This is a genomic window from Paenibacillus wuxiensis (assembly GCF_040195695.1).
Taxonomy (GTDB): Bacteria; Bacillota; Bacilli; order Paenibacillales; family Paenibacillaceae; genus Paenibacillus_B; species Paenibacillus_B suaedae.
In genome coordinates, this window is sequence record NZ_JBEFZI010000009.1 from 77,082 (window position 1) to 192,424 (window position 115,343).

The 115,343-nt window shown below is 48.1% G+C and carries 102 protein-coding genes, 2 tRNA genes and 1 other annotated feature (2 of these 105 cut by a window edge); of the genes, 64 read left to right on the plus strand and 40 right to left on the minus strand.

Annotation, left to right across the window (positions count from 1 at the left end; genetic code table 11):
- Positions 1–923: the 3' portion of an extracellular solute-binding protein gene (locus tag ABN764_RS21015; RefSeq protein WP_446673010.1), read on the plus strand. 502 nt of this gene lie to the left of the window's left edge; the window shows 923 of its 1,425 coding nt (coding positions 503–1,425); the start codon falls outside the window, past its left edge; it ends in the stop codon at positions 921–923.
- A 94-nt stretch (positions 924–1,017) separates the two neighbouring features.
- Positions 1,018–1,350: a hypothetical protein gene (locus ABN764_RS21020; protein ID WP_021254466.1), complete on the plus strand. Its 333-nt coding sequence runs from the start codon at positions 1,018–1,020 to the stop codon at positions 1,348–1,350.
- A 101-nt stretch (positions 1,351–1,451) separates the two neighbouring features.
- Here ABN764_RS21020 and ABN764_RS21025 read toward each other — a convergent pair whose 3' ends face one another.
- Entirely contained in the window at positions 1,452–1,889 is a 438-nt protein-coding gene (locus ABN764_RS21025) for a GNAT family N-acetyltransferase (RefSeq protein WP_021254467.1), read from the minus strand.
- A 306-nt stretch (positions 1,890–2,195) separates the two neighbouring features.
- Between ABN764_RS21025 and ABN764_RS21030 the strand changes: the two genes are divergently transcribed.
- The 14 genes from ABN764_RS21030 (at position 2,196) to selD (ending at position 23,821) form a co-directional block, all read left to right on the plus strand.
- Positions 2,196–3,605, plus strand: coding sequence for an ABC transporter substrate-binding protein (locus ABN764_RS21030; RefSeq protein ID WP_446673011.1), 1,410 nt, complete (start codon positions 2,196–2,198; stop codon positions 3,603–3,605).
- An 88-nt stretch (positions 3,606–3,693) separates the two neighbouring features.
- Positions 3,694–6,612 (plus strand): extracellular solute-binding protein, encoded by a 2,919-nt coding sequence (locus ABN764_RS21035; RefSeq protein ID WP_446673012.1) that lies wholly within the window; start codon positions 3,694–3,696, stop codon positions 6,610–6,612.
- A 66-nt stretch (positions 6,613–6,678) separates the two neighbouring features.
- Positions 6,679–7,578, plus strand: a complete 900-nt coding sequence (locus tag ABN764_RS21040; RefSeq protein ID WP_227774342.1) for a carbohydrate ABC transporter permease — start codon at positions 6,679–6,681, stop codon at positions 7,576–7,578.
- Between the two features lies 1 nt (position 7,579).
- Positions 7,580–8,470, plus strand: coding sequence for a carbohydrate ABC transporter permease (locus ABN764_RS21045; protein ID WP_021254471.1), 891 nt, complete (start codon positions 7,580–7,582; stop codon positions 8,468–8,470).
- 16 nt (positions 8,471–8,486) lie between these two features.
- Positions 8,487–10,598 (plus strand): YIP1 family protein, encoded by a 2,112-nt coding sequence (locus tag ABN764_RS21050; protein WP_446673013.1) that lies wholly within the window; start codon positions 8,487–8,489, stop codon positions 10,596–10,598.
- A gap of 4 nt (positions 10,599–10,602) precedes the next feature.
- A complete protein-coding gene (locus tag ABN764_RS21055) occupies positions 10,603–13,251 on the plus strand; it encodes a DUF5696 domain-containing protein (protein ID WP_446673014.1) in 2,649 nt (882 codons plus the stop codon).
- The gene (locus tag ABN764_RS21060) at positions 13,248–14,162 is read left to right on the plus strand and encodes a carbohydrate ABC transporter permease (protein ID WP_446673015.1); all 915 of its coding nucleotides are present in this window, start codon (positions 13,248–13,250) and stop codon (positions 14,160–14,162) included. Before ABN764_RS21055 ends, ABN764_RS21060 begins: the two co-directional genes overlap by 4 nt.
- Positions 14,163–14,178: 16 nt before the next feature.
- Positions 14,179–15,159 carry a carbohydrate ABC transporter permease gene (locus tag ABN764_RS21065; protein ID WP_174810622.1) on the plus strand — a complete coding sequence of 327 codons (981 nt, stop codon included), beginning with the start codon at positions 14,179–14,181 and terminating at the stop codon, positions 15,157–15,159.
- Between the two features lie 110 nt (positions 15,160–15,269).
- Positions 15,270–16,766: an ADP-ribosylglycohydrolase family protein gene (locus ABN764_RS21070; protein ID WP_446673016.1), complete on the plus strand. Its 1,497-nt coding sequence runs from the start codon at positions 15,270–15,272 to the stop codon at positions 16,764–16,766.
- A gap of 676 nt (positions 16,767–17,442) precedes the next feature.
- Positions 17,443–19,188, plus strand: coding sequence for a biosynthetic-type acetolactate synthase large subunit (ilvB, locus tag ABN764_RS21075; protein WP_072727237.1), 1,746 nt, complete (start codon positions 17,443–17,445; stop codon positions 19,186–19,188).
- Complete coding sequence (gene ilvN, locus ABN764_RS21080; RefSeq protein ID WP_028531812.1) at positions 19,188–19,685, plus strand: acetolactate synthase small subunit; 498 nt, start codon at positions 19,188–19,190, stop codon at positions 19,683–19,685. The genes ilvB and ilvN overlap by 1 nt, the downstream gene beginning before the upstream one ends.
- Positions 19,686–19,870: 185 nt before the next feature.
- Positions 19,871–20,863: a ketol-acid reductoisomerase gene (gene ilvC, locus ABN764_RS21085; RefSeq protein WP_021254479.1), complete on the plus strand. Its 993-nt coding sequence runs from the start codon at positions 19,871–19,873 to the stop codon at positions 20,861–20,863.
- Positions 20,864–21,001: 138 nt separating this feature from the next.
- Complete coding sequence (locus ABN764_RS21090; RefSeq protein WP_021254480.1) at positions 21,002–22,552, plus strand: 2-isopropylmalate synthase; 1,551 nt, start codon at positions 21,002–21,004, stop codon at positions 22,550–22,552.
- Positions 22,553–22,750: 198 nt separating this feature from the next.
- Positions 22,751–23,821, plus strand: coding sequence for a selenide, water dikinase SelD (selD, locus tag ABN764_RS21095; protein WP_446673017.1), 1,071 nt, complete (start codon positions 22,751–22,753; stop codon positions 23,819–23,821).
- Between the two features lie 136 nt (positions 23,822–23,957).
- Here the strand turns inward: selD and ytxJ are convergent, their stop codons facing one another.
- Positions 23,958–24,332, minus strand: coding sequence for a bacillithiol system redox-active protein YtxJ (gene ytxJ, locus ABN764_RS21100; protein ID WP_174809555.1), 375 nt, complete (start codon positions 24,330–24,332; stop codon positions 23,958–23,960).
- 157 nt (positions 24,333–24,489) lie between these two features.
- Here ytxJ and ABN764_RS21105 point away from each other — a divergent pair, with 157 nt between their 5' ends.
- Positions 24,490–24,837: a DUF1360 domain-containing protein gene (locus ABN764_RS21105; RefSeq protein ID WP_072727232.1), complete on the plus strand. Its 348-nt coding sequence runs from the start codon at positions 24,490–24,492 to the stop codon at positions 24,835–24,837.
- A gap of 161 nt (positions 24,838–24,998) precedes the next feature.
- On the opposite strand, the gene ABN764_RS21110 is transcribed toward ABN764_RS21105, so the two are convergent.
- Positions 24,999–25,982, minus strand: coding sequence for a CgeB family protein (locus ABN764_RS21110; RefSeq protein ID WP_174809556.1), 984 nt, complete (start codon positions 25,980–25,982; stop codon positions 24,999–25,001).
- A gap of 81 nt (positions 25,983–26,063) precedes the next feature.
- Positions 26,064–26,726, minus strand: a complete 663-nt coding sequence (locus ABN764_RS21115) for a BMQ_0737 family morphogenetic spore coat protein (RefSeq protein WP_072727230.1) — start codon at positions 26,724–26,726, stop codon at positions 26,064–26,066.
- A gap of 107 nt (positions 26,727–26,833) precedes the next feature.
- Between ABN764_RS21115 and ABN764_RS21120 the strand changes: the two genes are divergently transcribed.
- Genes ABN764_RS21120 through ABN764_RS21130 form a run of 3 tightly spaced genes read left to right on the plus strand, consistent with a single transcriptional unit; the run spans position 26,834 to position 30,115 of the window.
- Positions 26,834–28,129 carry a hypothetical protein gene (locus ABN764_RS21120; protein ID WP_446673018.1) on the plus strand — a complete coding sequence of 432 codons (1,296 nt, stop codon included), beginning with the start codon at positions 26,834–26,836 and terminating at the stop codon, positions 28,127–28,129.
- Positions 28,130–28,164: 35 nt separating this feature from the next.
- Positions 28,165–29,709 (plus strand): hypothetical protein, encoded by a 1,545-nt coding sequence (locus tag ABN764_RS21125; protein ID WP_446673019.1) that lies wholly within the window; start codon positions 28,165–28,167, stop codon positions 29,707–29,709.
- Positions 29,681–30,115 carry a M67 family metallopeptidase gene (locus ABN764_RS21130; protein ID WP_446673020.1) on the plus strand — a complete coding sequence of 145 codons (435 nt, stop codon included), beginning with the start codon at positions 29,681–29,683 and terminating at the stop codon, positions 30,113–30,115. The genes ABN764_RS21125 and ABN764_RS21130 overlap by 29 nt, the downstream gene beginning before the upstream one ends.
- 99 nt (positions 30,116–30,214) lie before the next feature.
- Here ABN764_RS21130 and ABN764_RS21135 read toward each other — a convergent pair whose 3' ends face one another.
- The 3 genes from ABN764_RS21135 to ABN764_RS21145 all read right to left on the minus strand — a co-directional run bounded on the left by ABN764_RS21135 (position 30,215) and on the right by ABN764_RS21145 (position 32,851).
- Positions 30,215–30,853: a hypothetical protein gene (locus ABN764_RS21135; RefSeq protein WP_446673021.1), complete on the minus strand. Its 639-nt coding sequence runs from the start codon at positions 30,851–30,853 to the stop codon at positions 30,215–30,217.
- Positions 30,854–31,020: 167 nt separating this feature from the next.
- A complete protein-coding gene (locus tag ABN764_RS21140; RefSeq protein ID WP_446673022.1) occupies positions 31,021–31,515 on the minus strand; it encodes a hypothetical protein in 495 nt (164 codons plus the stop codon).
- Between the two features lie 13 nt (positions 31,516–31,528).
- Entirely contained in the window at positions 31,529–32,851 is a 1,323-nt protein-coding gene (locus tag ABN764_RS21145; RefSeq protein WP_446673023.1) for a coiled-coil domain-containing protein, read from the minus strand.
- Positions 32,852–33,025: 174 nt separating this feature from the next.
- Between ABN764_RS21145 and ABN764_RS21150 the strand changes: the two genes are divergently transcribed.
- The gene (locus ABN764_RS21150) at positions 33,026–33,724 is read left to right on the plus strand and encodes a class I SAM-dependent methyltransferase (protein WP_446673024.1); all 699 of its coding nucleotides are present in this window, start codon (positions 33,026–33,028) and stop codon (positions 33,722–33,724) included.
- A gap of 69 nt (positions 33,725–33,793) precedes the next feature.
- Here ABN764_RS21150 and ABN764_RS21155 read toward each other — a convergent pair whose 3' ends face one another.
- The 3 genes from ABN764_RS21155 to ABN764_RS21165 are packed head-to-tail and all read right to left on the minus strand — an operon-like array spanning position 33,794 to position 35,652.
- Positions 33,794–34,492, minus strand: coding sequence for a class I SAM-dependent methyltransferase (locus ABN764_RS21155; RefSeq protein WP_446673025.1), 699 nt, complete (start codon positions 34,490–34,492; stop codon positions 33,794–33,796).
- An 18-nt stretch (positions 34,493–34,510) separates the two neighbouring features.
- The gene (locus tag ABN764_RS21160) at positions 34,511–35,059 is read right to left on the minus strand and encodes a CatB-related O-acetyltransferase (protein ID WP_021254495.1); all 549 of its coding nucleotides are present in this window, start codon (positions 35,057–35,059) and stop codon (positions 34,511–34,513) included.
- Positions 35,060–35,082: 23 nt separating this feature from the next.
- Positions 35,083–35,652, minus strand: coding sequence for a class I SAM-dependent methyltransferase (locus tag ABN764_RS21165; RefSeq protein ID WP_021254496.1), 570 nt, complete (start codon positions 35,650–35,652; stop codon positions 35,083–35,085).
- Between the two features lie 197 nt (positions 35,653–35,849).
- Between ABN764_RS21165 and ABN764_RS21170 the strand changes: the two genes are divergently transcribed.
- The 3 genes from ABN764_RS21170 to ABN764_RS21180 are packed head-to-tail and all read left to right on the plus strand — an operon-like array spanning position 35,850 to position 39,567.
- Entirely contained in the window at positions 35,850–38,225 is a 2,376-nt protein-coding gene (locus ABN764_RS21170; protein WP_446673026.1) for a DUF4214 domain-containing protein, read from the plus strand.
- 47 nt (positions 38,226–38,272) lie between these two features.
- A complete protein-coding gene (locus tag ABN764_RS21175; RefSeq protein ID WP_446673027.1) occupies positions 38,273–38,923 on the plus strand; it encodes a glycosyltransferase family 2 protein in 651 nt (216 codons plus the stop codon).
- Positions 38,924–38,943: 20 nt separating this feature from the next.
- Positions 38,944–39,567, plus strand: coding sequence for a DUF1796 family putative cysteine peptidase (locus ABN764_RS21180; RefSeq protein ID WP_446673028.1), 624 nt, complete (start codon positions 38,944–38,946; stop codon positions 39,565–39,567).
- Between the two features lie 76 nt (positions 39,568–39,643).
- On the opposite strand, the gene ABN764_RS21185 is transcribed toward ABN764_RS21180, so the two are convergent.
- Genes ABN764_RS21185 through ABN764_RS21200 form a run of 4 tightly spaced genes read right to left on the minus strand, consistent with a single transcriptional unit; the run spans position 39,644 to position 43,696 of the window.
- Positions 39,644–40,684: a glycosyltransferase family 4 protein gene (locus ABN764_RS21185; RefSeq protein WP_028531818.1), complete on the minus strand. Its 1,041-nt coding sequence runs from the start codon at positions 40,682–40,684 to the stop codon at positions 39,644–39,646.
- Positions 40,681–41,439 carry a glycosyltransferase family 2 protein gene (locus tag ABN764_RS21190; protein ID WP_446673029.1) on the minus strand — a complete coding sequence of 253 codons (759 nt, stop codon included), beginning with the start codon at positions 41,437–41,439 and terminating at the stop codon, positions 40,681–40,683. The genes ABN764_RS21185 and ABN764_RS21190 overlap by 4 nt, the downstream gene beginning before the upstream one ends.
- Positions 41,440–41,458: 19 nt before the next feature.
- Positions 41,459–42,559, minus strand: a complete 1,101-nt coding sequence (locus ABN764_RS21195; RefSeq protein ID WP_174809173.1) for a glycosyltransferase family 4 protein — start codon at positions 42,557–42,559, stop codon at positions 41,459–41,461.
- A gap of 18 nt (positions 42,560–42,577) precedes the next feature.
- The gene (locus tag ABN764_RS21200) at positions 42,578–43,696 is read right to left on the minus strand and encodes a mannose-1-phosphate guanylyltransferase (protein WP_446673030.1); all 1,119 of its coding nucleotides are present in this window, start codon (positions 43,694–43,696) and stop codon (positions 42,578–42,580) included.
- 166 nt (positions 43,697–43,862) lie between these two features.
- Between ABN764_RS21200 and mnmH the strand changes: the two genes are divergently transcribed.
- Positions 43,863–44,894 (plus strand): tRNA 2-selenouridine(34) synthase MnmH, encoded by a 1,032-nt coding sequence (gene mnmH, locus ABN764_RS21205; protein WP_174810730.1) that lies wholly within the window; start codon positions 43,863–43,865, stop codon positions 44,892–44,894.
- Positions 44,895–44,922: 28 nt separating this feature from the next.
- Here the strand turns inward: mnmH and ABN764_RS21210 are convergent, their stop codons facing one another.
- Positions 44,923–46,032, minus strand: coding sequence for a glycosyltransferase family 4 protein (locus ABN764_RS21210; protein WP_446673031.1), 1,110 nt, complete (start codon positions 46,030–46,032; stop codon positions 44,923–44,925).
- Positions 46,033–46,185: 153 nt separating this feature from the next.
- On the opposite strand from ABN764_RS21210, the gene ABN764_RS21215 reads away from it, so the two are divergent.
- Positions 46,186–47,361, plus strand: coding sequence for a glycosyltransferase (locus ABN764_RS21215; protein ID WP_446673032.1), 1,176 nt, complete (start codon positions 46,186–46,188; stop codon positions 47,359–47,361).
- On the opposite strand, the gene ABN764_RS21220 is transcribed toward ABN764_RS21215, so the two are convergent.
- The 4 genes from ABN764_RS21220 to ABN764_RS21235 form a co-directional block, all read right to left on the minus strand.
- Positions 47,358–49,049 carry a DUF4214 domain-containing protein gene (locus ABN764_RS21220; RefSeq protein ID WP_446673033.1) on the minus strand — a complete coding sequence of 564 codons (1,692 nt, stop codon included), beginning with the start codon at positions 49,047–49,049 and terminating at the stop codon, positions 47,358–47,360. The two genes, ABN764_RS21215 and ABN764_RS21220, sit on opposite strands and share 4 nt — an antisense overlap.
- A 31-nt stretch (positions 49,050–49,080) precedes the next feature.
- Positions 49,081–50,187 (minus strand): DegT/DnrJ/EryC1/StrS family aminotransferase, encoded by a 1,107-nt coding sequence (locus tag ABN764_RS21225; RefSeq protein ID WP_446673034.1) that lies wholly within the window; start codon positions 50,185–50,187, stop codon positions 49,081–49,083.
- Between the two features lie 40 nt (positions 50,188–50,227).
- Positions 50,228–50,869: an acetyltransferase gene (locus ABN764_RS21230; RefSeq protein ID WP_446673035.1), complete on the minus strand. Its 642-nt coding sequence runs from the start codon at positions 50,867–50,869 to the stop codon at positions 50,228–50,230.
- A 408-nt stretch (positions 50,870–51,277) separates the two neighbouring features.
- Positions 51,278–52,369: a glycosyltransferase family 61 protein gene (locus ABN764_RS21235; RefSeq protein WP_446673036.1), complete on the minus strand. Its 1,092-nt coding sequence runs from the start codon at positions 52,367–52,369 to the stop codon at positions 51,278–51,280.
- Between the two features lie 274 nt (positions 52,370–52,643).
- Between ABN764_RS21235 and ABN764_RS21240 the strand changes: the two genes are divergently transcribed.
- The 3 genes from ABN764_RS21240 (at position 52,644) to ABN764_RS21250 (ending at position 55,188) form a co-directional block, all read left to right on the plus strand.
- Positions 52,644–53,207: a CmcI family methyltransferase gene (locus ABN764_RS21240; protein ID WP_083544851.1), complete on the plus strand. Its 564-nt coding sequence runs from the start codon at positions 52,644–52,646 to the stop codon at positions 53,205–53,207.
- A gap of 128 nt (positions 53,208–53,335) precedes the next feature.
- A complete protein-coding gene (leuB, locus tag ABN764_RS21245) occupies positions 53,336–54,415 on the plus strand; it encodes a 3-isopropylmalate dehydrogenase (RefSeq protein ID WP_021262060.1) in 1,080 nt (359 codons plus the stop codon).
- A 227-nt stretch (positions 54,416–54,642) separates the two neighbouring features.
- The gene (locus tag ABN764_RS21250; RefSeq protein WP_021254513.1) at positions 54,643–55,188 is read left to right on the plus strand and encodes a peroxiredoxin; all 546 of its coding nucleotides are present in this window, start codon (positions 54,643–54,645) and stop codon (positions 55,186–55,188) included.
- Between the two features lie 74 nt (positions 55,189–55,262).
- Here the strand turns inward: ABN764_RS21250 and ABN764_RS21255 are convergent, their stop codons facing one another.
- From ABN764_RS21255 to ABN764_RS21275, 5 genes are all read right to left on the minus strand, one after another.
- The gene (locus ABN764_RS21255; RefSeq protein ID WP_446673037.1) at positions 55,263–57,257 is read right to left on the minus strand and encodes a glycoside hydrolase family 15 protein; all 1,995 of its coding nucleotides are present in this window, start codon (positions 57,255–57,257) and stop codon (positions 55,263–55,265) included.
- A gap of 4 nt (positions 57,258–57,261) precedes the next feature.
- Complete coding sequence (locus ABN764_RS21260; protein WP_446673038.1) at positions 57,262–59,691, minus strand: sugar phosphate nucleotidyltransferase; 2,430 nt, start codon at positions 59,689–59,691, stop codon at positions 57,262–57,264.
- Positions 59,688–62,651 (minus strand): 1,4-alpha-glucan branching protein domain-containing protein, encoded by a 2,964-nt coding sequence (locus ABN764_RS21265; protein ID WP_446673039.1) that lies wholly within the window; start codon positions 62,649–62,651, stop codon positions 59,688–59,690. The genes ABN764_RS21260 and ABN764_RS21265 overlap by 4 nt, the downstream gene beginning before the upstream one ends.
- Positions 62,648–63,193: a DUF4912 domain-containing protein gene (locus ABN764_RS21270; RefSeq protein WP_161627395.1), complete on the minus strand. Its 546-nt coding sequence runs from the start codon at positions 63,191–63,193 to the stop codon at positions 62,648–62,650. Before ABN764_RS21270 ends, ABN764_RS21265 begins: the two co-directional genes overlap by 4 nt.
- A 136-nt stretch (positions 63,194–63,329) precedes the next feature.
- The gene (locus ABN764_RS21275) at positions 63,330–63,563 is read right to left on the minus strand and encodes a KTSC domain-containing protein (protein WP_021254518.1); all 234 of its coding nucleotides are present in this window, start codon (positions 63,561–63,563) and stop codon (positions 63,330–63,332) included.
- A 180-nt stretch (positions 63,564–63,743) separates the two neighbouring features.
- Between ABN764_RS21275 and ABN764_RS21280 the strand changes: the two genes are divergently transcribed.
- The 3 genes from ABN764_RS21280 (at position 63,744) to ABN764_RS21290 (ending at position 67,478) form a co-directional block, all read left to right on the plus strand.
- On the plus strand, positions 63,744–64,151 hold the full coding sequence (locus ABN764_RS21280; RefSeq protein WP_021254519.1) for a hypothetical protein: 408 nt from the start codon (positions 63,744–63,746) through the stop codon (positions 64,149–64,151).
- Between the two features lie 266 nt (positions 64,152–64,417).
- Positions 64,418–65,839: a two-component system sensor histidine kinase NtrB gene (locus ABN764_RS21285; RefSeq protein WP_446673040.1), complete on the plus strand. Its 1,422-nt coding sequence runs from the start codon at positions 64,418–64,420 to the stop codon at positions 65,837–65,839.
- Between the two features lie 133 nt (positions 65,840–65,972).
- Positions 65,973–67,478 carry a leucyl aminopeptidase gene (locus ABN764_RS21290; protein WP_446673041.1) on the plus strand — a complete coding sequence of 502 codons (1,506 nt, stop codon included), beginning with the start codon at positions 65,973–65,975 and terminating at the stop codon, positions 67,476–67,478.
- Between the two features lie 90 nt (positions 67,479–67,568).
- Here ABN764_RS21290 and ABN764_RS21295 read toward each other — a convergent pair whose 3' ends face one another.
- The gene (locus ABN764_RS21295; protein ID WP_021254522.1) at positions 67,569–68,573 is read right to left on the minus strand and encodes a DMT family transporter; all 1,005 of its coding nucleotides are present in this window, start codon (positions 68,571–68,573) and stop codon (positions 67,569–67,571) included.
- A gap of 203 nt (positions 68,574–68,776) precedes the next feature.
- Here ABN764_RS21295 and ABN764_RS21300 point away from each other — a divergent pair, with 203 nt between their 5' ends.
- A complete protein-coding gene (locus ABN764_RS21300) occupies positions 68,777–69,682 on the plus strand; it encodes a LysR family transcriptional regulator (protein ID WP_446673042.1) in 906 nt (301 codons plus the stop codon).
- Positions 69,683–70,175: 493 nt separating this feature from the next.
- On the opposite strand, the gene ABN764_RS21305 is transcribed toward ABN764_RS21300, so the two are convergent.
- The 3 genes from ABN764_RS21305 to ABN764_RS21315 all read right to left on the minus strand — a co-directional run bounded on the left by ABN764_RS21305 (position 70,176) and on the right by ABN764_RS21315 (position 74,578).
- A complete protein-coding gene (locus ABN764_RS21305) occupies positions 70,176–70,919 on the minus strand; it encodes a YwaF family protein (protein WP_446673043.1) in 744 nt (247 codons plus the stop codon).
- Between the two features lie 123 nt (positions 70,920–71,042).
- Positions 71,043–72,836 (minus strand): ABC transporter ATP-binding protein, encoded by a 1,794-nt coding sequence (locus ABN764_RS21310; protein WP_268623786.1) that lies wholly within the window; start codon positions 72,834–72,836, stop codon positions 71,043–71,045.
- Positions 72,833–74,578, minus strand: a complete 1,746-nt coding sequence (locus tag ABN764_RS21315) for an ABC transporter ATP-binding protein (RefSeq protein ID WP_446673044.1) — start codon at positions 74,576–74,578, stop codon at positions 72,833–72,835. The genes ABN764_RS21310 and ABN764_RS21315 overlap by 4 nt, the downstream gene beginning before the upstream one ends.
- A gap of 390 nt (positions 74,579–74,968) precedes the next feature.
- Between ABN764_RS21315 and ABN764_RS21320 the strand changes: the two genes are divergently transcribed.
- Positions 74,969–79,642: an S-layer homology domain-containing protein gene (locus tag ABN764_RS21320; RefSeq protein ID WP_446673045.1), complete on the plus strand. Its 4,674-nt coding sequence runs from the start codon at positions 74,969–74,971 to the stop codon at positions 79,640–79,642.
- Positions 79,643–79,879: 237 nt separating this feature from the next.
- Positions 79,880–81,694 carry an oligoendopeptidase F gene (pepF, locus tag ABN764_RS21325; RefSeq protein ID WP_446673046.1) on the plus strand — a complete coding sequence of 605 codons (1,815 nt, stop codon included), beginning with the start codon at positions 79,880–79,882 and terminating at the stop codon, positions 81,692–81,694.
- Positions 81,695–81,868: 174 nt separating this feature from the next.
- Here the strand turns inward: pepF and ABN764_RS21330 are convergent, their stop codons facing one another.
- The 3 genes from ABN764_RS21330 to ABN764_RS21340 are packed head-to-tail and all read right to left on the minus strand — an operon-like array spanning position 81,869 to position 84,353.
- Positions 81,869–82,042 (minus strand): FeoB-associated Cys-rich membrane protein, encoded by a 174-nt coding sequence (locus ABN764_RS21330; protein WP_021254529.1) that lies wholly within the window; start codon positions 82,040–82,042, stop codon positions 81,869–81,871.
- A gap of 17 nt (positions 82,043–82,059) precedes the next feature.
- Positions 82,060–84,096 (minus strand): ferrous iron transport protein B, encoded by a 2,037-nt coding sequence (gene feoB, locus ABN764_RS21335; protein WP_446673047.1) that lies wholly within the window; start codon positions 84,094–84,096, stop codon positions 82,060–82,062.
- Positions 84,093–84,353, minus strand: a complete 261-nt coding sequence (locus ABN764_RS21340; RefSeq protein ID WP_446673048.1) for a FeoA family protein — start codon at positions 84,351–84,353, stop codon at positions 84,093–84,095. Before ABN764_RS21340 ends, feoB begins: the two co-directional genes overlap by 4 nt.
- Positions 84,354–84,632: 279 nt before the next feature.
- Here ABN764_RS21340 and ABN764_RS21345 point away from each other — a divergent pair, with 279 nt between their 5' ends.
- Complete coding sequence (locus ABN764_RS21345; RefSeq protein WP_021254532.1) at positions 84,633–85,598, plus strand: aldolase catalytic domain-containing protein; 966 nt, start codon at positions 84,633–84,635, stop codon at positions 85,596–85,598.
- Between the two features lie 95 nt (positions 85,599–85,693).
- Here ABN764_RS21345 and ABN764_RS21350 read toward each other — a convergent pair whose 3' ends face one another.
- Together ABN764_RS21350 and ABN764_RS21355 are read right to left on the minus strand one after the other, a co-directional pair.
- Complete coding sequence (locus ABN764_RS21350) at positions 85,694–85,957, minus strand: hypothetical protein (RefSeq protein WP_021262043.1); 264 nt, start codon at positions 85,955–85,957, stop codon at positions 85,694–85,696.
- Positions 85,957–86,283: a YbjQ family protein gene (locus ABN764_RS21355; RefSeq protein WP_021254534.1), complete on the minus strand. Its 327-nt coding sequence runs from the start codon at positions 86,281–86,283 to the stop codon at positions 85,957–85,959. Before ABN764_RS21355 ends, ABN764_RS21350 begins: the two co-directional genes overlap by 1 nt.
- A 274-nt stretch (positions 86,284–86,557) precedes the next feature.
- Here ABN764_RS21355 and ABN764_RS21360 point away from each other — a divergent pair, with 274 nt between their 5' ends.
- The 7 genes from ABN764_RS21360 to ABN764_RS21390 all read left to right on the plus strand — a co-directional run bounded on the left by ABN764_RS21360 (position 86,558) and on the right by ABN764_RS21390 (position 90,691).
- Positions 86,558–87,565, plus strand: a complete 1,008-nt coding sequence (locus ABN764_RS21360) for a LacI family DNA-binding transcriptional regulator (RefSeq protein WP_446673049.1) — start codon at positions 86,558–86,560, stop codon at positions 87,563–87,565.
- 122 nt (positions 87,566–87,687) lie between these two features.
- Complete coding sequence (locus ABN764_RS21365) at positions 87,688–88,506, plus strand: sensor histidine kinase (protein ID WP_174808509.1); 819 nt, start codon at positions 87,688–87,690, stop codon at positions 88,504–88,506.
- A 47-nt stretch (positions 88,507–88,553) separates the two neighbouring features.
- A complete protein-coding gene (locus ABN764_RS21370) occupies positions 88,554–89,210 on the plus strand; it encodes a response regulator (RefSeq protein WP_268623990.1) in 657 nt (218 codons plus the stop codon).
- Between the two features lie 124 nt (positions 89,211–89,334).
- Positions 89,335–89,411 (plus strand) — tRNA-Pro (locus ABN764_RS21375).
- 48 nt (positions 89,412–89,459) lie between these two features.
- Positions 89,460–89,533: transfer RNA gene (locus tag ABN764_RS21380), tRNA-Gly, on the plus strand.
- 126 nt (positions 89,534–89,659) lie between these two features.
- Positions 89,660–89,878: a hypothetical protein gene (locus ABN764_RS21385; protein WP_446673050.1), complete on the plus strand. Its 219-nt coding sequence runs from the start codon at positions 89,660–89,662 to the stop codon at positions 89,876–89,878.
- A 705-nt stretch (positions 89,879–90,583) separates the two neighbouring features.
- On the plus strand, positions 90,584–90,691 hold the full coding sequence (locus ABN764_RS21390; RefSeq protein ID WP_036666840.1) for a putative holin-like toxin: 108 nt from the start codon (positions 90,584–90,586) through the stop codon (positions 90,689–90,691).
- A 156-nt stretch (positions 90,692–90,847) separates the two neighbouring features.
- Here the strand turns inward: ABN764_RS21390 and ABN764_RS21395 are convergent, their stop codons facing one another.
- Positions 90,848–91,069, minus strand: coding sequence for a helix-turn-helix domain-containing protein (locus ABN764_RS21395; RefSeq protein WP_446673051.1), 222 nt, complete (start codon positions 91,067–91,069; stop codon positions 90,848–90,850).
- Positions 91,070–91,867: 798 nt separating this feature from the next.
- On the opposite strand from ABN764_RS21395, the gene ABN764_RS21400 reads away from it, so the two are divergent.
- Complete coding sequence (locus tag ABN764_RS21400) at positions 91,868–92,200, plus strand: hypothetical protein (protein WP_315743175.1); 333 nt, start codon at positions 91,868–91,870, stop codon at positions 92,198–92,200.
- Positions 92,201–92,400: 200 nt separating this feature from the next.
- Here the strand turns inward: ABN764_RS21400 and ABN764_RS21405 are convergent, their stop codons facing one another.
- The 5 genes from ABN764_RS21405 to ABN764_RS21425 all read right to left on the minus strand — a co-directional run bounded on the left by ABN764_RS21405 (position 92,401) and on the right by ABN764_RS21425 (position 95,076).
- On the minus strand, positions 92,401–92,478 hold the full coding sequence (locus ABN764_RS21405; RefSeq protein ID WP_227774339.1) for a putative holin-like toxin: 78 nt from the start codon (positions 92,476–92,478) through the stop codon (positions 92,401–92,403).
- A gap of 240 nt (positions 92,479–92,718) precedes the next feature.
- The gene (locus ABN764_RS21410; RefSeq protein WP_446673052.1) at positions 92,719–92,958 is read right to left on the minus strand and encodes a DUF4318 domain-containing protein; all 240 of its coding nucleotides are present in this window, start codon (positions 92,956–92,958) and stop codon (positions 92,719–92,721) included.
- Between the two features lie 159 nt (positions 92,959–93,117).
- Positions 93,118–94,068, minus strand: coding sequence for a GDP-mannose 4,6-dehydratase (locus ABN764_RS21415; protein WP_446673053.1), 951 nt, complete (start codon positions 94,066–94,068; stop codon positions 93,118–93,120).
- Positions 94,069–94,170: 102 nt separating this feature from the next.
- Positions 94,171–94,605 carry an ImmA/IrrE family metallo-endopeptidase gene (locus ABN764_RS21420; RefSeq protein ID WP_446673054.1) on the minus strand — a complete coding sequence of 145 codons (435 nt, stop codon included), beginning with the start codon at positions 94,603–94,605 and terminating at the stop codon, positions 94,171–94,173.
- A gap of 39 nt (positions 94,606–94,644) precedes the next feature.
- A complete protein-coding gene (locus ABN764_RS21425; RefSeq protein WP_446673055.1) occupies positions 94,645–95,076 on the minus strand; it encodes a helix-turn-helix domain-containing protein in 432 nt (143 codons plus the stop codon).
- A gap of 271 nt (positions 95,077–95,347) precedes the next feature.
- On the opposite strand from ABN764_RS21425, the gene ABN764_RS21430 reads away from it, so the two are divergent.
- From ABN764_RS21430 to ABN764_RS21510, 17 genes are all read left to right on the plus strand, one after another.
- Positions 95,348–95,770 (plus strand): ArpU family phage packaging/lysis transcriptional regulator, encoded by a 423-nt coding sequence (locus ABN764_RS21430; RefSeq protein ID WP_446673056.1) that lies wholly within the window; start codon positions 95,348–95,350, stop codon positions 95,768–95,770.
- A 176-nt stretch (positions 95,771–95,946) separates the two neighbouring features.
- Positions 95,947–96,369 carry a phage tail terminator family protein gene (locus ABN764_RS21435; RefSeq protein ID WP_227774229.1) on the plus strand — a complete coding sequence of 141 codons (423 nt, stop codon included), beginning with the start codon at positions 95,947–95,949 and terminating at the stop codon, positions 96,367–96,369.
- Complete coding sequence (locus tag ABN764_RS21440) at positions 96,362–96,574, plus strand: hypothetical protein (protein WP_446673057.1); 213 nt, start codon at positions 96,362–96,364, stop codon at positions 96,572–96,574. The genes ABN764_RS21435 and ABN764_RS21440 overlap by 8 nt, the downstream gene beginning before the upstream one ends.
- Positions 96,574–97,890, plus strand: coding sequence for a phage tail sheath family protein (locus ABN764_RS21445; protein WP_446673058.1), 1,317 nt, complete (start codon positions 96,574–96,576; stop codon positions 97,888–97,890). The genes ABN764_RS21440 and ABN764_RS21445 overlap by 1 nt, the downstream gene beginning before the upstream one ends.
- Position 97,891: 1 nt before the next feature.
- On the plus strand, positions 97,892–98,353 hold the full coding sequence (locus ABN764_RS21450; protein ID WP_446673059.1) for a phage tail tube protein: 462 nt from the start codon (positions 97,892–97,894) through the stop codon (positions 98,351–98,353).
- 46 nt (positions 98,354–98,399) lie between these two features.
- Positions 98,400–98,822, plus strand: coding sequence for a phage tail assembly chaperone (locus ABN764_RS21455; RefSeq protein ID WP_021262028.1), 423 nt, complete (start codon positions 98,400–98,402; stop codon positions 98,820–98,822).
- A 314-nt stretch (positions 98,823–99,136) separates the two neighbouring features.
- Positions 99,137–101,197 (plus strand): phage tail family protein, encoded by a 2,061-nt coding sequence (locus tag ABN764_RS21460; protein ID WP_446673060.1) that lies wholly within the window; start codon positions 99,137–99,139, stop codon positions 101,195–101,197.
- A complete protein-coding gene (locus ABN764_RS21465; RefSeq protein WP_138187374.1) occupies positions 101,194–101,877 on the plus strand; it encodes a LysM peptidoglycan-binding domain-containing protein in 684 nt (227 codons plus the stop codon). The genes ABN764_RS21460 and ABN764_RS21465 overlap by 4 nt, the downstream gene beginning before the upstream one ends.
- A 31-nt stretch (positions 101,878–101,908) precedes the next feature.
- Positions 101,909–102,886 (plus strand): XkdQ/YqbQ family protein, encoded by a 978-nt coding sequence (locus tag ABN764_RS21470; protein WP_446673061.1) that lies wholly within the window; start codon positions 101,909–101,911, stop codon positions 102,884–102,886.
- Positions 102,887–102,888: 2 nt separating this feature from the next.
- The gene (locus tag ABN764_RS21475) at positions 102,889–103,191 is read left to right on the plus strand and encodes a DUF2577 domain-containing protein (protein WP_175460694.1); all 303 of its coding nucleotides are present in this window, start codon (positions 102,889–102,891) and stop codon (positions 103,189–103,191) included.
- Positions 103,188–103,610: a DUF2634 domain-containing protein gene (locus tag ABN764_RS21480; RefSeq protein WP_174808355.1), complete on the plus strand. Its 423-nt coding sequence runs from the start codon at positions 103,188–103,190 to the stop codon at positions 103,608–103,610. Before ABN764_RS21475 ends, ABN764_RS21480 begins: the two co-directional genes overlap by 4 nt.
- A complete protein-coding gene (locus tag ABN764_RS21485) occupies positions 103,603–104,703 on the plus strand; it encodes a baseplate J/gp47 family protein (protein ID WP_174808354.1) in 1,101 nt (366 codons plus the stop codon). Before ABN764_RS21480 ends, ABN764_RS21485 begins: the two co-directional genes overlap by 8 nt.
- Positions 104,696–105,283: a putative phage tail protein gene (locus ABN764_RS21490; RefSeq protein ID WP_446673062.1), complete on the plus strand. Its 588-nt coding sequence runs from the start codon at positions 104,696–104,698 to the stop codon at positions 105,281–105,283. The genes ABN764_RS21485 and ABN764_RS21490 overlap by 8 nt, the downstream gene beginning before the upstream one ends.
- On the plus strand, positions 105,280–105,564 hold the full coding sequence (locus ABN764_RS21495) for a ketopantoate hydroxymethyltransferase (RefSeq protein ID WP_446673063.1): 285 nt from the start codon (positions 105,280–105,282) through the stop codon (positions 105,562–105,564). The genes ABN764_RS21490 and ABN764_RS21495 overlap by 4 nt, the downstream gene beginning before the upstream one ends.
- Entirely contained in the window at positions 105,564–108,095 is a 2,532-nt protein-coding gene (locus tag ABN764_RS21500) for a hypothetical protein (protein WP_446673064.1), read from the plus strand. The genes ABN764_RS21495 and ABN764_RS21500 overlap by 1 nt, the downstream gene beginning before the upstream one ends.
- 12 nt (positions 108,096–108,107) lie before the next feature.
- Complete coding sequence (locus ABN764_RS21505; protein ID WP_446673065.1) at positions 108,108–108,713, plus strand: hypothetical protein; 606 nt, start codon at positions 108,108–108,110, stop codon at positions 108,711–108,713.
- Between the two features lies 1 nt (position 108,714).
- Complete coding sequence (locus ABN764_RS21510; RefSeq protein ID WP_174808349.1) at positions 108,715–108,867, plus strand: XkdX family protein; 153 nt, start codon at positions 108,715–108,717, stop codon at positions 108,865–108,867.
- 220 nt (positions 108,868–109,087) lie between these two features.
- On the opposite strand, the gene ABN764_RS21515 is transcribed toward ABN764_RS21510, so the two are convergent.
- Entirely contained in the window at positions 109,088–110,416 is a 1,329-nt protein-coding gene (locus tag ABN764_RS21515) for an NCS2 family permease (RefSeq protein ID WP_446673066.1), read from the minus strand.
- Between the two features lie 245 nt (positions 110,417–110,661).
- Positions 110,662–110,941: a binding site (T-box leader), on the plus strand.
- Between the two features lie 50 nt (positions 110,942–110,991).
- Here ABN764_RS21515 and pheS point away from each other — a divergent pair.
- From pheS to ABN764_RS21530, 3 genes are all read left to right on the plus strand, one after another.
- On the plus strand, positions 110,992–112,026 hold the full coding sequence (gene pheS / locus ABN764_RS21520) for a phenylalanine--tRNA ligase subunit alpha (protein ID WP_021254561.1): 1,035 nt from the start codon (positions 110,992–110,994) through the stop codon (positions 112,024–112,026).
- 45 nt (positions 112,027–112,071) lie between these two features.
- Positions 112,072–114,516, plus strand: coding sequence for a phenylalanine--tRNA ligase subunit beta (gene pheT / locus ABN764_RS21525; protein WP_446673067.1), 2,445 nt, complete (start codon positions 112,072–112,074; stop codon positions 114,514–114,516).
- Positions 114,517–114,931: 415 nt separating this feature from the next.
- Positions 114,932–115,343 carry the 5' end (the start) of a hypothetical protein gene (locus tag ABN764_RS21530; protein ID WP_446673068.1) on the plus strand. It continues 3,146 nt past the right edge of the window, so only the first 412 of its 3,558 coding nucleotides appear in the window; the start codon lies at positions 114,932–114,934; its stop codon lies beyond the right edge, outside the window.

Consider the following 115,343-nt stretch of genomic DNA (forward strand, 5'->3'; position numbering starts at 1 on the left):
ATGATCCGAAGTGGCCGTCCTCGCTGCGCAGCTCTGGCGCTTATAAGGATAAAGTATATGGAGTTGTCGAGAACATTGATTCCGGTGCCGGGATGTATTATAACCGAACGATGCTGAAGAAGCTTGGTCTGACCGATCCTCATGAACTCGTGAAGAAGGATGAATGGAACTGGGATCATTTTAAGGAAATGGCCAAAAAGGCGACACAGGATTTAAATGGCGACGGAAAAATCGATCAATGGGGAATCGTATCATATGCACCAATTTTCGCCCGTCAGGCCATCTATTCGAATAACGGCAGCATTGTGGAGACGAAGGACGACAAGCTTACTTTTACAATGGGTGAGCCAAATGCGATGGAAGCGCTGCGTTTCGTTTATGATTTATTTGCAACAGACAAGGTTATTATGCCCAACAAAAACGGCAGCATGGCAGACTATGAGGATACCCAGGCGATGTTCAATACAGGCAAGGCGCTATTCGTGACCGGAGAAATTTGGGAGGCATGGGGCCGCAAAGAAATGGCCGATGAATTTGGCTATGTATATTTCCCGAAAGGTCCGAAAGGAACTGATTACACAAGTCCAAACCCGGGCATGGCGATGTGGTTCATGCCGGCGAATGTGAAGAAGGCGAAGGAAAAAGCGCAAATTTATGAAGATTGGATTTTGTGGGATAAATTGAAGGACAACCAAAGAGAAAGTAACGAGTCGGTGTTCCAGACACCTGAGGATGTGGATGTTGCTATGGATATCCCTACGAAAAATATTACACTCTATCATGATGGCATTGGTGATGTAGGGAAAATGTACAATGAAGCCATCGTGTCATTTACGAAAGGGAAAGATACGCCTGAATCGGCAGTGGAGAAAATGAAAAAGCCCGCGCAAAATATTATTGATTCCGTGGTAAATACGAAGTGAAGTGACACAGATTCATAGATTCAAGGCCAATATCCAATCCATATGTTCGTAACGGACATACCATGTAGGGTACACCGGTGAAGGAGGGAGTATTATGCGTGGTGTGACGAAAGAACAGGCTAGAAGCTTAATCGGCCAGAAAATCTATGTGAAGCATAAAGACGGGAGCGTCGTAAGCGGCAAGCTGCTTGAGGTGAAGGGCAACCGGCTTGTGCTGGAACAAGGCAAAGGGAAAAAAGTAAAGACGAAAGCGATTATCCCGCTTGTTTTATTTGACTTGCTGGCAATCGGCACGGCGCCTTTTGCATTTGGCGGCTATGGTGGCTATGGAGGCGGATATCCGTATAGTGGCGGCTACGGATATTCCGGGTACGGAGGACCAGGGTCATATGGCGGATTTTATGGAGGATATGGATACTATAGATAACATGCGGACATAAGGAAGATCTGCAAATAGAAGAGCGTAGTTACCTGCTAAGCAGAGAAGAGTCGACAGTGAGCCCGGGCAAATGCCCGGGCTACTCGCTCTTACAATTTCTTTCCCATCTCATGGCACACCACGGCGGGAACAAAGCGAATGAACCGATACCCTCTGCGTTCATAGAATCGTTCTGCCTGGACATTACCGTAATCGACCATCATGCGTGCTTGGGCACAGCGCTTGTATTTCCCGTATTGCTCAGCCTTTCTCATTAGTTGCCTTCCGATGCCTCGATGCTGCGAATCTTGAGCAACGGCCAGCATATCGATAATGAGTGTACCTTCTCTTACATATACATGAACAAATCCTATCGCTCGATTATGACGATCAACGGCGACATACGTTGGCCCTACCTTCAACCGTTCAGGAATTTCCTTCAATAATTGCTCATGGCTCGCAATCAGATGGGAGTGTGGGAGCAGCTCCCGCTTCACAAGCTGTATAATTGCTTCATCGTCCAGTGCAGGCCGTCGAAGTCGGATCATAGGCATTCCCTCTGTTCCGTTTGTTTTTCTTAGTTTATGACTTTCATGATCGAGCGGTGATCATCGATTATTTTTTCATGAGATTTCGGAAAAAAAGCCGACTACTGTGAACTATAGTCAAAATGCTTCCAGAGATAAAAGCATATAATGTGAATAACCTTAAGGGGGATACATCCAAAATTTATAGACATTATGGATGATCATTCTAAATAGAGAGAAGCTGTTGGGGATGAATCGAGGCTAGCGGTTATTGTCTATCGCTATCTAGCAGATGAATAGGGTTCATAATAAGCAGGGGGGATACCAATGAAACCTAAAATGAAAGCGTTCGCAATTATGCTTGTTGCACTAACGATGCTACTCGTCACCGCATGCTCGGGCTCTGGGGGGAATACAGCTCAATCGCCGCAGGAACAGTCCAAAACAGAGGTTCCGAAGGAAGAACCAAAAAAAGAGGAACCAAAGGAAGAACCCAAGTCAGAGAAAAAGGAGCTGCCCGCGTTTGATATGGGTGGAGAGCCAGTGCGATTCCTGACATGGGGCAAAGGGCTAGAGGAAGGCAAATCAAATGCTGAAGATATTCGCTATAAGCGGATGAAAGAAATAGAGAAGAAATACAATACGAAAATTGAATGGATTACCGTGCCGTGGGGCGAAGGAGCAGAGAAGATTGCACAAGGCGCACTATCGGGAGAAGCGCCGGCGGACTTTGTTATCCTCGATTTATATTTGGCATTTCCTAACTTGCCGAACAAAGGCTATTTGCTGCCGGTAGACGATTTATTCGACTATAACGATCCGAAATGGCCGAAGCGAATTAAGGAGTTCTCCTCGTTTGCAGGAAAATCCTACGGGATCTTAGAAGATTCGGGAGCAGGAGCAGGCATATTCTTCAATCGCTCCATGCTGAAGCGCGAAGGTCTGGAAGATCCGCAAGAGCTTGCGAAGAAGGGCGAGTGGACATGGGATAAATATTTGGAAATGGCCAAGAAAGCAACGAAGGATACGAATGGAGACGGTGCAACCGATCAATGGGGAATTGTATCCTACGCGCCGGTGCAAGCCCGTCAAGCGGTGTACTCGAATGCAGGAAGCATTATTGATTACAAGGACGGCAAGCTGCAATTTACACTCGGTGAGCCGAACGCAATGGAAGCGCTCCGATTCCTAGGCGATTTATACACGACACACAAGGTGGCAATGCCGAACCGCAATGGCAACTTCGAAGATTACAACGAATCGCAGAAAGTGTTCAACAGCGGGAAAGCGCTATTCGTGCCGGGAGAGATCTGGGAAGGTTCTACACGCCAAGATATGACGGATGAATATGGATTCGTATATTATCCGAAAGGGCCGAAGGCAACCGATTATGCAAACCCGATTACAAACTTCACGATGTGGTTCATGCCGGCTAACGTGAAGAAGGCCGAAGAGAAGGCGCAAATCTTTGAAGACATGGTGCCATGGGATCAATTAGAAGAATTCCGGATGGAGGGCTTCGAGAGTTCGCTGCAAAGCCCAGAGGATGTGGAGATTGCTCAGGCGCTGGCAGAGAAGGTTCAACCACTCTATTACGACAATATCGGCGACCTTGGCAAGAAATACACCGAAGCGGTTCTAGCTTTTGTCAAAGGAAAGGATACACCGGAATCCGCTATTGAGAAGATAAAGAAATCGTCCCAAGAGCAGATTGATACCATAATGAACAAAAAATAGTTGTGCGGTTATTCATCCCCCGCTGCCTCACAGCGGGGGTTTTATGTTGGTAGCGTTAGAAGATTGGAGAGAGAAAGGAGAGACCGTCGTGGTCAAACACATGGACTCAACATGGAAGCGGCGAATCAGCATGATGCTGGGAGTCGCAGTTGCCGCAGGGGCCATTTGGACAGGAGCAGCCCTGTTCTCGAATGACTCGCGGAGCTCAACAATTGAACCAGCGTTAGCAAGCGGTGCAGTAAAGCGGCTAAGTGCTTCTTCGGACTCCAATCCGAAAGGGCTGCTTCGTTATGAGTCGTACCAGAAGAAAGTGGGGAATCCATCTGCAATCGCATCGCAGCCGATTCAACTCTTAGCGAGCGAATTGGATCATTCGCTAAGCGAGGGAAGTCCTATCGAGTCGTCGTACGAGGGCTCAACAGGACAAGTGATTCGTAGTGGGGAGATGGGGACGTTCGGCTGGACGTTTCATGTGGAGGAAGAAGGATGGTACGATGTGAAGCTTCGTTATTTTCCTGAGAGTGGAACAGGTTCCCCAATCGAGAGAGAGCTGCGGGTGGACGGAAATATTCCATTTGCAGAAGCGGAACGGATGCTGTATCCGCGGATTTGGGGCAATGAGAGAGAGGATATCGAACGTGACAGCAACGATAACGATATAAGACCGCGTCAAGTCGAACAGCCTGGTTGGACGGAACGAAGCTTGAATGACGCAGAGGGATACTATGCCGATACACTTGCCATTTATTTGGCGAAGGGGGCGCATTCGCTTCAATTTATCGGAATAAGAGAACCGATGATGGTAGAGCGCGTGACATTGGAACCGCGTGTAGCCAAGTCATATGCAGACATAGAGAAGGAGTATGCAGAGAAAGGCTATCAACAGGCAGACGATGCACTGATTAAAGTACAAGGAGAGTCAGCTTCCCATAAGTCTAGCCCATCGCTATATCCGATTAACGATCGCTCCGGCCCGGATGTAGAGCCCTACGATGCATCCCGCATTCGCATGAATGCCATTGGAGGCGACCATTGGAAGGCACCCGGGCAATGGATCGCATGGAACGTAGAGGTGCCTACGGATGGACTATATGAGATTGGATTCAAATACAAGCAGGATTTAGCTCGCGGCCTTAAGGTGACACGCAAGCTGATGGTTGATGGCGAGCTTCCATTTGCCGAAGCGGCTAAGATTACGTTTCCACCGAGCACTTCATGGGATGTGAAGGCAGCTGCTGATGAGCGCACAGGGAAGCCCTATTTGTTCTATCTGACGAAGGGTAAGCATGAGCTGCGGCTGGAAGTAACGATGGGCGATCTCGCAGATATGGTTCGCATCGTGAAGGATAGCATTCAAGAGCTGAACGGATTGTATCGCAAAATTATTATGATTACGGGCACTGCTCCAGATCAATTCCGCGATTACCCGCTTGAGGATTTGATCCCGACGATGGCGGATACGTTCCATGCGCAGAGCAAGCAATTATCGCTTGTTGCAGATGAGATGGATCGTCTAGCAGGGGGAGCTAGTGTAAATGCAACTGTGCTTCGAACGACAAGCTATCGCTTGCAGGATCTCGGCGAGCATCCAGATACGATTACATCCCGGCTGACCAGCTTCAAGGATGGCATCATGTCGCTAGGAACGTGGATGCTTAGTGTGAACACGCAGCCGCTAACGCTTGATTATCTGTTTGTAAGCTCGCCGAAGACGGCATTGCCTGAAGCGGGAGCGGGATTGTGGGCATCCGTGAAGCATGAATTATCGTCATTCTGGTATTCCTTCACCGATGATTACAATCTGGGAGGCGGCGGGAAGAAGACGGACATTACGGTATGGGTAGCTGGCGGACGCGATCAGGCACAGTTGATCCGGATCTTAATTGACAGTTATTTCACGCCGGAGACCGGCATTCAAGTTGACCTGCAGCTTGTCGGGGAAAATGTGCTGCTTCCTGCAACGCTTGCTGGAAAAGGACCGGATGTGGCGATTGCAACTGGCAACGTGGTTGACTTCGCGATGCGCAATGCGCTAGAGGATTTGAGCCAATATCCGAATTTCCAAGAGGTATATGGACGATTCCATGACAGTGCATTTGCGAGCTTCAAGTTCAAGGACGGTGTATTTGCCATTCCGGAAACGCAGTTGTTCCCGATGCTGTTCTATCGCAAGGATGTACTTAGCGAGCTGGGCATGAAGGTGCCGGATACGTGGGAAGAAATGATGTCGCTCGTGCCGGAGCTGCAGAAGCGAAATATGCAAATCGGACTAATGCCGAATCCGACCTTCGATACACTCCTCTATCAATTGGGCGGCAGCTATTACGAAGGTGATGGCATTGCAACTGCGATTGGCAAGCCGGAAGGAATGGAGGCATTCCGTCACTGGACAGAGCTGTATACCCATTACAAGCTGCCGCGCGAATTCGAGTTTGTGAATCGCTTCCGAACGGGCGAGATACCGCTTGGCATTGCAGACTACACGACATTCAATACCTTAGCTGTATTTGCTCCCGAGATTCGTGGGGAATGGGGGTTCGCTCCAATTCCGGGTGTGAAGGGAACAGACGACGTTGTACATCGGGAAAGTCTGTCGTCAGCAACGGGCTCTGTCATGTTCAAGAAGGCCAAGAATAAAGAAGCGGCTTGGAAGTTCATGAGCTGGTGGACGAATGCGGATACGCAATCCTCCTTCGGAAGAGAGATGGAGTCTATACTCGGTGAATCTGGCCGATATACGGCGGCTAATGTTGAGGCGTTGAAGCGGCTGCCATGGTCTGCGAAGGAAGTGGCGACACTGAATGAGCAGTGGAAATGGATTGTTGGGAAGCCTGCGGTTCCGGGTTCTTACTCCTTCGATCGCCACTTGCAGAATGCATTCTTCGAGGTATTCAATAACGGAACGGATGTACGTGAGACGCTAGAAGAATATGTACGCATTATTAATCAGGAATTGACCATTAAGCGCAAAGAATTCAATTTGCCAATCCGAGAGGGGGAGCAATAGCCGATGGAAGTGAATCGACCTGTTCCAGCATCTGCGAAGTCGGTGCAGCCTGCCTCTAAGCTGCGAATGCGCCTGAATCATAAATTGGCAGAGGTGCGGCGCAATCGAACATTATATGCAATGATCGCGCCGTATTTCCTCATTTTCTTTACTTTTACGGTCTTGCCGGTAGTGTTGTCGCTCATTATTAGCTTTACCAATTTCAACATGCTGGAACTTCCGAAATGGGTAGGCTGGCAAAACTATGCTCGGTTGTTCGTACAGGATGATGTGTTCCTCATTGCCCTGAAAAATACGCTGATGTTCGCAGTAATCACTGGCCCAGTCAGTTATATTGCCTGCTTTGTACTGGCTTGGATTATCAATGAATTGTCGCCGAAGGTGCGTACATTCGCGACCCTCGTGTTCTATGCTCCAGCGCTATCCGGCAATGCGTTCATCGTCTGGACACTGTTGTTCAGCGGCGATGCTTACGGGTATATCAACGCTTTCCTCATGAAGTGGCGCATCATTCTGGAGCCGATTCTCTGGCTGAAGGATACGAAGTATATTATGCCGATCATTATTATCGTACAGCTATGGTTAAGCTTAGGCACCAGCTTCCTAGCCTTCATTGCAGGCTTGCAGGGTATGGATAAGAGCTTATATGAAGCGGGAGCTATCGATGGGGTGAAGAATCGATGGCAGGAGCTATGGTACATTACACTGCCTTCCATGAGACCTCAGCTGCTGTTCGGTGCAGTCATCCAGATTACTTCATCATTCGCTGTGGCAGAAGTGGCGACGACGCTCGCCGGATTCCCAAGCGTGCAGTATGCAGGGCATACGATTGTAACTCACTTAATGGACTTCGGATCGCTGCGCTATGAGATGGGCTATGCCTCCTCCATTGCCACGGTACTGTTCGGGATTATGCTTGGCTCGAACTTGATTGTGCAGAAGCTGCTGCGGAAGGTGGGGGATTAAGATGGGACGTATATTTCGATGGAGACTGCGTATCGGACGCAAGGTGAATCGTTCTCGTACCGGTGATGTGTTTCTGTTCTTATTCTTGAGCTGCATCGGTGTTTTTATGGCGATGCCGCTTGTGTTCGTCATCAATAATGCGTTCAAGCCAATCAATGAAATTTTGCAATTTCCACCTAACTTCTTTGTTCGCAACCCTACGTTCAATAACTTCGCGGATTTATTTCATCTCATGTCGGGCACATGGGTGCCCTTTTCCAGATACATTTTCAATACGCTGTTCATCGCATTTGTCGGTACTGCGCTTCATGTCATTATTGCCTCACTGGCGGCATACCCGCTTGCGAAGAAGAAGTTCCCCGGAAAGGGGATTCTGTTCACGGTTGTCGTCTTGTCCTTGATGTTCTCTGCGACCGTAACGCAAATTACGAACTACATGACGATGTCATGGCTTGGTTTGGTTGATACGTATTGGGCCATTATTTTGCCGGCGGTTGGCTCCTCGCTCGGCTTGTACTTAATGAAGCAGTTCATGGAGCAGGTGCCGGATGCGCTGCTGGAAGCAGCTCAGCTGGACGGATGCTCGGAGTGGAGAATCTTCTGGAGCATTGTCATGCCAATCGTGAAGCCGGCATGGCTGACTTTGATTATTTTCTCATTCCAAGGATTGTGGAATGTAGGGGGAGCCGGCGGGGCCGGTTCACTGTTCCTGTACAGTGAGACGCTCAAGACATTGGATTATGCATTCAGCCAAATCTTAGCGGGAGGCATTATCCGTACAGGGCCATCAATGGCAGCAACGCTCATTCTCATCTCTGTTCCAATCTCGATCTTCATCATTACACAGAGCAATGTGCTGCAGACGATGTCGACGTCCGGCATGAAAGAGTAAGCCAAGGAGGGAGCGTATGTTATTATATCAACCCAACCAAACATTGCCGTTCCGCCTTGCTCAGGCGGGATATCGAATCGTGCTTGCCTTCGTCATCTGCGCCATGCTGGGAATTTCTCTGTTCGATGCCATAGCATCTGCGGCTCCCTATGAAGGCTATAACTATGGATATGACGGCAAGCCGATCAAGGCGCCGCTTCCATATGAACCGTCGCGGAGCTGGACGGGTGAAGCGCTTGGCGTTGGCGCATTGAATTCGCCGGAGGATATGACTATTGGCCCTGATGGGACGATGTATGTTCTCGATACAGGGAATAACCGATTGATCGCGTTGAGCGATAAGCTGAAGCCCAAGTGGGTTGTAAGCAAGTTTACAAACCAGGGGACAACGGATACGTTCGAACGCCCGCAAGGCCTCTTCGTGACGGAAGACAATCGCATCTATGTGGCGGATACCGGCAAGGCGAGAATCGTGGAGCTGACACCAGAGGGGAATTTCGTACGTGCGCTGGGAACGCCGAAGTCGGACATGATACGGGCGGATCTGCAATATGTTCCGATTAAGCTGGTCGTTGACCGAACGAAACGATTTTATGTCGTGAGCAAGGGCGTATTTGACGGCATTATGGAATTGTCGCCTGAAGGGGAATTCAATGGGTTTATTGGCGTGAACCCAGTTCTGTATAACCCGATCGAGCTGTTCTGGAAGCAGTTTGCGACGAAGGAGCAGCGCAAGCAGATGGCACTGTTCATCCCAGTCGAGTTCAATAATATATCACTGGATGATGAAGGCTTCATGTACGTAACCACTGCCGATGAGATGTCTACCGAGCCCGTTCGCCGCCTGAACCCTTCTGGGGTGGATGTATTGAAGCGCAAGGGCTACGAAAAGCCGATGGGGGATCTGTACTTCAGCAACAGCGCCACAATGGGCGGATTCTCCACTTTAATTGCGGTTACTGCTGATAAGTTTGGCATGTATAGTGTGCTCGATAATAAGCGCGGCCGCATTTTTACGTATGACAAGGAAGGCAAGCTGCTGTACATCTTCGGGCAGAATGGCGATAAGTTTGGCCAATTCAAGGCTCCAATTGACTTGGAGATGTCAGGGGATAAGGTGCTTATTCTTGATAAAGGATCGAATCAGATTATTGTGTTCGAGCCAACTCGTTATGGACGCGTACTGCGCAAGGCGGTTGAATTGACGGAGGTTGGCAATGAGGAAGAAGCCGAGGCCGCGTGGGAAGAAGCATTGAAGCTGAACAATAACTTGGATATGGCGCATGTTGGCCTTGGCAAGGCAAAGCTGCGGGCTGGCGAATCTGAGGAGGCCATCCATGAATTCCGCCAGGGGATGCGCCCAGACTATTACTCGCGTGCATTCAAGAGTTATCGCAAGCAGTTGATCTGGGATCAATTCGGACTCATCGCAACCTTGTGCATTGTGCTCGTTGTTGGCCTGATCATTGGGAAGCGGATGTTGAAGGGCAGACTTGCTTCTGAACCAGGTAAGATTCGATTTGCTTGGAAGCTAATGTTCAGGCCATTCAAGTCCTTCTGGGAATTGAAATATGAACAGGCAGGTCATTGGGGCTTTTCCCTGCTCTTGCTTCTCATCTTCATCATTTTATCGGTTATTAAGCGGCAATTTACCGGGTTTATTATTTTTCAGAGCTTGGAGACACAGTTCAGTATATGGATGGAAGTCCAGGTTGCCGTCATTCCATTCTTCCTCTGGTGTATTGCGAATTGGTCATTGACTACGTTAATGGATGGAGAGGGCAAGTTCAAGGAGATTGTAACAGCAACGGGCTACGCGCTTATGCCGTTAATTGTCATGCAAATTCCACTATTGATTCTATCCAACATCATGACGCAAGAGGAAACCTCGTTCTACTACTTGCTAGAATCGATCAGCTATATATGGTGCGCCCTGCTCTTGTTCGTCGGCATGCTGACAGTGCATCAATATACGGCATCGAAGACAGTTGTCACGATGGGCCTGACCTTCGTCGTTATCGGGATCATCCTGTTCCTCGGTCTGTTAGCATTCAGCTTGGGGCAGCAAATGATAATGTTCGTATCCACCGTATATCAAGAAATCTCATTCCGGATCGGAGAGGGGTGACGACTTGAAAATCTCATTAAGCAAGTCTCGTGATTCTGGAACTGTCGCACCCACACGGCGACGGAAGTGGAAATGGAGAACCATAGGCATAGCTGGGGCGATTATGGCTGTGCTGCTGCTCCTGTTCGTTCTGTTCCAACCGAGAAGCCTGCCGCGCACGGGAGATGCAGCGATGCCGGACTTCGGTGTATCCATATCGCCAGGAGCGATCAAGGGAACGGTTGCGCTGGCATCAAGTACCCAGTTATCTGCAGCCCGACAACAGGTAGCTACCATGGAACGAGTGGCAGCAACAGATGTCCTGGAATTGTACGTGAACAAAAGCACGGCAGAAGCTGCTGTCATTGATCTTCGAAGTGCTGCGGTGTGGTGGACGAATCCACAGGATCGAGAACAAGACGGAATGGCCAGCCCGTTAATCAAGGGCAAGCTTGGCGCCCAACTGTCGCTTACCTACTTAATGCCGAATGGACAGACGAAGGATTATGACAGCTTCAATGACAGTGTTGTCCATAAGACCTTCACCATCCAATCGGAGTCGGACGGCATGACCGTCGTCTATGAATTTGGTAATCCGGAACGCGGCGCAGAAGCGATTCCACTCAAGATTAGCAAGCAGCGGCTGGAAGAGAAAATATTGAATAAGCTCGACCAGAAGGATCGGAATCAGATGTTGACCCGCTTCCGTCTCAATGAGGATACGGGGATCTATGAACGTAGAGAGATTTCGAAGTCAGCGCTCAAGAAAGTGCTTGATCTGATTGAGAAGGCTGGATATACCGAAGAGGATCTGAAGTCCGACAATGAGCAGAACGGTGTAATTGAAGGAGAGGGCGGAGGCAGTGCATCCTTTACGGTGCCGCTTCGCTACAAGCTTGATGGGGAGCACCTGCTGGTGAGTGTGGATGCCTCGGCAATCAAGGCGCAGCCCCCATACCGGCTGCATACCCTCGATGTTCTATCCTCCTTCGGTGCGGCAGGTAAGAAGGAGAATGGCTATTTGTTCGTGCCGGATGGTTCGGGCTCACTTATTCATTTCAATAATGGCAAGAACTACGCGCAAGGATTAGTCCTTCCTGTATATGGCGAGGATCCAAGCTTCTTCAAGACAGAGCAGTTGAATACGTATGAGACGGTTCGTATGCCTATTTACGGCATGAAGCGGGACACGAGTTCTTTTCTAGCGGTCATCGAGGACGGAGATGCGATGTCGACCCTTTATGCAGATGTCAGTGGAAGGCAGCATGAATATAACTGGATTGGCCCCCAGTTCACGGTATTGCCGAAGGACAAAGTGATGCTGAATGCCAGGGAGGAGCTTATTAAGACGCCTGCAGAGCCATACGCAGGACAGCTGCAAATTCGCTACATGTTCCAGAATCGCGAAGAGGCAGGATATTCGGGGATGGCGAATGCATACCGGGATTATTTGATGCGCAAATACCAGCTGAAGCCGCTGCGTGAACGGGCTGATAAGGCTGTTAAGCCAGCGGATGCGCCATTTTACGTAGAGGCGATCGGTTCGATTTCTAAAGTAAAGACCTTCTTGGGCGTTTCTTATGATTCGCCAGTGCCGCTCACCACATTCGATGAAGCCGGTCAGATGGTGGAGGAGCTTGCAGCTAGGGGAGTCTCCAATATTCAGATGAATTATGCCGGATGGATGAACGGAGGCATTCAGCATAAGCTGCCGAACAACGTGAAGGCGGTTCGTGAGCTGGGTGGAAGAGATGGACTGAACCGGCTGCGTGAACAGCTGCAGGCCCGAGGGGGAACCCTGTATCCGGAGTTCTCGCTTGGACGCGTATACAATGATGATGGGTGGAACGCAACCAAGGACAGCGTACAATCGCTTGGCCGAATCTCGTTGAAGTTCTTCCGATTCAATGCAGCTAATTTCAAGAAAAATTACGAAGCATTCTCCCATTCATTATTGTCGCCAGCGTTGTACCCAACCGTCATGAGCCGTTACTTGGAGCATGCAGAGCTGCCAGCGGATGATGGTGTCTCTATTCAGGATTCAGGAAGCGAGATCTATTCCAACTTCAATCTGAATGAACCCATATTGCGTGAGAAGTCGATTGCCTTCGTCAGCAAGGCGCTGAAGCAAGCGGCGGATCGGGGCAAGGTCATGCTGCAAGGCGGCAATGCGTATGTGCTTCCTTATGCGAGCCAGATTATCCGCGCACCGATGCAGAGCAACAGATTTCAGATAACGGACGAGATGATTCCTTTCTATTCGATGGTTATGCATGGCTTGATTCCTTATGCAGGTGAAGCATTTAACGGGGTGGAGAATCAGGATGTGAACAGGCGGATGCTGCAAGCGGTAGAGACAGGTTCTAACGTATTCTTCAGCTGGCTTGCAGCGAGTACAGAACAGCTTCGCGATACGATGTGGGATGACTTCTTCGCCGCAGAGTATTCGCAATGGCTCGACGAAGCAGCTTCTGCGTACCAGCAGCTGAATGAGCTGCACCATAAGGTTGGAGATGCATTCATGATCAAGCATGAGCGCCTGGCGGATGAGGTAGCGCAGACAACTTACAGCAATGGTGTGCGCGTCATCGTCAACTACGGCAATGCGCCTGTTCAGGTAGGCGAAGTGGCGGTGGAAGCGGCCAACTATCGCATAGAGGAGGGGAGCAAGTGAAGCTGTCGATTGGAAAACGAAGAAGACCCTCGCTTGAACGAAAGAAGGCGATGTTTGGCTGGCTTTTTATCGCACCATGGTTGATCGGATTTTTGCTTCTCATGGCTGTCCCGCTCGTACGATCGCTGCTCTTCAGCATAAGCCATTTGAGTCTGACAGAGACGGGCTACAAGCTGTCATCTGTTGGATTTGAGAATTATACAAAAGCATTCACCGTTGATCCCAACTTCAATCGGTTCTTGATTGAAGCGACAATGAACATGCTTGCGAATGTGCCGCTAATTATCTTTTTTAGCTTATTTTCAGCAGTGCTGCTCTCTCAGAAGTTCCGCGGGAGAATGCTTGCCCGTGCAATCTTCTTCCTGCCGGTCGTGCTTGCATCCGGTGTTATTCAGGGCATAGACAGCTCGAACTATCTTGCCCAGATGCTAGGGGATGTTGCATCAGGCGTAGAGGGCAATTTCTCAGGACTTCGCAGTATGGGACTGCGTTCTTTGCTGATAGAGATGGGGATGAGCGGCGATATTGTATTTTATCTGACTAGCGCTGTTGATCGCATCTATTACATTGTAGCGGCGTCGGGTGTGCAGATATTGATATTTTTAGCTGGGCTGCAGTCCATATCGCCTTCCTTGTATGAGGCATCCAAGATTGAAGGAGCAACGGGCTATGAAGCATTTTGGAAGATTACATTCCCGATGATGTCGCCGCTTATTTTGACAAATACGGTCTATACGGTCGTAGATTCGTTCACGAATAATGGAGTTACAGGTTATATTCATCGGATGGCGTTTAGGGAGAATAACTTTGGCTTAAGCTCAGCAATGTCTTGGGCATATTTACTTATCGTATCTATTATGCTCGGAGCGTGTGTCTACTTTATTTCCAAACGTGTCTTCTATTATGACTGAGAAAGGGGAGAGAAGCATGTCATCTACCGCAAGACAAAAGGCAGACGCAATAGGTCGACGTATGGAACGATGGAATGCGGAAGTTCGTCCCCTTGACCAACTGAAGAAGTGGCTGTGGATTTGTGCGCGAACCTTGCTTATCGTTGGGATCTGCTACATCATCCTATACCCGCTCATTACGAAGCTGTCCATGGCGATTCGGGATCGGATGGATTTGTTTGATACGACGATCGTATGGATTCCGCGTCATTTTACATGGGACAATTTCAAGACGGCATTTGATATGCTGGAATATCCCGCCGCGTTCTGGAATTCTGCGATGCTGAGTCTAGGGACTTCCGTTCTGCAAATGGTCTCCTGCGCTTTAGCCGGGTACGGCTTCGCGCGGCTGAAATTTAGGGGGAGGGGCATTCTGTTCACGTTAGTAGTGTTCACGATTGTCATCCCGCCGCAGACCATTATGATCCCGACGTATTTGAATTATCGATTCTTTGATATATTTGGTCTCTATGAGCTGTTCACAGGCAAGCAAGGGGTTAACTTGCTGGAAAGCTATTGGCCGTTCTTTATTTCCTCTACATTAGCAATGGGGATGAAAAACGGGCTGTTCATTTTTATTTTCCGTCAATTTTTCCGCGGCCTGCCGAAGGAGTTAGAGGAAGCCGCTTATGTGGATGGAACAGGGGTTCTCGGTACGTTCTGGAGAGTCATTATTCCGAATACCGTGCCGGCAATCGTAACGGTGCTGCTGTTCTCTATCGTCTGGCAGTGGAATGACAACTACTATGTCTCTCTATATATGAATTATACGCAGGTGCTGTCCTCGACGCTTGCCAGCATGCCAGGGGCATTAGGGCGGATTACGACAGATCCTTCCTATATTTCGCAGCTTATGAATACAGGAGCACTGCTTGTCATGATGCCAATGATCATTTTGTATGTATTTGCCCAGAAGTATTTTGTTGAGAGTGTTGAGCGTACGGGGCTTGTTGGATAGTATTACAAACCATACCTTTTCCGCAGCACGAGTAATGTGCATGCACGAGAAATGATGGGGTGTTTACTATATAATGGGATTACTGCCTTAGAAGAAGAGGAGATGGAGTTATGTGCAAAGGGAATATGCATATGCAGGCTGAGGAAATCCAGCACAATTGGGCGCATGGAAGCTGGAGCGAGCTGCTGCAGGCGGAATGGAAGCAGATGATCGAAGAAGGCAAGGAGACACAGGGCATTGCGGAAGCCTTAGAGGACTGGATCCATCATCATACGAACGATGAGGAGGCTGCCGCAAAGCTGTATTGCGACATGTCCAATCGCCGCATTCGCAGCGATTTCCCCTTTACTGAGCCATCTGACTTGGAGAGCATCCGGGAGCTGAGACCAACGAAGGCTCCATTTCGCTCAGAAGAGGAGCTCAAACGGGAATCGGCACTGCGGAATGACGAGTTCTGGCATGATCGTTTCCATGGGGCATGGGTTGGGCGCGCAATCGGCTGTGCGCTCGGCAAACCGTTAGAGGTGCCTCCATTTGTCGACGGAGCGGGTGGAATTCCGGGCTGGAAGTGGATTCGAACATGGCTTCAAGATGCCGATGCTTGGCCATTTCGGAATTACGTGCCGGGACATTCGCGCGCATCATCTATTGAGTTTCGTCCAGGTGAGAAACTGAGGATTTTCTTTCCAGACAGCCAGCTCGAGCAGATTCGCTTCATGGAGACGGATGACGATATGCGTTACGCGGTTCTTAGTCAGCTCTTAATGGAACGCCATGGATTGAAACTGAAGACGGAGCATGTCGCAGCGGTATGGCTGGAACGGCTCAGTCTAAAGCAGGTATTCACTGCTGAATGCATGACCTTCGTGAATTTAGAGCAGGAGCTGGCCGCCGTGCAGGACTGCAAGATGTCAGCTTCGAGTAATAAGCGGGAAGTAGACTGGGAACGAGTGCGTATGCACCTGAATCCCTACCGGGAATGGATTGGCGCCCAGATACGCGCGGATGTATACGGCTATTCTGCTCCTGGGCGACCGGAGTTAGCAGCAGAGCTGGCTTGGCACGATGCCTCCCTATCTCATGTGAAGAATGGTATTTATGGTTCCATGTTCGTAGCAGCAATGATCGCTGCGGCTTTCTATGAACCGGATCCTGAACGCATCGTTCAGGCGGGACTTGCTCAGATTCCAGACACGTCACGCCTGGCTGCTGATATCGCCCAAGCCATTGAGATTGGCAAGACGTCTAGGAGTGAAGAGGAAGTAGCAGAGCGAGTTTGGAATTCGTTCGGTCATTACTCGTGGGTACACACCAATAATAATGCTGCGCTCGTTGCCGCTTCGTTGATTTTTTCTAAAGGGGATTTCGCGCGCGGTGTAACAACGTCCGTGCTGGGTGGATTCGATACGGATTGCAATGGAGCGACAGTAGGTTCCATTTTAGGAGCTTCTATGGGACATCAGCAACTTCCCGCACATTTCGTGCAGCCATTGAACGATACTTTATATGCGGATGTCGAAGGGTTCCATCCTATTGATTTTACTGCGTTAGCGCATCGTTCCGTTGTATTGTTCCGGGGTATTGAAAACGCTTTAGCAGGTAAGTGAAAAGGCGTATATTACTATTGTTTTGTAAGTATAAGGTTCGGATATTAATTGTCCACTGAGCGAAAACAGGAACATTCATGCAAAAATAAGCAGTAATCCATAATGATTCACAAAACAAAAAAATAAAGAATGCCCTATTGACTCCTGGTAGGTGGAGGCATATAATGTTTCTAAACATTTGAAACATGTCACATAATACCAACGGCAATGAAGAGGACGAAGTAGTAAGGGCTCTTATGAACAGAGAGCGGTCGGAGGTTCTGCTGAAACCGACGCCTTAACCCCTTATATGCGAGCTCACCTCGGAGCTGTTCTCCTGAACAGATGATTAGGACGCTATATCGTTCTATCATGCGAGTAGGGAGAATCGTAGGGCGCGCGTTAGACGCTATAAGTATTCGTATATCTTATTTGCATGCGGATACTTGCTGAGATTTCATATCGCGAGATATGAAATGAATGCGGGTGGTACCACGGAAGCACAACCTTTCGTCCCTAATGCAGCAGTTTGCTGCGTGGGGATGGAAGGTTTTTTTGTATTTGCCGACTCTCTCATTTCTCATCTTCATGTGATGAGTTGGCATAGTATGTGCCTGGCCAGGCAAGACATATCTTCACAAATGTAACCTAGAGCCCGAGTATGGAAATGAGTAAATATGCGTAAGGAGGATGTCGAATGAGCTCACATCGTACGGCAATGAGGTCAAAAGAAGAATTAAGACAGAAATGGATGCAGCCTGAAGTCATTACAGGCTCGGATATTTTGCTTCGCAGCTTGTTGTTGGAAGGTGTGGAGTGTGTGTTCGGATATCCAGGCGGCGCGGTGCTCTATATTTATGACGCCATGCACGGCTGTGAGGATTTCCACCACGTTCTGACCCGGCACGAGCAAGGAGCGATTCATGCAGCGGACGGATATGCCCGTGCAAGCGGCAAGGTCGGTGTATGTATCGCAACATCGGGACCAGGCGCGACAAACCTGGTTACAGGAATTGCTACTGCCTATATGGATTCGGTTCCGCTCGTTGTTATTACAGGCAACGTAGCGACGACCTTGATTGGCACCGATGCATTCCAGGAAGCAGACATTACAGGCATCACCATGCCGATTACGAAGCATAGCTATCTGGTACGCGATGTGAAGGATCTGCCGCGTGTCATTCACGAGGCATTCCACATTGCGAACACAGGACGCAAGGGGCCGGTTCTCATCGATATTCCGAAGGATGTATCGGCGGCGAAGACGCTGTTCGAACCGGTATCAACTGTAAATATTCGCGGCTATAACCCTAACGTTCAGCCGAACAAATATCAAGTCGATAAAATGCTGAAAGCGATCGAAGAGTCGAAGTCACCTGTGATTCTCGCGGGAGCTGGAGTTATCCATTCTGGAGCGCATGAAGAACTGTATGAATTCGTGAGCAAGACACAAATTCCAGTAACGACAACGCTGCTGGGACTTGGCGGATTCCCAAGCGGTCATGATCTGTGGATGGGCATGCCTGGCATGCATGGAACCTATACAGCGAACAATGCGATTCAGCAGGCGGATTTGCTCATTAACATCGGGGCTCGCTTCGATGACCGAGTGACGATGAAGCTTGAAGGTTTCGCGCCACATGCGAAAATCGTCCATATCGATATCGATCCGGCAGAAATCGGCAAAAATGTCCCAACGGACATTCCGATTGTAGGCGATATTCGTACTACATTGGAACTAGCCAATAAGACAGCAGCACGTGCAAACCATGCGGATGAATGGCGCGCTCGCATCATGCAGATGAAGGCGGATAAACCGCTTCGATTCATCGATTCGGATGAAGAACTGAAGCCGCAATGGGTCATCCAGCTGATCAATGATACGACCAAAGGGGAAGCCATCGTTACGACAGATGTCGGACAACACCAGATGTGGTCAGCGCAATATTATCGCTTCAATCATCCGCGCTCCTGGATTACTTCTGGCGGCCTTGGAACGATGGGATTCGGATTCCCATCCGCAATCGGAGCACAAATGGCCTTCCCGGATCGTACCGTTGTATCGATCAATGGCGATGGCGGCATGCAAATGTGTGCGCAGGAACTTGCAATCTGTGCGATTAACAATATACCGGTCAAGGTAGCGATCATCAATAACCGCGTGCTGGGGATGGTTCGCCAGTGGCAAGAAATTATTTATGACAATCGCTACAGCCATATTGACCTTGCTGGAAGCCCAGACTTCGTGAAGCTCGCGGAAGCTTACGGGGTAAGAGGATTCCGCGCGACGAACAAAGAGGAAGCAGAACAGGCATGGCAGGAAGCACTGAATACACCGGGGCCAGCGGTTGTGGAATTCGTTGTTCGCAAGCACGAGAATGTGTACCCGATGGTAACGCAGGGCTGCACGATTGACCAAATGATAATGGGGGATTGTGAATGATGAACATAACCAAACATACCATTGCCGTCATCGTGAACGATCAGCCAGGTGTTCTGCAGCGTGTCTCCGGTCTATTTGGCCGCAGAGGATTCAACATTGAGAGTATTACTGTAGGTGCTTCTGAGGAGCAAGGTCTCTCCCGCATGGTCATTGTGACCACGGGAGATGACCATATGCTGGAGCAAATCGAGAAGCAGCTGTACAAGATCGTTGACGTGATCAAGGTACTCAACTTAAGCTCCCAGCCAATGGTTGCTCGTGAACTTGCACTCATTAAGGTGAAGGCTGAGCCACACGTACGTCCAGAGATTCTTGGCGTCGTGGAGACGTTCCGCGCTTCCATCGTCGACATTGGACCAAGCACGCTTATGGTGCAGGTTGTCGGCGAATCGCAGAAGATCGAAGCGATGATTCAATTACTGGAGCCATACGGAATTCGTGAGGTTAGCCGCACAGGAGTTACAGCCTTGATTCGCGGTCAAGTAACAGATAAGTAAGGAAGCGTCTGGACTTATTCCTACACGTATGGATTGAAGCGAATAACGGCCTTCGAATGAGGGGGTATCTCAGGGGACAAGCGGAAGCTGTAAGAGGCCCGTGATTGTCACTTGATATACCCGCCTCATTCGGGGGAGATTACTACACACTATTTATATAGGAAGAAAGAGGAGGACTCATACTTATGCCAGTTACAATGTACTATGAAAATGACGCTGAATTTAACGTACTGCAAGGAAAAACGATCGCCGTTATCGGTTATGGAAGCCAAGGACATGCTCAAGCGCAAAACCTGCGTGACAGCGGTCTTCAAGTGGTAATCGGTCTTCGTGAAGGCAAATCTGCAGACAAAGCTCGTCAAGACGGCTTCGAAGTGTTGTCCGTTGGCGAAGCTACTTCCCGTGCTGATGTGGTTCAAATCTTGATGCCGGACGAAACGCAAGCATCTGTATACAAAAATGAAATCGAGCCGAACTTGAAAAAAGGCGCAGCCTTGATGTTCTCTCACGGCTTCAACGTACATTTCGGTCAAATCGTAGCACCGAAAGACAACGATGTATTGCTCGTAGCTCCTAAATCTCCAGGACATCTTGTACGCCGTACGTATGTAGAAGGCTTCGGCGTTCCAGGTCTTATCGCAATCGAGCAAGATGCAACTGGCAATGCAAAGGCAATCGGTCTTGCATACGCGAAGGGCATCGGCTGTACACGTGCAGGCGTTATCGAGACTTCCTTCAAGGAAGAAACAGAGACAGACTTGTTCGGTGAGCAGGCAGTATTGTGCGGCGGTGTAAGCGCACTGATCAAAGCAGGCTTCGAAACATTGGTAGAAGCAGGCTACGCTCCTGAAATGGCTTACTTCGAGTGCTTGCATGAGCTGAAGCTGATCGTTGACCTCATCTATGAAGGAGGCCTGGCTACAATGCGCGACTCCATCAGCAACACGGCTGAATACGGCGACTATGTTACAGGTCCTCGCATCGTAACCGAAGAGACGAAGAAGGCGATGAAGGAAGTATTGTCCGACATCCAACAAGGCAAGTTCGCACGCGACTTCATCTTGGAGAACCAAGCGAACCGTGCGTTCCTGACAGCAACTCGCCGCAACGAAGCAAACCATCCGATCGAAGTGGTTGGCGGTCAATTGCGTGAATTGATGCACTGGATCAAAAAATAGGAAGTAAGAAGTAAGCTTTAATCTCATATATATAGTTCAAAAAGTCCATACTGCAGCCTTTTCGGTGCTATTCATGGGCTTTTTGAACATAAACTGATACTTGTAAAGCTCCACAGACTACAGAAGGAGGTGCAGCCGGTGCGCAAAATTTATATTTTTGACACGACGCTTCGGGATGGAGAGCAGTCCCCTGGCGTGAACCTGAATACGAAGGAGAAGCTTGAAATCGCGCTTCAATTGGAGCGCCTAGGCGTCGACCGCATCGAAGCGGGATTCCCTGCAGCATCTCCTGGTGACTTGGCGGCCGTGAATGCAGTGGCGAAAGCGGTGAAGCAATCTACGATTGTCGGCCTGTCCCGTTCCCGTATTCCGGATATTGATGCAGCTTATGAAGCGCTGAAGGGTGCAGAGGATGCTTGCTTGCATCTTTTCCTTGCTTCTTCGCCAATTCATCGCAAGCATAAGCTCCGCATGGAGAAGGAGCAGGTACTTGAGACAGCTGAAGCAGCTATTCGCTATGCGAAGAAGTACTTCAGCAAAGTTGAGTTCTCTCCAGAGGACGCGGGCCGTACGGAGATCGACTTCTTATGCCAAATGACAGAGATGGCGATTAAAGCAGGCGCTACCGTTGTGAACATTCCGGATACGGTTGGATACTTGTCGCCGTATGAGTACGGAAATATATTCAAGACGCTGAAGGAGAATGTACCGGGAATTGAGACGATTCAGCTTAGTGCACATTGCCATGACGATTTGGGAATGGCGACTGCCAATGCGCTCGCTGCAATCTTGAACGGTGCAGATCAGATCGAAGGGACGATCAACGGTATTGGGGAGCGTGCAGGCAATACTGCAATTGAAGAGGTTGCGATGGCGCTTGATACGAGATCGAGCTTCTATGAGGCGAAGACTTCGCTCGTCTTGTCTGAGATTGCGCGTACGAGCCGACTCGTCAGCAAGCTGACAGGCATGCCGATCCCAGGCAACAAGGCGATCGTGGGCGCCAATGCCTTCGCGCATGAATCCGGCATTCATCAAGACGGCATGTTGAAGGAACGGTCAACGTATGAGATTATTACGCCAGAGACGATCGGACTTAAGGAAAGCAAACTCGTGCTTGGCAAGCATTCCGGCCGTCATGCCTTCCGTGAGAAGTTGATTGATCTTGGCTATGACTTGGATGAAGAACAGCTGAACGGAGCTTTTGCTAAGTTCAAGGAATTGGCAGATAAGAAGAAAGAAGTATCGGATGAGGACATCCGGGCCATTCTCGAGGAGAAACTGATCGATACGCCTGAGGTGTACTCGCTCGAGACGATATACGTTGCTTACGGGAACCAAGCAATTCCGGCTGCGAAAGTGCGTATCGTAACATGGGAAGGCAGTGTGCTTGAGGAAGAGTCGGAAGGCAATGGCTCTGTTGATGCGATTTATAAGGCAATCGACAAGGCTACGCAGGAAGATGTTGAGCTCGTTGACTATTCCATTAAGTCGGTCACGCACGGCAAGGATGCACTCGGTGAAGTGCATGTCGTTCTCGCACAAAATGAAATATCTGTGCTTGGCCGTGGTGTAAGTACAGATATTCTCGAAGCGAGTGCACGTGCTTATGTCGATGCGCTCAATCGACTGATTGAGAAGCGCAAGCAAGGTACAGCCAGTCGTCGCGACAAAATTGGACTTGTCTAATTGAATATCAGCAGATACTGCCCCACAAGCCTTGAATTGGCTGTAGGGGCAGTTTTTTATTGTAAATGGAACGGATCGTGGAAGACAATCGCATTTTCATAGGAACGATCGCATTGTGCGGATATGTTACAATAAAAGAGTTATGTATGATACGCACGAATGGAAGAAATTCGCCTTATGCGATGGGAGGATAAAGTGATGGATCAACAACAATCAACGGTTCGATTGACAACCTTGTCAAGCAAAGGAGGATGCGGCTGCAAAATAGGGCCGTCCGATCTGTCTCAAGTATTGCGCATGTTACCGAAGACAGAGAAGCATCCGGATTTACTCGTAGGATTGGATACAAGCGATGATGCGGGTGTGTATCGGTTGAATGACGACATGGCATTAGTGCAAACGGTTGATTTCTTTACGCCGATTGTCGATGATGCTTATTCGTTCGGTCAAGTTGCCGCTGCGAATGCACTTAGCGATATTTACGCAATGGGAGGCAAGCCGCTCACGGTATTGAATATTGTGGCCTTCCCGATTTCGAAGCTGGACAAGTCCATCTTGGCAGACATTTTGCGCGGAGCGGGAGATAAAGTGAAGGAAGCGGGAGCAACACTCGTTGGCGGTCATTCCATTGATGACGCGGAACCGAAGTTCGGCATGGCCGTAACGGGCATCATTCATCCGGACAAGGTGCTGACGAATGCGGGGGCTAAACCTGGCGACAAGCTGGTGTTGACGAAGCCGATTGGTGTCGGCATCATGACAACTTCCTTGAAGCGTGAGCTGCTTCAGCCAGAAGAAATTGAGCTGGTAACACGGACGATGACGGCACTCAATAAGACGGCAGCTGAAGTAATGGCCGGATACGAGATCCACGCATGTACCGATGTTACGGGATTCGGCTTGCTCGGCCATAGTACAGAGATGGCAGCAGGCAGCGAGGCAGGACTTGTTATTCACGCGGAGAACGTACCATTCTTGCCACGCGTTCGTGAACTGGCTGAGAACGGTGCTGTACCGGGCGGAACGAAGAATAACTATAATCATGTGAAGGATCAAGTTGTATTCGACGAGCGACTTGATGAGATTGCACAGTGGATGCTGTGTGATGCAGTCACATCAGGTGGACTGCTCTTGTCTGTTGCAGCTAGCGATGCGGAAGCGATGATTCATGAGATGCAAGCTCGTGGTGTAGAGGCGGTGTGCATCGGTGAAGTGGTGGCCGAGCATCCAGGTAAGATTCATGTAGTGGGCAGCTTCGTCGGTAGATAACAACAATCAGAGTTAAATAGAGAATACGTGTACCAAATACCGCCAGGAGAAGAGGAGAGGTTATCCTCCATTCCTGGCGGTATTTTGATGTAAGCAAGTGAATTCGGCAAGGCGCCAACGGAAATGGCAACTTACTTTAGAGCGAAGGATTCTGCTGTAGAAAGTGCTGTGCAAGCTGTGACAGCTGTACAGAGTTAATCTGCTGATGAGACGAATTCCATACGACTTTCTGCTTGTAAACAAGCAGAATTTGCGGGGATTTATGAGGAGTCTGCAATAATTCGGCTACTTTGCCTGAGAGAGCCTTCTCTTCGAGGACACGAACGACAGCATAGGAGAAGCGGGAAGATACATGCGGATAACGGTTCATAAATTGGTTCAGCGCGAGGTGAGCTACTCTGCTCGAGCCGCAGTTTGTATTGTGTTTATAGAGCCACAACGGTCGTTCATCTGTCTGTTGAATCAAGCTGATAAGATGATCCTCGGTAGCGATGATGGGGAGTGCCTGCATATATCTTCTTCCTCCTTCTGATTTTTGTTCCCGCTGCAAGGAAGGGTGGCGCTATGTAATGTCCAAGGCAGTAGTAGGGAACAGTTCTATCCTTGTCAAGAAGTCCATACAATGAAACTGATCGAATGAGTGATACAAGCGGCTAAGGGGGACTGCTATGCATAACATAACCTGGTTGTCATTGACGTTGCTTATTTTGGCGAGCTATCGCCTAACTAGACTCATCGTATTCGATGAAATTACTTCTTTCATTCGCAAACCTTTTGTAGAGGAGCGGTATCATACGGATGAGAATGGAGCTATATTTGCAGTGATCGAAGAAAAAGGCGGCCGTTTTCATGCCTTTATGCGCAAACTGCTCACCTGTTATTGGTGCACGGGAGTATGGTCTGCCGCATTTATCACGGCTTGTTACCTTCTCATCCCCACCTATGCATTTCCGGTTATCCTTCTGCTTGCTATTGCAGGTGCGGCCGGGATTATGGAGTCATTTGTCAAAGGGTAATCGCACCCTCTTCTATATGCTAGGTTTCTATCCACGGGCTTGTTGCACATTTCCTCGTCTATCAGGCTGTTGTCTCTCAAGATTTCGGAAGACGCATCATAAGATATAGCAGAGCTGATAGGAAGTTCAGAACTTGCGAATCGAAGTGGAGAACTAGTTATCTATAGCTCCCGCACTCTACTCAACAAATGCTCCAGACGCTTCGCAAACGTATGCTCTGCCCGAGTTCGTTCATAGCCTTGAGAGGCGATGGAGCTCCGCTTGGCATCTTCGTAGAGGTACGTGTGAATAAGCTCAGCACATTCCTTCGGCGACTCGAAGCATAGCAATTCCGCGCCTGGTTCATAGAACATATGAAGATCTGGGCGATAATCAATGATCTGTGCACGCCGGCATGCCGCAATATCGAAGGTGCGATTGTTAATGGTGTGACCGGGAGCACCTGTCTTATTTTTATCAATTAATGTATCATCTTCGCTGCGGTGAATATTCAGCACAAGCTTGGCACCGTTGTAATAACGAGGCGTCTCAGAGAAGTTGACCCACTTGGTTCGCAGGTGAGGGATACAACCGCCCGACCAATTGACGGTGTCCCAGAAATGTCCGACAAGTTTCACATGTAAGCCAGGATCAAGTTCCTTCAGCATTTGCTGCATCATACGGAGTCGGTTATCGTACCCTGTACCGATGAAGCAGATATCGCTCTCATAAGAAGGGTGAGCGTTGAAGGGACGGAAGATATCGGTGTCTGTTCCGAGCGGCAAGTGGTGAACTCGCTTGCAGCCGTGGCGCTCATAGTAAGGGACACAACCAGAATCAATGGTGAAGATGATGTCGTATTCGGCTGCTACTTGCAGCGCATTGTCGATGGCATAGGGATCATCAACGAACCATACGCCAATTGGAATGCCCATCCTCCGTATGCTGCGAACTTGATCAACAGGCAGAAAAGAGCGAGGACCGCAAATGGTCAAGACGAACTCAGGCCTGAATTCGCGGATATCGGGAAGAAGCTGCTGAATTGGTGCACGATTCAACAGAAATATTTTGCTCTCATGACACTGGCCGTACAGAGCCTTCATGAGCGCATTATCGAGGATATCAATTGGCCTCCGATAACCGGAAGCGATATAGTATAGCCGCATTAGCCCCTCCTCGTTCCTGTCATCGAGAGAATAAAAAAGGGGATGGTTTTAGCCACCACCCCAAGCCGATCAGCATTTTGATTATGATGGGAACGGATAAGGTGCACCAGGGAAGATAGTAGGACATTGTTTCGGGAATGTGACAACACAAGCGTTTTCAGGGACTGGAATCACTGCACGCGGTTGGCACAGCTCAGCTTCAACAACTAACTTGACATTCGCTTTTACCTGAATGCTTTGGCAAATCACGATGTCCACGTTGACACAAGAGTTGTCGACAATATCGAGAACTTCAATCGTTGATGTGTTCGGAACGATTTCGCAATCAATTGTAGTTCCCGGAGGCGCACACAACAGAACTTTCTCGAAGCGTACAAAGGTTTTTGTAAATGTGCAATGTACTACGTTAGGGACGACTGTAGTATCGATGATCGTGACTTCAAACGTTCCTGTTTTCTTAATGACAACACGTTGTAGAGTAACTGGTGTGCCACCAACAGTAACCACTACATTTTCTCTAATAGAACCGACTTTCTCTCCGCAGCTTACTGTCAGTAACGTTGCTTGAGCGCTGAATGTAGCCGGCAATGGCAAGCACAGAGCTGGATCAATGCATGCTTCATCAACAATTTGCGTCGTTAACAACACCCAATCGAATACTTTAGGAACCTCTATACATTCCAAAGAGGGTAGTGGCAAATATTCGGGGGGCGTTGTTTGCCCTTGAACTAACTTGCTCTCCATGAATGTTTCCTGCCTCCTTTATAGAATCTGAATTCAAATTCAATACAGTCTATGGGGGCGATCTAGAAAAGGTGACACCCCCATAAAATAATTTGGAGGGGATCGCAGTGAGGCAAGAAGTTTGCTTATATTCCTCAGAAGGCGTGCATTGGGTAGAACTTCAATCCGATGGGTCGCTGCTTCATTCCTTATACCGCGGAGTTGAACAGGTGAAGCAGCACCTATGGAGGTTCAGCAGTACCGTGAAGCAGTTCAGCGCCATTCTGCTTCATGGCCATTTACATATGTTGATGGCCTATGAATCGGGTATCTATTATGCACGTTGCAGCGTGAATGCGCGTGTAGATGAAAAGCAAGAATTGCGAATAAGCAGGCATCCCAGCTCATCGAATCCGTATCTCTTTAACCTTGGCAGAACCCTCTATTTCGGCTTCACTACAATACTGAACAAGAAGTTTACGTATGTGCTTCGACAGGTTGAGCAGGGGAGGTGGCGAGAGAGGGCTTTTTCCTATGTTCACGAAGATTATGGCGTCAATGTACATATTGAACAAGCAAGCTGCGATATAAGTGAATCAGGGACTCTTTATGGGCTGTTCCTGATTCGACATGGAGATCCGAATCGACAGCAGCTGATGCTGCTCGAGCTCGATATGGAATCAGAGGAGGCAAAATGGCAACACGTCTTCTCTTCTGCGCAAGCAGGGCAGAATTGGAGCATTACAATATCCGCGGCGAGGGAAGGAGATCCATATCTCGCGTGGGTCGTACACAACGGAGTCACAGCTACGGTATATTGTGCGCGAGGCATACAAGTTACGAATTCCTGTATCCCATTGAAAGTTTTTTTTCAGAATCAATTCTCCGTTCCTCGACTTACGATTGCAGGAGAACATGGTCTGTTTCTCTCGATTACAGGTTCCTCATGGTTAGCCTGTGCATATTCAAGCAACGGAGGCAGGGACTGGGGATCCTTTATGGAAGTACCGTTCGTCCGTGAATCGAGGCTTCGCATCATCCAAGGGGTTCGTTGTTCTGAACAGGCTCATGTGCCTGTCCCGCTTCTTGGCATCGGGTACCCATGTTTCCGTCCGATCGAACTCATTGATTTGTTCCATCCATTCTTGACCATGAATACAATGGGTCCTTCTATACAGGATGATGTATTGCTGCATTATGCCAAGTTGCAGTTAGGCGTACTGCATGAATTTGCATCTGGGCGAATTGCTGCATGGCAAGAAGAGATGATGCTGCTTGAAGAACGTCTGCTGCAAGAGGAGCATGAGATGCAGCGATTGGAATCATTTATCGAAGAGATGGAGCGGGAGCAGTATCGCGTATTGGAGCAGTTGCATGCCGTTGGTTCCAATTTGGCACCATTCGGAATTCGCCTCATACAATGACGTTAGTCAGTACATACAGGAGGGAGGGGCATGGAATGCACATTCGATTGAATGGCAAGCCATTATGCAAGATTGCGGAGACGCGGTTAGTTGATGTTTACCAGCTGCTGGGCAAGTACTCGTTCACATTTCATCTGGACAAACGACAAGGCATGCTCGATATTATGAACCCGCTTGAAGGGTGCCGAGTTGTACTAGAGAGCAAGATGACGGAGATTGTGGATCGGTTGTGGTACCCGATACAGTCCACGCTGTCCCAAGCCGGATTGAGAGTCACGATTGTGGATTCAGAGGATACGCGCAAGCAGCTGTTAAGCGAATCGAATCATCAGCGGCAGGGGATATGGATATCAGCAGTACCGGATGATGCAATGGAGGTAAGTGTTCATTATTATTTACATCATCGCAAACAGAGCAAACAGTTGGCCCAATTACTTATTATGAATATGTTGAAGCACGGTGAGCTGCCTATCCGTGGAGCGAGCTTGAATTGGAAGGATCGGTCGAATTATCAGTTATCGCTGACAGGGCAATCTTGGACTTCAGTGGCGCTCACATACGGCGGATTCCTGCGATTGTCTACGGAACAGCTCGTGCAGCTCGGCAATGGAATCACTCGTGCAGCTGCCTCCTACTTCTCGTATCTTCCGATTCTAGATGTCATTGAGAAGCTTCGAGCGATGGATAATGGCGAAGGAGCTGAATTGGATAGGAAGAAGGAAATAAGTCCCGTTACTACTGAGGTGCGGCACGCTGAAGACGTTGCATCGCGGGAGGAAGAGGCGACGGCTCCGCATGTGCAGACTTCATTTATGGATGCATCCAATTTGCATCAGTCTGTAGAAACTTCACGCAGGGATGAACTGGAACCGCACGAACATTCGCAGCAGCGGGGATATAAAGAGTCGCGGCTTGCTCAAGAAGTGCGTTCCGCTTATGAGGGTTCAGGGACAGATACCATTGAGCACAGTGAAGAACGAGTAAGTGTGCATGAGCTTGAGCATGGGGATGAGTTGAATGAGCAAGTGTATTGGCAAAAGTATAAGGATAATGAGGAACCCGCAGGAGACGATTGGCAGGAAGAGGATGTTGAAGAAGCTGTAGATATCGTTGAGGAGAGCCTTAATGACACCGGTTATGATGACGATATGTTCGTGAATAGAAGCGTGTTGGTCGCGGAATATGAATGGGAAGATAAAGAGAATATTTATGGCTCTCCTACGGTGGATGAAGCCGATGAACTGTATAAGGGAGAGCAATCAGATAGCAGGTCGATCGGAGTTGGGGAGCGAGCACACCGTGAACTGCAAGCTGATTCGGATGAGTTGGAGAGCCGAGAGCAGGAACAGTTGGAAGACAAGAAGCGGCAAGCTCCAGCATATTCGACGTTTACATGGCTTCATGCCAATACGGTAAATCGTGCAGACGGAGCAAGCAAGCATTCCGGCTCACTGCTTAGTTATTTGAATCAGCAATCATTAACGAGCCAGCCTCGCATTCCGAAAGATCCAGCTCAAGATCTATTGCTCATGCAAAGGGAGCGGGCGAAACGTGAACAATCCTCTACCGACAAATCATAATACTGTGGGACTACAGCTAACGGAGAACACATATCGAGAGATGGTAGGACATTGTCTGCAAGAGAAGCCATTGGAAGCTTGTGGACTGCTGTCAGGAAACGACGGGCTTGCTAACCGCTGCTGGATTATCGATAATATTGACCGCAGTCCGGTATCATTTACGATGGATATGGAGCAGTTGGATCATGCACTGAAGCACATGGAGGGGAGTGGAGAACAGCTCATCGCCGTATTTCACTCTCATCCTGCCTCTGTTCCATACCCGTCCATCTTCGACATTGAGCATGCCGTATATCCGTGCTCGTACATCATTGTATCTTTGTCACGGCTTCGTCCTCGCGTACGCAGTTATCGGATTGAGGATAATCAAGCAAACCCTGAATCGATTTGGTTGATGTCAAATTGAACGGAGCATGCTGTGCGGTATTAGTAAGCACACCATGCTCCGTTCTTCTGATTTATGATGCGTTTAGCCGCGTCTTATAGAGTCGCGGCATTAGCATAGTTACAACAAAGTAGATTGATATATATCGGCAGCAAAAGCTAATCCAGCTGTGTTGACAGCACCGGTTGTGAAATAGTTCGTTACTTGGAATGCGAATACGAACTTTACGCTAAGTGCGACCGAGATCAAGCCAAGCGATGCCGGAATCGAATAGAAGCGAACATTTTGCCAGTTGTACGGATTGGCAACATCTGTCGTTAAGCCAGTCGTCGGATCCAGGGAACCTGCGTGCAATGGCACACCCAGTCCTGGGACTGGGAATAAACTGATTGCGAGTGGACTGAAGGCTAGAATCGAAGCCGTTACTGCATTATCGGCGAATACGGTAAGGGAAATTAAAAAGTCATTAATAATACCAACCGAAAGAGGAATTGTAGCAGATACGGCCGCGAAGCCATGTGTTTCACCTGGAATAAATGTAGGCTGGGACCAGACGAATTCTGGATTTGGAACGGCTGCAAACACGGTGTTGTCATTGTCGAATTTCGCCAACTGAGGCCATATCTTCGGAGCATTGCCAACATTGACGACATTCGGAGCCGCGCCTGACAATGCGAGAGCTGCTGCAGTTGCACCGTCAGCAGCGGTAACAACATTCGTAGTGGAGCTTACTAGTCGTTGAATGGGGATTAATGGCATGTCAGAAAAACCTCCCTTTCTTCATATGAGTGAAAGAATCCGTGAGAATTCTTTCTACACTGTTAATGTATGAAGGGGATTCGCCATAAGATTGGATGAATTACTAGATTCATTCGTACAAACTTATGTAAAGATACTTGTCATTCATGTAGTTTAGAATAGACCGTTTATGGATTCGAAGCAGCGCGGAAGCTGATACTGCTCGGATTCGCGGCAGGGAACTGCTTACCCCCTGCAAATACATAAGCGTGTATGTGCAGCGGGGTGATGAGGCGATCGATATCGCACTCTATATGAATATCTCTTATGTCCGACCAGATGCGTGGAGGGAGCAGATGAGGCTGGACAGGCTCAATCCGGTACTCCCCGTTTTTGCGCCCGTACGAGAACCAATCATCCCGATCGAATTTCCATCCCGTTTGCTGACTCCCTTTCTTATGGAGACCAAACACCAGAGCATGCTGCGGGGCTACAATTTTCCCGCTCACGACTGAGAATTGGCTTGGGGATAGTGTTAGTAAAATATGAGACAACGACACAGGCTGAGCTGTAGTATTGCGAAATTTGATATGGGTAATTAAGCAGATTCTGCGCGTCTCCAAATCAACATCAGCCGCAATTTGCAGGATCACATCAATGGAAGCTGCTGGATCATTTGTCATCACATGCTCCTCCTTAGCGGGGGTTCGATATTTTGAATACAATCCGTGATAATTGTTCTTTCATGCCGCTTCGAGCGACTATCTTATCTTCTTTCTCCATTAATAGTGTATTCTTCTCACTAAGCTCCTGAATGGCAAGGCGCACTTGAACTTCCTCCTGCAAGGCAGCGATTCGTTCAGTCAGTCGGTCCGCTGTGGCTTGCCGCTCCTTCTGGATTTGCTTCAATTGGACAAGTTCCCTCTTTCTTGTTCTGCAACCTTCTCTCATGTGTGCGATAGAAGCGATGACTGCTTCGGCTGAATCGATACTGTGAGTGAGTTCGCGCCTTGCTCGGTAGCCCTGTATGACTGCGGGTGCTGCAAAACCAGTGAAGTCAGGCGCTGTCTCCTCGTCAGGAGCAATCCATACGGTAGGGCCATCGCGACCTAGCAGCTTGTCATACATACATGTCCATATAACAGGACATGGAATAGCTGTTGTATATAACTCGCTCCATTCTTCTTGATGGATACTATATTCAATGCGGAACAGCAGATCTTCTGTTACCCAGCTTAAGCAATACTGCCCTTGATCGTATGTACATATGGCCTGTGATGTAGGAGTAGGGGGGATGATTGTTTGGTTATGAGCCGTCAATGACCATTCCTTTTGTTTATTCCATTCATATGCTGTAAATAAGAGCTTGTTCCCAATGCGCTGAAACTGGAACATTCCAAGTCGCCCTTGTACAGAGTAGAGATCATAGGCTAAAAAATCTTCCCTCGATTCCAGCGGGACAGCAGGCAATGAAGTCGAAGGCAGCCATCGGCTAGATGCTGTATGGAACGATTGCAGGAGCAGTCGTAGTTGCTGATGGGGAGGCGCCGCCGTTATTAATGCAGTGCACAGCCAGATATGATCTTGATGTGAGAATAGACGGAGGGAATGGATCTCTTCGCCATCATATAGGACGTCTGCGGTTGACCAATGAATGCCAGATAACGATACATGCTCAATGCGTGAACGGTATTGAATCACGGCATGAAGCTGATTGTGGCAGTTGATCAGTTGAATATGCAGGACGTGCTTGAACAGGCCTGCTATTTCGCGCTTGTGCGTCTGAAGTGAATAGGGATTGATTGAGACATGAATGAGCTGGTCATCCCTATTCACATACACGAGATGAACATAATGTGCGTCATCCTGACACACGCCGAACGGATCGGCCGCATCGTGGAATATTATCGGCTTAGGGCATTCAAGGAGACAATGCTCCTGTGGTTCGAATAATAAGCTGCCGTCTCTAATCTGCAACGAGGAGAAATGATATCGGTTCGATAACAACATACGCGTCATCGGATTACACCCCCTAGGTTCGCACAAGCTCTACATTTCAATGTATTCAATCATCTTCACATCTAGGATTGAAATTCTCGCTCGAACATAGCGAGTCCCATTTTGATCGTGTAGGGAAGAATGTTTATACCAAGTTCGTTGAATCGCATATAGTGATATACGGAGGTGAGTAAGGTGCTTGCATTTTGGGAAAAAATTATACTTCCACTTTTGCAATCATTTGGTGTGAAGAGAATCGTAGAGATTGGTGCGGAGCATGGTTTGAATACGAGCAACTTATTGCAGTATTGTCGTGCGGTGAATGGTGAATTATTTGCTATAGATCCAGCACCGAGATTTGATATTCAGCAGTTTAAGATGCATTTCCACAAGGAATTTCATATGCTGCTGGACTATAGTTTAGAGATTCTTCCGCACCTGAAGCAATTTGATTGTATCCTGATTGATGGGGATCATAATTGGTATACCGTATATCATGAACTGAAGTTAGTTGAGATAATGGCTCAGCAGCAGGAACGGTTCCCGCTAGTTTTTCTGCATGACACACAATGGCCGTATGGTAGAAGAGATATGTATTATTTCCCAGAATCGATTCCCGCAGGTTTTGTGCACCCTTATGCGAAGATGGGGATGGTACCAGGTCAATCGCAGCTCGTTCATGGCGCAGGGGCAAACAATTTACTGAATAATGCACTCTATGAAGGAGGAGCTCGCAATGGCGTGTTGACTGCTGTTGAGGACTTCCTGCAGCAGACGCCTTGGTACGTCAGCTATCATCAAGCCTTGTCCAATAGCGGGCTAGGTATTATTGCACCGAAGCACCCATCGATCGATATACATGTCCAAACGATTCTGGCAGCTTCGGGATTATAATAGCATAGGGTGTATTCTAGCCGCAGATAAAAGGAGAATCTGTGGCTAGAGATACATAGAACGGTTGCATTACAGACCGGATTGTTCAATTATTCGGCGTATTTCGCGATTGAAGTAATGATGTGTTTCTGTAATGTCTGGCACAATGATGCCTAGTCCGAACTGGCTGCGTACGCGATGCAGCTGGAGCGGGATTGGGGCTTCCTTCATAAAATCTTCTACTGCAGTCAATACTCCGTTACGATCTCCATTTTCATATGCCGCGTTGTGGACAGAATCATTATGTCCATTGTCTACAAGCTCATTGATTCCTGGCAAGATTCCCTTCTTAGCACTCGGCTTGCGGAACTCCGCCGGAATTGATTCAGGGAAATAATACATATCTCGCCTGCCATAAGGCCATTCCAGATCATGAAGGAAGATGATCGGAAACTTCTTGATGCGCTCGAATTGCTTCAGTTCGTTGTACACGGTATACCAATTATGATCCCCGTCAATAAACGCGGCATCGCATGTGTGAATGTGCGGTAGGACTTTCAGGCTGTAATCTTGCACGAGAAGGAATTTATGGCCATATAACTGCTTCATTCGTTCAATATCGAACAGGGGAGAGGGATCGATTGCCACTAGCTGACCGTTCTCCATCGGCTTTACATATTCGAGCAAATTAACGGTGTTATATCCTTGGGCACATCCTATTTCTACGATCACTTTCGGCCTTGTCAGCTGAAGAATAGGATGTACGACCTGATTCCAGAAATAAATCACTTCTGTTGCCTCCCATGATCACCACGTTTTGTACGTGCGAATGAAATCCTCGATTCTATTGGAGAGAAGGAGGGGCCAAGCGACTGTGATGTACTCTAGTGGCCAATCCCACCATGCGATACGCTGCAAATCGTCAATGATGGAAGGTGGGAAGCGATAACGAATCACACGAGCCGGGTTGCCGCCGGCAATCGCATAAGCAGGAATGTTCTTCGTAACGATGCTCCTTGCTGCAATGACTGCACCATTTCCAATTGATACTCCAGAAAGAATTAGCGAGTCGAAGCCAATCCATACATCGTGGCCAATCGTAACATCACCCTTTGTTTTGGGATGTCCAAGGAAGCCTGCTGCATTGGGGAATATTGGGTTGAAGGGGTAGGTAGTAACCCAGTCCACGTTATGTTCTCCGCCCAGCATGATCGTCGTATTCGAAGCGAATGAACAGAATTTTCCGATCGTTAATGTTGCTTTCTCACCCCATGTGAGTACGTTAGGGTAGCCGTAGGACCAATCACCGATTTGGTATTGTTGATAAGCTGGATTTTGGTTCAAAAAGTAGCTCATTGAACTTCCCCTCCCCCGAGCTGTTAATGCTGGTGATAGCTTGCAGCTCTCCACATGTCCAAGTATTGCTGGAGCGAGTTAATCGTCTCGGCAGGTACGGCATTGCCCTTAATGCCGATACCGATGACAGTGTGAGGGAATAGTTCTTCCCCGGCATAGTCGGTTACTACCGTATCGAATGGCTTCAAGATGCTGGCGAATGCTTGGGGTGTGAAGCGCCAATAATCGGCTGGATAATCATGGATTGGGAAATTCATGACCGAGGTAATAATGGCAATGCCATTTGGTTTTAAGATGCGATGAACCTCTTGCATGGCAAGACGGGGATCTTCCACATGCTCCAGCGTATCCAAGGAGATTACAAGCCCTGCCGTCTCCGCAGGGAGGTCGATATGATGAAGATCCAAAATCGCATCTACACCCACACCTGGCCGCATATCACAGCCGACATAAGGTTTGCCAGGGAAGAAGGGGCGCAAATCAGCGAATCCTTCCTGACCTTGCACTTGATACGCTCCAAATTCATATACTGGCACTTCATAGGGGAGAATGTCCGAACATATTTTCACCAAATTTTTAACGATTTGTCTCATTTCTTCACTCCTTATTCATGTACCATCACCTAAATCTAGTACTCACTGTATTCAGCGATGATGGAGATGTTGATTAGGCGTACATCCAATTGTTATTTCGCGCCCGTTTCTGTCAAATACACAGGCAAATTGGAACCTGTGCTAATACACTAATGTAAATGACCGTATCATCCGTAATGTGTATGGAGGGATCGAGTTTGAATATCATCCAGACGTTACACCAGATGTTCCGCTTGGAAGAGGAAGCATTTGTGTCAGAGCTATATAGACAGGTGTTAAATAGAGAGCCGGATTATCCAGGGTTAAGCCATTTTACTGCACTGCTTCGCGCAGGGCACACGAAGATGACCATTGTTACCCATTTCCTGAAAAGCAAAGAGTTGAAACAGACATTCGCTGGTGAAGTTGCCGTCGATATGGTCAGCACTCCATTTCGTATCTTTCATCGAATTTATACCTTATTGACAATCGATCCAAACGAATTTCCGCATGAGCTGTACCGAGAGATGCTGTGTAGAGAGGTGGAGGACGGCGCATTCCGGCACTATTACTTCATGCTGAGACAGGGGAAGCCGCGAATGTCAATCTTAATGGGGATTCTGGTATCGCCGGAATGCCAGATGCTGCTCCATGCCCCACAGGCCCCAAGACATAATGGTCCGGTTGACTTTGAACGATTCGAAATTATGGAATACCCTCCTGCCAAGACGATCGGCAATCGTGCTCCTGCTCCGCCGCTGCGGCGCAAAGTATCAATTGTCATCCTGACATGGAATGGACTAGAACATACGAAGCAATGCATCGCTTCGCTTTCCCCATTGGCTGCGCATGAATTGGTGGATGTTGTGGTACTGGACAATGGAAGCACGGATGGAAGTGTGGACTATCTTCGAGGTTTGAAGTGGGTTACGTTAATTGAGAGTCCACAGAATATAGGGTTTACGGCTGGAAACAATTTGGCAATTGCTCATTGTGATCTAGACAGTGATATTCTGCTGCTGAATAACGACATTCTGATTACTCAAGCAGATTGGCTGGAGCGCTTGCAGGAGACGGCCTTTCAAGCTCCCAATATCGGTGTTGTAGGCTGCAGATTGCGTGGTGAAGACGGGAAGCTTCAGCATGCAGGGACATATATTTTCGAGGATACATGTTGGGGACAACAGATTGGTGGACAACAGACAGATATTCGTCAATATGAAGGTGTACGTGATGTGCAAGGGGTTGTATTTGCGTGTGCCTATATAAAGCGTGAGCTGATTAATCTAATTGGTTCATTGGATACCGATTATTTTGCATATTTCGAGGACACCGATTATTGCTTGCGGGCATTAGCCGCTGGTTTTCGGGTTGTCTATGATGGAAGAGTAACGCTCGTTCATGCGCAGAACACCTCTACGAAGGTAAACAACATCGATTTCAACCAATTATTCTTGCAGTCGCAGGGCATCTTCCATGGCAAGTGGGGCCACCAGCTTGCAGGAGAGTATCATACACAGCTGAATTGGCATTCGATTGTGAACCTGCCAAGCGGTTATGCGAATTCTTCCCGCAACCTCATGATTGCTCTCGACGAACAGCGTGTGAAGATGCATTATCGCTATGTATACGGCCCTGGAACACCATTCCATACGAAGGAACCGAATATGAGCGATGATTATCGTGTGAATCTATTTAGCATGCGAAAGAGGAATGAATCAGCACCTGAAGTAGTGTACGGACAGGGCGATGTGTTCTTCAAAAATGAAGGCAGGTACAAGATCGGCTATACGATGCTGGAAGTAGACGGCCTGCCTGAAGAGTGGGTGCGTCAGTGCAACCGCATGAATGAAGTGTGGGTTCCATCCAGCTTCAATGTAGAAACCTTCCGCAACAGCGGCGTGCATGTTCCGATTCATGTTATCCCATTAGGGGTTGATCCTAACTATTTCAACCCGGATATTCGTGCTTTCCGGTTCTCTGAGAAGTTTACATTCTTAAGTGTATTCGAGTGGGGGGAACGCAAAGCACCGGAAGAAATGCTGCGAACGTTCGCCAATGAATTCGCCTTCGATGATGTGGTGCTCGTCTGCAAAATTACGAACAAAGACCCGGAAGTAAACGTGCGTGCCGAGATTCGCAAGCTGAATCTAAAGCATGCAGAGTCCAAAATCATTATTATCGAAAATCAGACCATTCCTTCTTATTTGCTTGGCAGCTTGTATCGTTCAGCGGATTGCTTCGTGCTGCCTACAAGGGGAGAAGGCTGGGGAATGCCAATACTGGAATCGATGGCTTGCGGCATTCCTGTTATCGCGACGGATTGGAGTGCGCAGCGGGACTTTTTGAACATCCAAACGGGCTTCCCCATTCAAGTGAAGCGATTGATTCCGGCCGTGGCGAAATGTCCGTATTATACAGGATTTCAATGGGCGGAGCCGGATTTTGAGCATCTAGCTCATGTCATGCGTTTTGTGTACGAGAATCAAGAAGTGGTGAAAGAGCGAAGTCTGGCCGTATCCCAGCTTGTGCTGTCGCACTGGACGTGGGAGAACTCGGCGAAGAAAATAGCGGAGCGGATTCGCTATCTATAAAGGTATAAGGAAAGCTTAATGAATTTGTATATGAGGAGTGATCAGCATTGCGTTACGTTGTGGGAATTCCGTACGTGAACCGTAAGGATCTGCTGTATCGGGCTTTGGACAGTATCGAACTGTATTGGAAGCATACTTACGTATTGGATAACTCTCCCGCGCACGATTTAAGATATGATTCTGAATTGTCTCGGCGCGTAACCGTATATGAGCCCCCTGTATCGCTGACGTTTACCCAATCTATGAATTGGTTCCAGAGCGTGGCTCTCGATCAGGGGGCCGATTCTGTGTTCTATATGCATAACGATGCGGAGGCTCATCCGGGTACGCCAGAAGCATTTCTAGGAGTGCTTGAGGAGTTGAAGAACAGTGGGCGGAAGTGGGGGCTTGCCTTAACGAACTTCGATGCGCTTGCTGCTTACAATATGGAGGCAGTTAGAGCAGCGGGATCATGGGACACGGTATTCAGCAGTTATTTCGCCGATATAGACTATCATCGCAGGCTCAGGTTGGCAGGATATGATGAAGTGTTCACGGGCTTGCCTGTCGATCATCATGGAAGCTCAACGAGGAAATCGGATGCTCATTACAATTTTATCATTGATACGACTTGGCCCTTGTACGAGCGGTATTATGAGTTGAAGTGGGGCGGCAAAATGGCCGAGGAAACCTATAGGACACCGTTCAACCTTACGTAGTGGAGGAGATTGCCTTGCGATTGTCTGATGTAAAAGGCGTATACGATGCCGTGTACAGTTTGGGGTCGAACTGCTATACGGCTCAACGGCTGGAACGCTATGGCTTGCGGCCGTACAGTGGTGTTGTGGATTGGATGTACTCCAATTGGACACCTGGTGTAAGCTTATTGCTTCGAAATCGCTTTGCCAAGTTCATGCATCCGGATCATTTAGTGGTGGAGAGCATCATTTTTAAACGTCATAATTATTGTATATTAGACCGGGTGTATGGTGTACAATCAGTTCATGATTTTTTGTACACAGAACGTCGGAGAGGGATCGCGTTGAAATATCCGAAATTTATTGAGACGATTCAGCGGAGAATTCATCGATTTCTAGATAAGGCGGAGCATAGCAAGCGTATCTTCTACTTCCGATTTAATGCATCATATGACGAGGCAGCGGAACTGGAAGCAGCATTGGCATCTCTTGTGAAGCATCAATTCAGCTTGCTGGTTGTAAATCCCGGAAACGAGCATCGGATCATCGACAAGGAATGGCCGCTTGCGAATACATGCGGATTAGAGCTGCCCATCGGATGGGATGCTGCGTGCGATCAAGTATGGAATGAAGTATTTGCCGGCATTCACTATCAAGCGGAATAAGGAAAATAAGCATATGCTGGACATGAAATAAGCCCCGCTCCGAGAGAGATTCGGAAGGGGCTTATTTCATATGCATTCACTGCTGCAATTGAGGTGTCACGGCGTGAAATACCGTAAGCAGATTATGCATCACACGCGGCCAATTATAGTGCTGCACCGTTGTCATGGCATTCGTCGTGAGATACGCGGCGAATTGCGGATCGGTTAATATGCGCAGGATCCCTTGTGCAACTCCAGCAACATCTCCTTTGTCTACAAGGATGCAATTCCATTCATTATGGCAGAATTCTTCATTTCCTTCCGCCTTTGTGGTCACGACAGGGGCGCCACAAGCCATAGCTTCCAATATCGGAAGCCCAAAGCCTTCGTGATAGGAGGTTTGGACAAATACACCGCAGTTGGCATATAAGTAGGCAACATGGTGGTCATCAGGGTGAGAGAAATGACCATGAGGAATGCCATGCAGATGGGGAGGCTCCACGCCAAAGGTGACCATAGATGCTTGTGGCAGTCTGGAGCACACATCCTTCGCTGCTTGAACCGTAATGTCGAATCCCTTCAAGTGCTGGCTGCGGCGGCTGCAGGCAAGGATACGGAATGGGTCATAGTCATGAGTGCGATTCGGCTTATATAGGTCGAAATCAACAGCAATGGAAATGTTGCTTGCATGCTTCTGGAACCGCTCCAGCAATTGTCTGGTCGTCCAATCTGCTATCGTCAGCATATGCACGGGCACCCGGTACGTATTACGTACTCGTTCCTGCATATCATTCCAGTTCGGGTAATAGCTCTCCTCAATATCCTGCACCAGATATACCGGAACGCCGTTGCCGCCGCGCTTGCGATCGCAGCTATGCCATACGGCAGCAAGCGTCTTCCACCAGGTGGCTACCTTAATACAATTCATTGGCGTCAGCGCACGCATCATGGATGGATAATTGCCGAAGCGCCGTACGGGCACCTTGAGCGGGAACCAATTAGGCTGCTTATCGAGTGCGAATAATTGTACGTTGACCCCCATATCATGCAGACGGTTGACCTGTTCGAATACGTTGCGGATGCCGCCAGACAATCCGGTCAGTTCAAGCACATATACGACTTCCAGAGGAGCTGTCATCGGATGATTTTCCCTCCCCATTTCATCCAGAATTTTTTTCGAGCTTCCATTTCTTTTTGTCTCCAATATGGATTCTTGTTCGCTTTTGTCGTGCCGCGGGTATACCCTTCCGCATGGATGGCACTAGCCGTTCCGCAATACACGACACGGGAGCCGTGCACCTTAGCGCGATAACAGAGGTCAACATCCTCGAAGGCAATGAAGAATTCCTCGGACAATAGCCCAATCTGGTCGAGGAGCTGCTTGCGTATTAGCATTAATGCACCGGTTACAGCATTCATATCTTCTATGACCAATGCAGGCTCATAATCAGCTGACTGTCGGCGGTAGCGGTGGTCAAAATGCCCCTTCGCTGTCGGAATAACGCCGCCATGCTGTATCGTCATATCGGGATAGAGGAGTCTTGCTCCTACGATGCCGATTGCTGCATCACTGTTCATGGTTGCAACCATATGATGGAGCCACCCGGGCTCGTGGAAGAACACGTCATTGTTGACGAGCAGAATATATTGTCCCTTGGCATGCTGGATGCCAGCGTTGACAGTATGGCTGAATCCATGATTATGAGGCTTTGCAATGAATTGCACCTGGAGCGGAGCAGCCCATCGTGCCAGTTCTTCTTGAATCGCGGCAGGACTGCCATCATCGACAACGATGATCTCGTAGGGCAGCTCATGTACGGTATGGATGAAGCTGTGCACACAATGTTTAACGAGATCGGTGTGATGGATCGTAGGAACAATGACGCTGATCATAGCGTTGCCATCTCCCTTTTTAACGCGCGGCTATTTCCGTCAAGCGATGAAGCATGCGGGCTGCGCTTGCTTGCCATGTAAATTGCTCCTTTACTGTGTTTCGACCGAGGGCAGCCTTAGCGGCTGCTTCATCCCGGTTCATATATACATGCCTCATCAGCTGTCTTAGATGCATATTGTCTGGAACTGCCCACAGCATTCTGGAATTCGTGGGGTGGGCGGGAGCAAACTTCTGGACGGAGATGAGGTATCCGTTCGCATCGTTGACGAAATCAAGATGAGCTGACCAGCGCGTTGTAATGACAGGGAGACCCGAGGCCATTGCCTCCATTACGGTTAAGCTCCATCCTTCTCCACGTGTAGGAAGCACATAGCTGTCGGCACTGTTATAGAGCATAGCTAACTGCTCCTCGCTCCAACTGTGAATCGCTGAGATGAGAATGACCGATGAACGGGACTTTCCGGCTGTCTTGAAGGCGATAGCGTCAATATAGGCTTGCTGTCTGCCGATCTCCTCTTCAGTGGTTGCACGCGTTTTGATAATGAGACATACATCCTCGGACTCCGCGAACTCTTCAAGGAAGGCGGTAAGTAAGATATCAATGCCTTTGCGGTCATCGAAGGAACAGACGGATAAGAAGGTATAGCTTCGTTGGCCCGGAATAGGGAATGGGGGGTGACCGGGAGCAAACAAGTCCGAATCAATTCCGTAAGGCATGACGTGAATCTTGTGCAGCGGGACTCCAGATCGGTGGAAGGTATCTCGATTGAAGGTGGACGGTACCCATACTTCATCCATATTGCTGCATCTTCGAGACCACATGAACGGCAGTCGGCTGCATTCGTACATCGTCATTCCGATTGAGTAATGGCGAATGTCCTTCACAAATTGGATCGCAGGGTAATGCGTAAATACGATATGGGGCTCTGGCAATGGAGTGTGCGATATCGCCTGCAAGGCCGCCTCGATATCGGGGGTCATAGGAACCCTGACTGTTTCGGAATGAACTGGCGTATAGTGAAACTGCACCCCCAGCTTCATCAATTCAAGCACGACATGCCGATTGGCCTTTGCATATCCTGTTGGTTCGTAGATGGTACCGATATTATGAAGAAACATCGAGTCGTATCCACCTTTCTATAAGAACGTGTCGTATCCGCGCTGCTTCAAGTGCTTCACCATCTTTTTTATATCCTGTGTTCGTTCTTTCGGACAGACGAGAACCACATCATCCGTGGCGACGATCACGATGTCTTCAATGCCTACCGTCGCGATTAACTGCTTTGTTGCACCGTAGATAATGCTTCGCTCCGTATCGATCCCCTCATGACGCCCATGAACAATATTCAGGAGATCATCGGTCTGGTGTATGCGCTCAAGTGCATTCCAATTGCCGAGATCGTCCCAGCCGTAATGGACAGGAATCATGTAGATGGATTCACATTTTTCGATAACGCCATAATCAATGGATTGCTTCTTGAGACTACTGTATGCGGCTGCGAGCTGTTGTTGACCGTTATGTGAATCGTTTAAGAGTGTCTTCATATCAAACAAGGAACGATACAGGTCAGGTAGGTGCAGATGGATCAGATGCATGATGGTTGAAGCTTTCCAAATGAACGTCCCTGTATTCCAATAGTGGCAACCATCAGCAAAAATATTGTTTGCAACAGACAGTTCTGGCTTCTCGATGAATTTCTCAACTGGGGTAAGTGGAGTGGATATATCGGTTGCTTCATTTCCGTTAGTAGGGGTTGGGTTGTTCTGTTGGATACGGATATATCCGTATCCCGTCTCAGGGCGTGTTGGCTTCACCCCCAAAGTAACAACACATCGTTCCTGATCTGCACGATAGACGGCGGTACGCAGTGCTTCGTGAAAAGCATCAGGATCCGAAATATAATGATCGGAAGGTAAGGTAATCAGAATGGGATCTTCGTCGTCTGCACTTAATTGAAGCGCAGAAAGACCGATGCATGCGGCGGTATCTCTCGCCATAGGCTCCACAATAATGTTCTGCAGCGGGAAGGCAGGAAGCTGTTTTCGAATAATAGGGATGTATTCTTCAAGGGATACGATATATATATGTTCCAGCGGTAAATATTGAAGCATTCGCTGTACCGTGTCAGCAAGCATCGATTGTTGATGAAGAATCGGCAAAAATTGCTTTGGGTAATCTGCGCGGCTGAAAGGCCAGAAACGAGTTCCAGTTCCGCCAGCTAATATAACTGCCTTAACGGTCGTGATGTGAAACACCTCCTAGGAAACAGACAATGATGGCAATCATGGGTTATTACTACATATGTACCTAACGTAAAAAAGGGCACGGCGATTGTCAGAGTGGATTTCTTGGGCGGAATGCTATAGTCTTAACAATAGTTCGATATCACGAGATTGTAAGAGACAACAAGAGGTGAGAGGTATGCACGATATTTCATTAGAGCAGTGTATGGCATTGCGGGACAAGGAGGCAACGCTTGTTGATGTGCGTTCGCCAGGAGAATTCGAGGAATTCCGAATACCGGGAAGCATCAATATTCCTTTGTTCACGAATGAAGAACGGGCGGAGATCGGAACGATATACAAGCAAGTAAGTGTAGAAGCGGCCAAGGAACGTGGGTTAGAGATCGCGTCAGCCAAGCTTCCATCATTATATAAGCAGTTCAAGGAGCTTCGAGGGACGACCATCATCTACTGCTGGCGGGGCGGCATGCGAAGCCGTACGATGGCTACTGTGATGTCTTTAATGGGATTGAAGCCATACCGATTGTCAGGGGGAATACGCACCTACCGACAATGGATACAAGAGTCGCTGGTGAACTATGACTGGCGAATACCGTGCGTTGTCCTGTCCGGACATACGGGGACAGGGAAGACAGATATGCTTCGGCAGCTTCAAGCGGAAGGTTATCCCGTCCTTGATCTTGAGGAGATGGCAGGACATCGAGGCTCTGTATTTGGGCATATTGGACAAGTCCCGAACAATCAGAAGATGTTTGATGCGATGCTATTTGAGAAGCTGGAGGAGTTAAAGTCAGCAAGAGTACCTTGCCTCCTATTGGAGGCGGAGAGTCGTCGAATCGGGAAGGTCATACTGCCAGAATTTCTGATGGATGCGAAGAAGGCGGGAACGGTGCTTGATATCCAGCTGCCGATACAGGTACGGGTTAGAAATATTGTGAAGGAATATGAGCCGTCCAAGCACCCGATTGCAATCCGTGAAGCATTCGCCCGCATTCAGCGGCGCATGCATACCCCGCATGCTAACGCAATTGCAGAAGCACTTCGCCTGGAGAACTATGGAGAAGCGGTGTCGCTCATGCTGGAGCATTACTATGATTCCAGGTATGATCATGCTTCGATGGGCTATGAAGGCCAGATCTATTCCATTAAAGCTGAACATCTGGAAGACGCATTGAAGCAGATTAGGGCACATCTCGGAAGACCGGAGTAATAAAGGCAATAAATACGGGCTTCACCTTCTAGGTAAAGGTGAAGCCCGTTGTACGTGATAGGGCAGTAATGAGATCCTGGGCTGCCTTATCAGGTGAAAAATGAGTGAGCGTATGGTGCATAGCAATTTGGCCCTTGGTAGACGCTTCCGCATAATTGGTAACGACATGCCGCATCTGGCTGCGCAGGGCGTCTACAGAAGCCTCAGCCCACAGCTGCTCACTCTGGTATCCTTGGTAATAAGGCTGAGGCCTTACGGGTACGAGGTGGTAGGGGATTAAGTAACTGTTATATTCATTCAAGAAATCAAGATGACCACCCCAGCCGGTTACAATGATAGGCACTCCCCTCATAGCGGCTTCCAATACGGGATAGCCGACACCTTCTCCACGGCTCGGCAGCACAAATGCATGACTGCTTCGATATAAGGCATCCATCTCCATCTCGCTGCGCAGTTCTAAATCGATATAGACCTGAGCAGGATGATGTGTCAGCTGCAGTTCTCTCTTCCAATGCTCCATCATGTGATATACCTCTGCGGTACCTGCTGTCTTAATAATGAGACATACCGGATCAGCCGCCGTAAATTCACTCCAGAAGGCTTTGAGCAAGATGTCTATTCCTTTGCGATCAATCCAAGAACATACGGACAAAAATCGGAATGGCGGTAAATGATTCACGTACTGCGGTGTATGCTCAGGAGCAGGAGGATGATAGGGTTCGGAGAGACAGGGCCGAACGTAATGCAGCGGTACATTAACGCCGGATTGGCGAAAAACATTGATATTATGAATGCTGGGCAGCAGGATGCCGCTCATTTGATTTGCTTGTTTAATCCAATTATCTGGTATCTTCGACGTTTCCCAGTAGGTAAATCCGAATGAAGCCCGAAGCTTTCTCCGCCAGAGGTCCGGAATATAGTGGTATACACTAACGCGGCGACCAGCGCTGCGTCGCTTTCTCAGCAAGTGCTCCAGTACAGAACGTTGATCTGGGGGAAGTCCTACTTGCGGTAGTCCTTGATAGGTTTCAAGGCTCACATCTACGCCGGCAGCATGCAGTGCGAGTACATATTCTCTGGTTGCCTTGGCATATCCAGTGGAATCGAATACTGTGCCATGCCATATAACTTGCGCCATTCTAATACTCCCTCCAATCTAGCTATCGTTATTGTACTCGGAAGCATGCTTCATGCGTCACGGCTACTCCCACGAATCTTAGTGCAGAATGCAGCATAAGGATTAACTGATTGCTGCGTTCAACAAGAAATCGCTTCCGAGGGAGTGTGAATAATGAGAATTATGATATGGTGCGCGAATATGATATCGGCAGGCGGTGGAGCAAGATTGCTATCGAATATGCTGCCTGCGATGGCTCGGCAGGTTGATATTGATCTCGTACGATTAGTCATTGCACCTGACACGAAGTTCAAAGAGAGAATCGATACGGTCAGCTACCCGAATATCGACATTGTGTATTTTAACGGAAGCATTCAATCGCCAGAAGCGAGGGTGCTGTTAGCAGATTGCCATGTTGTGTATTTCTTCTGGCCGCATGGGCCTGCTTATGTGAAGGTAGATCTTCCGACGACATGCACCTTTCATGATGCAACTGTCTTTGACTTTGTACCACCCTATGTGTCAGGCGCCGTTATTGAGCAGGCTTGGCGGGAAGCGAAGGAATGGCTCAGTAACATGACCTCAATTGTCGTATCCTCACGCCATGTACAGACTAGGCTGCTCCATCATTTCGGAGAGGTAGGCAACAGCGCGACCATTATTCCGCACGCCATACTGCCAGCAGATCCGATAAGTCATCTCGTCAGCGATAACGTGAGCCCTGATGTGGCCGTCCGTCTCCCGATGCAATATGTGGTCTACCCAAGTAATATATCTCCACACAAAAATCACTATAATCTGCTGTTGGGATATTCCAGGTGCACCGCAGTTAACAAAGTCCCCCTCGTACTGTTTGGACATAATACAGAATTGCTGCGAGTTGTCCCTCCACAATGGCCGGAACAAATGTATGTGCCTACGCTGATTTCTTTATTATCAAGGACAGGGCTTCGCTTGGATGCAGACATCTATCCGCTGGGGTTCATTCATGACTCTAACGTGATTCCTCTAGTTCGCAACGCGCAAGCACTTATTATGCCGAGCATGTCGGAGGGGGGAGGAAGCTACCCCGTAGAAGAAGCGCTGCGTCTTGGTGTACCGGTGCTGTGCTCGGATATTCCTGTGATGAGAGAGCATATGGCAAAACATAGCGCGGAGATCATCTGGTTCGATCCAGAATCCCCTGATTCCATCGCACAAGCACTGAATTTATTTTTTGAACATTCCAGTCATTACAAATCGTCTGCTGTGCAGGGCATGAATGATCCAACAGACACGTGGGATCATATTGCAAGCCAATATATTCATGTCTTCCGCGTTGCCTATTTGAAATATTACGGCATGATTTAGACCGGGTTCGATATGACATGTTGGAGAAGGGCGTAGTATTCGTTCGCAACATCCGACCAGCTTCGCTGCATTGCTCCTTGAATCACTGCCTGTTGTCCTGGCACTAAGGTATGGCGATATACCCACAGAGCGCGAAGACTGGCTTCGATCTCGTCTACGGAGTATGGATTGAAGGCCAGGAAGGCGCTCATATTGGGAATAATTTCGTTCGTCACCTCTAGATTGGCTGCAGCGACAGGCGTTCCTACCGTTAAAGATTCAAGAATAGGGAAAGGACAGCTGCCTTCAAACAAGGTAGGCACGATTGTGCCGATTGCATATTTGTAGAGAGAAGGCATGTCGGAGGTCGGAATTCTGCCGATGAACATGAGACTATTTACAATTTCAGGATCTTGAACATGATGCAGCATGCGCATGACATCGGCTTCTTTTGGACTGCTGGACAATTGATCAGTGAAGACGAGTCGCAGACGCGAATGGTATCCGTCTATCGTTAAACGGAATTGAATAAATGCAGCAAGAAGCCGCTCGAAATTTTTGTGAAGGCGAAGTACGGTTGGAAATACGATATATTCATGATGAAGCTGATATTTCGCTCTAAAATGCTGCTGATCCATAAATGAAAAGGTTTGATACTCGTCACTAGGTGGAGCAAGTCGGATGACATGCGTTTTGTGTGCAGGCAGCCCAGCAATGCCAATTGCATGGTGAGTTCGTACATAATTCGAGTTCGATACAACCGCCGCGGCTTTATGCGAAATATAATAGCCATTTCGATCCACACGGTGACAAAATTCTGGGTAGGTAGAGAAATAAAGCTCTTTAAACTGATGATGAACGAGATCATGCAGACATAAAATATACGGCTTTTTTAAAAACATGGCCAAATCGAGCGAGATAATGGGGACGATCCATATCTCAGCGGGTACATTCGTATTGAAATGCTCTATATTATTGGAATGGTGGATATGAACTCTGCCCGGAAACATGAGTCTTAACGGTGAGAAAGACTGTTCTGCATCTGCGTAATTATAGCTAGTAGCAGCAATATGAATGTGCACATGTGGAAAGTTGGACAACATTCCTCTCGTAAGCCGGTAGAGGAAGCGGCCAATTCCTTCACCATCCATGGCAAGCGGGTGCGGATAAGCTAGGAAAATCCCAATATGCTGAACAGTTCGCGGGGATGCTGTCAGAATGGAGGGAGGATTGGGATCCAATTTCAACGGTGGATGCGGGTGTGCAAGCAATTGTTGAAATTCTGCGGTATTCAAAAATTGCCGGAGCATTAGTTTCTTACTATGTTTGGCCATTAATCCCTTCAGATGGCCTCGCAAGCCCTGTGAGTCAGGATTGCGGCACAACAGTTCATCATACAAAGAATGGACGAAAAAAAAGGGCTCTGCCGCGTAAAATCGCCGAATAATACCAGCAGCGGAAACAGCTTGAGTAGGAATAAAACTTGTAGGGGGCCTAAGGTAGTTCTGCTCTGCCTCCTCACTGCACATGACTTGCTCGATAATACCTAGTTTGGTCTGCCGAGAAGTCAACAGTCTCATATAGTGCTGACTCTCTACCGCTCCTGGTTCGCGGTTAAGGAACTGTCGAAACAGCTCGGTGATGAAATGTTGACCATCCTGTCTCCAGATTGCTTGTATGAAATGGATGAGTCGATATTGCAGATCCAATAATGTCTCCTCCTAACAGCTCATTTGTTCGTCACAGTATGTCTTGCAGGGATTGGCAGATATACTGAATATCCTGTTTGGTTAATTCGCCGTGGCTGGGAAGATTCATGCCTTGCGATGCAATTCGGTTGGCGATCGGATATTCTTCATACAGCTGACCATCGCGATAGGGAGGAAGGATGTGCATCGGATAGAAGAATGGCCGGGTTTCTATTCCTTTGTCCTTCAGCTGCTGCATGACATGATCTCGCTGCTGCTCGGAACGGCCGTTTAACACAATACTGAACATCCAGAATACATTTTTGGCCCATATTCGTTGTACAGGCAGTGTCAGTCTGCTGTCGTGCTGCAAGTAATCATAATAATGCATTGCTACCCGAATTCGCTCTCGAATATGCCACTCAACCTTCTCCAGTTGGGCGCAACCGATAGCGGCTTGAATATTCGTCATCCGATAGTTGTAACCGATGACAGGATGCCAATACTTTTTGTTCTTATCTATCCCTTGGCCTCGCAGCAATCTTATTTTCTCCGCAATGGCTTCGTTGTCTGTGGTGACAACACCGCCTTCCCCAGTTGTAATGACTTTATTGCCGAATAGGCTGAATGTCGCTGTATGTCCCAGCGCTCCTGCCATTCTCCCTTTGTACTGCGCCCCAATCGCTTCAGCAGCATCTTCAATGACAAACAGATCATATTTGTGAGCAAGCTCCATGATTGGATCCATGTCGGCGGGATGTCCATATAGATGTACCGCGATAATGCCCTTCGTACGGGAAGTGATTTTTTGCTCGATTGCTCGAATGTCCATGTTCCACGTATCGGCTTCAACGTCAATGAATACAGGTACTGCGCCGCAATACGTCACCGCATTTGCTGTCGCAACGAACGTAAGTGTAGGTACGATGACTTCGTCACCTGGCCCGACATCATGAGCAAGGAGGGCAAGATGCAGTGCTGTTGTTCCATTGCTGCAGGCGATTGCATGCTTCGATTGGCAGAAGGCAGCGAATTGCTGCTCGAATTGATCCAGATATGGGCCGTTGGAAGAGATCCAGGTCGTATTCAAACAATCCAGAACATATTTCGTTTCATTTCCATTCAAGACAGGGGTTGCTATAGGGTAGTATTTGTTCATGTTATTTCCCTCCAACATTCATGTCTGCAATTAGCTCGATTTAAATGTGAATCTGCTTAATGACGCGAGCTGGAACCCCAACAGCAACACAGGATTCTGGAATATTGCGAATGGCAACAGAACCAGCCCCCAAAATAGACCATGCCCCAATGGTAACCCCGTCGATTACTTTGGAGCCTGTGCCGAGAAAGCTTCCTTCTTTAACATGTACATTCCCAGAGAGTGTGGTGCCAGGAGCAATATGACACGCTCGCTCTATCACGGATTCATGATCGATTGTGGCACCTGTGTTAATGACTGCGTAGTGATGGACTTGAGCTTCTGCATTTATGACCGCGTTGTGCATGATTGCAATTCCTGATCCTAACTGTGAAGAGGGGGCAACATAAGCGAACGGGCTGATGGCATTGATCAGGGTAAAGCCCAGCTTCTCTACTTGAACTGCTATTTTGTAACGCAGCTTGTTGTCTCCGATTGCTACAAAGGCATGGCGTATGTCATCCGCGAATAAAGTAGGCAAGATAGAATCATCGCCTAATAGGGGAATCCCCATAATCTGCGGCTTCTCCGATTTATCCGTACATCCAATGATCTCTATCGATGAATCATGCTGCAAAATATCGATAATCACTTTTGCATGTCCGCCTGCACCAATAATTACAGTCTTTTGCTTGCTTGACACGAAGCACTTCCTCCTGACTACAGTGTCTGTACTGATACATTATGATGATTGTGAGGGGGACGACTTAGGCATAACAAATGATTGCGTCTAAAATGGGTGAAATGTGGATGACGTACGGTAAGAGGAGAAAGTGGCGAATAGAGGTCTTCTTAAATAATTTATCTCTGCAAAATGAAAAAGCCGGGCGTATATCCCGGCTAATTCAAGAGTCTGCATACGATGACTCCTATTATCTATTAGTGATCAGAATTGCAATACAGGCCGCAGGCTTAGGAGGAAGCTATACGCTAACATATGACTTTATCATATTCGAGTTGGGGAGGCAGTTTGATTCACTAGAAGCAATCATCGACAACTTCGTAAGGTACGAGCTCTATGGAATGTAGTCTTTCTTGAAAGTTGTTCGGATTAATGGATTCCAGCCAGATGAAGCACGTGCCGCAGCTTATTCACATCCACATACAAGTTATCGGCACCTCCAACTGGCTTTGCAGGGTACTCAATGTCGCAGATGATTTCATAGTAGTCAAGCCCTGCATGATTGCTTATTTTCCAAAAGTAATCGTCCGTAACAGTATGCGGCGTCATTTCAATGACCTTCGTACCGGGATTGCAGAAGGCAAAGTTAATGTTCCCGCTCCCGAAGGGGGCGACGACTGCTTGAGCAGAAGAGTATATCGCGATCTTCTCAGCAGTTGTTAGCGGAGTAAGCACAATTTTGGTAAATCCTTTGGAATGCAACAGTTCCAGCACCTCATCTTCATTGATCACATAGCGAGCGAAAGCATCCTGTCTACTGACGTAAATTCGTTCATACCCGCTGATAGGCTGAACCGGATGGTTGTCTTTCAGTTGTCTTCGTATATATTCATATGCCCAGCGAGGACTTTTGCCTGTCATCCATGGTACTGCCGGGACAAGAAGTCTCTCGGCCATGATATGGAATTCATTTCGATCGGCCTGAATAAGCCGCTCAAGCGGGATACCCAGCATGTCCAACGATTCATATTGGAAGGAATGCGTTAGTTTGCCGATGACATATTTGTCAATTGGTATTCCGCTCTGCTGGAGCAAGTGAAATCGCGGCAATATGTCAAAAAACCAATGTCCGAAAATGGCTTGTGTGAACACCAGCTCAGGAATATTCCACCCCCATACGACAGTGCCCACCGTACCTGATTGGTAGACGGGTGGTGGAAGTGACAACATGTCATAGGGATAGAAATATTCGACATCGAGCAAGCGTTTGTTATCCGGTGTGATGACATAGCAGTTCCCCGTAGCAAGACGGCCGGATGGCACGGTAGCTACGAAGGCTTCCTCATAGTAGCATGCTGTCGGCCATCTCATAGGATCGAACCCCTTTGTTGGTCGAAGTGCGAGCGTCTCTTGCGGGTGAATCACTTTGTAAATCGCTTCGATTGGAATTCGGTGTTCATTCGCATAGGATATCGCCCACTCTTTGGTTCGGCCATAGTATTGATCGGGGATGGTATACATCTCATCTTCCCTCCCTATGAAAGACTTGTTTCTTGCTAGTTATTTCATTCTATGGCTCTCTCGAATGAGAAGAGACGGCAGATCATGACATGGAAAAGTACAATTCTGCGGAGTTTATATAAGAATCCTAGATTAGATTCGTATTCCTATCACATTTCCTTTTCCGTATTCATATATTGAAATCGTACATCTACATGTCTGCACATAAGGAGATGACGATTTGAACTCTACCGTTGCTGATTTTACCTCTCATTATTATGATAGTCTTGTATGGATGAACACATATTGGATGGGACAACACATTTATAAATGCCCGTTGGATTTATTTTTATATCAAGAAATATTATTTCGGGTTAAGCCAGATGTTATCGTTGAATGTGGAACCAACCTTGGTGGAAGTGCTCTGTTTTTAGCACATATGTGTGATTTGCTAGGATCGGGAAAGGTAATTACGATTGATATTGTGGAAATAGCACGCCCACAACATGAGAGAATTACGTATCTATTAGGGGATACGATCTCGCCAGAGATCATCAATCAAGTGAAACAACAAATTTCTCCTGAAGATGTAGTGTTAGTCATACTAGATTCAGAGCATACGGAAGAGCATGTATTTCAAGAACTCTCTTTATATAACCAGTTAGTAACCAAAGGCAGTTATCTAATCGTCGAGGATACTCTGGTTAACGGCCATCCGATAATGCCTGCATTCGGACCAGGGCCGATGGAGGCAGTTCAAAAATTCCTATTGGAAAATGATCAATTTATCATTGATAGCAACCAGCATAAATTTTTCCTGACCTTCAATCCGAAGGGGTACTTGCTTAAAGTCAAATAATGCAAAGAACGACATGGAAGATCCTTTAATAGTTTTTACCTATAAAAACAATAGCTTTTATATCTTAGTCAGACTCGTTCATTTGTGATACAACAAGAATAACATTACTTGAACGAGGAGTGGCAGACATGGCAGAAGTGAAGAAGATAGCGATTGTTGCTGGCGATGGAATCGGACCGGAAGTAGTGAGAGAAGCGGAGAAGGTATTGAAGCGTACGGAGGAACTTTTCGGATATGCGTTCGAGACGAGCCATGGACTGTTCGGGGGAGTCGCGATAGACGAGAAGGGAACGCCGCTGCCTGAGGAGACGCTGGCTCTATGCAAGGATGCAGATGCGGTTCTGTTAGGAGCAGTTGGAGGGCCGAAGTGGGACAACAATCCGAAGGAGCTTCGTCCTGAGACAGGATTGCTTGGCATTCGCAAGGCTCTCGGTTTGTTCTCTAATATTCGTCCTGCAGTCGTATTTGACTGTTTGAAGGATGCATCCACATTGAAGCCTGAAGTGCTTGAAGGTACGGATCTAATTGTCGTACGTGAACTGACGGGCGGGATTTACTTCGGAGAGAAGTTCCGCCGCGAGGGCGAACATGGACAGGAAGCCGTTGATACTTGTGTCTACAATGTACAGGAAGTCGAGCGCATTGTACGCCAAGCATTCGAGGTTGCTCAGAAGCGCCGCAAGAAGCTGGCTTCGGTAGATAAGGCGAACGTGCTTGAGACTTCGCGCTTGTGGAGAGAGACGGTGAACCGCGTTGCACCTGAATATCCAGATGTGGAGCTGGAGCATGTATTGGTGGATAACTGCGCGATGCAGCTGTTGCGTCGTCCGGCAAGCTTCGACGTTATCGTCACCGAGAATATGTTCGGTGATATCTTAAGTGACGAAGCAGCCATGCTCACCGGTTCTATCGGCATGCTATCCTCTGCTTCCTTAGGGGAAGGCAGCTTCGGTCTGTATGAGCCTGTACATGGTTCGGCGCCGGATATTGCAGGGCAAGGAATTGCGAATCCAATTGCGACCATTCTATCGGTTGCTCTCATGTTCCGATTGACATTCGGCTATGAAGATGCGGCACAATCCATTGAAGATGCAGTGAAGGAAGTGCTGGATAGCGGACATCGGACAGGCGATATCGCTACAGATAAGTCTAAGGCGATCGGAACGGAAGCAATGGGCGATCTGATTGTGGCAGCTATGACAAAATAATGGGATGATGATAAGGCCAACTCTTAGAAGGATGAGTTGGCCTTTGCTTTGTTGCCAGTCATTTTGGACAGACATTCATGGGAATGATCAGCTCTATATGATGACAATAGCTCCAGTAAGCCGTTGATTGCATGCAGGTTGGTTTGGGGCGTGTCATTTTTGAATCGAACGGGTAGAATGATATAATAAATGACACCAATTCAGTTAGTACTTAGGAGGAATTTAGCTTGGCAGAACGTTTGGTAGGCAGACCTGCTCCAGAATTCAATATGGAAACTGCAAAAGGTGACGGACAAGGATTTGGAGCAGCATCTTTGTCGGATTACCGGGAGAAATGGCTCGTATTTTTCTTTTACCCGCTCGATTTCACATTTGTATGCCCGACCGAGATAACGGCATTGAGCGAAGCTGCGGAAGAGTTCAAAGCATTGAACACGGAAATCTTAGGGGTATCCGTTGATTCCATCCACAGCCACAAAGCATGGATCAATACACCAAGAGAGCTGAATGGTCTTGGCAAAATCAACTTCCCGCTCGCCTCCGATATTACGAAGAATGTTGCACGCGACTATGGCGTCTTAATAGAAGAGGACGGCATTGCACTGCGTGGCTTGTTCATTATTGACCCAGAGGGCGAACTGAAATATCAAGTCGTGAACCATAACAATGTAGGGCGCAGCGTAGAGGAGACGCTTCGTGTGCTGCAGGCGCTGCAGTCCGGCGGGTTATGCCCAATCAATTGGAAGCCGGGCGATAAGAACTTGAACGCCTAGACGGTCTGCCACTTGATATATAGCAAGGCAAATGAAAGGAAAGCCCCGCAGAAATCTGCGGGGCTTATTCAATTTCAAGCTAAACCGGCTGCGGCTGCCTCCAATTGCTTGTATTTCTCAATATACTTCAGAACGGTATGAATGTATGTTGCATGTGACCAAGTTAAGGGTGCAACGGACAGTGGAGAACCATCAAATGGATCCAACTGCTCAGGAAGCAATCCGCTTGCCAGACTGTGTGCTTCCACCCAGCGCAAGGTATCATGTGCGGCTTGCAGTTCCTTCAGGTTGGAGGCGGTATCGATGTCATGGGCTGCGAACCAGAGGGTACATATGATCCACGGATTGCCGGGAGCAAGGCTCGGATCATTGCTGCGCTGGAAGTAGTAGTCTCGCCAGTAGCGCGCAATCCCCCCAGTCTGGCTGCGAATGGACAGCTTGCTCTTCAATACGCGAACGGTTGACAGTACCCGCTCATCGTCAGCAGGAAGTACACCGAACATATAAATGGCCAGAATGCTGCTCTCGGGCGTACAATCCTGAGCCCATTTCCCTTCTTTCCGGTACAGTCCGCGTACGAAGCATCCGGCTTCTTCATTCCATAGATGGGCAAGCATCGCTGTTTTGATTTCCTCTGCGGCGCTGCGGAAGCGGTCAGCTCGTTCCTCATCCCCGAACAGAGATGCGAAGTTGGAAGCAGCTACTAAGCCGCTGTAAACAGCTGAAGCGGTGAAGGTGAATATTCCATACCGCTCCTCCCATAGATCATAGCTGGGCAGAGGGAGCTTCAATTCGGGATCGCGGTAGTGAATCATGAACTTGGCAGCCTTGCGAATTAAGGACTGATAGAGTGATTGAGGGAGCTCAATGTCCCGGTGATGTTCGTAATATCTCCACAGTGCCCACAGCACAAGTCCGGTCTCGTCCTCTTGGATCGGCAGTTGCGATTTGCCGTCGCGCAGATAGGGATGCCAGCTGGAACCGACGGTTCCGTCAGGATTATACTTGTGCAGCAAGTATCCTTCCGCAGTCAGCGCATCCGCACAGAAGCGGAAGAAGGGGGCTGTCATCCCATGGTATCCCGCAGCGGACATCGCTTCCGCGACAAGTGCGCCATCCCGAGGCCACATGTAGCTGTAATGATCCCGATTGAATTGCATAATGTCCGTATCATTCGCTGCAATGATTGCCCCGTTCACGTCTGTCTGCGTGCGAATGATAAGCAGGCTGAGCTTAAATAGGCGTATCAGCTCAGGTTCCAGATCGGCGAAATCAAGCTGGTGCTGATTCGACCAACGCTTCCAGTAGGTGCTGACACGCTGGATCAGTTGTGCAGGGCCGCTGTCTCGTACATATCGATCAAGTTGTTTCACCTCTTCAAGCCGTTCACCAACACTGAGCCAATAATAGCTCTCCCGACTGTCTGAGCCGGGGACGATCGTGCGCAAGCAGATCGTACTGTCAACAGAGCCTTGGGCGATAGGATTTCCCATAAGATGCCCATCCTCTGCGTCCTTCCACGTTCCCTCTGCCTGATGAAATCGCTTGATGCCTGTCGTGTATTGGTGTATGCCCGCTATTTCACCATGATGCTGGGTGATGCAGCCATTGAACATGAAGTAGCGATCTTTTTTGTAATGAAATAACGTGCCATTGTCAGGGTAAAATCCTGCTGTATCGCCAACTTCCGTTTCATTGATAGACAGATCCTGATGGAAAAATAAGCGTACTTCACGTGGGTTTGGATTACCATTCGAGATGACAATCCGCTTCAAGTAGATCGAATCCCGCTGATGAACGGCATCATTCATATGAAGTACAATACCAAGCCCTTCGTGTTCGGCGGTTACATCGGTAACAAGTGAATCTTCTTGATAAGCCAGGCGAATGTTCCATTCTGGATCACCTAGCCAGCTGAATTGACCTTCCACCCATACCCCGAGACGGCTGGGATAGCCGGCTGTATGATTCAGTTGACCAACATACGGATAATAGACATCCCTTACATAGGCGTGCTCGTCAAGGTTCACGAGAAATTTGCCATTTCCAACGACTAGATGGCGCGGCACGTCATCACTTCCTTAACGGGGACTGCGTCTGGATTAACCGTCCTGCATATTCATGAGCTAGAATTCGCGCTTTGGTCATACTGTCTGCTTGTGAAATAACGCGGAACAATGGCTCTTCTTGATCCGGCTGAATAAGAATGGAGCCCTCAGGCGTCTCAATCTTAATTCCATCTAGAAATTCCGCGCGATAGGAGGACTGGCGAACCCACTCGGTCATTTCGCGCATGACACTGCCTTTGTCAGAACGGGGGCAGGTCACTTCTTCAATGGCTGTATGCAGGGTTGGAATATCCGCAACAAGTTCGTGCAGTGGCTGTCCGGTGTCTGCCATGAGCTGCAAAATCAGGCTAATCGCATATAAACGATGTGCCGCAGGCAACAAGGCGATGCCGCTCGTGGCTTCCATCTGGGAGCGAAGCGGCTCCTGCGTCCGTACGATCCTTACCCCGCTGCGACTGACAATCTGCTCTGCTGTAACAGGAGCGCTGATCGGCACCCCAATGCTCGCGTTGACGCCCGTTTGGACAAGCGCCTGCAGCAGCAGCGGAAGCAGATGATTATGATGCATGCTTGTGCCGTCACTCATATAGATGCGGAACCCTTCATCTTCGGTCAGCATGATGCCCATGTCAGCCTGAACATTTCGAATATGCTCTATAACGGCAGCAGGGGACGGCACATCAGATTGGGTATGAAGCAGGATGCCTCCGGTCAGAGAAGACCATTGTTGAACGAGTGCTGCTTCTGCACCTGAGCTCTGAACGATGAGCTTGAAGCTTGCAGATTGAATTAGATTGAAGTCAATGGCCTTGGATAGTGTTGTAAAATAGGAGGTTATCGCGTGTTCTTCGCTTCTTCTGCGCCCCATATATTCGATTGGTGTTCGCGCAAAGTCTTCTTGGAAGTAGGCATTTTCGATCTTACGCTCCAAACTTTTCGCGAATGGCATTCCTCTTGCATCCATCCAGCTCATCACCATTTGTTCGAACTTGGCATCCTCGCTAGCGGACAGTACCTTGAAATGAATGCCGCCATCGGCCTTCAGTGTGGTAACAGCATGCCGCAAGCATTCCAGCGGAGCGTCTCCGATATCAATGATATGAATGCCCTGTGATTGAAGTCCTGCTGCACAGGCATTCTTCATTATGGTGTCAAAAGGATGCGAAGATGCAGCCAGAACAATAGATGATTCCCGATTGAGGATCGATCCATAAGCACAGGCCAGCTTGCCGATAAATTCTGGGGTCAGCTCGCTATTCGGACTTCCGCATATTTTGCTGCCCTTGAACAGCGAAGCAGCTGCATTGCCCCAGATAAGCGTAGCATTTACGATGCTATGCGCTTCAACCTCTTTGTTCGGCCACAGTTTAACTTGAGAACGGATATGGGATTTATCGCCGATCGTACAGCCGCTTCCAATAACAGCACCTTCTTGAATGTGTACATCACTGCCGATGTTCGTGCGGTGGAGCAGGATCGCATCTTCAATGTCGCAGTGCTTGGCAACGCGGTTTCCGTTCCACAAGATGGAGCGTGTAAGTGAGCTGTGCGGGAACACAATATTGCCGGAGCCGAGAATGGTATATGGTCCGATCGAGCAGGATGGGTGGAGGATCGAATCTGATCCGATATAGGCAGGTCCGCTCAGTCTAATACGGGAAGGGAGCCTCACGCCTGACTCTACGAATAGACCTGGCATCGGTTCTGCTGCTTGAATGTGCACATCTACGCGGCGATCGAGCATATCGAATTGAGTCTGCCGATATTGCTGTAAGTTTCCAATATCTGACCAGTACCCGGAAGCAGTATATCCGTATAGTCGCTGCTGTTCTTGAAGCAGTCTTGGGAAGAGATGCAGACTGAAGTCATAGCTTTCCCGCTCCGGAATCCAATCTAATATTTCTGGCTCCAATATATAGATGCCAGTATTGACGGTATCGCTGAATATTTCTCCGTAACTAGGCTTCTCAAGGAAGCGGGAGACCCGGCCCTCTTCATCGGTCATGACCACCCCATATTCGAGAGGCAAGCTTACTTGCGTCAGTACCATCGTAGCGATTGCCTGCTTCTCCTTATGATAGTGGATGGCCTGCCGCAGATTGAAGTCGGTCAAGGCATCGCCGCTGATGACGATGAACGATTCGTTAAGGAAGGACTCAGCATTCTTAATGCTGCCTGCCGTGCCGAGAGGGGCGTCCTCCTCGAAATAATGCAGCTGCACGCCATATTTGGTGCCGTCACCGAAATGGTTGCGAATCACATCGGGCAAATATTGTACGGTAACGGCGATTTGATGAATGTCGTACCTCTTCAACAATTCAATAATGTATTCCATGCACGGACGATTCAATAGGGGAACCATTGGCTTTGGTGTGCCTAGTGTCAACGGTCGAAGCCGTGTACCTTTGCCGCCTGCCATAATCACTGCCTTCATCGAGCGATCACTCCTTCATATACTTGTCTCGTTGACACAGCTATCGTATTCCAGTCGTAGTGCGCTCGAACCTTCTGTTGTGCTTTTACAGCCATTTGAGCAGCTCGCTCAGGATGGAGGAGGAGATCCGTTACATGCCATGCTAATGATTCAATATGACCTGGGAGTGCTTTGTATCCATCTACAGCATGATTAATGATTTCAGCGAGTCCACCCGTGTCTGATACGACAACAGGTGTTCCGAACCGCATTGCTTCAAGCGCAACGATTCCGAAGGGTTCATATAGACTGGGGAATACACATACCGATGAGGCTGCAATCCACGCATCCCGTACCTCATCCTGTACAAATCCAGCGAAGAGGATATGTTCTTGCAGTCCTAACTGTGCGGCCTGAGCCTCTAATTGCTGTCTCATGGGTCCAGTACCGGCGATAATCAGCTTCGCTTGTGGAACAGACTGTATAATAAGTGGCATTGCCTCAATGAGAATATGGATGCCCTTCTCATAGACAAGGCGGCCAACATAGAAGAGAAGTTGGGAATCTACTAGATCAGTGCGATGTTCTAGGTTGTTGATCGAACCAGCTGATATAGCTGTGTCAATCGCGGCAACCCCATTTGGTATCATGGTAACGCGCTGCCGTGCAAGATCGAACAGAGATGCGACCTCCTGAATCATGGCATGGCTGCACACAATGGTATGGTCGGCCTCTGCTGTCAAGCTTGCTTCCATGTCATGGATTCGCTGCTGAAGCTCGCCGTGCAGCCGGCCATGATTGCGTCCATGCTCGGTGGCATGAATGGTAGCAACCAGCGGCCAATGGTAAGTCTGCTTCAAGTCTGCTGCGGCAGGGTAGACGAGCCAATCATGGGCGTGCATGAGGTCGAAGGTCAGACCGGCATCTACGAGATCATCAACGAGTGATGAAATGGCAGCGTTCATATGGAACACCCAATCCATGAACTCTAGTGGTGAAGCTGTCTGTATAAGTGGGACACGATAGACGTGAACCCCATCCATTAGCTCATAGTCAGGTGCGCCTGACACTTCGCGAGTGACTACATGAATTTCGCATTGCTTCTTGCTTAAATGGCGGGAGAGATCATATACAGCTCGTGACAGCCCGCCTACAACGAGCGGCGGGAACTCCCAAGCTATCATTAAGATGCGTTTGCTGGAACGATATTGTGGATGCTGTGCCAAGATAGGCTGAGGACAGTTAAATGGTATAGTTCGTTTGGTAGGGGGATAGGCTGCATTGAATTGGTACATTCGCTCGATTGAAAGCCTAGCTCTGCTGGTTATAAGCCGATAATCAACTGTAGGGAAGCAAGGGTATTCTCCCTCCATCCGCTCGACAAGTACTTGGTCGTATACGCCCCGCTCAATCATGCCCAGCAAGTTGTGGCATCGCTCCAGATGCTGAGTCGTTCGCATCCCAGCATACTCGGTCACCGTCCCCGCATCTACGATGAAAGCCCAATCGCTGCTCGCTGCGAGCATCCATTCGGTGATAGCTTGATTGATAATGCGCTCTTGCATGTCATGGAAGCTTGAAGCTTCCTCCTTATCGATATGGGATACAGTGTGCAGGATTCGATCTTCCGTCTCATGAAGACGGGGATACATCCAGTCATTTCCCTGCTGCAGCCAGACATCCGCATATCCGCCGCGTCCCCAACTACAGAACGATAATTGAGCCTTTTCCTGATTGGGGTATCGCGATAGGTAATCACTTGGTGTTACGAACTCAATGCGTTGTGTATGATGGCGGGTTCGTTCCGACTGCTCTCGGAATAATGCTTCTATCCATAGAGGGCCTTCGAACCACCAATGTCCGAATAGTTCCGCATCATAGGGGCTGATGGCGATCGGAAGGCGATCCCCATCTACTTGAGCCGCTTCAAGTTGAAGTTCTCTGTTGTTCAAGAAGTGACGTGCGTGTTCCCTAGCTTTGTGCAGGGCCCATTCTGGTCGGTATGGTTCTTTAGGAATGTCATGTACTCCGGTAATACGATAATATTTGAGTCCTGTATTGATTCGTGCTTCATTATCCAGCAGGTGAGGACGAATATAATCCCATTCATCTGCACTGTTCCAGCCAAGATCGTAGCCGATGTCCCGATAATATTCTCGATAATCATGGTCACCCGGATACCCTTCGTGCGTGCTCCATACTTGTCTTGAGGAATCTGGATCGCGTGCGAAGGCGAAGACCCCTCCTCCTGTATCGATAGGAGCATAATGCATGGCTGTTGGCTGCGGCATTGCATTGACGAATCCATGGTGATCAACAATAAAATATTGAATCCCGCATTCCTGGAGAAGCGGGCTAAGTTCTGGTGCATAGGCACACTCTGGCAGCCAGATTCCGTGAGGCCGTCTGCCGAGCAGCCGCTCGTGTTCCCGCATCCCCACCTCAATTTGCAGGTAAGCTAGGGATGGCTGCTTAATTAGAGGGAGAAAGGCATGAGTTGCAGCACATGTCATGCATTCCAAGTTCCCTTTTTGGACATAATGCCGATATCCATTAATGACATTGCCTTCGAGACGAGCGTAGATGGACTTCAATTGATGCCACCGCTCCACATACATTGCAGCGACGTCCTGCAGGTCATTGCGGCCTGCCAATCTCTTTACTTCGGATTCAGCCAAGTCAATTGAACGCTGCAAGTGGGATTCAAACCGCACTTTCATCTCCGCATCGTCCATCATGGACAGCAAAGTCGGGGTTAACGTCATCGTAAGGCGAAACGGGATGTTGTCTCGCTCAAGCTGGCCGAAGGTATGAAGCAGAGGGAGGTACGTCTCCAACATGGCTTCGAAAAACCAGCGTTCTTCCAATGTGCGCTGTACATGCGGGTGGCGCACATAAGGCAAATGTGCATGCAGAACGAGGGATACTAATCCTTGCGTGTGCATGCTGGGATGAGAGCTTACTGGGACAAATGCGTTCATTCACAAACTCCTTCTCGATTTTCATATAACGTATAAGATGAGAATGATGGAAATGGCGATCCAGCTTCTGTTTGTTCCAAATGAATGGCTTGTAAGGCACCCATCTGCTCAGGGAATTCGCCATATGATTGCAAGTAGGGGGTATGAACGAATGTTGAACGTGCAAGTGGTACAAAGGATTGCGATGCCGGAATGATCCCATAATCAGCTATGTATGAACGATTTGGCTTAACAGGATGCAGATATACGGAGCTCTCATGCGATTCCACGGGATGCAGCAATACTTGGTTAGATGCGCCTAGCTTGCAGTGAGGGAAATCGGCACGCGGTACTTCATACAGCTGTATCGCTTTGGTCATTTCGTTCCAGCCCATTCGATAGTGTCGCTCTACGGCTGCTTGTGTGCGTGCTGTGATGAACCAATAGGCGAATAAGGTAAAGGGGTCTTTAAGTAATAATTGCAAGGCAGAATGTTGACGATAGGATGATGGCGTCCGTGCATCGGCAGCAGGAATAAGCGCTCCTCCTTTCCTGGAAATCACTTCATGCTTCAACCTATACTATCCATGCAATCGGTGTTTCATGTCTGTTCCTTTTATGAATATTTGAAAAAAGGATTGGAACCTTTGAAAATGAAAATGCCTTTACATTTGATTTCAAACTTGGCAATATTGAAGCTCACACATGTTCATGACGCTTCTTCAAGCTTGAATGTAACAGACCTTCCGAAAGTTTCATGACATCGTCGTATTGATTGTCAGAATGCATTAACTGCTCGAACCAGCTTGACGATATGGATGAAAATGCGTCTTGCTTCCCATCTGCATAGTGCACAACTAATTTGAGGTTTGATTCGTCATAATGTACGTATTGAATTTGCTTCGAGGCGATGAACAGTACATTTGATTTCATAAGTATGCCTCCCGCTTCTTTGTATTATTTACATCTATATGCCCATGGGCATACAGTTATACGCGGGGAGCTTAAGGTAGGACGTTTGAAGGAAGTTTTATCAGAATTAAAGGAATTATTAGAGGGGCTATCGAATACACTACAATAATCTTAGCTTACCGCAGAGCGAGGAGGGAGAACATGAGCTTTTGTTGTGGAGCAAGCATGATCGGGACAACGGGAACCCTGCAGCATTATCGAACACGCATTCATAATGTTCCCCTGCTGCTGTGTCCGGTCTGTCATCGCATTGAAGTCCATTACTTAGTTGAAAGCGAATACGAAATACTGGCGGAATATTCATCAGATGACGGCGCTGAAGAAATTGACTTCCGTGACTATGTACACACAGATGATGAAGGTATGTTCGAGAACTGTATTAATCAAGAGCATGATGATCCACTAGAGCTAGTGAAGACACAAATCGATAATGCGCTTGATTTACTTGCATTGGCCAAGCAGTGGAAAGATACACAATGGGAAGCGGAGCTGAAGCGTCGATTGGCCCTAATGAGTCGTCGCAGAGCGAAGCTGCTGAAGCAAAAATAGAAGCTGTCTGTCATATAGGATAGAGGAAGAGGCGGCAGCCGATCGTCAAACAGCGTGCTCCGAGGCGCGTTCATCGTAGGGCGATAGGCGCATGGCGCCTCTTTGTCGTGCAATGAGATGGGCATTTTAGCTTACTTTTAAGGGAAATGAGCTTATTTGTCCATTTTCGACATTATCTAGTGTTGACGATTTTGCCAAAAGTTTACTATGATGAAGCTGTTGGGACGAACCTGGATACGGTTACCGTACAAATGAGGTGAGCCACATTGACCACGGACTGCAAGCATCAAGTGCGAAGTGAGAATGAGTGGATTCAAAGATATTGTAGAGGGCTGTGGAATTATATCATGAACGGGGATGAGAAGGAACTGCATGTGGCGAGGGAATTAGCCATGGAGCTACATTCACTGGAGCTGCAGCAGGATCTTCTTAGCTTGCACGAGGATGCAATGTTTACTGTTCTGGCCCATGTTGACTGGAATGATGGGGTTAAGGCATTTCATCGTTCGTTCCTATATTTCTTAGAGTGGATGATAGCTATAAAGACAGAAGAGAGAGGCAAGGAGGGGATTGCAGTGGCGCTGAACCCGATACGTGAGCCTTGGATTCAGTCCGCACAAGCTTTATTTTCCACCAAGAGCGTTCGTGACAAATACGAGAACGTGCTTCAGCATATGGATAGCGGAATCGTATTATTTGACTGCAGCGGCGTACTGTCTTTCATTAATGTGGAGACCGCCAAGCTGTTGGATGTACCACGCAAAGCACTTGTAGGTTGTTCCTTGCGTGAAATGCTTTTTCATCCTTTACTCAAAAGGGACAAGCGCAAAATGCTCCTCCGTCTCTATAAAGATACTATCCTCCAAAGAAAGCGCTATCACGAATTCTCCGATCGTCTGGACCGACATTATCTTGTCACGGTCACCTACGGGGATCAGATGGATGGCGATTATTTATTTAGCATTAAAGATGTATCTGACTTCAAGCGCATCGAACAAACGGCATATCAAAATGACAAGCTCGCTATTCTTGGTAAAATCGCCGCAGCTATTGCGCATGAAATACGCAACCCATTAACCTCGATTCGCGGCTTCATTCAATTGCTCAGGCCGCATCTGATGCAGCTTGGCAAGGAAGAGTACGCGAAGATTATTCTCGCAGAAATTGATCGTGCCAATGATATCATCTTTGAATTTCTGAATTCCTCCAAACCATCAGCTCCTATGACCTCAGAAGTTCCTGTCTCATCCCTTCTACGAGAGGTTGTTCTCCTGACCGAAAGCGATGCTGTTATGAAAGGCTGCGAGATTGAATTGGTCGACAACTCCGCTTCGGGCTCATTATTTGTATCCATTGATGTGAAGCAGATTAAGCAGGTTATATTGAATATGATACGCAATGCGATTGACGCGATTGATGATGTGGCCGCTGTACGGAAAGGGCATATCCGCATCGTGACGGAGCGGGACGGTCGGTTCGCGAAGATACATATTCGGGATAACGGAAGAGGGATGTCCCTGAAGACGATGGAGCGCTTATTCGATCCATTCTTCACAACGAAGGCCGATGGTACTGGACTCGGGTTGTCTGTCAGTTATCGAATTATTAAAAATCATGGCGGGTTAATTGAGGTAGACAGCCAAGAGGGAGAATGGACGCTGTTTACGATTCGATTGCCGCTCGCATAAATACTTGTAAGGGCAAGAAGCCTCACCAACGCAGCCGATGTCTGCCGTTATGAAGCCACAACGATCAGGGTTGTGGTACAATAAGGGAGACATTGGCATTCATCATTTTTTAATACAAAGGAATGATTACATTATGAAACTAGCAAATGCAACATGGATGAATGATGTACAAATTCAAGCTCAAGCACTTGCATCTGCTCAGATTGAGGCAGACGCTGTTGTAGTCATTGGTACAAAAGCTGAATTCGAGAATGCATCTGGATTCCCAGGGGCCGAAGCCTGTGCGGCAGCGGTTCGCAGCGGATTGTTCGAGGCAGATTGCTGCAAGACTTATGTAGTAGCTACAGGAGAAGAGAAGACTCCTGTTCTGATTGCAGTAGGACGCAAGGAAGAAGCGCTGACAGAGAAGCAAGTACGTCTTAGCCTTGCTGAGGCTGCTCGTGTAGCGGTGAAGCATCGCCTGAGCCGTGTAGCGGTTATCGTACCGGAACAGCTTGTACAGGCTGATGCGGCAGCAGCGCAATCGTTCGCACATATGATGGTGGAAGGCTTCCTCTTGGGGGCTTATCAGCGCGTTACCTATAAGAAAGATGCGAAGCCAGCTCATACCTTTGCATCCCTGAACCTGTACGCAGCGGAATTGGCGACAGAAGCATGGAACGAAGGCATTAAGACGGGACAAGCTTATGCGCTCGGTACAACGTATGCGCGTGACCTGACGAACTTGCCAGGTAACGTGCTTGTTCCTAGCACACTCGCAGAACAAGCGTTGGAACTGGCAGAACAGTTCGGCTTCGAAGCACACGTGCTCGATGAGAAGCAGATCGAAGAGAAGGGCATGGGAGGTCTGCTCGGCGTTGGCAAGGGCAGCGTGAATCCCCCACGCATGATTGTTCTGAAATACCAAGGCACGGACAAGTGGACAGATGTTTATGGCATCGTCGGCAAGGGAATTACGTTCGATACAGGCGGTATTTCCTTGAAGCCTTCTGCGAAAATGGATGAAATGATCTGTGATATGGGCGGCGCAGCTGCAATGCTCGGCACGATGTCCGTAATTGGACGCCTTCGTCCACAGAAGAACGTGATCTGCGTGATTGCTTCGGCAGAAAATATGCCTGCTGGCAATGCGTTGAAGCCAGGTGATGTGATTACATCCTACAGTGGACGTACCATTGAAGTGCTCAACACAGATGCGGAAGGACGCCTTGTACTGGCTGACGGCATGACGTATGCGAAGGAGCTTGGCGCAAGCAAGCTGATCGATGCAGCAACGTTGACTGGTGCTGTCGGGGTCGCGCTCGGTTCGATTACAACAGGTGTTGTAACGAATGATGATGCCTTCTACGATACGTTCAAAGCGGCTGCATCCCGTACAAATGAACTCGTATGGCAGCTTCCTTCCAATCAAGAGTATTGGGATATGCTTAAGAGCGACGTTGCGGATCTGCGCAATGCTATTCCAGGTGGAGCAGGAACGATTACAGCTGGCTTGTTCGTCGGAACATTCGCTGACGAATTGCCTTGGATTCACTTGGATATTGCAGGGACTGCATTCCTCGCATCCAGCCGTGGCGTCGATCCGAAGGGCGGAACTGGAGTTATGGTTCGGACAATTGCAGAGACAATTCTGTCGTAATTTACAATTACGTTATTTAAAGGTGTACCGCTTGCGCGGTACACCTTTTTATTCGTTCGGGGTCTACGTTAGTTCATGCAAATGAATGGATTAACCAGTTGGTGCATGGGAACGCTTCTTCGGAAGACGGCTTCGCACTTCGGCTGTTGATTTGGCTGTCTTAGTCTCCGCCTCTTCCGATGCACGGCGGCTCAACAGATTGTTCACGATTAGAGCGCTGACGATAAGCAGTGTGCCGAACCACTCTGCAGAAGATACCTCATAACCCTGTATGACGGAGATAATGAACGTTGTTGCAGGCACGAAGTTAATGAACAGCATGCCATTAATCGGCTTCAACAATTGAACCCCTTGAATCCAGCTCAGCAAGGCGAGCAGTCCGGCTGCGAGAATCATGAAGCTCATCTCTGGCGCAATCGATACAACCGTGCTCACAGATGGAGCATCGACGATGCCTAGAGCAGTCATGACGAGAACGATAGCCAGTGTTGTAAATCCGCCGTACAGCGAGCTCAAGGTAGAGAAACGAAGTGCAGACCATCCAGCGAACTGTCCGCTGCTAACGGTGTAAATAACCCACCCTGTAATCCCTGCAAATACAGACAAGAGTGGAAGCAGCTTCAGTCCTCCATTTGCAAGGGAGTGAAGATCGCCTTTCGTCACGACGAAGACAACTCCAATAAAGGCGGTGATCACACAAGCAAGTGTTGACATCTTTGGCATTTTGCGCGTTACGAGCCATACGAACAGTACAGCCAGCATCGGCATGAACGATTCCATGATGGAGGCGAGCAGAACTCCTGATTTGCCGAGCTGCTGTTGTCCCCAGAATACGCCGAAGTTATAAATAGTGAATCCGAACAGACCAAGCAGCCATATTTTGAAGGTTTGTCCCTTTGTATTGAATGCTGCCTTGCCTTCCTTGAACAATAACAGTGCAGCTAGTAATAGGCCGACGATACTGTATCGAATTCCGGAGAACCAGAACGGATCGATATGATGCAGCGCGCTCTCGGCAATCGGGAACATTGCTCCCCATGCTACTGCTGCAAAGAGGCAAAACATAGCTCCCTGCCAAAAATGTTTCTTACTCATGATGCCACTCACTCCCACTCCACACGATGCCAAGCGTTATCTGTATCTGTAATAGAGATTGCTTAACAATTCCGTTTATAGTAACGTTCGATAACAACTGAAATTCATATTATGACTTTTCTGATATCTTGTAAAATAATTGAAAGTGATTTAAGATATCACTAATAATGATATCTAACATTGAGTGTGAAGGAGTAATTAGGATGGACTTGAGTGACATTCATATTTTCATGTCCGTCGTCGAGCATGGAAGTGTCAGCCGTGCGGCTGAAGAGATGGGGTATGTACAGTCGAACGTAACGGCTCGCATCCGTGCATTGGAGCAGGAGGTTGGGCATCCGCTGTTTCATCGCCATCGCAGGGGCATGACCTTGAATGCGGAAGGCCGCAAGCTGCTCTATTATGCAGAGCGGATGTCCATGCTCATGAGTGAAATGAGGAAGGCGTTCCAAGACGGTGAGGATCCTGTTGGCAACCTGCTGATCGGTTCAGTAGAGACGGTCGTCGGATTGCCTGATATATTAAGTCTGTTCTATCAGAAATATTCGAAGGTTGACCTGTCGCTTATGGCGGGGGTAACGGACAAGCTGACGGAAGAAGTGCTGGAATACAAGCTGGATGGGGCATTCGTATCCGGTCCGGTAACGGTATCGAACGTAGAACAGTACCCGGTGTTCGATGAGGAATTGGTGCTCGTATGCGGCAAATGTGCCGTAGACCGGAAGCAGCCGTTATTCCATGTGCGGGAATTGCTGCACCGCCCGCTGCTTGTCTTCCGCAAAGGCTGCGGATATCGAGCGAAGCTGGAGCAGTGGATGCAGCTTGAGGGAATTTCGCCAACGAAGGTGATGGAATTCGGGACACTAGAGACGATTATCGGAACGGTTGTAGCTGGGCTCGGTATAACAGTTGTCCCTCGGGCCGCAGTAAGACGTCTAGAGAAAGAAGGCGAGCTGCAAGTATTCGCCATACCGAAACCGTTCAATATGGTATCCGTTGTCTATATTCGCCGCAGTGATACGTATATGGGGGAAGCGGAGCGCCGTTTTATGGAGACGATGGAGGAAGTACGCGAGAAGCGTCGGATACAGGAGCATATGCCTGTATAAGAGTGGCTGGAAACTTGAAATTAGTAGTTTATTTCAATTGATTAGTGGCGGTAATCAGGTATAATATGTAATAAGAGCGATACAATAAATAAGGAACGGACTGCCATCCGTTCCCAGTACAAACATCTTGAGTGGATTTTCCCCTCCATAAATTTCATAAAGCTATAGAGAAGTAACCCACGGCGGCTAACCATGAGTGGTTACTTCTTTTTTCTATCCATGTACGTCAGTAGCGCGACGAGAAACGTAGCGAACATGATAACATCGGAGAAGGAGAAGTTCATAGACTCACCTCCTTTCCGGAGGGAGCCAACCACTCAAGGTGTGTTGTACATATCTATTATACAAGCTAGAGGAATAAATTGTAATCTGTGATTGCGATGAATATGATGATTACGATGAAAATAAGAGAAAGGATTGTGCGGAGGCACAATCCTTTTTTTGATATGCATGATCATTTCGCAGCGGCTGCTGCTCCAATAGGCACTCTGAATTAGCCTCGCAGATTTTTATCGGTACTGCTGCTTGTACGCAGTCGCCCTGCGATAAGAAATGGAAGATACAAGACAATGAACATTCCTAGTGCAACGCCCTCGAGTGACAGAAGATACCACGGGTAAGGCCCCAGCACATCCATTAAGGAAGCAGTTTCCGGCTTGTGAGCCAAGAACATGTAGTTCCCGCCTGTTATATAGTTGACACCCCCAACTACAACGAGCAGAACATTAAGGAACAGCATCGCATAACCGATTGATTTCCACGTAGGCCGCACATTTTCTACCCAGACCATATACAGCACCGCGAGGATGATTGCGATATGGGCGATGAAGAACTGGACGAATCGGAAATGCGGGAACGGATAGTCCAGAGCTGGTGTTAGCAGAGCCTGGAGTGCTCCCCCGATACCGGTAAAATAAACAATATGGAATATCTTCTTGCTTCGGAACAGGAGCATGAGCACACACATGTATAAGGAGATGCTGCATAGCTCGAACGGGAGTGTATCCGCCGCACGGAATATCCCTGTTGCCACATACCATATATTCAAGGTTACTTCAGATAGGACGAGCAAACTTATTAGGACGCATATGCCGTATCGGTTATGTTTCTCCTGTCGAAACCAATGACGCCATCGATATAAGAGGAGCACTGTCACGATAAATAGAAACAGTGCCCCCATATGTGCTAAAGAGAATGCCTTGAACGTGTCTGCTGCCTGTGGAGAGAACCAAGACATGGAGATGCCATCCTCCTTTTCACATGGGATTCTTGCTAAATTTCTTTATGCTGATAAAGCATGAGTTGTAAGTAGAGCCATTAGTAAGCACTACGTAGTAAGTTGTAACTAATGATCAATCAACTAGGAACTGATCAGTTCCGCCTTCGGCACTTCCTCCTTAGGGGACTGCTCGCCTTGCCAGAGCAGCTGCATTTCTGCACATGTTGCGAGCAACTCATGCAGTGTCCCTTCTGCCTCGATGCGTCCATCCTTCATTACGATAATATGATCAGCCCTGCTTAAGGCAGCGCGGCGGTGCGACACGGCAATGCAGGTGACATCACGCTCGGTGAATAATCGCTCCCAGAGCAGCTGCTCGGTCTCCACATCAAGGGCGCTGGACAGATCGTCGAACAAATACAGATCAGATTGTGTCATCATCATCCTTGCAGTTGCCGCCCGTTGAATTTGTCCGCCGGAGAGCATTACCCCGCGAGGCCCTACATACGTATCAAGACCATTTTCAAGCTGTTCCATATCCCGCTCCATGACTGCTAGACGAATGGCGTGCTCCAATGCATCTTTCTCTCGATCATGACTGCCCATAATGATATTTTCCCGAAGCGGGTCGCTGAATAAGCGAGGCACCTGCGGCGTATAGGCCGCTTTGGGCGGGGTGAGAAATGATGCAGGATCAATCTCCTTCCCGTTCCAGCGTATCGTTCCTTCTGATTTTTTCAGCAGACCAAGCAATGTACGCATCAGCGTGGATTTCCCCGAACCGATCCTACCGGTAATGACGAGGAACTCGCCTCGATTCACGCGAAATTGAATATCGTGAATGCCATGTTCAGAATCCGGATAGGTGAATGATACCTGATCAACCTCCAAGGATTGCAGCCGTTCTGAATCATTAAGGGTGCGAACGGGTGGTGCCGGAGGATCTTCATCCAGATAAATCTGGCTGTGCTCCGCGACACGATCCTCTTCTCCCGGCTGGAACAAGATGCGCATTCGATCGAGAGATACTTGCAGGCGCTTATGTTGAAAAACCATAAAGCCGAACAAGGATATGCTAAAGGCAAAGTTCGTCAGGTAGGAGGTAAATAGGGCGAAGTCTCCTACAGAGAACCGTCCTGCCTGCATTTCTGTTGCGCACATCAACAGAATTCCGCCCGTGCTGATGGTAAGTACATGCTGATTCAACGACTTCATCCATTGCGTGAACAGCGTATCCTTAAGGGCAGCTTGACGACGATCCTCGTTCAACTTGATGAAGCGCTGGTGCACATGACGTTCAGCCTGCCCAAGCTTCAGTGCCTGCACTGCCCCGAATATCTCCGCGATGAAGCCCGTAATCTTCGATGTTGCTTCTCGATTCTGCTGACTATAGCGCCGTGCACGATTGCCCGACAGGTTGTTCAGCACGGTAACAGCAAGCAGTGGCAGGATTGCAACTACGGTAATTTGCCAATTGATGTTGGCCATAATGATGATGGATACGATGGTGAAGGCCAATCGCCCCCAGAAGTCGACCCATGATTCCACGTAATCCACGACTTCATTCACATCGTCGCGGAAGCGGCTGGCAGCATCTCCGGGGGAAGCTGGAAGATGGCGTCCCGGCCAACGCATAATGCCTGCCAGCATGTTGGTGCGCAGTACTGCTTGGATATGGTAGATATAAGTGACCCACTGGTAGAATGCTGCAAAAAACACGCCAACCCGCAGTATGCGTACAAGTGCGATAACAATTAACGGAACCGCAAGCCACATATAATCATGAGATTGTGAAGTGGCGCGATCAAAAAACCACTGCATGCCGAGACCGATGAGCAGGGGGATTGCGTGAAACATGCCCCACATGATTCCGTTTACAAAAAAGAGCATCGGTCGGAACTGGAACAATCGGGTGATAAAGCGGGTTACGGTCATGCCAATTCCTCCTCCATTCCCGTTCGAAGCAGTCTCGCATAATGCGAGGATGGGGTGTTCGCAAGCTCCCCGCGTGAGCCGAACTCGACAATTCGTCCATGCTGTAACACCATGATCGTATCGACCTGTTCGAGCGTTGCCAAGCGATGGGCGATTACAATGCCCGTACACTGTTCCATCAGCTGATCGACTGCAACTTGTAGCATTGCTTCTGTTGCGGCATCCAGCCGTGATGAAGGCTCATCAAGCACAATAATACTTGGATTCGTCAGAAATACACGGGTCAAGGCAAACAATTGAGCTTCACCTGCGGATAGCGAAGTTCCACCCGAGGATAAATGGGTATCCAGTCCATTAGACAGTCCATCGATCCATTGCCGCAGCCCGAGCCTTGCGGTTGTCTCCAAGATGCTCTCATCCGATACATTCGGATCGAATAAGGTTAGATTGTCGCGCAGCGTTCCGTCAAAGAGCTGCACGTCTTGCGTCACCATTCCTACGCGGCGGTACAGCGTCTCCAGCTTCAAGCTGCGAATATCCTCGCCGCTAATTCGAATGGTTCCGCTGTTGATGTTGTATAGACGAAGCAGCAGACGGCTAATGCTGGACTTGCCGCTTCCCGTACGGCCAATGATGCCCAGTCGCTGGCCTGGCTGAACGTCGAAACTGATGTCGTGAAGCACGACTTTATCTTCGTTATAACCGAAGGTAACCTGCTTGAATTCCAGACCGAGTGCTCCATCCGGAAGCTGCGTCTTCGTTCCATCTTCAATCTCACTGCGAAGGGAGAGAAGTTCGCGAGCGCGAAGCATGCCGGATTTGGCTTTTTGGAATTCCTGAATTTGATCTCCCAGCTGCTCAATAGGCGTATTTAACATTTGCGTATATTGGAATATGAGAAACAGCATTCCGAGCGATATTTGACCGATTAAATAGTAATGGACGCCCAATAACAGTACAACCGTCACTGCGATCGAAAAGAGTACGACCGTGCTATTCCATGGAATAACCCGCAGCATCCAGGCTTTGCGGCCGGATAAGAACACCTTCCGCATCGCACCATGGAATCGATTCATGACATAGGGCACAGCCCCATTCGCTTGCACATCCTCGATACCCGCGATTCGTTCCTCAATCAAGCCGAATAAGGCGGCGCTTGCAGAACGTTCGTCCTTAGAGCTATTCACGCCCATGTTGCGAATAAATACCATAGAGCCGATGGAGAGAAGCGTAAATACAGTCATGACAGCTGCAATCGGCCAATTAACGGTGAACATGTAGCCAAGAATACCGATGAGCAGGATGAAGCTGCCGATGACCTGCGCAATGAACATGGCGAAGAAGTTGGACATGCCGGTTACATCGCCGTCTATTCGCTCGATCATCTCGCCAGGCGTCTTGCGGTTATGGAAATGCATATCCAATCCGAGGCAATGCCGCAAGAGATCTCCACGCAATGTATTGGTTGCGCGCCATGAGATATCATTGCCAACATAGCTTATCGCAACCGTAATAAACTGGGTGAAAACAGCAATGAGCAGATAAATGCCTGCAAGTGTGAGCAGGGTGGATATTGCACCTTGAGCTGCGGCTGTATCGATGAATTGCTGCACAAGCTGAGGATTAATGAGCTGACATGCAGTGGATACGAGCAGCATAATCAGCAGCAGTAGCAGCCGGCCCCTTACCGGATATAGATACCGAAGCAGCCAAGTCATTGATATGGATGTGTTCTGGGACATAAGATGACCTCCAATCTGTGAACGACATGAGGCTTCTACGTCATGCGAAGGAAGAAGCGTCGAATGAAATAATTTCTATCATACACTAAATAATGGCAGCTGCAAGATAAAAAATGAATTAAGAAGTTTATTCTCTGACTATTCCGTAGGGGCGTCCGGGATTCGCATCGAGTAGAAGGTTTCAAATATAGGAAGACTACAAAAATGAACATGATTTTACCAGAAAAGGTAATGCGAAACCGCTTATGATGTAAGCGTTTTACCACTACAATGTGGAGGCAATCATTACTGTAACGAGAAGGTCAAAGGGGGGTGAACATACACACGTGAGTGCTATGCGTGTATCAGCGCATAGATCCTAAATTGTTCTCCTGAAAGGTGGTAATCGTAATGAGATACATCTTGCTGAGACCGTTGTCCATCTGGCTTGTTGCCGTTCTCCTTTTCTCCATGCTGCTGCAGGCCGTGCCTAATTATGCGCAGGCTGAGGCGGATCTGCCCCCAATCGAACAACTGCTTCTTCCATCGGGTGAGACAGACCCTGTCACCGTCGTCTCGCAGGATGCAACGCAGTCGCTTGTAATTAGCGATATTAATTCCCCTGGGGATTCATTAGCGAACAAAACCGATTACTTGGCCTTATATACGAGTGGAGCCGGTGTGACGAATACGGTGTACGGCAATGAAGTGTTCGTCAAAAAATATGATGTGGCCCTCGTGGTCAATCGTCACAGTGTTGTAGAAGCTGTATATGGCCCTGATGCTGATCCTCCGGTGTCATGGGATGACGACATAAGTATTGCAATTCCAGAGGAGGGCTATATCGTGCTCTCTGGTAGAACCACTTGGGACTCTTCGATTCATCAAAAACTACTATTCCATCATTATGGCGTTGGAGATCACATTCGATTAATGAGAGGCGGCAAGGAAGTGACGGCAGCTGATTTCCGCAATCAGAAGCCTGAACCTGAACTGAAGCCTGAACTGCATCTCATTACCCCTTCGGATTCAACAGTAACGGTACCCATGATTGAGGTCAAAGGCTATGTTGCGAATTATCGAGAGAACCAGAATATCCAGGTTGTCATCGGTGGGAAGCAGGCGAGTATTACCGCGAACGGCAGCTTTCTGCAGCAAGTGTATCTGACATTAGGTGCTAACCTTATCACGGTGCGCTTGTTGCAAGGCGATACAGAGCTGGCAGTGTCCAACATCACCGCAACCTATGAACGCTCCGGGCAGGGCTCAGACTATATCGAAGTTGAGGCTGCTCCAATCGATGTCACAATCGAAATTCAAGGGCCTCGGCATAAAATTGATGCTGTAGACGAAGACATCGCCGCACACGGAAATGTAGTTGCCTTATTTACACGTGATTATGGCTCCTCGATTGTCGTTCCTCAATACAATGTTGCTGTTCAAGTAGACGAACATAATCGTGTGCTTCGTGTCGTCAATCCTTCTATTAATGGCAAGCCTCCTGTCTGGACGGGGCCAACTACTCTGGAAATCCCAGATGGCGGTTATGTATTAATGGCACAGGACGACAGCTATACGACGAACTTCATCAAACGGTATCTAGCGGTTCATTTCAAGGCGGGGGATCAGATTAAGCTTCGCAAAAACGGAGAGGTAGTCTCTGTTAAGGATGTGAGAAGCGGCAATGGAGCGATTGCAAGACTGATGCTGGATAATGAGCTGATGTATACCGTAACAGACAACCAGACGGTGGTTACTGGGCGGATTGTAAATATCGATCATCCGGAGTCGACGGCATTATTGATCCATGGGAAGCAGGAGTCTTTCGCTGCGGATGGTACCTTCTCAGTTCCGGTTACGCTGAGCAGGGGGACGAACTATGTGGATATTGTGGTTATGAAAAATGGAAAGGAACAGGATAAGCGGAATATGGTCGTGTTCAGCAGACCGGGATTTGCACCTGAGAAGGACATCATTCTATGGGTCGATCAGGCAGCGAATGCTCGGAAGTTCCAATCCAGCGAGCAAGTGCTGGCCTTCCTGAAGAAGGCGAAGGACTTAGGCGTGACGACGGTCGTCTTCGATGTGAAAGGGGTAGAGGGGTTCGTATCCTATAAGAAGAACGATCTGACCGGAAGACCGTACGTGAGCGAGATACAAGCGCCGGAGAAGGCAGGCTCGAATCCGAATCTCGACCTGCTGCAGGAATTTATTACGCATGGCCATGCGCTCGGATTAAAGGTGCATGCATCTCTAAATGTATTCGCAGAAGGTTCGATCGCCCATAACGAATTCGCGGTGCTCGATCAGCACTTGAATTGGGAGGAGCATATATACGTTCCAGAAAACAACGGGGAGATCAAACGTCTTCGGGAAAGCGCAAAAAAAGGGCTCGTTGCATTCGTTAATCCTTCCGACGATGAGGTAAGAGCGTATCAATTAAAAACGTTCGAAGAAGTGATCAAAAACTACGATGTCGATGGAGTCGTCCATGATCGGGGGAGATATGATAACGAGACGGCTGATTTCAGTGACGCCACTCGGATCAAATTCGAGCAGTTCCTGCAAGCAAGGGGCAAGCAGTTGCAGAACTGGCCGGCCGATATTTACCGATATGAGCAGAACGTCCGAGTATACGGGCCATTCATTCAAGACTGGTGGGAATTCCGTTCCGGGACGATCAAGAGCTTCTTTGCCGAAGTGAAGGCACTCGTTGATTCCTATGAAGTCTCAACGGGACGGACGATCCAAGTGTCCTCCTATGTAGGCTCTTGGTATGAGACGTATTATTTGAACGGTGTCAATTGGGGGAGCCGTAATTTCCGCTATGATACACGCTTAGGGATGCCTGATCAATCTGTCTATACGCCGGAATATTATGATACGGGCTATATTGAATACTTAGACTTCTTAATGATCGGCGCCTATCAGACGACCAGCAAGGAAGTGAAGAAATACATCACGCTTGGCAATATCGTGACCAATGGAGAGATTCCGCTATATGCGGGGATATCCCTTGTCAATGTACAGACTCCGTCAGTGCAGCGGGAGGTATTTCAGGCTGGATTGGCTACCACGAATGGTCTAATGTTGTTCGATGCCTCCCAGATCAACTGGCCTATTGCTTCGGCGGCCCTCCGGGATGAGGAGTATGTTAAGGATTATCAGCTCGGCATTAGCTTGCCAGGCAGCCCGGATTCATTCATGGAAGGGAGCTATTACAATGTGAACCGAGTCGAGGGCAATGTGAATGTGCTGACCGACGCGTTCGGTTATTCAACGGGCACGAATCAATTCGGGGTTGAGGTTGTTGTAGATGCCGGCGGTAAAGTGACGAATGTAGTCAATCGTAAACAAGCGATCCAATGGAACTGGGCTGTACCGGAGCAGAACAACAGTGTCATTCCGCAGGGAGGATTCGTCATTACAACCGTCGATCCTTCTGGGACGCGAACGCTGCGCCAGCTTGTGGCGAACGCGTACGACGTGGGTAACTCGATACGGGCAGCTGTACTTAGCGGATGGCAAGACGATGAAGGGCGGCAGACTTCGAACCGCGAGATAGTGGTGGAGGGTCAGGTTGAGGTGCTGGGCACAGGGAAGGCTGAGGTGTTTTTGAATGGTAAGCCCGCGATTATTGACGCAAGTGGCGGCTTCAAATCCAACATCCCGCTTTCGGTTGGTCGCAACAGCGTAACGATTACTGTGTTTGTTGATAAATATAAGACGAACAGTCGAACGATTGACATCATCCGCACCGATTCAGGCGGCACGGATCCGAATTCAGGAGGTTCGAATCCATCTAGCGGTTCGGGAGCTGTCTCGCAGCAGCCTGCGACACCGAACAAACTAGAGCGGCTGTCCATTGCTTATCGACAAGATCGGGATGGTCGTCAAGTGACCGCAGCGAAGGTAAATCTTGCTCCGATGCAGGAAGAGATCGAACAGTTGAAGAAACAAGCTTCTTCATCGTCTGACACTATTTTGAAATATTTAATTGCAAACGTGCAGGATGTGCTGGAAGTTAGCATTCCGGTTGTAGGCGCGGTGCAAGCTGCGGAGGAGCTTCCACAATCCGGCATTATCATCGAATCGCCGCGCGGTGTCCTGAAGCTGCCGCTTCACGCGATGAAGTCCGCCCTGAAAGGCGCCAATAATCAGAAGTCAGGAGAGCTTCAGATTCGTATCAGGACGTTGTTGCAAGAACAGGATAGAGCACTCCAGCAACGATTATTGCAGGATGGTTCCAAGAAGATAGGGACCGCGATCGAAATTGGATTAGTCGTGAAGGAAGGGGAAGAAGTGCAGGCGATTGCGTTCAAGGGGGAACGGGCGGAATATCGATTCAAGCTCCCAGCGATTGCAGTTGATCGAAATCGAATGACGGCAATTGATTATGATGGGAAATCACGAAGTTACGCGTTCGTCCCTGCCTTATTTGAATCACACGAAGAGGATCTGGAAGTGCTGCTCAAGCTATCGGGGACGGGGATATACGGCACTGCAGAAGTGCAGCCGCCAATGTTTACGGACATACAAGGACACTGGGCTGAGCAAGATATCTTATTGCTGGCATCCAAGCTGGTCGTGAAGGGAACGAGTGATACCCGCTTCTCGCCGGGAGAGCCGTTGACGCGTGCCCAATTTACAGCGATGCTTGTGCGAGCGCTTGGCATCAAGGAGAAGGCAGGTGCGATGCCATTTGTAGACGTCCAGTCGCAGGATTGGTATGCAGGTGCAATAGGAGCAGCGGTAGAGCAGGGACTGATTCAAGGCACGGACAGCAACCACTTCAGCCCGAATGCGCTGCTCACGCGTGAGCAGATGAGTGTGCTCATACTACGAGCTGCTGAGATTGCTGGGGTAAAGGATACCGATGTGAATACGGAGGCAATTCTCCAATCCTTTAAGGATCAGAATGAGATTGCCGCATGGTCTAAGGATGCTGTAGCTGCGGTCGTGAGCAAAGGATTTATGGAAGGGCGCAATACAAACTCTTTTGTCCCGAATGAAACTGCTACGCGCGCGGAAGGCATCGTAGTGCTGAAGAGACTGCTGCAGCAATCCGCATATATCAATCGTTAGTAATAGGGAATGAGTTAGAATCGATTCCTTCCCGAACCGTTTCATGATGTGGAATTGATAAGGAGCCCTTCACCCTAGCAGGTTGCAAATTAGCTGGTGTGGAGGGCTTTCAATGGAGGGAATTCGAACCTCCAACAGGCGGCCTTTATAATCAATCTCGATTCCCAAGGAGGGAGGAATCGTAGTAGAATAACAGTATGCACAACTACCACTTTTGGGAAAAGGAGCGATGGACGAATGGCGACGCAAGCAACGCGTATGAAACGATCAGAAGTCCCTCTGGAAGCAACATGGAGATTGGAGGATTTATTCGAATCCGATGCAAAATGGCTTGAGGAATTGCAAGCGATTACAGCTGATTTGAATTCAGTCACCCGCTTCACAGGCAAATTGCATGAGGGTGCTGGTACATTGCTGGCTTGTCTGGAAGCAATGGATGTCATTTGGAGCCGTGCGCAGTTATGCGGCAGTTATGCACATTTGCGGTTGACGGAAGACAGCACGAATCCAGTGAATCAGGGAAATAGCAGCCGTGCGCAGGATATGATGGCTGAAGTGTCCGTTGCTCTATCCTTCTTCGAGTCTGAATTTAGTGACATGAGCGACGATGCATTGCCCGCATATTATGAAGAAGAGCCCAAGCTTCTGGAGTTCAAGCCCTATTTGGATCAGATTGCAAGCAAGAAGCCATATCGGCTGAGCAGCGAGACGGAATTGACGCTCGCAGCACTTGACAACGTCTTAGGAGCTCCGTACAAAATTTATAATCAGATCAAGCTTTCAGACATGGCGTTTGAACCCGTTACCGATCAGGAGGGTAAGACCTATCCGCTATCTTTTGCATTATTTGAGAATCGATATGTGGAGTCTCCAAATACATACTTGCGCAGAGAAGCATTCCGGTCATTTTCCGAAACGCTGCATTCTTATCGCAACGGGGTTGCAGCTTCATATGCAACAGAAGTGAAGAAGCAGGTCGTGCTGGCGAAGCTTCGTGGCTATGATCATGTAACCGATATGCTGCTGCATAAACAGCAAGTGACACAGCAGATGTATCACGCAATCTTAGATACAATTCAAGCCGAGTTGGCTCCACACATGCGGAAATGGGCAAAGCTCAAAAAGCGTGTTCTCGGTCTGGAGGAACTCCGCTTTAGCGATCTGAAGGCTCCATTCGACCCTGAATACGATCCGGAGGTCTCGTTCGAGACAGCAGCGCAGCAGGTAGTAGAGGCGCTGCAGGTCATGGGGCCGGAGTACACAGCAATTATGCAGGATGCCATCCAAAATCGATGGATTGACTATGCGGATAATGTAGGCAAATCAACAGGGGCATTCTGCTCATCAATTTATGATTCCCATTCCTACATATTGATGACATGGACAGGAAGTATGCGGGGAGCATTCACTCTGGCTCATGAGTTGGGCCATGCGGGGCACTTCATGCTGGCACATAAGCATCAGCGGATATCCAACACACGTCCATCGCTATATTTTATCGAGGCTCCGTCCACCATGAACGAGATGTTGCTGGCAGACCACTTGTTCCGTCAGTCGTCGAATGATCCTCGGATGAGACGCTGGATTATTACGCAGCTGCTGAATACGTATTATCATAATTTTGTAACGCATTTGCTCGAAGGTGAGATGCAGCGCAGGGTATATGAGCTTGCTTCACAGGGAGAGCCGCTTACCGCTGATCTGCTGTCGCAGCTGAAGGGGCAAGTCCATAGCGATTTCTGGGGCGATGCCGTTGTGATGGATCCAGGTTCGGAACTGACTTGGATGCGTCAGCCGCATTATTACATGTCCTTATATCCATATACGTATTCAGCAGGTTTAACAGCATCGACGGCAGCAGCCAAGCGCATCCGCGAGGAAGGACAGCCGGCAGTAGAACGTTGGCTGACGGCGCTGAAGGCTGGAGGCTCCTTGCCTCCATTGGAGCTGATGAAGCTGGCTGGTGTGGATATGTCCGATACGAATACGATCCGAGAAGCTGTATCATATGTAGGCGAGCTTGTTGATGAATTGATAAGCTTGTACGAGTAATCGAGTTTTTGTTGTGGTAGAGAGTAAGGAATGGTAACAGTGATCTTCGCATGAGGTGTATGCTGCCTAATTAGGGACTGGGCATGGAGCGAGGAGCATGCTGCATATAGATGTAAACAACAAAGAACAGTAGCACGAGTTTCATCCCGGCTACTGTTCTTGTCATTTCAGCAATTAGTCAGCGTCAGCTGCATTTGGATGTGGTTGTGTGGAGCATCCGGATGAGCAGGAGCGGTTCAATGCGCATGAAGCACAAGCTCCTTGCTTCGACTTGCGCACGTGGCGTACAACCATCCACAGTGCATACGCAAATATGATCATCACGATTCCAATTTCCGGCCACGACATACGATTCACCACCTGTTCTATGAAAATCCGAGAAGTCTACCGACTCCCGTAATGATGAGTGCGACAACATAGGCGATAAGTAGGGCATAGCCGATGGAGAACCATGTCCAGCGCCATGATGCGGTTTCTTTCTTAATAATGCCCACTGTTGCAAGACAAGGAACATACAGCAGCACGAAGGCACAAAAGGCATATGCGGACAACGGGGTGAATGCCCCTGCGATTTGGGATTCAAGCATAGCCGTGTCTGGTGCGTGATAAATGATATTCATCGTGGACACAACGACTTCCTTGGCTAGAAACCCGGTAATTAAAGAAGCCCCCGCTTGCCATGTGGCGAAGCCGAGCGGAGCGAACAATGGGGCAAGCACGCCGCCAATCATCGCTAGGAAGGAGTCGTCCATCTCAACTCCGAATCCGCCTGGTCCTGCATATGTCATAAGCCAGATGAGCACGGAGCCTCCAAGAATGAAGGTACCCGCTTTGCGTACGAATCCTTTCCCTTTCTCCCATGTGCTGCGGAACAAAGTCTGCCATTGTGGCAGCCGATAAGGTGGCAGCTCAATAACGAAAATGCTCTGCTCCTCCTTCATCATCCGCTTGGTGAACAGCTTGGCCAGCAGCAGGGAGAGTACAATTCCCATCACATAGAGGGACAGCACGACAAGTGCTTGATGACTCTTGAAAAAGACACCGGCAAACAAGGCATAAACGGACAAGCGGGCAGAGCATGACATCAGTGGAACGAGCAAAGTAGTGACAAGCCGTTCGCGCGGCTGCTCAATCGTACGAGCGGCCATGATCCCAGGCACGTTGCACCCGAAGCCGATGACAAATGGAATGAATGCCTTGCCGTTCAGGCCAACGGCTTCCATAAGCCGGTCCATGACGATAGTCACACGAGCCATATATCCCGAATCCTCAATAAAGGAAATGAATAAGAACAGGATGAAGATTTGCGGGACGAATACGAGTACGCCGCCAACACCCGCAATAATCCCTTCTTCGATCAGCGCATGGGTAAATGGTGACACGCCAATCGCATTCAATATAGAGGCTGCGCTGTCCGTTACGGGTCCGGAGAAGAAGGCATCCAATGCATCCGACGTTGGCGTTCCAATCCATTCGAATGTCGCCTTGAACATGAGGAACATAATGCCGAGAAAGATCGGAATGCCTAGCCAGCGATTTGTAACAATGGCATCGATGCGCTCCGTCAAGGTTACGGATTTCTCCTTCGTACTATTAACTGCTTCTGCACAGACCTCACGAATAAAGGCAGTGCGCACCGCACGAATATGCTGTGCCATGTGCAGCGCGATGCCCTGCTGTTGTAGCTGCTGTTCTGCTGCATTGCATATATGCAGGAGCTGATCGTTCATCTCCTGATTTAATCCGCTGTGAACCCATTCACGAACGGTATTGTTCTGTTCCAGATACTGCAGCGCAATCCATCTTGAAGGTACCCCATCTTTAGGTGGTAAGTACTCCGACATACGCTGAATAGCGAGTTCCGTAATTTCCCCATAGTCGAGTTGGAACGGATCTCCGTCTTCCCTCGTTGTATCTTGGGCGGGGTGATTGATATGCTGCAAAATATCGTGAATTCCTTGCTTGCGTCTAGCGTTGACGGGAATCAAGGGGGCATGAAGTGCCTTGGACAGCTTCTGCGTATGAATGTGAATGCCGCGGCCCTGTGCCACGTCGTTCATATTAAGCGCAATGTGCACGGGAAGTCCATATTCCAGTAATTGTATGGTTAAATATAAGTTGCGTTCGAGCTGTGAAGCATCGACAACATTCAAGATCGTATCTGGCCGTTCGTGGAGCAGGTAGCTTACAGCGACGCTCTCGTCACGCGACATCGGCTGCAGCGAGTAGATGCCGGGAAGGTCGATGAGCGTGCCTGAATTGCGATGCAGGTGGCCGACCTTCTTCTCTACCGTTACGCCAGTCCAGTTGCCTACATATTCGTAAGAGCGGGTGAGAGCATTGAATAAGGAAGTCTTACCTGTATTCGGATTGCCTACGAGTGCGGTGGTACAAGTACTCATGCGCCATTCACCCCGATAGAGCGAGCCTCGTTTTGGCGAATGCCGAACAATTGGCCGTTAGCCTCTAGGGTAAGCGGACCGCCGAACAAGCTGGTACGCTTCAGCTCTACGTGGGTTCCTTCCGTAATGCCCAGATCACGCAGGCGATGGCAGACCGATGCATGGACTTTGGACAAATCACAAATACATGCACGCTGCCCAGGCTTCAATTCGCATAAGGTATTCTGTCTGAGCATCTCACAATTTGTTGGGCGCATGTTAATCCTTCTTTCTTCAACATATCAATATCAATATCAATCTATGATTAACTCGTTATGTTCTTATTTATAATGATAATCGGTATCAATTGGATTTACATTGAATGTAGCACAATGGAAGAAAAATTACATGTGATTTTTTTCATAGAAAAAGGATTAAATTGCAGGTAATTTATCGAAATCTATGAAAACGACACGAAAATGAAGCTTTTTTGCTTTGCTTTATGAGTTTGTTTCCATTAGAATGGAGAGAAAACATTTGGCAAAGGAGATAGCGGAATGAAAACGAATCACTGCAAAATTGTCGACTGCACAATCCGCGACGGTGGTCTAGTAAACAATTGGGACTTCAGCGTCGAGTTCGTGCAAAGCTTATACGCATCATTGAATGATGCTGGCGTCGACTATATGGAAATCGGCTACAAAAATTCGCCTAAACTGCTCAAAGGCGCTGACGAAGCAGGCCCTTGGCGATTTTTGAACGACGATTTTTTACGTACTGTCATTCCGCAGAAGGGTACTACGAAGCTATCCGCACTTGTGGATATCGGCCGTGTGGATGAGAACGACATTCTACCTCGCAATGAGAGTATGTTGGACTTAATCCGGGTTGCTTGCTACATCAAGGATGTGGACAAGGCGCTGGATTTGGTACGTACATTCCATGATCGCGGGTATGAAACAACGATCAATATTATGGCGCTGTCCAATGTGATGGAGAATGACCTTATCGAAGCATTTGCGATGATCAAAGAGAGTGTCGTTGATGTGGTGTACGTCGTAGATTCCTACGGCAGCCTTGATCATAATGATATTCATTTCCTCGTGAATAAATTTAAAGAGCATTTGCCGAACAAGCGAATCGGTGTTCATACGCATAATAATATGCAGCTTGCTTTCTCGAATACGCTTGTTGCTGCAGAGCTTGGGGTTGAAATGCTGGATGCTTCCATATACGGAATGGGGCGTGGAGCGGGCAACTGTCCGACAGAAGCTCTATTGACACATTTGAAGAACAGCAAATACCAGCTTCGATCTGTACTTGGCTTCCTTGAGAAATACATGATTCCGATGCGTGAAAAGTGGGAGTGGGGCTACCTGATTCCATACTTGATTACAGGTACGCTTGATGAACATCCTCGTTCCGCCATGGCGCTGCTTGCGTCTGATGATCGGGACAAATACTTGGACTTCTATGATCAAATGACGACACCTGAAGTATCGATTCATAAGAAAAATTCGTAAAGGAATGTGAAAGCTCCTTCACGATAAGAACATACAAAGACCGCTCCAGCTATGGCTGAGCGGTCTTTCTTATGTTGAAATGAATGAGGAACAGGCTACGATTGCATGCGAACGTACTTGCGTTCGCCTGTCTTCGGATTGTAATACACTTGATATTTTAAACCATCTCTCGGATCGATAAAGATCTCTTTCGTTGGCATAAAGTCGCCTGAGACACCGATGGCATCCAACGGATTATCGTATTGCTTATAGCGCTTATCGAAATATTTCTTGCCGATCACGATCAGGATGACAAGGCCGATCAGGGGCAGGCCGTACACCACAAGAGCGATTTTGAAGAAATGTACAACCTCATCCATTAGGAATGCACCGCTCTCAACTTAACAACCGTTCCGTAAGCTACAATTTCACTCATGTTCTGGCCGACATCGCCACTATCGAAGCGCATCATGATAATTCCGTCTCCACCCATTGCGTGCGCATTCTCGATCATGCGATCCATTGCTTGTCGGCGAGCATCCTCAATCATTTGTGTGTACTGCTTGACTTCACCGCCCACGAGACCTTTCAAAGATGCCATAATGTCTCCGCCGATACCCCGTGCTCGAACAACAACGCCAAATGCTGTTCCCAGTACTTCGGATACTTCATAATTTGCAATGCGTTCGGTCGTTACTACGATCATGAATGCCAGCTCCTTTTGAACACTTATCTAGAGTTGAAGGGGATTATCAATCCCTTTTAGTATTATTCATACGGGGATTTTCTTTATTCGTTTCATAAAGAAGTTCAATCCGTAACAAGAAGGGCCGTCCATAGCTAAAGATTTACTAAAAAAGGCGTGAAATGGCGGATATCACAGGAGTTTTAATGGAATAACGCTTTAAAGTTAGTTATGATGGTTACATAGAGATTTGTGCCTTTCCATATCTAATGATCGATCATGAGGGGAGAAGGATATGAAGGTCAGTATATTTGATGTGGCTAAGAAATCAGGTTTATCTGTAGTGACGGTATCCCGTGTCCTAAATAACGCGAAGACGGTTCGAGAGAAGAATCGGGTCAAGGTTCTTCAGGCGATGAAGGATCTGGATTACCACCCGAACGCAGCAGCTCGAAGCCTTGCGAAGGGGAAAACAGGTGTCATAGGGATGATTGTCACTACCTTGCAGGATTCATTTCTGGATAGTATCGTGCAATCGGTGTACTCACTGTTAAAGGATCATGGTTATTACTTAGCACTATCGGTTGCATCAGAGCCGATGGAACAAGGGGTGGGTACGGACTTAATCCAAGAGGATCGCGTGGATGGAATGCTGATTCTATCTGCGGTACATGAGGAACCTTACGTGGTAGAACTAAAAAAACGTAAAATCCCGTTCGTACTTATTGACAATCAGACAATCCAGCCTTCTGTGACCAACGTGAATGTGGATAATTATAAAGGTGGATATGATGCAACGAAGCATCTTATTGATTTGGGCCATCGATCGATCGCTCATATTCGTGGGCCGCGGTTCTTCTTAAGTGCACTTGAACGTGAAAGGGGTTTCAGGGATGCAATGAGTGACGCAGGCCTCGAACCTTTTGCAATTGAGGATGGCAAGTTCTGCATTCAATCCGGCTATGATGCTGTACAGCGATGGCTGCATGCAGGTTGTATGCCGACGGCGCTGTTCGCGGCTGATGATTTCACGGCGATTGGCGCCATCAATGCACTCTGGCAGGCTGGTTACAAGGTGCCAGATGATATGTCTGTAATCGGCTATGATGATCAAGTCATCGCCTCCCAACTGCGTCCGCAGTTGACAACGATGCGACAGCCAGCTCACCAAATCGGCAAAGTTGCTGTTGATTTGCTTATAAAGCAGATTAATGGAACGAATAAGCGCAGTATCAGTGCTCGTCTAGAGTCGGAGATCGTGATTCGAGAATCAACGAGCGCACCGAAATTATTGCAATCGTAATATGATGAATAGGTAAGACAGATAGGCGTGCGGTTATGAACTGGTGACCGCATGCTTTTTTCATTACAATAGGAATAGATGCGCATGGATGATACCGAACATAGAATGGAGCGAAAACTATCTTGAAGGATCGTACGATTAAACATCTGATTCTATGGATTCCTACGATTACAATTGGACTATGGGAATATATGCGCCACTCGTTCCTGCTCCCTTACGTTTCCATGGAGGTTGGGAATTGGCTCGCCCCTGCCATTGTTTTTATCGTGTCGGCCACACTGCTGACTCGCTTATTCAAGCTGCTGGATGATACGAATAAGAAGCTGCAGCGTGAGCAGCAGACGAAGGCGGCCTTGGAGGAGCGGAGCAAATTGGCACAAGAGCTGCATGATGGAATTTCACAATCATTGTTCATGCTGTCGGTGAAGATTGATCGGCTGGAGACAGCTTCAACCGAACAGCAGCCAGAGCAGCTGGACAAGCTGCGGCAGACGGTTCGTCATGTATATGATGATGTGCGTCTGTCCATCGCTAATTTGCAAACTGTCCCTGAGGAGATGAATGTATGCTGGTCGGACCAACTCGTTACGATGATCGAGGATATTCGAAAGGATACGGATTGGACACTGGACGTGAAGTGGGAGCTGCCTGAAGATCAATTGTCATTGAAAGAGAAAATCGCGCTGTTGTCGGCTGTACGCGAGGCGCTGCTGAATGTGCGCAAGCATGCAGAGGCGAAACGGGTATGGATCATAGCGCAGCCTGTGGCTGAAGGATTTGTCTGCGATATTCGGGACGATGGGATCGGATTCGCAGGAGAGCCTTTTGCACAGAAGGGAAAGTATGGATTGAAGATGGTACGCGACCGCACGACCAATATGGGGTGGAGCTTGTCTTTGGAACGAGATGGCGACGTAACGGTAGTGCGTATTGCAAGTTAATGAAGTTGGCGGAAGGAGAGGGAACTAGCGTGAATGAGGAACATGGGATGGAGAAGCAGCATTGTTTTCGGGTGTTAATCGCCGACGATAATGCCCATGCGCGTGAGGGAATGCGGGATATTTTAGCGATTGATCCAGCATTCGTTGTTGTAGGGGAGGCTGTGAACGGAGAAGATGCGCTTCGTATGACGGATCAAGTCATGCCCGACTTGATATTGATGGATATTTCCATGCCTGTTATGGACGGATTGGAAGCTACCAAGCGGATCAAAGAGCAGTTCCCCTATGTGAAAATCGTGATGGTGACGGTGTCGGATGATATTACTCACTTGTTTGAGGCGTTGAAAAAAGGGGCACAGGGCTATTTGCTCAAAAATTTGCAGCCTTCCGCGTGGCATGAATATTTGCGTGCGATTGCCATTGATGAGGCACCGATGTCGAAGGAACTGGCGTTTCGCTTATTGCAGGAGTTTTCCGTGAAGGGCGAGAGCAAGATTCCAACGTCAACTCCGTTGACGACTCGTGAGCGTGAAATTTTAGAGCGTGTAGCGAAGGGAGAATCGAACCGGGTCATTGCGGGACAGTTGTCCCTATCTGAGCATACCGTGAAGAATCATCTGAAAAACATTATGCAGAAGCTGCATTTGGAGAATCGTGTGCAGCTTACGCGATATGCATTGAAGCACGGCATTGTAGATAATTAGAACCCTATGATGTTGGATCATTGATCGAAAATAATTATGATTCCGAAGGTGAAAAACGTATTGCGCAACAGAATGGGCTGTGCTATATTAATTCTTGTCACTTGATGTGACGTGCAATATATGTCGGGACGTAGCTCAGCTTGGTAGAGCACCTGGTTTGGGACCAGGGGGTCGCATGTTCAAATCGTGTCGTCCCGACCATCTTATTACACTCCTATCAGGTATTCTGGAACGAGTGTTTTTTTATATGCGGGTGTAGTTCAATGGTAGAACAGCGGCTTCCCAAGCCGCCGGCGTGGGTTCGATTCCCATCACCCGCTCCATAACAAATGAAATGCGCTGAAGGGCGCTTTTTTTGTTATGGAGCGTAGAAAGGATGGGAAGCGAACCCAAGGGTTCGACCGTCCGTAAAGACATCGAGGAAATACAGGAGTAGGACGCGCGTCAACATGAACAATAAACCACTGGAGCCGGAAGGCTCCACTTTTCAATCAGACATGTTGAGTACCGCGCTGCAATGCTACTGTGAAATACGAATCAGCGCGAGCGTCCGGCATAACGAGAGCCACCACGGAAGTGTGGCAGAAGTAGCCGGAGTATTCCCATCACCCGCTCCAAATGAAAAAAGTGCGCCGCAAGGCGCTTTTTTTATTTGGAGTATTTTATGATGGGGAGCGAACCCCAAGGTTCGACCGTCCGTGAAGACATCGAGGAAATACCCAAGTAGGACGCGCGTCCGGCATAACGAGAGCCACCACAGAAGTGTGGCAGAAGTGGCCGGAGTATTCCCATCACCCGCTCCAAATGAAAAAAGTGCGCCGCAAGGCGCTTTTTTTATTTGGAGTGAAATTTTATGATGGGGAGCGAACCCCAAGGGTTCGACCGTCCGTGAAGACATCGGGGAGATACAAGAGTAGGACGAGGGTCAACATGAACAATAAACCATTATTTTTACCCTACGAATACGGAGGATTATCTGAACCAATTCGTAGACAAAGAAATGATTTCGAATTGGGCCAATCCAGCGATGTCTTTGGCTGTGAAGCAGCGATAGATCGATGTTCCCGCAGATAAGAGGATTAAATCTCGCGAGGCTGTCAAGCGTAGAGAAGCTGCCCGAATGCTGTACCGGCTTTATTTGCAGCTTTGACCATACAGGCCGGATAAACAGCTTGCATTGATCGTTTCCCGGTAGCTACTGGAGGAGGATCGCCAAGTTCATCCGTAAGCGGATGATTCCGTCTCAACCTTGTTGAGTGTGCGCTGCAATGTTTTTAATAGTTTACGAAAGTGAGAAAAATAGGATATACTTGCCATACAATAGAATGGCTTTATGGGCGGTCGGCTAATCTCCCTGAAGGGAGGTGAAGCCTGTGAGTGTATATGAAGCACTATCCGTTATGTTTCAGTTCGGACTGTGGATATTGGCGTTGCTAACATTGATTGTAACGCTGCTAATATACTTGCACCAAAAGAAATAGACCGCCCTCAGCAAAAGGTATGCGGTCTATTTTAACGTAAACCTATAGCCACCGCCTTTGAAGCGGCTATTGTACAGAGTCGTGTTCCAGCACGACTCTTATTATTTATATGATATCATAGCGTTTTTTAAACGTCTATTTTAAGTTTAAAGGCGTTTATTCTCCAGACTCTTCCTCGAATTGCAGTATTAGGGATATATCTTTAATATCCAAAGCATAAGCGATCTTTTCTAACATCTCCAAATTTACCTCTTGTCTTTTTGTACTACATAGCTTTGAAATTCTAGCTTGCGCAACACCTGATAGCTGAGCTAGTTCTGTCTGCGTGATTCCCTTTTCTTTCATAACTTCTTTGAGTTTGATTTTAATTCGTAACATTTTCTAAATCCCCCTTGACATATTATGACCATAAGCGTATATTTAATATGACTACAAGAGTATAATTGTCTAAAAGTAAATGATTCGATTCCCAAAAAGTATAACTTTTTACTCGTTTCTCTTCGACAAAAAGAGGTGGATTATATATGCTATGCATGGAGTAATGGTTGGTCAATCAACTTAATAGTTATAATGAAGCGAATCAGCAACCTTACACAGGTTTAAACCGAATGCATTCAGTATTATTGATATGACTAAGGGAGACCTATCTAAAGCAAAATTTAAGTGATGTCACTCGTACTCAATCGTCAATAGATACCGTGAATCAACGATACCAAACAAGTACGTGAATTATCAACCGTATAAGTAGCCTGATTGTGAAAATGGCCATTGCTGATGTTATAGGCAAAAGCCCTAAGAACAATGGAATTTCTGTACGAGATTTTCATAAGTAAACATCAAGAATCGTAAATGCGGATACTCGCAAGCTCTGATTTCTAGCATGAACACCATGTATGTTATCACACATTGCCTGAAACGTTGGGAAGCATCATGAAATTGTGCTAGTTCTCTATGTTGACCGTATTTAGTGACAGCGGATCATGAGTGTATGATATCAGCTATTATTGCAGCTCCCATAGAGTAATAACTAAGGTATCGTGAAAAATGTTTCTTCTGTTCCAGGTCTTACACCTTTCATCATGCCAAAGACAATATTGACTTATTAGGTTTCGAAGTTATTACGGTTACACACAAGCAAATGGTGCTCAGATTCATGATAGAGAAGGTGAGTTTGGCATGAAACAGGCAGTTATTGAACTCGTACTCGATCTCGGATACGAAATCGTTTATCTGAATGGATATCTTATCGCGGAAGATTATCTAGTTGTTATCGAGCACGGCATTATGTGGCTATACCATGTGCGCCAGAAGGACGACGGAGGATTTTATGTAAGCAATAAGGCTGGAATTTGGCTCGGGCAGTTGAAAGGAAAAGAAGCAGCCGATGAGCCAGAACTCATAACGCGGGTCATTGACTTCATGCGAGATATGTCCTTTTACGACTTTTTGATTAAGCATCACGATTGGACAATGGACTATGATTTTCATTTCGTCGAAGCCGTGAGTTAATCTTATAAAAGAATTGTGACAAAAAGCACTTTATTTGCTCTGGAGTGAAAGGAGCATCATAAGAACGCTTGAGGAATAAATTGTAATATGCTAATATAACAGGGGATCGTGCTGGAACACGATCCCCGTGACAACTACCGCTATAAGAGCGGGGGCGTTTAGGTAGGAAGTAACCTGCGGCTTGGAAAGAGGCGGACGGGTTACTTCTTTTTATGGAAGGACAGCATCAGGATAACAAATGTTCCGAATGACAGCATTAATGTCAATGCCTCATACATTGTCACGGCGCTCACCTCCTTGGAAGGAAATGATGGACCTTCTTTATGCGAGGATGGCGCCTCCTGCCCTTAAACCGTTTTCGTTGTCCTAGTGATTATACCATATTTTACTATATGAAAAGAGTCTGTTAGAGGCTCTTTTTCTTTTTTTACTAATTGTAGTTGCTACCCAAAAGCGGCGATCTCGGCAAAAAAGAGGATCGCCGCAATTTCAACGCTCTATGTACGTATTTCTTGCATTTATACTTCTTTGAAATGAAGGACAAATCCGGGTCTTCCGGCATTCTCAACGTGGCATTTATAGACGATACCATCAATTGAAATAACGGCAGGTCGATCATATTCAATAAACTTATAGTTAACCTTTTCTTGTACGCAATAACGCTCAATTTCATCTAAAAACTGCTGCTTGCTTTGTGGAAGTTGATCGAGCTCAACCGAAAAGCCTTTCTTCATTAGCTTCTTCCAAACATTCTTCATGATGCTTGTCCTCCTCTGCATAAATAGATGATTCCTTTCCTTATCATCCATTCTACCATATTCATCCGTTCCATATGGATCGAAGAGAAAGAATATGCGACCGACCTCAGTGGACGGAAGAAGCGGTCGCATCGGCTTAGGCGGGGGCTTGCAACTAGTCTATACGCGCTCGCGCCAGTAGTTCAGCAAGTCTTCGAGGGTATGATCAAGAGGAATTTCTGGCTTCCAGCCTGTATGTTCTGTAAATTTCGAATGATCGCCAAGCAGAATTTCGACGTCGGATGGACGCATGCGGCTCGGATCTGGCACAATGTCGATCGTAATATCCGATTTAGCCAGCAGCATATCGAGCATTTCACGAATCGTGACGCAAGAGCCGGATGCAATATTATAGCAGTCTCCAGCTTCAGCCCGTTCCAGTGCGAGCCAATAAGCGCGGACAATATCGCGTACGTCGGTAAAATCACGCTTCGCTTCCAAATTGCCCACATGGACAGTAGGTGGACGAACGCCCTTTTCAATTTCGGCAATCTGCTTCGCGAAGTTGGACGTAACGAACTGTTCACCACGGCGTGGACCCGTATGGTTGAATGTTCTCGTCCGGATGACATGGAGGCCGTAGCTCTTATGATATTGATAGCCAAGGTAGTCTTGAGCTGCTTTGCTCACTGCATATGGACTTAACGGACGGAGGGGATTTTCTTCACGTATCGGAGTTTCGTGCGGCTCTACATGACCATATTCCTCACTGGAGCAGGCAATTTGAATTTTACAATCGAGATTAATGCGTCTTACCGCTTCGAAAATGTTCAATTGACCCGCAACGTTGTTGTAGATTGTATCTGCTGGCGAGTTCCAGGAGGTAGGGACGAAGCTCTGAGCGGCCAAATGAAAAATAAGATCCGGCTTCTCATTTGTAATGAGTGTTTCTACAGAGAATGCATCGCGGAGCTCACATTCTGCCAGATGAATATCGGGCAGAATGTGGCGAATGTGTTCTAGGCGGCTGCGATTGCGAATTGTGCCGATTACCTCTACATTTTTGTCCAGCAAAAATTCCGCCATATGACTTCCTACGAATCCGGAGATCCCGGTGACAAGTGCCTTCATGTAACTGATCTCACCTCTCAGGTTGATAACATACACCCATAGTTCGGCATTACCCTATACTATGTGGAGTAGGCTGAAATTGGTGACGGCATTCGTACCGATTTATTCTTGCACCGACTCTGTAGGAAGGAACCTAGCTAGTTCAGCTGGGATATCATTGCGCGCGCAGTACATTTCCCGGGTTTCCCCAAGTAAGCACTCTTGATCATGCAGCAGCAGAAGCAGAGCGAACTGATTGGCTTGGCGCTCGAACTTGCCAACATGGAACAACGTATGCTGTTCGGTAAAGAAATGCCCGATGCCTTTATGTAGTCTGTCATGGGCGAGCTCGTGAGCGCACACGAATCGCTGCCATTCGAACGGCAATTCCGAATTAATGACTATATAGCGGCGTCGGAGCTTATGGAAATAGAGGCCGCGCGTTGATTTCCCGAGATCAGCTGTTCGTACTTGAATGTTCAAATATTGTGCAAGCTGAAAAGGACAGTTCGTTTTATATTTTCGAATTAATGATCGTACAATCTTCTCTACATCCATGAGATGCACCTCGCGGATAGGTTAGTCATTGAGCCATGTTCAGCTCCGGGGCTTGCGCTTATTGCGCTTTTTCGCATCCCAGAACAAGGCCTCCAACACTTGAAGCACCCGTTCACGGTCTTCCTCCTCGATGGGAACGCCATCGAACATAATTTCAGAATCTTCCTCCAGCAACTGCCGGAAATCCTTCTTGTCTTTCCATGTGGCCCATTCAGGAATAGAATCAGATGAAGTTATGGCCAGCGGCATTGGATTGTCGATACGGCCAAGCAAGTAATCGCTCGATGTATGCAGCAGATCGGCAAGTCTGCCAATGATATCGCTCGGCGGCGTCGTGCGTCCCGCTTCATAATTGGCTACATTGGCACGCTTCATATCGAGCGCGTGGGCAACATCGTCTTGCGATAAGCCTTGCTTGAGCCGCAGCTCCTTAATACGGGAACCTACAAGTTCTTTGTTCGTTACGGACATGGCTACCACCCTTATTTTACATATGTTCATAAATTCAAGATTGACGTTCATTTTATGAGCATGGTATGCTTGCAGTGTATCACACAGGAACAGATGTTCGCAATAATTATCGGTGAGTTGTTTAGAATGAACAGCATCATTCTATAATGTTGTTTTACACAACACAAGGCCAAGTTTAATAGAACAATTCTTTTTTTATTTTCGTTATTTTAAACAACTATATTTATTTATTATGTTATTACTAATAACTTTTACATGAGGAGCGATGAGGATGTTGGCAACGGTGAATCGGTCGGCTACGCGAAAAATGGTGGAGCAGTATTTATCTATAGCTCGTTTGTACAAAAGAACAGGCATCGTACGAAGAGAAATGAAAATGACGACTTCCTATGAACCGAGATTCCATGGTGCGACGAATCAGGTAGGCAAGCCAGTAGAAGAGATTGCCCTGCACAATGTGGACAAGGAAGCATACATGAAAACGGTACACGACAATGTCATGAAGGCGGTCGCACATCTAGGCGACATGGAGCGCGAACTAATAGAGAACTGTTATCTCAATCCACATGTACAGAAGCCAGATTATCTGCTTTGCTTTGACTTGAATGTAAGTGAGCGTACATTTCGCAGAATCAAAGCGCGGGCAATTACCGAGTTGGCATTTATGCTTGGAATTGAAGTGTTCGAGGATTGATGCAGTGACCTCCCGCTGGCCGGATGCTGGCACACTGGTGGACGGGACAAGGTGCTAAGATGATAGTGTGAGGTTGTGGGCATGGGGGCAGGACAACCTTGCAGGGAGGAAGGGAGAACCGTTTGCGGCGAAGCTGTATAACGGTTTTTTTGTACCGCAGGACAGGAGGTGAAGGCTTGCGAAGCAGTGAGATTCGGCAGGGGGTGCTGAGTCGGGTGCGGGAACGTTACCCAGACATCCCGGTGTTGGAGTCAGAAGAACGAACGAATGAGTTAGCGCCCTGCTTGGTCGTAAAGCTCGTTCGAGGGGAACGGACTCGTGCAGGCGAAGGCCGTTATCAAGCGCGAGCAGCCATCGAGGTCGAGTATTATCCCGAGGCAAAGGCTGCTTCCGTTCATGATGTTGCGGATGCGCTGTATGATGCGCTGGAACTGATTGAAGCAGGCGGCAGCTTATGCAGGGGGACAGGCTGGAAGCATGAGATCGTGGAACGCAAGCTGCGGTTCCAAGTGCAGTATGAGTACATGCTGACACGTTCTCGAGAGGAAATGAGCAAGATGAATGCCATGAAGCAGGAGGGACGCATTCGAGATGTCTAATGCAAACAAGCAGGACAAGCGTAATGTGGAACATGCCGAGGCTGCGGGCGAATTCGCTTTTGCGAAGGAGCAGTGGCTGGAAGCGAAACGCTGGAGTGCAGGCGAGCGAGACATGCTGCATGCGTTTCTGGCGGGCAATGAGCAGTACACGAAGGCGCAGATCGATGCGCTGCTACACCAATTTCAAATTCAGGAGGTAAAGTAATGGCTGGAGGAACATGGACGACGCAGAACAAGGTAAGACCAGGCGTATATGTACGCTTTCAAGGAGAGGCTGCTCCATCGGGAGCGGTTGGCGAGCGGGGGATTGTGGCACTGCCGCTGAAGCTGAGCTGGGGACCAGCGAAAAAGGTGCTGGAATTGCATGCAGGGGAGCCGGTATTCGAGCAGCTAGGCTACGAGCTGACGGATGAGGCACTGCTGCTGGTGCGCGAGGCATTCAAGCGCGCGAAGAAGGTGCTGTTGTATCGATTGAATGAAGGTGTGAAGGCGGCTGCAACTCACAAACAATTGAAGGTGAAAGCACGTTTTGGCGGTGTTCGCGGCAATGATATTCAGCTCGTCGTACAGACGAATGTGAATGACAATACGAAGGTAGATGTAATTACGAAGGTTGGCGGACGTACCGTGGACAACCAGACGGTGAATCTGGCTGAACAGCTGATCGCAAATGCGTGGGTTGAATTTGAAGGTACAGGAGCGATTGAAGCAAATGCTGGTCTGCCGCTTACTGGTGGAGATGACGGCAATGTAGTGAATGCGGATCATGTATCTTTCCACGAAGCAATTGCCGTTCATGATTTCCATACGGTTGCACTTCCTTCCACTGATGCTGCGCTATGCTCTGTCTATGCGGTATTTGTAAAGCGTATGCGCGAAGAAGAAGGTAAGAAGATTCAGGCTGTTATGGCCCAATATCCGACTGCGAATCATGAAGGCATCATTAGCGTCAAAAATGGGGTAAAGCTGGCAGACGGCACGGTGTTGAATGCGGCTCAAGCAACAGTATGGGTGGCCGCGGCAACAGCAGCGGCAGCGATGAATGAGTCGTTGACGTATTCTGCTTATGAAGATGCGGTCGATGCTGATATTCGAATGACGAATACGCAGGTTGAAGAAGCTCTGCGCAAGGGTGAATTCGTATTCGTGCATCATCTTGGCCATGCAGTGGTAGAGCAGGATATCAATACATTGACGGCCTATACGCCGGACAAGGGGCAGCCGTTCTCCAAAAACCGCGTTATTCGCGTGTTGGACGGCATCGCCAACGATATGAAGCGTATTTTCGAAACGACGTATGTCGGCAAAACGAACAACAATGAAGAAGGACGTCAATTGTTCCGTGCAGAGTGTATCGCGTATTTGGATCAGCTTGAGCGCTTGAATGCAATTCAGCCGTTCGATGCCCAGACGGATGTGCTTGTTGCAAAGGGCGAGGCTTCGGACAGTATCGTCATTCAATTGAATGTGCAACCGGTCGATGCAGTAGAGAAAATTTACATGAAAGTGAAGGTGAAGTAAGATGGGTTTCTTACAAGCGAAGGATACGATTTCGGGACGTGAAGGTACAGCTTTTGCACAAATTAATGGTCAAAATGAAGAGATGTTCTATATTAAAACGCTGGAAGCGAAAATAGAAAAACAAAAAGCAGAAATTAAAACACTCGGCAGCCGTGCCACACAGCATAAAACCTCCGGCTGGTCGGGAACAGGCAGCATGACGATTTACTATATGACGCCATTATTCCGTAAGATGATGCTTGATTATATTAAGACTGGCAAGGATACGAACTTTACGATTAATGTGACAAACGCAGATCCTACTTCTTCAGTAGGCACGCAGACGATCATGTTGAAGAACGTGAACCTGAACAGTGTCGTTATGGCGAAGCTGGATACAGAGAGCGATGTTTTGGAAGAAGAATTGGAGTTTACATTTGACGACGTTGATATTTTAAGCAACTTTAATGCACCTAAAATGTAATTTTAAATAACATACCTACCATTCAAGATGAGGAGAGCGATTGAAGATGACTACATTAAGCTATTTCTTTGCCCAAAATGCGGAACCAAATACGGAGATGCCATTCATTGTGTCCCCGCGCTTCAAGGATGACAAGGGGGAGCCGGTTGCATGGACGCTGCGCAGTATGAGCGAAGTGGAAAACGAGCAGTGCCGCAAGTCGGCCACAAAACAGGTGAAGGGCAAGGGCGGAGTTGTTACGCCAGAAATCGACTTCAATGAATATACCGCGAAGCTGATTGTGGCAAGTGTTGTGTATCCAGACTTGAAAAATGCAGAGCTTCAGCAGTCTTATGGCGTTATGGGCGCGGAGGCGCTCCTGCGCAAGATGCTCCTGCCGGGTGAATATACGGGGCTGCTGCAGCAGGTGCAGACGCTGAACGGTTTCAATCAGGACATGAACGAGCTTGTCAATGACGTAAAAAACTAATTAACGAGGGCGATGGCGAAGCGAACTATGCCTATTACGCCCTCCATAAGCTTCGCATCCTGCCGCATGAGCTGCTTGCGCTCCCGGTTCGCGAACGTGCCGCCGTCTACGCGATGATCGACATCCGTGTAGAAGAGGAGCGCAAGGCACAGCGTAGTATGCGCAAGAAGCGGTAATGTAGGCTTTGAAACAACCGCGAACTTTAGAGCAGCGATTTCACAGTCGGCATGGCAATGGCAGTTCCATTGGGGCAGCTTGGGTGCAGATGGGGAATCGCTCTCTTCATCTTGCGGACAGGAGGAGGGAAGAGAAGTATGACTACGATGGCATTGCAGAGGCAGTTACAGTTTCAAATGCCTCAGTTAACGATGGAGCCACTCGTGAGGGTATTTGAACAAGTCAAGGGGAAAGTTCAGAAAGACATGGAAGATGCTATGAATTTGGCCGGCAGTATGTGGCGGAAGACGACTGAGACAGTAGGGCTGGCCAGCAATGCATGGCGTAAATCAACGGATGCTATGAATCGATTCATAACGGGCATCTATTTGCGCACCATGAAAGCAGAAGCTTCGACGCTTAAGTTTCCTTTCAATTTTAATTGGAAAGGGATTCCGCTCCTCTCGAAAGTATTTGATTCATTACGGAACAGATTAGTCGAAACCGTTAAAGGAATTGGCGAGAAGATAAAAACAAGCTATGGCGCTCTCAGTTCAAAATTGTTCGACGTCGGTAAGTCAATTGGAATGACGGCGATAAAGGGAGCTGCGGAATCGGAAGACATGCGAGCTAAGTACGGCGTTAAGTACGGGGGAGCTCAGAAAAGCGCCGAAGTGTTCGGGGCGTTGCGAGGACAAGCACTGCGAAATGGAACGGATGTCTCCAAATCGCTGCAATCTGGCCTTGAACTATCCTCTATTTCCAAAAATACGGGTGACATCCTGAAAATGAATGAAATGGTTCAGCGCTTATCCGCCTTTCAAGAAAATGGAGGGAATCCGGCAGAAACCGCTGGGCTGATGAAGGATGCCTATTTTGGCGATAGTGCAGGCTTGCTTAAACAGTTAAATATGCCAGTAAGTGCCCCAGAACAAGAAAAGCTAGAGTCGTTCTCGAAAACTGGGGATTTAAGTGGGTTTATGCAGGCCTTTGATACCTTAATGGCAAAGGCAAACATGAGCCAAGCATCATTGGACATGCTCATGGACAGTCCGATTCAGAAATGGGAAGCGGCAGTCAATCGCTTCAATGGTATGCTGGCAGCTGCAGGAGAATCCGCGCTGCAAATTTTTGCTCCGGTTCTGGATTTACTGAATCAAGCCTTTGTAGAGGGGAAATTTGATCCTTTTTTTGCAAGTATCCAAACAGGGATGATGTTGCTGGCTGAAGCAGCGTCTGCCGTAGCTAATTTTCTCGTCGAAAATTGGGATCTCGTACAAAACGCATTGATTGTTCTCGGCGCAATTGCGGCTATCACAGCGGCAGCTTGGCTTATTCAATGGATTATCGCGGCGTGGCCATTATTTGCAATTGTTGGCGTTATCGTCCTTATATTAACCGCGCTCAATCAATTAGGGGTATCGACGGAAACGATAGTCGGCACGGTTATAGGGCTGTTCTCTTCATTATTTACATTTATTCGCAACGCAGTAGCTACAATTTGGAATTTGATGGTGTCTTTTGCCGAATTTTTCGTCAATCTATTTATCGATCCTTTCTATGCCATTGAAAAGCTCATTTACGACATTGCAAAGAGTGTCATCGATTTTGTCGGAAGCACGATCAACTCATTAGTGGATGGAATCAATTGGCTTATTGGTAAAGTCAATAGTCTCACAGGCTCGAAATTCGAGATGGTCAACAAATGGAGCTACGACAAGATCATGGAGGGTAGGGAGCCGAAGAGCGACAAGGATGTCGTGAATTTAGATCCTTTGCGAATCAAGCCAGAGGATATGACGGCTGCTTTTGACAAGGGAAAAGAAACGTATGAGAAAAATAAAGACTTTACGAAGAACTTCATGCCTGATACATCCAAATTCAAGCCAGGAGGAAAAACGGATCCGTGGAGTGGAAATGGTGGAACTGTGCCCGGTACCGGTTCAGGGACAATGCCTCCAATGAACATCCCGAAAGTAGGCGAGGTAGGGAAAGTCGGAGCCATCGACAATAAAGTTGAAATTACGGATGAAAACATCGAGATGATGCGCGATTTGGCCGAAATGGACGCCATCCAGAACTTCGTATCTTTGACCCCGACAGTACAGGTGAATACCGGCGATATCCATCAAGGCTTCGATATGGACACATTAATCAATCGCATCGAGAAGAAGCTGGAGGAAGAATTCGTGTCAACGGCGGAAGGGGTGTACGGATGAGCGGATACCATATCTATTTGAGCTTCAACAACCAAGAGAAGGTCATAGAGCTGCCTGTAAATCCATCTCAGCTGGAGATCAGCGAAGCGGGCAATTTGCAGTCCTTCGATATTGTCGGTATCGGGGAAGTCGTGAGCATCCATACGCCAAAGCTGGCCGATATTCAATTCAGCAGCCTATTTCCACTCCATTATGGGCCATATGTGCATATTCCGCCTGAGAAGCTTCTGCCGCCTAGTGATTATATCATTCAACTGCGTGAATGGATGGAGACGAAGCGTCCGATTCGTTTCGTGCTTACGACGCCGACCTTCCATATGAATCTAGCTATGGCCATTGATAAATTCACTTGGCGTGAAGTTGCTGGCAGTGTTGGGGATTTGGAGTACGACATTTCCTTGAAGCTGTATAAATTTTATGCAGCCAAAAAGGTGAAGCTGGATGGGAAGCTGACAAGTGCGACTAATGTGCCAAAAACGTCGCAGCCGCGTCCGGATGAGCGTAAAGGAACAAGCGAGTATATGACGCAGCCGGGGGATAAGCTGAGTTTGCTTGCCCAAAAGTTTTTCAACGATACCAGAAAGGCAATCGACATTCAAAGACTGAACGGCATCTCAGCAGATGAGGCTCTGCATGAACTGGAACCGAATCGTATTCTGCGACTTCCTCGAAAGCAATGAGACACAGCGACGTAGGAGGTGAATATTTGAAATGAACAGGTTGGAAGTGGTGGTCGATAATCGTAATGGCAATGCATGGGACATGTCACAGCTTATCTCGAGCATGACGTGGTCGACCTCCCGTGTTGGCAAGCCTGCCAGCATATCGATTTCCTTTAGTAAGGGAGCCATATTTCAGGATCGCAGCTTTACCATCAATAATGGTGATATTATCCGAGTGCAAGAAGATGGGGTGCCTGTATTTTACGGCTATGTGTTCAGCATAGAAACGGATGAGAGCAATACTGTAAAGCTGACTGCTTATGATCAGATGCGCTATTTGATGGTGAACGACTGGTGCATGCTTAAAAACGTGACCGCTACTGAAATCATTCGATATATTGCCAAAAAATTCGATATCAAGCTTGGAGAGTTAGCAGATACGAAGTATAAGATCCCAACTTTTATGGAGGACAACAAGAAGCTCTTGGATATGATGTTCCGTGCGCTTGATTTCACCCTAAACTCTACCAAAATCATCTATGTGCTGTATGACGACTTCGGCAAACTTACGCTGCGGGAAGCGAAAAGTTGGATGCCGGATTACGGGATTGGCGAAGAGAGTCAGATGACGAGCATATCCTATAAGGCCAGCATAGATGATGGGACGTATAACTATATCAAAATGTATCGGGACAATCCGGAAAAAGGTGTACGTGAAACTTTTATATCAAAAGATAGTAACAATATGGCGAAATGGGGACATCTGCAGCTGTACAAAAAGATAGATGACAAGATGAATCAGGCTCAAATCCAACAGCTTGGAGATAACTTGCTGAAGCTCCATAACCATGAGAAGAAAACATTAAAAGTGAACGCTGTAGGGGATGTGCGCATTCGAGCCGGAATGAACATCCCTATTTTTGCGCCTGAACAGAATGTGAATCTGCGAAACAAGCTCATTGAAGAGTGCTCCCAGGAGTGGAGCGGTTCAGGGCATACGATGTCATTAACGTTGAAGGAGATTTAGCAATGAGGATGATGCTGGACATTATTAAAAAAGCGGGTGTCGGAGCGGTAGAGGCATCTAGTCCGGTTGCACTGTTGTATGGTGTGGTGCTCAGTGTGTCACCCTTGGAGGTGCAGGTAGAACAGCGCTTCACCTTGCCGGAGTCCGCTCTCGTCATTACGGAACAGCTTACCGAGCACAAGGTGCGTGTCGGTGGGGAAGAGATTACGATTCGCGAGGGATTGTACGTAGGAGACAAACTGCTGTTAGTCCGTATGCAGGGAGGACAAAGCTATGTTGCCCTTGATAGGGTGGTGGGGGCATGATCCCGAAGTCAAGGTTCGAGTTGGAGAATGAAGATATACCCGTAATGTTGGAGTATACGGAACAGCCTACGCGCACCTATCGGCTGGATATGGAAGCAGGGCGCATTTTGGGAATGACAGATGGCTTGGAAGCGATGCGTCAAGCCGTACTTAAGATATTGTTGACCGAACGATTTGAATATTTGATATATAGCCCAGATTATGGCTCTGAGCTTCGCGCGCAGATTGGTTACAGCTTGGGCTTTGTAAAGTCGGAGCTGGAGCGCACGATATCCGAAGCACTGCTTCAGGATGATCGAATTTTGCGCGTAGGCGAGTTTGCCTTTGAACAAACGGGAGACGCTTTACAAGTTCATTTTAAGGTAGAGACGGTTCTAGGGCAGTTAGAAATGACGAAGGAGGTGAAGTTGGATGGCTGAATGGGAACAAGGTGCTTGGAACGTGCCTCGATTGGAGGACATTATGGAGCGGATGCTGGAACGCGTTCCGAATGACGTGGACAAGCGGGAAGGCAGTATCATTTACGATGCGCTTGCCCCGATTGCTCTGGAATTGGTACAGGCTTATACGGACTTGCATTTTCAAAATGAGCTGTCGTATGCAGATACATCAAGCGGCGAATATTTGGAGCGGCGCACGGCTGAATATGGCGTGAAGCGCAAGTCGGCTACAGCAGCCAAACGCAAGGGATTGTTTTATGATGCGGCAGGCAAGCCATTCGATGTGCCATTGCGGTCTCGCTTTTCAACGATAGAGCTTCATTATGTAGTCATCGAACGTTTATCGGCAGGAGTATTCGTGCTTGAATGTGAAGGCAAGGGCGCCAAAGGAAATGAATTCTACGGCTCCTTGATGCCTGTGGATTACGTGGATGGTCTTGCCCGAGCTGAATTAGCGGAGGTGATTGCACCAGGCGCAGATGCGGAATCGGATGAATTGCTGCGCCGTCGTTTCTTTGAAGCCGTGAATGAACAGCCATTCGGGGGCAATGCAGCCGACTACAAGAAGAAGGTAACCTCTCTCTCCGGCGTTGGCGGCGTGAAAATATTCCCGGTATGGAAAGGCGGGGGCACGGTAAAGTGCACCATCATTTCGAGCAGCTTCGAATCTCCATCTGCTGAACTGGTGAAGGATGTGCAGACGATCATTGACCCAGAGGTAAATCAAGGGAAGGGGATGGGCTTCGCGCCGATCGGCCATACCGTCACCATTAAGGGCGCAGTGTCCGTAAGCATTCATGTAACGACGACGCTTACGCTTGAAGCGGGCATATCCGTGTCACAGGTGAAGGCGGATGTTGAAAAAGTGATCGCCGATTACCTGCGGACGCTGCGTATGAGCTGGAAAGAGGAAGACCGAACCGTCGTGCGTGTAAGTCAGCTGGAAGCTCGTATCCTGAATGTAAAGGGTATTGCGGATATTGCGGATACGAAGCTGAACGGCAAGGGAGCCAATGTGGAGCTGGACACGGAAGAGCTGCCGGTCATGGGGGCGGTGACCTTAAATGGCTGAACCGTTACTCAAGCGTTTGCCTGACTTTTACCATGACTTTAAGGAAATGGTTCTGCTTATGGAAACGCAGGATGGAGAGAAGGAGAAACTGTTGGCCGCCATGCAAAGGCTGTTCGACGATCAGTTCGTCATGACAGCAAGCGAGGATGCGATTGCAAGGCGGGAGCGGATGCTGAATATTCTCCCAGATCGCGATGCGGAATCGATCGATTTCCGGCGCAGACGGATTATCAACCGCTACACGACGAAGCCGCCGTTTACGATCCGGTATTTGCAGGAGAAGCTGGATTTTTTGCTCGGCAAGGACAAGGCTCGGGCTGTTATAGATGCGGACGCCTTCCTGCTGCGCATCGTTGCCAACATTACGGATGCCGCTGTATTCAAGGAGGTCGGGCACACGGTGTACGCTGTGAAGCCTGCCAACTTGGTCTATCAACAGGAGACGGCACTGCTATCCAATGTAGGAGTAAATGAGAACATATACCGCTCGGATTTGAAGCGGACGACAAGGCTTTCGACGACGTGGAAGCTGGGGCGTTCGCCATTTGCCGAGCGCGGGCCGGAGGTGCAGATCAAATGATCGAATCAACGCTGCTGAAAGAACTGGCGACCCATGTCAATACGCGAATTGCCAAGGTCGTGCTGAATAAAAAGTATGAGATAACAGAGTTTACGGTGAAGCAAGTATCGAAGAGCGTCGTCAATCTGGAATATATGATTCCGCTGGGATCTGTGGACAGCGTATCGCTGATCGAGCTTCGGGCTGCAGACGGCACGGTGCTGACGGCTAATGACGTCTACATCCCGCTCACGTCCGATACGATCATCAAGCAGCCGATTACAGTGAAGGAGGTGGCCTAATGCCATACGAGGCGAAGACAAACTGGAAGTACGACGACACCGTCACGGAAAAGGATCTAAACCGCATCGAGCAAGGCCTAAAGGACGCCCATGTGGCGGAGTATAAGGATATTACGCTGAAGCCGGGCGTGCAGATCGTGGATGTCCCCGAGGATACTCCCTTCCGCATGGGGGAGATTCGGGGGCGGACGTTGATAAATTTGCTTGGATACTCCGGTAAAGGCGATTCTGATATTGGATGGAGGACAAATGGAGAACTCATTGTGGAAAAAAATGAGTTAAAAACTATTGTAACCAATTCAAATTATTGTGACATATGGTATCAATTAAACCTAAATAAGGATTCATATTATTTTATTGCTGCTGAGATAAAAACAACAGGAAAAGCTAGAATCAGAGTTGTTGAGGAAAATGGTATTGAATACGCTGGAGAAACAACTAGTCCACGTTATACCACAGTTTATACTCGTATTCCCAAAAATGCCTTCACCAAGTATCCAGTTTATATTGGTGTTGTTAACATTGGTGAGATTGGTGCAGAGGCGCGTGTGAAGAATATCCGGGCCTACGAAATCTCAGAATCAGAATACAACTCTATAGGTAGTTTGCCTACAAATCAGGTTACTGCTTTGTATCCCTATATTGATGCAATGACCAATGTTACTAATCCATATGCTACAATAACCGCTGGGAATCTATGCCCTCCTTTTTATAAATGGAAGACTTCCGGGTGGGCAGCTGGAGAACTAATTGCACCTTATATTCAAAAAATATCTAATCCAAAAGGTAAAAGAATCAACAGTAACGTCATTATTCCAACCATTCCAGAAGCAACTTATACTTATTTAATTGAGCGTGAGGCTGAAGGTGAAATAGGTATAGACTTTCTGAATTCATCTGGAGAGGTAATTAAAACAAGTGATTTTGTTAATGGAGATGTTATTACTTCTAAAGCTCCTCCAAATGCAGTTGTTACAAGAGTATGGACATCTGCACCAGAGAAGATTGGAACCTATAGTTTTAAAAATCCTATGGTGGTTATTGGGGATAACCCCGGTTCATTTTTACATCATAAAAGAAGTATGTGGGCAGCGGAATGTGTTTTAGCGGCAAATCCAGTAGATGGTAGTTTTCCGGATAGTATATTTTTAGGTGAAGACGGTTTGCCTTATGTGTTGGAAAGATGGGGAAAGATCGTTCTGGACGAGTCACTGAAATGGGAAATTCATGCTACCAGTGAGGAATATAAACAAATAAGAATTGAAGGATTGTTCAACAATAATGCTATTCCAGAGTCTATAGTTGTTATGAAATATAATGGAAATTTATTGGCGAAATATAATGCGGTTCTGGATAGGGAAGACCAGGTTTACATTGGAAATGAAGCCGAGAACAGTTTGTATCTTTCTATATCAAACCTAGACAGCGGTTGGGGGAAGGAATATGTACCTGATGAAAACGAAATAAAAGCATATTTTATGGGGTGGCGCATGACGACACAGGAGTCATGGAATAGTACTCTAGAGCCCTATAGCGGGATTGGAACTAAGGGATGGAGTGCATTTTATGCCGGGGAAGGCCCTCTCTTTCGTTTTGAAAATGGTATTGCTATTGTTAAAGGTAGTGGTATTGGAACAACACCAACCTCTATTAATCCACACGGCTATAAGGGGTACAAACTGCAATATCTAAAGGTTGCTCCTTCTATAAAAGCTATAAAGAAATACGAAACGGGAGCTGTACTGCATAGTAAGTCGAATATTGTAGAGGTAGGCAGCGGAATTGTCCTTCGGGAAAAAGCTAAGCCAGTGCAATCTACTTATATGTGGATAAATGCTCTAAGTTTACCGGACTCTTGGTTCAAACATAAAGCATCTGAAATTGTACAGATATTTTGTAATAATCAGAAAGACGATAATTGGGTGTTTTATCGTAAATCTCCTACAGGTTACGGTAGTGTGGAAGCAAGCATTGGAATGTCAGAATATGATCCACGATCGATATATCATGCCACATACAAGTTATTCGATCCCGTTATTCCTGTCCCTATTAAGGGGGAGATTTCGCTGAATCTCCGCAGTACAGTCTCTGAATTAGTGAACTGTGCTGGAAATATTGAGCGGAGATTGAGTTTAGTGGAAAGTCAGAAGGCAGACAAAGACGTAAATAGTTTAATACAATTATCCACTCTAAATGGATACAAAGGGACAACTAAATATTCTGACTACTTGCAGGGCTTATTCATAAGAAAAGATTCCTCAGGTTACGTATGGATTCACGGACTGCTTTGCAATGGTATTCCACGTGAGATTATTACAAAGTTACCAAAAGAGTTTCGACCGAAACATTCAATTACATTCTCCGTTCCTATGTATTCTACCTCTATTGCTCCTGGGCCAGATGGAGAGGCTACAACAAGAATTAAAATATCAAAGGATGGATCAATAATCTCACATACAACTATGCGTTTAATAGAAGAAAACGGGGATTGGTTAAGTTTACACTTACCACCATTTTTAGCTAAAGAATAAGGAGGCCATAGAGTGAAAGAAGCAATCATAACCGACCTTAATGGTCAATACATTGAACCAACGCTCGTTGCGGACTCCGTGACGGGCGTTTTTGATAGAATAGAGCCGGTTCAGACTGGCGCCAATGATGCAGAATTAATAGCTTCGCAGCAGAATGACGACAATCTACCAAATGAGCCTAAAACGAAACTAGTCGGGTACACAGTAGCCATTCCGTTGCCAGACGGACTCTACGAACCGACCTTCGACGTACCCGGCTATCGTAAAGCGAAAGCAGACTACGATCTCGCATACGTCGAATATCTCGGCGCTCTTGCGAAGCATGATCCGGCAAGCGGAAAGCCTGCTCCGCAGCGTCCTACACCAGTAGACTCTTCATCCTATTGGAGCAACGGCCTGACGGAGGAAGAAATCGAAGCCTTGCAACCGAAGCCAGTTCCTACTGAGCTGGATCAGCTGCGCATGGAAAATGCGAAGCTGCTGCTTCATGTAGCCGAATTGGAAGCGAAGAGTGAAAAGCACACAGAAGCTACGAATGAGCTGCAATCTCATAACGCAGCGCTTACGCAGGATCATGCAACACTACTATTACAATTAGCTGAAAAAGGAGTGATCTAAGATGGATTGGTATACTACGGTGAAACGTTACTATGATATGGGGATATATAAGAAAGATTTAAATGACCCGTTATACGTGGGCAAGTTTTGTGAGTTCGGCAAAATTACGCCTGAACAGTTCAAGGAAATTACGGGTGAGACTTATTCCACGTAATATCCACTACGCAACTATTCCTCGCACTCAAATGAAAAGGGCCGACATTTTGTCGACCCTTTCATACTCCTCTTGTAATTCCTATTTCATCGTAAAGGATAACTGGATAACTATTTACAGAGTTATTATTCTGCTCCGACTAACTTCAAAGGTTGCAGGACGTCGAGTAATCCTTGAACTCAGGCTTCCTACTTAATTCTCCTTAGTTACCTTATTAACTCTACAACGTCTGCAGCACAAAGTGCAGAACGAACAACAGTGAGATCCCATAGAACAAGGGCTTCACTTCGCGTCCCTTGCCAACGGCGAGGTGGAACAGCGAATAGCTAATAAACCCGAGTGCAATCCCGTCGACGATGCTGTGCATGAGCGGGATGAACGCGATAATGAAGAACGCGGGAAGTCCCTTGTGCATCGCATCGAATTCGATCTTCTTCACGCTTGGCATCATCAAGCCGCCGATAAAGATCAATATCGGAGCTACGGCCTGATCAGGAACCAATGTCAGTACCGGTAATGCAACCAATGTGCATGCAAATAGGATCCCCGTAACAATTGACGTGAGTCCCGTGCGACCACCCGCAGAAATACCAGCTGCCGTTTCAACTGTTGCGACATTCGGGCTTGTGCCGAACAATCCGCATGTAATTATGGAAATCGCATTGGCCTGCAAGGAACGATTGAATCGTTCCGGATTTCCGCTCATTTGCAGGTGTGCATTTACAAGTCCTACATTTTCGAACACAATGACGAGCGTCAGTGAGAACGTTGCTACTGCAAGCGTAACAGCCGACACACCTTGAAATGTGAACTGACCGAATACATCGCCATATGCAGCCCATGAAAAAGTCCCGCCTGTTGCTGCGCCAGCGTTAGGCACTGCGCCTACTAGATAAGCGAGTGCTGTTCCTGCAATAATGGCGATAAGCAAGTTGCCGGGAACGTTGCGCATGAACAAAATGCAAGTAAGCGCCAATGTAGCGAGCGTAACAAGTACTCCCGGATCAGCAAATGACTGCAGTGCAATCATCGTGGATTGATCGGGAACGATTACGCCGCCCTTCTGCAGACCGATCAAGACGAGCATAAGCCCGATCCCTACAGAAATGGCTTCCTGCAAGGATTCTGGAATTGCTGCCCGCAGCTGCCCCGCGAGTGACGTGAAGCTTATTACTGTAAAGCAAACGCCGGATAATACAACGACGCCCAGCGCTTGCTGCCATGTCATGCCCATGCCGTGAACGAGCGTGTAGGTAAACATCGCATTGATGCCCATGCCGGGCACAAGAATAATGGGGGACTTGCCCCATATTCCCATTAACAAGCAGCCAACAGACGAAGCAAGTACAGTTGCGATAATGCCAGCTTCTTGCGGTATGCCTGCATCTGCGAGTATTGAAGAATTGACAATTACAATATAGACGATAGCGAAGAAGGACACGACTCCGGCCAGCAGTTCCTGCCGCCACTGAATTCGTGCAGTTGCAGAAGTGTCATCTAAGGACGGTGCTTCTGTCTTCGATTGTATATGTTTCTTTTGGCGGACCAATTGAATACCTGCTTTCCATCGTAGCCCCTCACCCAACCCTTTGCATAAATAGAGGAAATTCAACCCCTAATAAAATCATGCCCGGAACTGAATCCGAGCATGAGTAGCTGTTATTATATCACAGGATCTCTCTAAATAATCAAACGATGTTCACCCATCCTGTATTTTGTACCCTGATCCACCTTGCATGAACCTGCGAAATTACATATAATAAATAACTAATTGATTGTTCATAATTATGGTCAACACATGCTTAGATGGAGACAAGTACACAGTACCACTTGCCAGGGAGGCGGCGCCGTAGATTGAGAGCGCTGCTGAAGAAGGGGCTGTCGAAATTCACTCCGGAGCAGGTACCTTGAACAAGCACTTCACGCACAGTGAAGGTGCTGCAGTAGAGGTTCCCGGATTTGCGGCACGTTATCGCTGTAACAAGTGAGATACGGTTTGGTTCGCAGCCTCTTAGCAGGAGAGCGTTCCAATCGGATCTAATTAGGGTGGTACCACGGTCTTCTCGTCCCTTGTGACGAGAGGGCCTTTTTTTATTTCGAGTGGAAATGAAGGGGGCTTACACAATGAAGGAGCGTTTACAGGCACTGCGCGCCGAAGCGCTGGAGAAGCTGCAGCAAGTAAAGGATGCAGGTCATCTAAATGATCTGCGTGTTAAATTCCTCGGTAAAAAAGGTGAGCTGACAGAGGTGCTGCGCGGCATGGGCGGCTTGTCGGCAGAGGAGCGTCCGCTCATTGGTCAAGTGGCGAATGAAGTACGCGGAGCCATTGAGACATTCATCGAGGAGAAGCAGGCGGCATTTCTCCGTGAAGAGACGGAGCGTCGTCTTCAGGAAGAGACAATTGACGTAACACTTCCAGGCCGTCCAATGACGGTAGGTGCGGTTCACCCGCTGAACAAGGTGATTGAACAAATCGAAGATATTTTCATTGGCATGGGATATACGGTAGCGGAAGGTCCAGAAGTAGAGCAGGACTACTATAACTTCGAAGCACTGAACCTGCCGAAGGATCACCCTGCGCGCGATATGCAGGATTCGTTCTACATTACAGAAGATATTCTGATGCGTACGCAAACATCGCCAGTACAAGTACGTACCATGGAAGCGATGAAAGGGAAGGGCCCTGTTAAGGTAATCTGCCCAGGTCGCGTATATCGCCGTGATGATGATGACGCAACCCATTCCTTCATGTTCCATCAGATTGAAGGACTTGTTATCGACAAGAACATCCGCATGAGTGACTTGAAGGGAACGCTGCTTCAATTCGCACAAGAAATGTTCGGTTCGAAAACACAAATTCGCTTGCGTCCAAGCTTCTTCCCATTCACAGAGCCAAGCGTTGAGGTTGACTTAACTTGCATGAAGTGCGGCGGCAGCGGCTGCCGTATCTGTAAGCAAACAGGCTGGATTGAGATTCTTGGTGCAGGTATGGTTCATCCGCGCGTGCTTGAAATGGGTGGCTATGATCCGAAGGAGTACTCTGGATTCGCATTCGGTATGGGTGTAGAGCGTATTGCGATGTTGAAATATGGCGTGGACGACATTCGCCATTTCTATACGAACGATATGAAATTCGTGCAGCAGTTCGCACGGATGTAATGAACGGAAGGTTACCTCTAAAAGAAGAAAGGAAGAGAGCGAGAAATGAACGTATCCTACCAATGGCTATCGCAATATATCGACTTGACCGGCGTATCCGCTGAAGAAATCGCGGAACGCATGACGCGTGCCGGTATCGAGATCGACTCGGTGGAGAACCGCAATCAAGGACTTGACCACATCGTCGTGGGCTATGTCGTATCGAAGGAGAAGCATCCGGATGCGGATAAGCTGAATGTCTGCCAAGTAGACGTAGGCGCAGAAGAGAAGCTTCAAATCGTATGCGGCGCGAAAAACGTGGATGCAGGACAAAAGGTTCCTGTCGCAACAATCGGAGCATTTATGCCAGGCGGCATGAAGATTAAGCGTGCGAAGCTGCGCGGCGTAGAATCGCAAGGCATGATCTGCTCAGCGAAGGAACTTGGCATGAATGACAAGCTGCTTCCGAAGGAAATGCAGGAAGGCATTCTTGTACTGCCAGCAGAGACAGAACTCGGAACTCCGATTGCAGACGTGCTCGGCCTGAACGATCATGTACTGGAGCTGGATCTTACACCGAACCGCTCTGACTGTCTGAGCATGTTAGGCGTTGCGCATGAAGTGAGTGCATTGCTGGAGCGTCCTGCCCACTTGCCTGAGCAGGAAGTGAAAGAAAGTACGGAAGCTGCATCAGGCAAAGTGAAGATCAGCATTAGCGCGGCAGAAGGCTGCACGCACTATGCAGCGCGTTATATCGCGGGTGTAAAGATTAAGCCATCTCCATTGTGGCTGCAAAATCGCTTGCTTGCAGCAGGCGTTCGCCCAATTAACAACATCGTGGACGTAACGAACTTCGTCATGTTGGAATACGGTCAGCCGCTGCACGCGTTTGACGCGGATAAGCTGAATGGTGGCGGAACGATCGACGTTCGCTTTGCGAATGAAGGCGAAGAACTGGTTACGCTTGACGGCCAAGAACGCAAGCTGGAGCCGCATATGCTGCTCATTACAGACGGCGTGAAGCCAGTTGCGCTTGCAGGGGTTATGGGCGGAGAGAATTCAGAAGTATCTTCGGATACGGTGAACATTCTTCTTGAATCCGCGCACTTTGCAGGCAGCGTCGTACGCAAGACTTCCCGTCAATTGGGACTGCGTTCGGAAGCATCACTTCGCTTCGAGAAGGAAGTGAACCCAGAATCGGTCATCCCAGCATTGAACCGTGCGGCTGAATTGATTCGCACGCTTGCGGACGGCGAAGTATATGCAGGTATCGTGGAACAACAAACTGCATCAGCGGAGCGCAAAGTTATCGAACTGACTTTAAATAGAACGAACCGTCTGCTCGGTACGTCGTTGACAGCTGAAGAGGTTCGCAAGATTATGAGCCGTCTTGGCTTCGAGCTTGTTGAGAAATCCGAAGGAATCTTCGACATCACTGTGCCTACTCGTCGTGGCGACATTACGCGCGATGTAGACTTGATCGAGGAAGTTGCACGTATTTTTGGATATGACAACATCCCGGTAACTGCTATTGAAGGAGCAACAACACCAGGCCATTTGACGAAGGGGCAGCGCATTCGCCGTGCGATTCGCCGCGTCCTGACTGACAACGGTGTGAATGAGGTTGTGACATATTCCTTTACGAATCCGGCCGACACTTCGGTATTCCCTTCCTTCATGGAAGGTGCAGTACCTGTACGTCTGGCTATGCCAATGAGTGAAGAGCGCAGCGTGCTCCGTACGAACCTGGTTCCTGGTCTTATTGATGTAGCGGTGTACAATCGCAACCGCAAGCATGAAGATGTAAGCATCTTCGAACTGGGTACACTCCATCTGACGAAGGAAGAGCAGCTTTCAGCACAACCTGAAGAGGTTCTTGTTGCTTCCTTATTGATGACTGGCAAGCGAAGTGCTGCACAATGGAATGTGAAGGCAGAACCGGTTGATTTCTATGATTTGAAAGGGGTGCTCGACAGCCTCGTAGCACACTTCGGCTTGGATGGACGTGTACGCTATGCAGCAGATCGTCCGCAAGGCTTGCACCCGGGACGTTCCGCTTCGCTTTATTTGACAGGCGAGAACGGAGAGCAGTACATCGGCTTCATCGGTCAATTGCACCCTGAGGTACAGCATGCGAAGGATGTAGCTGACACGTATGTTGCTGAGTTCTTGGTACAGCCATTGATCGATGCAGCAGACTTCGATATTGAGTATCGCAGCCTTCCGCGCTACCCAGCTGTAGACCGCGATATTGCGGTTGTATTGGATCGCGGTACAGAAGTAGGACAAGTGGTTGCTCTTGCTAAAGAAACGGCAGGCGAACTTCTTGAATCGGTAAATGTATTCGACGTATACACAGGAGATCATGTTGCGGCAGATAAGAAGAGCGTCGCGATCTCGCTCGTATACCGTCATCCAGAGCATACATTTACGGATGAGGAAATTACAGAGCTGCATGGCAAGGTTGTGGCAGCAATCGAAACGAGCTTCAACGCAGAGCTGCGGAAGTAAGGTTGCTTCAGAGCAGACACTCTTATTACGGAGACTGCTTCTATAATAGAAGTTCATTGAAGTTGGGACGGATATTTCCGCTCCCAACTTTTTTTATGGGTTGGAACGAAGTGAACATCCTTTTATATGGAAATAAATGCGATAGATAGAGTTCTGGCAAGACCTATATTTGCAATTGCTTTACTACTACCCCTATAATAGGGAAACCCTGTAATAGCAGGGCATATCAGATCTTTTCCCCCTAAATATTCTATGAAATGAAACTTGACTTTCCTCAATGCGTAGGAGGAGAAGGGCACTAATATATCGAATTACTAATAGAGTTTGCGTATGACATGCAAACATGGATTAATTTGTTGCTACATGTAGGCTGCAAGCCCAAGCATGCGGCACGTTAAGTAAGGAGGACCAAAGAATGACTAGTCCGGATAACAAGCATCGTGTAGCGGTTGAAATATACGGAACACAATATAAATTGGTAGGATCAACAAGTAAGGATTATATGCGCAACGTAGCTGCAATGGTCGATGAGCATATGCGGAGTATTGCAACTGCGAACTCGCGGCTGGATACAACGCGAATTGCGGTGTTGTCGGCTGTACATATTGCTGAGCAAGTGCAGAAGGTGAAGGATGAGCAGTTGCAATTAAGCTCATCGTTGAAGGAAATAGAAGCGACGAATCATAGCTTGTCGAGACAGCTTACTCAGGTACAGACGGAGTCGGAGCAGTCACTAGAGAAGCTGCGCAATGAGTCTGCACAGAAGCTGGAGCAGCTTCAGAAGGAACTCAGCAACGAGAAGTCGAAGGCCGAGAAGCAGGCGGCTG

What these genes read in the sequence shown, in the direction of transcription:
- ABN764_RS21020 (WP_021254466.1), top strand. Translation starts at nt 1,018, where the DNA reads ATGCGTGGTGTGACGAAAGAACAGGCTAGAAGCTTAATCGGCCAGAAA.
- ABN764_RS21025 (WP_021254467.1), bottom strand. Translation starts at nt 1,889, where the DNA reads ATGATCCGACTTCGACGGCCTGCACTGGACGATGAAGCAATTATACAG.
- ABN764_RS21030 (WP_446673011.1), top strand. Translation starts at nt 2,196, where the DNA reads ATGAAACCTAAAATGAAAGCGTTCGCAATTATGCTTGTTGCACTAACG.
- ABN764_RS21040 (WP_227774342.1), top strand. Translation starts at nt 6,679, where the DNA reads ATGCGCCTGAATCATAAATTGGCAGAGGTGCGGCGCAATCGAACATTA.
- ABN764_RS21045 (WP_021254471.1), top strand. Translation starts at nt 7,580, where the DNA reads ATGGGACGTATATTTCGATGGAGACTGCGTATCGGACGCAAGGTGAAT.
- ABN764_RS21050 (WP_446673013.1), top strand. Translation starts at nt 8,487, where the DNA reads ATGTTATTATATCAACCCAACCAAACATTGCCGTTCCGCCTTGCTCAG.
- ABN764_RS21065 (WP_174810622.1), top strand. Translation starts at nt 14,179, where the DNA reads ATGTCATCTACCGCAAGACAAAAGGCAGACGCAATAGGTCGACGTATG.
- ABN764_RS21070 (WP_446673016.1), top strand. Translation starts at nt 15,270, where the DNA reads ATGTGCAAAGGGAATATGCATATGCAGGCTGAGGAAATCCAGCACAAT.
- ilvB (WP_072727237.1), top strand. Translation starts at nt 17,443, where the DNA reads ATGAGCTCACATCGTACGGCAATGAGGTCAAAAGAAGAATTAAGACAG.
- ilvN (WP_028531812.1), top strand. Translation starts at nt 19,188, where the DNA reads ATGAACATAACCAAACATACCATTGCCGTCATCGTGAACGATCAGCCA.
- ilvC (WP_021254479.1), top strand. Translation starts at nt 19,871, where the DNA reads ATGCCAGTTACAATGTACTATGAAAATGACGCTGAATTTAACGTACTG.
- selD (WP_446673017.1), top strand. Translation starts at nt 22,751, where the DNA reads ATGGATCAACAACAATCAACGGTTCGATTGACAACCTTGTCAAGCAAA.
- ytxJ (WP_174809555.1), bottom strand. Translation starts at nt 24,332, where the DNA reads ATGCAGGCACTCCCCATCATCGCTACCGAGGATCATCTTATCAGCTTG.
- ABN764_RS21105 (WP_072727232.1), top strand. Translation starts at nt 24,490, where the DNA reads ATGCATAACATAACCTGGTTGTCATTGACGTTGCTTATTTTGGCGAGC.
- ABN764_RS21110 (WP_174809556.1), bottom strand. Translation starts at nt 25,982, where the DNA reads ATGCGGCTATACTATATCGCTTCCGGTTATCGGAGGCCAATTGATATC.
- ABN764_RS21115 (WP_072727230.1), bottom strand. Translation starts at nt 26,726, where the DNA reads ATGGAGAGCAAGTTAGTTCAAGGGCAAACAACGCCCCCCGAATATTTG.
- ABN764_RS21125 (WP_446673019.1), top strand. Translation starts at nt 28,165, where the DNA reads ATGCACATTCGATTGAATGGCAAGCCATTATGCAAGATTGCGGAGACG.
- ABN764_RS21135 (WP_446673021.1), bottom strand. Translation starts at nt 30,853, where the DNA reads ATGCCATTAATCCCCATTCAACGACTAGTAAGCTCCACTACGAATGTT.
- ABN764_RS21140 (WP_446673022.1), bottom strand. Translation starts at nt 31,515, where the DNA reads ATGACAAATGATCCAGCAGCTTCCATTGATGTGATCCTGCAAATTGCG.
- ABN764_RS21145 (WP_446673023.1), bottom strand. Translation starts at nt 32,851, where the DNA reads ATGACGCGTATGTTGTTATCGAACCGATATCATTTCTCCTCGTTGCAG.
- ABN764_RS21160 (WP_021254495.1), bottom strand. Translation starts at nt 35,059, where the DNA reads ATGAGCTACTTTTTGAACCAAAATCCAGCTTATCAACAATACCAAATC.
- ABN764_RS21165 (WP_021254496.1), bottom strand. Translation starts at nt 35,652, where the DNA reads ATGAGACAAATCGTTAAAAATTTGGTGAAAATATGTTCGGACATTCTC.
- ABN764_RS21185 (WP_028531818.1), bottom strand. Translation starts at nt 40,684, where the DNA reads ATGACAGCTCCTCTGGAAGTCGTATATGTGCTTGAACTGACCGGATTG.
- ABN764_RS21190 (WP_446673029.1), bottom strand. Translation starts at nt 41,439, where the DNA reads ATGATCAGCGTCATTGTTCCTACGATCCATCACACCGATCTCGTTAAA.
- ABN764_RS21195 (WP_174809173.1), bottom strand. Translation starts at nt 42,559, where the DNA reads ATGTTTCTTCATAATATCGGTACCATCTACGAACCAACAGGATATGCA.
- mnmH (WP_174810730.1), top strand. Translation starts at nt 43,863, where the DNA reads ATGCACGATATTTCATTAGAGCAGTGTATGGCATTGCGGGACAAGGAG.
- ABN764_RS21210 (WP_446673031.1), bottom strand. Translation starts at nt 46,032, where the DNA reads ATGGCGCAAGTTATATGGCATGGCACAGTATTCGATTCCACTGGATAT.
- ABN764_RS21215 (WP_446673032.1), top strand. Translation starts at nt 46,186, where the DNA reads ATGAGAATTATGATATGGTGCGCGAATATGATATCGGCAGGCGGTGGA.
- ABN764_RS21225 (WP_446673034.1), bottom strand. Translation starts at nt 50,187, where the DNA reads ATGAACAAATACTACCCTATAGCAACCCCTGTCTTGAATGGAAATGAA.
- ABN764_RS21235 (WP_446673036.1), bottom strand. Translation starts at nt 52,369, where the DNA reads ATGTATACCATCCCCGATCAATACTATGGCCGAACCAAAGAGTGGGCG.
- ABN764_RS21240 (WP_083544851.1), top strand. Translation starts at nt 52,644, where the DNA reads ATGAACACATATTGGATGGGACAACACATTTATAAATGCCCGTTGGAT.
- leuB (WP_021262060.1), top strand. Translation starts at nt 53,336, where the DNA reads ATGGCAGAAGTGAAGAAGATAGCGATTGTTGCTGGCGATGGAATCGGA.
- ABN764_RS21260 (WP_446673038.1), bottom strand. Translation starts at nt 59,691, where the DNA reads ATGAAGGCAGTGATTATGGCAGGCGGCAAAGGTACACGGCTTCGACCG.
- ABN764_RS21265 (WP_446673039.1), bottom strand. Translation starts at nt 62,651, where the DNA reads ATGAACGCATTTGTCCCAGTAAGCTCTCATCCCAGCATGCACACGCAA.
- ABN764_RS21275 (WP_021254518.1), bottom strand. Translation starts at nt 63,563, where the DNA reads ATGAAATCAAATGTACTGTTCATCGCCTCGAAGCAAATTCAATACGTA.
- ABN764_RS21280 (WP_021254519.1), top strand. Translation starts at nt 63,744, where the DNA reads ATGAGCTTTTGTTGTGGAGCAAGCATGATCGGGACAACGGGAACCCTG.
- ABN764_RS21290 (WP_446673041.1), top strand. Translation starts at nt 65,973, where the DNA reads ATGAAACTAGCAAATGCAACATGGATGAATGATGTACAAATTCAAGCT.
- ABN764_RS21295 (WP_021254522.1), bottom strand. Translation starts at nt 68,573, where the DNA reads ATGAGTAAGAAACATTTTTGGCAGGGAGCTATGTTTTGCCTCTTTGCA.
- ABN764_RS21300 (WP_446673042.1), top strand. Translation starts at nt 68,777, where the DNA reads ATGGACTTGAGTGACATTCATATTTTCATGTCCGTCGTCGAGCATGGA.
- ABN764_RS21305 (WP_446673043.1), bottom strand. Translation starts at nt 70,919, where the DNA reads ATGTCTTGGTTCTCTCCACAGGCAGCAGACACGTTCAAGGCATTCTCT.
- ABN764_RS21310 (WP_268623786.1), bottom strand. Translation starts at nt 72,836, where the DNA reads ATGACCGTAACCCGCTTTATCACCCGATTGTTCCAGTTCCGACCGATG.
- ABN764_RS21315 (WP_446673044.1), bottom strand. Translation starts at nt 74,578, where the DNA reads ATGTCCCAGAACACATCCATATCAATGACTTGGCTGCTTCGGTATCTA.
- ABN764_RS21320 (WP_446673045.1), top strand. Translation starts at nt 74,969, where the DNA reads ATGAGATACATCTTGCTGAGACCGTTGTCCATCTGGCTTGTTGCCGTT.
- pepF (WP_446673046.1), top strand. Translation starts at nt 79,880, where the DNA reads ATGGCGACGCAAGCAACGCGTATGAAACGATCAGAAGTCCCTCTGGAA.
- ABN764_RS21330 (WP_021254529.1), bottom strand. Translation starts at nt 82,042, where the DNA reads ATGTCGTGGCCGGAAATTGGAATCGTGATGATCATATTTGCGTATGCA.
- feoB (WP_446673047.1), bottom strand. Translation starts at nt 84,096, where the DNA reads ATGAGTACTTGTACCACCGCACTCGTAGGCAATCCGAATACAGGTAAG.
- ABN764_RS21340 (WP_446673048.1), bottom strand. Translation starts at nt 84,353, where the DNA reads ATGCGCCCAACAAATTGTGAGATGCTCAGACAGAATACCTTATGCGAA.
- ABN764_RS21345 (WP_021254532.1), top strand. Translation starts at nt 84,633, where the DNA reads ATGAAAACGAATCACTGCAAAATTGTCGACTGCACAATCCGCGACGGT.
- ABN764_RS21350 (WP_021262043.1), bottom strand. Translation starts at nt 85,957, where the DNA reads ATGGATGAGGTTGTACATTTCTTCAAAATCGCTCTTGTGGTGTACGGC.
- ABN764_RS21355 (WP_021254534.1), bottom strand. Translation starts at nt 86,283, where the DNA reads ATGATCGTAGTAACGACCGAACGCATTGCAAATTATGAAGTATCCGAA.
- ABN764_RS21360 (WP_446673049.1), top strand. Translation starts at nt 86,558, where the DNA reads ATGAAGGTCAGTATATTTGATGTGGCTAAGAAATCAGGTTTATCTGTA.
- ABN764_RS21370 (WP_268623990.1), top strand. Translation starts at nt 88,554, where the DNA reads ATGGAGAAGCAGCATTGTTTTCGGGTGTTAATCGCCGACGATAATGCC.
- ABN764_RS21385 (WP_446673050.1), top strand. Translation starts at nt 89,660, where the DNA reads ATGAACAATAAACCACTGGAGCCGGAAGGCTCCACTTTTCAATCAGAC.
- ABN764_RS21395 (WP_446673051.1), bottom strand. Translation starts at nt 91,069, where the DNA reads ATGTTACGAATTAAAATCAAACTCAAAGAAGTTATGAAAGAAAAGGGA.
- ABN764_RS21400 (WP_315743175.1), top strand. Translation starts at nt 91,868, where the DNA reads ATGAAACAGGCAGTTATTGAACTCGTACTCGATCTCGGATACGAAATC.
- ABN764_RS21405 (WP_227774339.1), bottom strand. Translation starts at nt 92,478, where the DNA reads ATGTATGAGGCATTGACATTAATGCTGTCATTCGGAACATTTGTTATC.
- ABN764_RS21410 (WP_446673052.1), bottom strand. Translation starts at nt 92,958, where the DNA reads ATGAAGAATGTTTGGAAGAAGCTAATGAAGAAAGGCTTTTCGGTTGAG.
- ABN764_RS21415 (WP_446673053.1), bottom strand. Translation starts at nt 94,068, where the DNA reads ATGAAGGCACTTGTCACCGGGATCTCCGGATTCGTAGGAAGTCATATG.
- ABN764_RS21420 (WP_446673054.1), bottom strand. Translation starts at nt 94,605, where the DNA reads ATGGATGTAGAGAAGATTGTACGATCATTAATTCGAAAATATAAAACG.
- ABN764_RS21425 (WP_446673055.1), bottom strand. Translation starts at nt 95,076, where the DNA reads ATGTCCGTAACGAACAAAGAACTTGTAGGTTCCCGTATTAAGGAGCTG.
- ABN764_RS21430 (WP_446673056.1), top strand. Translation starts at nt 95,348, where the DNA reads ATGTTGGCAACGGTGAATCGGTCGGCTACGCGAAAAATGGTGGAGCAG.
- ABN764_RS21440 (WP_446673057.1), top strand. Translation starts at nt 96,362, where the DNA reads ATGTCTAATGCAAACAAGCAGGACAAGCGTAATGTGGAACATGCCGAG.
- ABN764_RS21445 (WP_446673058.1), top strand. Translation starts at nt 96,574, where the DNA reads ATGGCTGGAGGAACATGGACGACGCAGAACAAGGTAAGACCAGGCGTA.
- ABN764_RS21450 (WP_446673059.1), top strand. Translation starts at nt 97,892, where the DNA reads ATGGGTTTCTTACAAGCGAAGGATACGATTTCGGGACGTGAAGGTACA.
- ABN764_RS21455 (WP_021262028.1), top strand. Translation starts at nt 98,400, where the DNA reads ATGACTACATTAAGCTATTTCTTTGCCCAAAATGCGGAACCAAATACG.
- ABN764_RS21460 (WP_446673060.1), top strand. Translation starts at nt 99,137, where the DNA reads ATGACTACGATGGCATTGCAGAGGCAGTTACAGTTTCAAATGCCTCAG.
- ABN764_RS21465 (WP_138187374.1), top strand. Translation starts at nt 101,194, where the DNA reads ATGAGCGGATACCATATCTATTTGAGCTTCAACAACCAAGAGAAGGTC.
- ABN764_RS21470 (WP_446673061.1), top strand. Translation starts at nt 101,909, where the DNA reads ATGAACAGGTTGGAAGTGGTGGTCGATAATCGTAATGGCAATGCATGG.
- ABN764_RS21475 (WP_175460694.1), top strand. Translation starts at nt 102,889, where the DNA reads ATGAGGATGATGCTGGACATTATTAAAAAAGCGGGTGTCGGAGCGGTA.
- ABN764_RS21480 (WP_174808355.1), top strand. Translation starts at nt 103,188, where the DNA reads ATGATCCCGAAGTCAAGGTTCGAGTTGGAGAATGAAGATATACCCGTA.
- ABN764_RS21485 (WP_174808354.1), top strand. Translation starts at nt 103,603, where the DNA reads ATGGCTGAATGGGAACAAGGTGCTTGGAACGTGCCTCGATTGGAGGAC.
- ABN764_RS21490 (WP_446673062.1), top strand. Translation starts at nt 104,696, where the DNA reads ATGGCTGAACCGTTACTCAAGCGTTTGCCTGACTTTTACCATGACTTT.
- ABN764_RS21495 (WP_446673063.1), top strand. Translation starts at nt 105,280, where the DNA reads ATGATCGAATCAACGCTGCTGAAAGAACTGGCGACCCATGTCAATACG.
- ABN764_RS21500 (WP_446673064.1), top strand. Translation starts at nt 105,564, where the DNA reads ATGCCATACGAGGCGAAGACAAACTGGAAGTACGACGACACCGTCACG.
- ABN764_RS21510 (WP_174808349.1), top strand. Translation starts at nt 108,715, where the DNA reads ATGGATTGGTATACTACGGTGAAACGTTACTATGATATGGGGATATAT.
- pheS (WP_021254561.1), top strand. Translation starts at nt 110,992, where the DNA reads ATGAAGGAGCGTTTACAGGCACTGCGCGCCGAAGCGCTGGAGAAGCTG.
- pheT (WP_446673067.1), top strand. Translation starts at nt 112,072, where the DNA reads ATGAACGTATCCTACCAATGGCTATCGCAATATATCGACTTGACCGGC.